Genomic DNA, 115,343 nt, shown 5'->3' with positions numbered 1-115,343 from the left:
AAAGTGATGATGATAAATACGCAAAAGACCTAGAAGCCATTACCACAAATCTTGCCAAACACAATCAATCCAAACAAGACATTAAGAGCAAACTGGCACAAATCAACATCAACGAACAGCCCAGCAATAACGCTCAGCTTTTAGGTGCAATGACTGCCCATCAAGCAGAATTTCATCGTCAAATCATTCAACTATCACAATCCCAAGCCACGCTAAGCGATGACTTAGTCTCCTTTCATACATTAAATGCCGAACTTGAACAAAAGCGTCATCACTACCGCCAAAATAAAACCAAACTTGATGCTCATCAGACACAATTTGCCGAACTAGAACAAAAGTTTACCCTGCTGTCAAACTTACCCACACCCATTGATGGTGAGGCGATTTTACAATATGACGCATCGCTTAATCAAGACAGCCATCTTTGCACTCAATTGCGTCTTACCCTTGACTCACTACTTGCAGCACAAGACGAGCTTAATATTCATGAGGCTCATATCGATGACTGCCAAGTCAAAATCATCAAGATGCAAAAGACATCACAAGAACTTAAATCTCAAATCAATAACACACAAAAGAAAATCACCCAAGAAGAAAACATACTGATTGCCTTAGAACACAATCACGCCTTGCAAATTGAAGTTCAAACCTTACAAAAACGGCTACAAAACCTAGAAAACGGGCAGCCCTGCCCATTGTGTGGAGCAACCAATCACCCTTATAAAAACAGCCCAATACCCACCACAAATGATGACACAACCAATGCCATCAAGCAGACCAGCGATAAAATCAAAACACTAAATGACGAACTGCAAATTGCCATTCAAGCCAATCTCATCAATGATAACAATTTAGAAAATCTACATAAAAATTTGCAAGACCTACAAGAAAAAACACCAGTACTAACACAAAAAGTAAGCACTCTTGGCATTCAAATCATGCCACTTTGTCAGCATTTTGGATTTGAGTTAGATGGTATCAATGCACAACTGCTCGCTCAGCTAGACAGTATCGTCAATAACCAAATGCACCAAATTAGTGTCAAACTAAAAGATTTTAAAAATATTGAGCCGTCATTAAAAAACATACTCAACGACATCAGCCGAAACAAAGAGCAATCTCATAGCATTCAGCAAGACGGTGAATTACTCAAAAAACAAATTGAACTACACAAGAAAAACTTTGATAATCATTGGACGCAATTAACCAAAACTTGCCTTATGATTCAAGACAGCTTAGCCAAAATGGCATCTGTTTTTGAGCAAATGAGCAATACCGAACATCAAGGAAAATTAAGTGTAGATGAATTCAGCTTAGAAAATCTGGAGAATACAAAAGATTGGGGAAATTTGACAAATTTTAATCAGTTGCTTGATTTTGTTCTGCTGGCAGATATTTCAGACATGACAAAAGTATCATTGCGACACAACCAAGCTGTTGATGATGAGCTGATGAAAATCAATCAAGACATTTTAGAAAAAATTGATAATATTAATAAAAAATACCAAGACCGTCAGGCTCAAGTTGCACACAAACAACAGCTTGAACGCCAGCTTGATGGCATCATCATTCACATTGACCATCAGACACAAAAACAACAAGATCTGACACAAGCCAAACAAGATATCCACACAAGCATTCAAAAACTGTCCGATGACATACATCAGCTCAATCAAGCACGATTTGCCTTATTTGGCACAAAAAATGTTGATGATGAAGCCATGCTACTAAAAGAGCGTGTGAATAATATTAGTACAGACTATCATCGCGGCCTTACCGAGCTACACAAACACGAGCATGGCGTTGCATCATTGAGCGAGCGATTAAAAATATTAGAAGATCATCTAGAAGAACTCAATCAAGACATCAATGAAAAAGCAAGACAATTTGACATCGCCTTAACCAACAAGGGCTTTGCCAATGAGGCACAATTTTTGGCATCAAGGCTTGATAATAATGAGAGAATCATGCTAAGCGAACAGGCTGAGGCACTTTGCTATGCCATCAAAAAAACCACAGACAGTCTTGCTTGGGAGCAAGAGAATTTATCCAGATTAAATGACAGCATCGAAACAGACGATGGGCTTGATGAGTTGTATCAACGCAAAGAATTGATACATAACAAAGAGTGTGCATTATTACAAAACTTAGGCAAAAACCAACAATGCCTAAGTAATGCTCATCATGACCGCACCAAGCACTCTGAGCTGACCAAACTTATCGACCAAAAAAAGCAGGATATTGAAATCTGGGCAAAATTAAACGAACTCATCGGCTCAGCAGATGGCAAAAAATACCGCAACTTTGTGCAAGGTCTGACGCTTGAGATGATGCTTTTTTATGCCAATGAAGTGTTAGCACGCATGAATGAACGCTATATTCTATGCCGTGGTCATGATGATAAACTTTTAGAAATCCATGTCATAGACACACAGCAAGGCAACGAAGAACGCAGCACCAAAAACTTATCTGGCGGTGAGAGCTTCATCATCAGCCTAGCACTTGCACTTGGGTTATCCATGATGAGTAGCGAGAACATCCGCATTGATTCGTTATTTTTAGATGAAGGATTTGGCACATTGGACGAAGAGACCCTAGATATTGCACTTGATACACTCTCCGCCCTACAAGATGAGGGTAAAATGATTGGCATCATTTCCCATGTTACCAACCTAAAAGAACGCATTGGCACACAAATTATCGTTCACAAAGGCAATAATGGCACAAGCCGACTGTCTGGATTGGGAGTAAGCTCATCTGACAGTGTCTGATTTGTCAATATCAGTATTGTCAATGACCGCCAACCACCTGTTGCCACAATAATTTTTTTAAGTTGCCATCATCATTCATCTGAGTTAAGCTTGGCAATGGCATCGTTTCACCAAAATAGTCTACACCATCGGGCAGGACATTTAAAAATGCCACCTTTTGGGTAAAATCCCCAAGCATCTGCAAACGCAACACAAAGCCATCTAAGCACTTTTGGGCAAGAGTGGGTGAAACTTTCATCTCATCATTCATCGGATAGCTGATGCGATGAGTGCCAAACAATTGCTCATTTTGAGTTGCCCAATTAGACATTGCTGATTTTAATGATAGCCATATTGACCGTTCTTCATGTTGCGTTGTCATTACATCAACCATCAATACCCAATCACCCACCCGAATCCCTTCAAGCTCATATTTGATAGGCGTGTCAGTTTTTGTTTGATCTGGGGTGCTGGCAATATCATTTTGAGGAGTATTTTTAACAGCTTTATCCAAGCCATCATTGGGCAAAGCCGATGATTGACCAGCAACCACTGCTTTTACAGGTCGCTTTAAATCAATCAAAATAGATTCGCTAGACTTACCCAATGATTGTATTAATGATTTTGTTGTGCTGGCAACATCTTTTGTATTGTCATTTTTTGTATTGTCATCAATATTTTTATGAAAACGGTCAGCACAATAAGGAAAAACCACAATGCCAAGCGTGTCTTTTTGCACCCAATGCGTTACACCAAAATTTCTCAAAATATATACTTGCTGGGCAATGACAGATTGCTGGTTCATCATGAATCATTCGTCCAATTTTGAGGGCGTAATACGGCAAATGGAGTGATTTTCGGAAAATTGAGCACCCCATTTGCGGTATCCTTGCGTATCCAAATGAATCGCCCCTGTAGCATACAACCCCAAGCCAAACTCATACAACTTACCATTAAACAGCCAATATTCACATAATCTATTTTGCAATTGAAACATCTCATGACTACCCATATCAATATTAGGCACCCAGATATCCATCGCACCATTAGTCATGTGCTTACTGCTGACCGCCCCACCAGCACAGCGGTTTAAATCAGGGCTACGATACACCGAACGAATATGCGTATTGTCAGGCAAAATACCATTAAGTCGCAAATCATTAAACAATATGATGGTTGGAATCATCGCATCCCACAAAGCACGGGGTGGCACTTCGTATGGCTCATGTCCACATTCTTGCCATGAGCGTGCTGTTGTTAAAAGCTCATACATTGGCGGCAGCTGACCCAACCCCAAACGACTGGTCAAATATTGCTCATACTCAGCCACTTGTGGTGCAACATGAGGGTGTAACGCAAGCCATGCATCAAAATCTGCCTTTGTACCGACATTTCTAGGAATATCATGGTTATGGTCGTGATTGTGATTGTGATTGTGATTGTGATTGTGATTGTGATCAACATACAGCTGGCTGGGCGTGATGTTTTGATCTTTTTGCACAACTTTGATGGTCTTGATGGCTTGCACTCTTTTACCACCTTGACTTTGCAAGACAGGCATACTTTGCGTGCAAGCAGGCATCATCATCAATACAGATGATAACACAGCAGACAACAAGGTCGTGCTGACAAATGGTTTTTGCACCTTACTTATTATGCCCGTCATGCCACGTTCATCACGACTTTTTTTATCATTTTTCATGGTCATAACCTTGATCATATTTCAATGACACTTTAATTTTCATTATTGTAGGTTATTTTTACAGTTTTGGCAATTTACACAAAAATTTTAGTTCAATAAAATCAATAAAGCAACCCATCTAACAATCCCTTTAACCTCACTCATCTAAAAAAAATCATACAAAAGCAAATGCAACACGCCAGCCTATCATCAAATAACTATTAAATTGTATCAAAATCAGTTAAACTATTAAGTTTTAAAAAACATCAGATACATACTTTAAAAGTTAAATTTGTCCCAAGACGAATCAAAAACATAAAAAAGTATCTTTGTTTAACAACGCCCTAAAATTTAAAAACTTAACTTAATCATAGTTTTATTTATCCTGCACCCACCATGACCAATCAACAATATAGATTTTCACGCCAAAGCCACCACCTAAGAAGAGACCTAGAACCAAGCATTTGGCAGCGTTTACATATTGACCCATGGCTCACTTTGCTCTTAATGGCAATTTGCTTTATTGGGCTGACCGTACTGTATAGTGCATCAACACAAGACATGTCCATGGTGGTTCGGCAAATGGTGAGTTTTGGTATTGCCTTTACGGTGATGATTGGTATGGCACAAATTCCGCCAAGTTTTTATCGCACTTTCACACCTATTTTTTATGCCATAGGTGTGGTTTTACTCATTTTGGTGGAGTTAATTGGTGAGGTGCGTATGGGGGCACAACGCTGGATTCGCATTCCAGGTTTTGGCAGTGTGCAACCATCTGAATTCATGAAGCTGGGTATGCCCATGATGTGTGCATGGTATCTGTCTGACAAAGAATTACCACCGACCATTAAGACAGTTGGCATCACTCTTGGGATTATTTTGTTGCCTGTTGTACTCATTGCCAAAGAACCAGACCTTGGTACATCATTATTGGTAGCATCTAGCGGAATTTTTGTGCTATTTTTGGCAGGCTTGCCATGGTGGATGATTGGCTCAACAGTATTACTAAGCATACCTGCGATAGCAATCATGTGGCAATTTATCATGCACGACTATCAAAAAACTCGTGTACTTACTCTACTCAATCCCGAAGCAGATATGCTTGGCTCAGGCTGGAACATCACCCAATCTAAAATTGCCATTGGTTCAGGTGGCATGACAGGCAAAGGTTATCTTGAAGGCACTCAATCGCATTTGCATTTTTTACCCGAAGGCCATACAGATTTTATCATTGCTGCTTTTAGTGAAGAGTTTGGCTTGGCAGGTGTATCTTTACTCATGATATTTTATTTATGTCTACTGGCTCGGGCGTTGTATATTGCTCTTGTCAATCCAGACCCTTATTGTCGCTTGTTGGCAGGGGCTCTTTCAATGTCATTTTTTATTTATGTATTTGTCAATGTTGGTATGGTTGGCGGTATTTTACCCGTCGTGGGGGTCCCCTTACCATTCATCAGTTATGGCGGTACAGCAATCATCACACTGATGGCAGGATTTGGATTACTCACTTGCATACACACCCACACACACAAAAACAGCTAGCAATAATAACTGATGATAAAGCCCTCTACCGATATGATTTACCAAATTTTTTATACAACCATATGATTTTTATACATTTAATATACTTGTAATTTATTTTAATCATGCTAATATATAACCATAAGAAAAGCATGGATAAAATGGGTATGCTCTTAATATAGAGGTTTGGATATAATGCTCATTTTTTTTCCACTTTCTTAGATTGACTTGCTTATCACAGACAAACGCCTTAATTCATTGATTTTTTTAGCATTCATCCCCATATTGATAAAATAGATTTATCATGGACAGTGTGGATTTGTACGCTAAGTTTCAAAGTTAATAAGTCTGTGTCTGTATGAATAAGTCTATATGAGACAATCCTATTTGTGTAAACTTGATATTTGGCATGCTATCTTGCCAGATGATTTGCTAGGATTGCTCACAAAATACTCAAAAGAGGTTGTTATGAAACACATCACCAAGTACTTGCTAAGCACAAGCATCTTTTGTATATGTGCCATGCCAGCACTTGCAGAAGATAGTGCAAGCACCAACATTGACCAAGTGTTAAGCGAGCTGACTCGACAGCACAATGGTGCATCAAGTCTGATCAAATCAACTCGTCAGCCAACATCACTGACACTAAGCAGTCCACTATTGGTGCAAGCTACCAACCCTACCAAAACCAACACCGCACCTAAAAAAGATGACCCTGTCCTAGAAAAACTAACAGCTGTCGCCTCTAATACAGTAAACAAGTTTAAGCAAACAGGTTTGGCATCTTGGTATGGTCGCCAATTTCATGGTAAAAAAACCGCCAGTGGCGACACTTTTGATATGAATGCACTCACTGCTGCACATCGCTCGTTGCCACTCAACTGTTATATCAGAGTAACCAACAAAGACAATGGTAAGTCGGTTGTCGTAAGAATTAATGACCGTGGTCCATTTCATGGCGACCGTGTGCTTGATCTGTCTTATGGTGCCGCCAAAGCAATCGGGCTAACCCAGCGTGGCTCAGGCAATGTTGTGATTGAGCGACTTGATGAGTCATAGTCAAATCGGTATTCTTTAATCATATTTTAATCATAAAAAAACAAACCTAGCTTTAGGTTTATTTTTTTATATTTTAGTTACTTGTTAAGGCAAGTGGCATAGCAAAGTTATCAAATTATATTGATGATGCCAAATCAAAAGCATGGTTGATTGCATCATCAAGCCGATCTACCGCAATGACTTGAATGCCATAAAATTGGTCGCTATCAGCTTTTGGTGCATTGGCCCTAGAAATGATGGCGTGCGTAAAACCGTGCTTCATCGCCTCTCTTAGACGCTCTTGACCATTTGGTACAGGGCGAATCTCTCCAGACAACCCCACTTCACCAAAAACCGCAAGGCGAGGCGGCAAAGCTTTTTCCCTTAAACTTGATGCACAAGCAAGTAGCACTGCCAAATCTGAACCAGTTTCCATAACTTTGACACCGCCTACGACATTGACATAGACATCTTGACCATTCGTATAAATACCGCCATGACGATGCATGACCGCAAGCAACATAGATAGGCGTTGATAGTCCAACCCAAGTGCCATACGCCGTGGCTGGGCATGTGCATCATCAACAAGTGCCTGCACCTCAACCAACAGCGGTCTAGTACCTTCTCGACTGACCATCACCACCGAGCCTGCAATCGGTCGCTCATAACGGCTTAAAAATATCGCTGACGGATTGGCAACCTCCTTTAGCCCCATATCCGTCATGCCAAAAATACCCAGCTCATTGACCGCACCAAAACGATTTTTTACCGCACGAATCATACGAAACCGAGAATCACTTTCACCCTCAAAATATAGCACGGCATCAACCATGTGTTCAAGCACTCTTGGGCCAGCAAGCGCCCCTTCTTTGGTAACATGACCTACCAAAAACAGTGCTGTACCTGATTGTTTGGCATAGCGTGTCAAAATCGCTGCCGACTCACGAATCTGAGCCACGCCCCCAGGTGCAGACTGTATTACATCAGTAAATAAGGTCTGAATAGAGTCAATGATGGCAACAGCAGGCTGTTCGGTGGACAATGCCAAACAAATGGCATCAACATTGGTCTCAGCGAGCACCCTGAGGCGATCGGTGGGCAAACCAAGCCTTTTGGCACGCATGGCGACCTGAGATAAACTTTCTTCGCCCGTGATATAAAGCGCTGAACCTGCCAAAGAATCACTACTGGCCATATTAGTGGCAGTCTGCAATAAGATGGTGGATTTACCAATACCTGGATCGCCACCAATCAACACCACCGAGCCTGCAACCAGACCACCGCCCAACACACGATCAAACTCGCCAATTCCAGTTGGCATGCGTGTTTCAATCGTTACACCCACTTCATCAAGATTCATCACACCAGAGACCGCACCTGCATAGTTGGCATTTTTGGTGGTGGATTTTTTGGCAACTTTGTGTTTATGATGCGGCATGGCAATGTCTGGTGCCTCAACAAGCGAATTCCATTCACCACAGTCGGCACACTGACCAGACCATTTGCCAAAACTTGCACCACAAGATTGGCAGACATAAGATGATGATTTTTTTGACATTTTATCCCAAATTTAACAAGTATCTGATGATTTTTTCCAACTAAACAGTAAAATCTTTGCCCAAATAAACTTTTTGCACCAAATCATTCTCCAAAATATCATGTGGTGATCCTTCAGCAATGATGGCACCCTCAGAGACAATATAAGCTTTTTCACAGATCGATAAAGTCTCACGCACATTATGATCGGTGATAAGAACACCAATGCCACGCTCTTTTAGGGCATTGATGACTTCTTTGATGTCACCTACGGAGATAGGATCTACACCCGCAAAAGGCTCATCAAGCAGGATAAACTTTGGGTTGCTTGCCAAGGCACGAGCAATCTCACAACGACGACGCTCACCACCTGAAACACTCATGCCAAGCGAATGACGCACATGTTCTAGATAAAATTCTTGTATGAGCTTTTCAAGTTCTTGCAATTGACCCTTTTTATCCAAGTCTTGACGCATTTGCAACACAGATAGGATATTTTGCTCAATGGTAAGCTTTCTAAAAATTGACGCTTCTTGGGGCAGATAACCAATGCCCTGTGTAGCTCTTTGGTGCATGGGTTTTTTAGACAAATCAACATCGCCAAGCATCACTTGACCTTTGTCCATTGGCACCAGTCCAATGACCATATAAAAACTGGTTGTTTTGCCTGCACCGTTTGGACCCAAAATACCCACCACCTGACCTTGCCAGATTTCAAAGGATACATCTTTGACCACCCAACGCTCACCATAACGCTTGCCCAAATGACGCATTTTTAAGGCCATATCTGACATAATTTTCCTTAAAAAAAACCTTTTAAAGATAATGAATAAAACTAACGCAGGCTTTGTTGTGAACTGCTGGCACTTGGTGGAAATACCAATTCTACACGCTGACCACGACCCGAGTTAGCCTCTACATCACCTGCTTTTAGACTATAACGAATGGTATCTCCCGAGAAGCTTGAGCCTGCTTGGGTAAGTTTAGCATTGCCAGCCAAAGTTACAATACCTGTCTTTGCATCATAATCAATGCGAGTCGCCTGACCTTTGGCAAGCCCTTGCTTTTGGCTGATGGCCTGCTGAAAAACAGATGGTTTCCCTGTGGCAACAGCGTTTGTTATTTTGCGATCATTGCTTAGGCTGAGTGTAATATCGTCAGCGGTGATTTTGAGCGTTCCTTGCTCAATACTAACATTGCCAGAATAGGTCGTTACACCCGTGCGTTCAACATAGGTGGCACGATCAGCAAGCAGACGGATTGGCTGATTGGCATCAGATGGCAAAGCATTAGCAATACCAATCACCAATGGTAAACCAAGCACACTCGCAATAAGTACAGGCTTAATGAAGGTATGATTAATTGTCATAAATTTTCTCAATTTTTATAAATTTTTAAATGAATCATTGGCATTTTTAACCATCAAAAATCAATTAAAACAATGATTTATCCTTGCGTTCAATGGCATGATATTGCATTTTTATTTTGCTAAATTCATATTCACCCAAATTTAAGTCGGCTGTCATTTTAGCAGCATAAAACTCATCTTTACCATTTTTTACCAACAAAGACTCATTGCTTGTCAATTGACGCGATTTGACATTACCAAACAGCGTACGACCCTCAAAAACAAGTGCTAGCTTGGTATCAGTAGCCATTCGCATCATCACAAAACCATCTGAAATCTTTAAATTACCCGTGTATTGGTCAAGCGTGATACGCTTAGTAGTAATGACATATTTCTCACCTTGTGGCACCTGCCAGTTTAAGACGGCATCAAGCATCTCGTCTTCACCAGCAGCATTTTGCACAAGTGAATCAGCCGTCAAAGTGTACTCAACATCGCCTGTCTTTTCATTGGTCTGTACCGCCCTAATCTCATTGACTTCATATGCCACATTAGGCTTGATTGGAGCAACCGAAGCAAACTTAGTATCTTCTTGGTAAAAAAACCAAGCTACTACCATCATCACCAACACACCAAGCACACTTAAAATTCTAACATTCATGCAGTCATCGCTATTTTTACACTATTTTTTGTTAGTCAATCATATTTTTTGCTGGTCAGTCATAAAAATCGCTGAATAAAATCATCATATTTACCCTGTGCTTTTAATATCAACTCGCACACTTCTCTGACCGCCCCATCACCACCTTTTTTTATGGTAACGACATCAGCAACTTGCTGAACAATATCTGCACCATTTGGCACGCTCACACCAAGGCCTGCCTCATCAATTGCCTTCAAATCAGGCCAATCATCACCCATATAAGCACATTCTTCTAAGGAAAATCCCAATTGTTCTGCCAAAGCAGAAAGTGCCACAAACTTATCATCACGCCCTTGTACCACATGATGAATACCAAGCTCAGTTGCACGACGAGCAACCATCGGTGATGTACGCCCTGTAATGATGGCAAGGATGATGCCCATTTCTTTTAATGCCACCAATCCCATGCCATCTTGCACATGAAAAGCTTTGGTTTCAACATCATAAGAATTATAGATGATTTTGCCATCAGATAAGATGCCATCAACATCCATGGCAAAGAGTTTGATTTTTTTGGCCTTATCTAGTACAGCATTTGGTACAATCTTGGTGTCGTTCATTTGATTTTCCATTTTTTTGATTTTAGCTCACGCCTGCCTTGATCACATCATGAATGCTTAGTACGCCTTGCAACTTACCACCATCAAGCACCAAAAGCTGACCAATACTGTGTTCATTCATCATGGTCAAAGCATCTGACACACGCATCTCACTTGTGGTAGATTTAGGCGTGCGTGTCATGATGCTGGCAATTTGTACTGACAAATCGGTATGCTCAGCAAGTTTTCGGCGTAAATCACCATCGGTAAACACCCCAACCACATCATGATTAGCATTAACAATGACTGCCAAACCCAATCTGCCTGCTGTCATCACCAACAAAGTTTCATGCAAACTTGCAGATTCATTCACCACAGGCAAGTTCTCCGAATGCATCAAGTCTTGTACTTTTGTCAGCAGCTTTCGCCCCAATGCTCCCGCTGGGTGAGACAAGGCAAAATCATGACTGGTAAACCCACGAGCGTGAAGCAACGCCACCGCAAGTGCATCGCCAAGTGCCAGTGTTGCTGTTGTACTAGAAGTCGGTGCAAGTCCGAGTGGACAAGCCTCTTCGGATTTCCCCAAAGTCAGTACAATGTCAGCAGACTTCGGCAAAAATCCTCGCTGATCACGGCTGATGCTGATGAGTGGGATATTTAACTGCTTTACCACAGGGATAAGCATGCGAATCTCATCTGACTCACCAGAATTTGAAATGGCAATCAAGACATCGCCTTTGACCAGCATACCCAAATCACCATGCCCTGCCTCTGCTGGGTGTATAAAAAAAGCAGGCGTGCCTGTTGAGGCAAGCGTTGCGGCAATCTTACGCCCGATATGTCCGCTCTTACCCATGCCAGTAACGACCACACGCCTATTGCACGCCAAAATCACCTTGCACGCTTCAACAAATCGCTCATCAAGCTCTTCAATAAGCAAATCCAAAGCACGCTGTTCGGTACGAATGGCGTTCATCGCATTTGTAAGAAAATCTGTATTGTGATTATTTGCTGTATTCATACGCTCACCAAATTGGCTTTTTTTATAAAACTTAAAATCAAATTTTAAGAATTGGTTGTTTTATTTTTAAGATTTTAGGCTTTTTATCTTAGTTATTTTAGGCTTTTTTCACAAAGAATCAATGGCTCATCATATCATATTTAAATACATTTTCGGTCAATTAGCCCCAATTTTTTAGACCATGTATGACCAAAAACCAAGTAATTTAAAGGCCGTTTCTAGCCAAAAAGCCAAACACACACAATGACTGTGACTAAAAAGACATAACGCCCCACCCATGCGTTGTGGCGAAAGGCCTTAAAGCAATCTAGTCTTTGTTTTTTTTGAATAAGTAAGTACTGATAAACAAACAAACCAAGCACAGGGAGTAACAACCATTTTGCCCACAGACCAAAATAATACATGAACGATAATGCCATCAGTATCAAAAACACCATCATCAACATCATAATCGCCATCACATCATAGCGACCAAATAAAATGGCAGTAGATTTTACACCAATTTTAACATCATCATCTCGATCGCACATCGCATATTCGGTATCATACGCCACCGTCCAACACATATAAGCCACAAACAACACCCAGCCCCACACACTGACATGGCCCAATGTCGCCACATATGCCATCGGAACAGCCCAGCCGAATGCTGCTGCCAAGACAACCTGTGGTAGGTGCGTATGACGCTTCATGAACGGATAAATAAAAGCCAATAGCAACGCCCCAAGCGACCAATAAAACACCTGAATGGGCAGAAAAAACAACAAGCAAGCACAAAGCAAAGACAACCCCAAAAAAGTTATCACCGCTGTCTTGGCAGACAACCGCCCATCAACAAGCGGACGGTCTTTGGTGCGTTTGACCTTGCCATCAACCTTTCGGTCAGCAAAATCATTAATCGCACAACCTGCCGCACGCATGAACACCGCCCCAAGTGCAAAAATCAGTATGCGCTCAATATCTGGCAACTTACCAAGCTCTGCGTTTGCCAAGAACAACGACCATAAGGTTGGGTACAGCAAAAGCTCCGTCCCCACAGGTTTATCAAAGCGTGTTAATTGTAGCCATGCAATCAGTTTTTGTCTAAAGGTCATGTTTATCGCTCTTTCATCTTAGCTTTTATCAGGCTTATTATCCATCTGGTGATGGGCAAATTTACTGACCTCCACCGCCTGCAATAGGTTTAATTCGCTAAACTCCTGACGCAATGACTTAACCGCCTTCATTTGGTCTTTGTGCTGATGAACCAACTCGGTATAGCGAGCGATATATTTACTTTTATCCATCGCTTGCCACAACTGTTTGATTTTGCGTCTTAATGAAAAATTCTGCCAAGTCATGACAAGCACAACAAACAACACCAAATACTCATACTGCATGGATATCTCCTTTTTTATTTGTCATATTTATCAAAACGAATCGCATCATTTGCCACGCTTTGGGCTGGATATTGGTTTGACAAATGTGGTGCAAAAACTGGGCGTTTTACCACCACTTTTCCATCATCATTTAATCTAGATTTGGCAAAAGATAAAAAATTTTGCTCATCATCAATGCTTGGTGCAACCACTAGCCCATGGAGCAGCTGCATATTTTTATTGACTTTTGCTGAATAGCTGGCAGAAGGAAACATGGGGTCAAGATATACCAAATCCACTTTTGGCAAATTTTGTAAAAAACTAAAATCTAAAAAATCACCGTGATGAATGCTGATTCTACCAAGTAATTTTTGCCAGTTTACATGAGCATTCATCACATCATATTCATAAAATAACAACAAAGCAACAAGTGGGTTTTGCTCAATCATTGCCACACTTGCTCCTGTGCTCGCCAAAATCAGCCCATCATGCCCAAATCCTGCCGTGCCGTCTATCGCACTCATGCCAGCATTTAATTTACACACTTGTAAAATCAGCTCGGATTTGCGTCCAGCCGTAACAATACGCTTGGTTAAAGACGGCCAATTCAAATAAGATTTGACAATATCGCCATTGTCAATCTTAATTAAAGTAGGCGTATTTTTGATGATGGCGATGATGGTTTTGTCATCACACTCACCAGATAACGACAAAATGAATTTGTTGCTCAGCTTTGGCAAAGCATGAAACGACAAAGCCAAATTTAGTGCCTTTGTCTGATTGATGAACTGCAATTTATCAAAAATCAATTCATCATCTTGATTGGTTCCGACAACCAAAATCTCCATCAGTTTAACCTTGAACCTGATAGCCAAACATAAAATACATCAGCAGAACAACCACGCCTGTCAGGATACGCAGATAAGCAAAAATCATAAAATCCCTCTTAGACACCCAAGTTACCATAAAGCGAATACAAAGCAATGCCACAATGAATGAGACCACCACTCCCAAGCCCAAAATCACCCAATCTTGCCCTGTTTGCAACGCTTGTTTTTTATCCAATAAATCCAGCAAGGCCGCACCAACAAGCACAGGAATGCCCAAAAAAAATGAAAATTCAGTTGCTGCCTTTCGGGACGCACCAAACCATAATGCACCGATGATGGTCGCCCCAGAACGAGAAGTGCCGGGAATGAGTGCAAGACATTGGACCAAACCAATTTTTAGAGCTGTTTTAAAATCCATTTGTTCAGCTTCCATTACCTTAATGGGTCGTGGGCGTTTTTCAACATACATGATGAACAACGCACCGATAATGAGCATGGTTGCCACAATGAGCGGATGAAATAGCATTGTTGTGATCAAGTCTTTGAATGCAAAACCCATGACCATGACAGGTATGGTGGCGATGATGAGTGCACCACCAAGCCCTCTGGGGCTGTTCATGCCATTCGCTCTGCCTGTTAGCAGACCCATAAATGCCGACCACAGTCGACCCCAATAGTCATAGATGACCGCCAAAATCGCCCCAAGCTGAATAACTACAATAAACAAATCTCGCTTATCTTTGCTCCAAAAATCCATCATATCGCCAAATAAAATCAAGTAGCCCGTACTAGAAATCGGTAAAAACTCTGTAATACCCTCAACGATGCCCATGATAACAGCTTTGATAAACAACAGTATGTCCATGAATTTTCTAACTCATATGATTGATTTTTATTAATTTTTATAACAATAACAAATGAAAATGACAAAAAAATAAAATTATTTTTTGCCTTGCTCCGCTAAAGTTTTCCACGCATTATGACGCAAATACACTGGCAAAGCATTGTCTGCGGTTGTTCCACCATTTTTTAAAAATTCAGCATAAGCAATTTTACCGATGTCATAAGCAGTCGGTCTATACAAAACTTTCGTGCCATCAGTTTGAATAAAATCACCGCCATCACCAATCACAATATCAGCATTGACTTGACTTTCATAGGGTAATAACTGTTCATCAGCAACTTGGATTGGCTGGCTATTTTTAATTTGATAAAAACATACATAAACTTCATTTTGGCGAGCATCAATACAACTTGCGATGGTTGTGCCATTCATCAAGCTGTTTTGCATACAAAAACCATTTGTCAATGCTTGCAAGCTTGATACACCCACACAAGCAATGTCATGTGCAAAAGATAATGCTTGCACAACTGCCGTATTAATACGAATGCCACTAAATGCACCTGGGCCACGGTTAAAGGCGAGCAAATCAACATCATCAAGATGGGCATCATTCGCCCTAAGTAGCTCATCTATCATCGGTAGGATAATTTCTGTTTGACCACGAGCACCCTCGGTGGTTTTTTGAGCGATCAATTTATGATTGTCCAGCAGTGCAACAGAGCATTGCTCAAACACTGTATCAAAAGCGATTAACATAAGAATTTACTTGACTGATTTAGTTTGGTTTATTGTTTGGTTTGTTTTTTAAGTTGCTTAGCTTAGATGATATAAAATAATGCAGAGAGTAAAAAAAGCATAAAAACACCCAAACTGTCTGCTAGGTGTTTTTATGAATCAAAAACTCAAAAACGCTTTTTGAAATTAGGCAACTGACCTTCCATTGCTTTGATTTGCTTTTGCATCTCTTCCACGCTTGGCATATTATTTGGGTCAAGACCCAGCTCGCTCATGGATTGTCGCATCTGCGTTTCATTCATGCCTGCCTGACCTTTATTACCACCAAACAACGGACCACCGCCTGACATACCCTTAGTTAGACCTTGCACCGCCTTCATCATTTTTCCAATACCATCAGGACGGCTAATCATTTTCATCATTCTTGCCATCTGCTTGTGTTGTTTTAGCAGGCGGTTTACATCTTGTATCTGTTTACCTGAACCTGCAGCGATACGGCGTTTGCGACTTGGGGTAATTTTGTCAGGGTTTTGGCGTTCAAATGGGGTCATTGAATGAATCAGCGCCTCCATTTCTTTAACCTTTTGTTCAGGTCTGGCCTCTTCCATTGCTTTTTGTAAGTCTGCACCACCCATGCCTGGCATCTTATCCAAAAATCCCGCCATACCACCAAGATTTTTCATTTGCTGAAATTGGTTTAGCAAGTCCTCCAAATCAAAATCACCACCTTTTTGGAGTTTTTTGGCCATGCGTTCGGCTTGTTCACGGTCAATTTTACTTTCAACCTCTTCAACCAAAGAAAGTACATCGCCCATGCCCAAGATACGCTGAGCAATACGCTCAGGGTGAAATAATTCAAGTGCTTCTAGTTTTTCACCACGCCCCAAAAATTTAATTGGCTTGCCAGTAATTGCACGCACTGAAAGTGCCGCACCGCCACGGGCATCGCCATCTGTTTTGGTCAAAATCACACCAGTCAAAGACAGTGCATCATTAAAGGCTTTGGCGGTATTGGCCGCATCTTGACCTGTCATACTATCCACAACAAACAAAGTCTCGCTCGGATTGACAGCCTGCGTCAACTCCTTAATTTCCTTCATCATCTCCTCGTCAATCGCTAGGCGACCTGCCGTATCAATGATAAGAATGTCAGCATATTTTAACTTCGCCTCCTCAATGGCACGGCGAGCAATATCAATTGGATTTTCACTTGTGCTAGATGGAACAAACATCGCACCAACCTGACCTGCTATAAATTCAAGCTGATTAATCGCTGCAGGACGATACACATCCGCCGAAACAAGCATGACCTTTTTGTTTTGTTTTTCTTGTAAAAACTTAGCCAGCTTGCCTGCGGTGGTCGTCTTGCCAGCCCCTTGCAAGCCTGCTAAAAGATACACCACGGGCGGTTTGCCTGTCATTGCAAGCGACTGGTTGGCCGAGCCCATCATCTCGGTCAGCTCATCATAAACAATCTTAACAAATGCTTGACCAGGTTGTAGCTCTTTTAAAACCTCCCGACCCAGTGCTTGCTCTTTAACTTTGGCGACAAATTCACGCGCTACAGGCAGTGCCACATCAGCTTCTAATAGTGCCATGCGTACTTCACGAAGGGTGGATTTGATATTGTCTTCGCTAAGCTGTGATGTACCTGTGATGTTACGCAGGCTACCAGAGAGTCTTTGAGTTAAGGTATCAAACATAATTTTTCCAAGATGACTTTTACAATTAAATAAACTGGTGCCTATTGTAAGCCAAAATGAATAATTATGCCAATGCAAATTAAAGTTTATGGAAGAATTGGCAGATTTACCCAGCATCAATTAAACCAATTCATCCATCAAGCCAATACATTAAATCGGTGCATCAAGTTAAAATGATGAGCCAACGACAACCCTAAGAATGCTACTTTACACCTTTTGTGAATTTTGCTATACTTTTTTGCCATTGACGGTCAATTCAATCATCAGCATAAATTTTAATTTTTCATGTAAAAATAGCAAGATTGACGGTCGTTAACTGGGCCTTTATCGTCATTTTAACGCAAATACAGAGTTGTATTTTAGGGGTTGCCATGCTGACTATTTATCTTGTAACTGCGTTGATTTATGCCATCACAGGCCTAAATTTATACCAAAAACTCGCCAAAGAGCAACCCATCAACAAAACCCAAACACTCATCACTTTGCTCATCGGTGCAACATTACACGCATTTTTGTTGTATCCAAAAATCATTACGCCATACGGACTAAATTTTAATATTTTTAATACCATCAGCCTGATCAGTTTGTTTTTTTTGATATTTTTTGCATTGTTTAGCCTATACCGCCCGATTTTAAGCTTGGGCATTTTGGCAACACCTGTATCTTTTATTGGACTTAGTATTGGCCATTTGGGAAAAGCAGCTTACGAGCCACTTATTCACTTAAGTCCATTTTTGCAACTACATATTCTGCTGTCATTTGCGGCTTACTGCGTACTACTTATGGCAACAGTGCAGGCGGTCATGCTGCGATTGCAAATTCAAGAACTCAAACGCCGTACCATTCATCGCTTTTGGGTGAGCAAGTTGCCAAGCTTACAAAGTATGGAGAGCCTACTGTTTGACATGATTTTGATGGGGTTTGTGATTTTAAGCGTGGCACTGGGCTTAGGTATGGTGGCAACTTACGACATCATGGCACAACACATCGCTCACAAATTATTTTTTAGCGTACTGTCTTGGGTGGTTTTTGGCATATTCATCATTGGACACTACCGTTTTGGCTGGCGTGGCAAGCGTGCGGCAAATTTCACCATTTATGGCTTTATTCTGCTTGCTGTCGGCTTTATTGGTTCAAAAGCAGTGATGGATTTGTTGGTCTGACATCTAAACAAGCAAACCAACCCCTCAGTTAAAAAATACTACAAACTGATTATTGTCATTCATATAACCCCTGATATTAAGCCATTCAATCTTAATAAAACAAAAAACTGCCCAATTTTTAGGCAGTTTTTTTATTGCTGGTGCAAAATAAATTAACGAATACCAGCCTCCAACTCCGCTGCTTCGACAGTTTGGCGAATCAGCGTATTGATTGTCATTGGACCCACGCCACCTGGCACAGGCGTATAAGCCGCCGCAATGCTCTCAATGCCATTAAGTTCAATGTCACCACAGCCACCTTGTGGCGTTGGGTGAAAGCCTGCATCAATGACCACCGCACCCTTTTTAATCCAGTCTTTTTTAATCAATTCTGGCACGCCCACAGCACCAACCACAATGTCTGCCTGCCTGATATGCTCAGCAAGATTTTGTGTGCGTGAATGACAAATGGTTACAGTGCAATTAGCATTTAAGAGCATGGCAGCCATAGGTTTGCCCAAAATCGCACTACGACCAACAACAACCGCATGCTTACCAGACAGCTCTATATCATAATGATTTAATAGGTGCATGATGCCCTGAGGAGTGCAGGAACCATAGGCAACTTCACCCATCGCCATACGCCCATAACCTAGGCAAGTTACACCGTCCACATCTTTGGCAAGACTAATGCGATCAAAACACGCACGCTCATCAATCTGCTCTGGCACAGGGTGTTGTAGCAAGATGCCATGCACATCAGGATTGGCATTAAGTTCATCAATTTTATCAAGTAACTCCTGGGTGGTGGTACTTTGTGGCATCTCCACACGAATGCTATCCATACCAATGCGTTTGCAGGCATTACCTTTCATACGCACATAGGTTGCTGATGCAGGGTCATCACCCACCAAGATGGTCGCCAAAATGGGTGTCCGCCCTGTTTTTTCTTTTAAATTTGCCACTCGTGCCGACAGCTCGCTTTCAATTGAGCGTGCCAACGCTTTACCGTCCAAAATCTGTGCCATAACCATTTCCTTAAACCAAAATTAGATAAATACACAAAAAACAGCGGGATTAAAATAAGAAAATTCCTACTTAGCCACCGCATTTTTAGGCGTAGATTGTAGCACATTAAAGCGTAGTTTTTCCACACCCGAAGATGGGCTTTGTGCTGTATTTTGCTCGGACAAATCTATGCTGTTGCCATCATTTAATAAAACCTGCACCACGCCACCATTCACAAGCTCACCAAATAAAATCAATTCAGCAAGTGGTTTTTTAATTTCATTTTGAATCAGGCGTGCCATTGGTCTTGCACCCATCAATCTGTCATGGCCTTTCTTGGCAAGATAGTCTCGCACCCCATCACCTATTTCCAAAACAACATTCTTATCGTCAAGTTGGGTTTGTAACTCTACAATAAACTTATCCACGACCAAAGCCATTACTCGTTCATCAAGCGGTGCAAAACTGATGACTGCATCTAGGCGGTTACGAAACTCTGGTGTAAAAGTGCGTTTGAGTGCATCAAAGTTGTCAGTTGAGTGGTCTTGATGAGTAAAACCCATTGATGCACGACTGATGCTCTGTGCACCAACATTGGTTGTCATGATGAGAATGACTTGTTTAAATGACACCATGCGTCCATTATTATCCGTCAGCGTGCCATGGTCCATGACTTGCAAAAGCAGATTAAATACATCAGGGTGGGCTTTTTCAATCTCATCAAGCAATAACACCGAATGTGGGTGTTTATGGATTTTTTCAGTCAAAAGACCACCTTGATCAAAGCCTACATAACCTGGAGGCGAACCAATCAGCCGTGATGCGGTGTGCGCCTCCATATACTCACTCATATCAAACCGCACAAATTCCACGCCCAGCATAAAGGCAAGCTGCTTACAGACCTCTGTCTTGCCCACACCAGTAGGACCTGCAAACATAAAAGCACCAATTGGTTTATCAATAGGTTTTAGCCCTGCACGAGCCAATTTGATGGCAGATGAGATACTTTCAATCGCCTCATCTTGCCCAAAAATGACATGTTTTAGGTTGCGTTCAAGATTTTTTAAAGTCTTTTTATCATCTGTTGAGACAGACTTTGCTGGAATGCGTGCCATTTTCGCCACCACCTCTTCAATCATGGCAACATCAATCACAGTAGGTTCATCACCGCCCTTACCAAGCATTTTAACCCTAGCACCCGCCTCATCAATAACATCTATCGCTTTATCAGGCAAAAATCTATCCTGAATGTATCGTGATGACAAGTTGGCTGCCGATTCTAATGCTTCATCGGTATAATACACTCGATGATGGTTTTCATACTTTTCTTTCAACCCTTGCAAAATCCCCACTGTATCCACCACAGATGGTTCAGTAACATCAATTTTTTGAAATCTACGAGATAAAGCATGGTCTTTTTCAAAAATTTGCCGATATTCATTAAAGGTGGTTGAGCCAATACAACGAAGCTCACCATTAGAAAGAGCAGGCTTGATGAGATTAGACATATCCATCGTACTGTTCATGGTGGAACCAGCCCCAATCACGGTATGAATCTCATCAATAAAGAGTATGGCATTTGGTGTATTTTTTAGGGTAGCTAACAGCTCTTTCATACGATTTTCAAAATCACCACGAAACTTTGTGCCTGCGACAAGCGAGCCAATTTCAAGGCTATGAATCACTGTTTTGCTCAATGCTTCTGGTGCTTTACCATTGACAATCAACCACGCCAATCCCTCAGCAATGGCAGTTTTACCCACGCCTGCTTCACCAACCAGTAACGGATTATTCTTGCGACGACGACACAACACCTGCACTGTGCGTTCAATTTCAGCATTTCGCCCAATCAATGGGTCAATTTGTCCATTTTTTGCACGCTCGTTCAGGTTGATGGTAAAATCATTCAGCGGATTTGCGGATTTTTTAGTGGTTTTTTTGATATTTTGGGTATGTTTAATGCCCTCTTCTTTGTCTTTTTTATTATGCGATAAATAACGAAGCACACGCAGTTTATTCACATCACAATTTTGCAAGAAGTATACCGATTGCGAATCTTTTTCGTTGAATATCGCCACCAACACATCAATACAATCAATCAGACGCTCTACCCCACTTGACTGCTGATGCCAGATGGCTCGTTGTAATACTCGCTCACAGCTTTTGGTGGGTTTAATGTGAGCGTGATCATTGGCAGTTTTTGGCACATAATTGGATAAATAAATTTTTAATTCATCGCTTAATGCACTAATATCCACGCCAAAATCAGTCAGCATTTCACTCACCGAATCACTGCCTAACAACCCAAGCAATAAATGCTCTATCGTAATGAACTCATGACGGTGTTTTTTGGTATACTTCTCAATCTGTTGTCGTACGGTTTCAAAATCTGTGCTGAACATTATTTTTCCTAATTTTTCCCATAAAAAATCTTCAAAACAGCCATTAAGACTTAGACATCACCACCCACCCTCATTGCTTTTTCAAAATTATTGCTTTTCAAGGGTGGTTAAAAGCGGATACTCCATTTGCTCAGCAAGCTCAGTTACCTGCATCACTTTCATCTCACCTATCTCATACGGCATGATCGCCACCACCGCACAGCCAGTTTCATGAATGGCATACATCAGCTGTATGGCACGCTCAAGTGTATGATTAAACATTTCCATCAGCACATACACCACAAAATCCATCGTTGTATAATCATCGTTATGCATGACAACCGCATACATCGGTGCTTGTGTTTTTTCCACTTTCTCAAGCAGTGCTATATCTTCTTGTTCTTGTGTATCATGTGCAGATTGCCCATGATGCAGTTGATGATTCATCTGATGAATAGGTGAAAATTTCATTATCTTAATGTCCAACATACTAACAAAACCAAGCCAAGCAAGAAAAAGCCGAGCAATCGCCCGACTTTTGATATTATTCATGACCCAATTGCTTGTTCATTCCACTTTTAGATGGTGGCAAAGAGGCATTTGTCTTCATTTTACCAACTCGCCAATTATAAAGTTGCTGTACTTTTTGCTCACCTGCAATCAGCTCCAATTTCATTTGGCGTGGCACAAAGCCATCTGGCATCACAAACCGCCCACGAATACTTGCCGCACCATCAATCTCATAGCTTGAAGGAGTCAATGGGATTTCAACCATACTCGTGCTATTAAGTAGCGTCAAGCGTGGTGTCATTCGCATTGCTTTACCAGAAACATCAATCATCGCTACATCAAAACGGTATTCAAAAGTATTATCTGGCAATGAGCTTATCTCAGACGCCGTAACTTTAAGTGCCACACCACCTTGCTCTGCCACCGATGCTTTTAACAAGGCATTGGTCTGCTCTAATTGCAAATTTTTAGTCTGTAAATACTGCTTTTCAGCACTCAGATGTTCAAAATTATTAAGGCTAATGTCTCGTTCTTTAATGATGGCATCGAGCTGTAACTGCAGTTCGGTATTTTGGGTGGCAAGTGCGCTTGCATCAGCACCCAATGCCTTATCAGCCAGCGTATCTTGGACAGAATTCACACCCTGACGATATCCAAACTGATAACCAACAAATGCCAATACAAGTGCTGTAAAGACAATCGCCACAAGGAACAATGTCAGAATCTGTGCTACTGCACCTTGTTGTTGAGCGGGAGACGATTTATCAAGAAAATGAAAATTAAGCTGTGTGATGGTTTTTGACATGGATTTAAAAAAGCAAATAAGGTTCGTTCATTATATCAAATATCAGCTCAATATTCGTGGTAATTTTACAAAAAATTGTGTAAAAATCACATCACAGTTATTTTTGATGACACGGTAATCATGGTATTTGGTATTTGTTTTTAAGGTTGCTTTCAAAATCATTTTTTATGTCAAATCTTTTTAATCTTAAAGCATTCACCAAAACACAGATAGAGCTTAGTGCCATAGCTGCTGCCGCAACAATGGGATTTAACAACCCCAACGCTGCAAAAACAATACCAAAAACATTATAAATACAAGCAAAAAATAGATTTTGCTTAATATTTTTTAAAGTGGCTTTGGCGATTTTTTGTGCATAGTAAGCATGAGCCAAACAATCACCAATCAACTCAGCAGAAGCGGCATATTTGGCAATGCTTGATGCATCACGCACCGAAAAACTCACCTGTGCTGATGCCATAGCTGGTGCATCATTCACCCCATCACCAACCATTGCCACAATGCTACCAGATTTTTTTAAGTTATTGATTTTTATTGATTTATCTCGTGGGGATAAATGACCATATGCCTGATGAATGCCCAGACCACCTGCCACATCATCAACCACACCTTGGCGGTCTCCACTCATCATAATGACACAAATGCCATCTTTTTGTAAACGATGAATCACTCGCTTGGCGTCAGATTTTGGTGTATCACTCAGTGCATAAATAGCAATCAACTTGTCATTAACCGAAACAGCAACAATGCTGGCAGTTTCCCAAATAGCCTCTGATGTACCATGTTTATCATCATCAATATGAATAGTTTTAAAACCAACTGGTTGGTTTTTTATAAAATGATTGAAATTGGTCAGACCAACAAATTTTGGTGTTCCTACCTTGACCATACCCACATCACCAACATCGCCCATCAAGCCCTCACCAATGATGGTTTTTGAACAGCTGGCAGAGTGCAAATTAAGTCCTTTGTCAAGTGCACTTTTAACAATGCTCTTGGCAAGTGGGTGAGTGGCCTGCTGTTCTAGACTTGCAACAATGGTCAAAACATCATCATAAGCAAAGCCATCTGCCAACAACACCGCACGAATGGTAGGCTTTCCCACCGTGAGCGTGCCTGTCTTATCAAAAACCATTGTATCAATACGCCCTGCCATCTCAAGACTTGATGCGTCCTTAAATCGCACACCGTGGCGTGCCGCCACACCCATTCCTGCCATGATGGCGGCAGGAGTTGCCAGCCCAAGTGCACATGGACAAGCGATGACCAAAACCGACACCGCTCGCATGAGTGCTGCATCAAATACACCAAGTATTAGCCAATTAAATACAAAGACCACAAATGCTACCAATACCACCGCAGGCACAAAAATCCCTGCAATCTTATCTGTCAATCGTGTGATGTCCGCTTTTGTACTCTGAGCTTCATTAAGTGCGGTAATCATATCGCCAAGTGCTGTCTGATTGCCTGTCGCTGTCGCTTGATACTCAAAACCACCATCAATCACAATACTGCCAGCCAACACAGTATCACCCATCATCTTAGGTAAATGCTCACTTTCGCCCGTCAAATGCGCTTCATCAACCAATCCTACACCTACTGTCAGCACACCATCTACAGCAATTCGCTCACCCACTCGTGCCAACAAAACATCGCCCACTTTCACAGACTCAACATCAATTGTTTGCCAAGTTTTGTTATTTTTGCGTGATGTGGTATTTGGTATCAGACCCATCAATAAAGAAAGACTATTTAAGCCGTCTTGCTTGGTGCGTGCTTCTAGATGTTTTCCCAGACTCACAAAGGCGATCACCATCACCGATGCTTCAAAATACACCATCTCATGAGTGCCACGCCCAACATGAAAAAGCCATACATAGGTTGAATACAGCCAAATCGCTGTCGTTCCCAGAGCAATCAAAACATCCATATTGGCAAGGCCAGCACGCAAAGACGACCAAGCACCACGATAAAAACGCCAACCAAAAACAAACTGTACAATACTTGATAGTACAAACTGCACCCAAACAGACGGCATCAACGCATGATTCTTTATCATCATGCCAAGCATACCCACCCAAAATGGCAAAGAAATCAAGCACAACACCAAAAGCTGATAGGGAATTGTTACTTTATCTGCGGGTTTTAACTCATCTACCAATACCCCTTCAAAACCAGCCTTGCTTATCCATGCCACGACATCTTGGCTGTCGGCATTCTTATGGCGAATAGTGAGCGTTTCGGTTGCAAAATTCACCTGTGCCATATCCACCAACGGATTTTTATTTAAAACTTTTTCTAGGCGATTGGCACACGCTTGGCAGGTCATGCCCATGATGGCAAACCTTTGCTCTGTCAATGTTTTACTTGTCATTTTGTCATTTTGTCATTTTGATGTATTTATCGGTATTGTTGCTTCCTAGTTATAACAGCAACCATGCACAAATATTTTTGTGCAATTTAATCTTAATCAACAAAAAAAACCAAATGACATACATTTGGTTTTTTATCAATTTAAGTTGTACTAAATCCAGCATCTTCAACCGCATTGATGATTTGGATTTTATCTAATAGTTCATCATCATAAGTAACAACAGCCTGTTCAAGCAGACGATTCACTTCCACATTTTGCACACCAGCCAGTGCGTTAAAAGCATGACGCACACTTGATTCACAGCCTTCACAGGTCATGCCATAGATTTTTAAAGTTAATGTTTCAATACTCATGATTTTCTCCTCATGTTTTAAATTTAACAAATCAAATTAACAAATGAAATTGATAGCAACCAGCACACTCAATCAAACTTAAGACAAATAGGTACAAGCAGTTTGATTGACAAAAAACACACCATGATTAAAAATTAAAGTTATGGCACGACAGGCACAACATTTAGCCCTGATTTTTCGTCCAGTCCAAACATAATATTCATGTTTTGTACTGCCTGTCCTACTGCACCCTTGACCAAGTTATCCTGCACCACAAGCACAGTCAAAGTTTCTTTATCTTGATGCAAGCCAATTCTTAAAAAGTTGGATGCCCGAGTATGCTTAGTCTGTGGCAACAGACCTTTTGGTAATACATCAATAAAATACTCATCTTGAAAGCGATTTTCAAACACCGATTGCCAATCTACGCTTTGACCTGCATCTGTCAGTGTCAAATGAATCGTACTAAACATACCACGAATCATCGGCACAAGATGTGGCACAAAACGAATTTTTTGCGTAAATTTTGACCCCAAAACACCATGCACCCCCTGCTCAATCTCAGGCAAATGACGATGCCCCGACACACCATAGGCACTAAAGTTATCCAAAATTTCACTAAAAATCAAATCCAATTTCGCACCACGCCCCGCTCCAGAAATGCCTGATTTGGCATCAATAATAATACGCTCTTCAATCAACATCTGATTTTGACGATTTTGCTCATCGATGATTGCAGACAAGCCCAAAATGGCAGTAGTTGGATAACAACCAGGATTGCCCACCACTTGAGCAGACTTAATTTTCTGACGGTTAATCTCTGGCAGGCCATAAACTGAATCCACCAAAATGTCTGCACATTCATGCGTCATGCCATACCACTCTTTAAAGGCATCTAAATCCTGTAAGCGAAAATCCGCTGCCAAATCAATGATTTTTACACCCTTAATGAGCAAAAATTCAGCCGCTCTCATGGCGACACCATGCGGCGTGGCAAAAAACACCACATCACATTGTGCCAACTTGTCATCATCAGCATCACTAAACTGCACATCAGATACGCCACGCAATGATGGAAAAATCTCACTAACCTCTCTACCAGCCTCAGTGCGAGAAGTCAACATGACAATCTGTACATTTGGATGGTTTGACAGCAAACGAATCAGTTCCACACCCGTATAGCCTGTGCCACCTACGATACCAACTTTAATTTTTGTTGCATTTTTCGACATACTCACCCCGCCAATTGATTGAAATTAATTGCTTAGCAATTCACCAGTGCAACCGATGTAAAAGATTAAAAAACAGCTTTAATACAATTCAATTTAATACATTCAAACATTCTTAAATATATTATATAAAGTTTCTTAAATATAAAATACAGTTTTAAATCTTAATATAACAAATTCACATTTTTTATGCCAAACTTTTTACGATTTTGATGAAAATTTTGCCATTTTTAGCAAACTTTATGACAAGTTGAGAAATTTTTTGCAAGTTTTTAAGATTTTACTTGATAAAATTTGATTTTAAGTTAAGCTATATCTTTTATATTTATTCATAATATTAAATCATTCATCATGTCAAATTCCGATAACATTGATTTTATCCCAGATTACGAAAAAATCGCCAGTCATTATGTCAATATCATAGAAAGTAGCGGTGAGGATTTAAACCGTGAAGGCCTGCTAGATACGCCAATGCGTGCTGCCAAAGCATTTAGCTATCTAACTCGTGGCTATCATCAGTCGCTTGATGTAGTGGCAAATGATGCAATTTTTCCATCAGACAATCCTGAACTGGTGCTGGTGCAGAACATAGAATTTTATTCACTATGTGAGCATCACCTATTGCCTTTTTACGGCGTAGCACATGTCGGTTATCTGCCAAATGGCAAAGTACTGGGACTGTCCAAAGTTGCACGCATTGTTGACATGTATGCCCGTCGCCTACAAATTCAAGAAAACTTAACCAAGCAAATCGCCACCGCCATTGAGAGTCTAACAGATTGTCATGGCGTTGCAGTTGTCATGGATGCAAGCCATATGTGCATGATGATGCGTGGTGTCAGCAAGCAACAATCCACCACTCGCACAGTCAGTATGTTGGGCGATTTTAACACAAACCAACAGGCAAGAAGTGAATTTTTAAACGCCATTCCAAAACGACAACCTGCATTTGGTTAAACTACATCTTTATGCCAGTGATATTAATCATGCTTAAAGTCGCCCAATTTGTCTTAAAGCCCATACCATCAGGTATAGGCTTTATTTTAGAGTTAAAAATCTAAAAAAATCCAATAAGTTTTGATAAATCAAACAGTTATTCATATAAAATTTATGTCAAGCCTTGAAAATTATCAAAAAAATGCTATAATGACCGCAACTGGGGTGTTCGCCAGCAAAGCGTATTCCTGAGCCGATAATTTTATCCTAGGAACGCACTCCTACTATTTTGTTGTGCAGGCCTGCATCTTGTGATGTATCAGGAAGCCGTAATAAATAGTGGTGCGTTCCGCCTTGAACCTTACGGTTCATGGTTACCCCTTTGTAGCGGCACCTTGGTTTTTTATTTTTGTCATTTGATATAAAGTTAAATGCAAAAATACTTTTGAGATATTTAAATAAAAGTTAAATAAAAAAGTTAAAAAAATTGTTGACAAGTAAAAATTAGCTGTTATAATACGCCTCATATTAAACGACTTGCTAGATATTCCCCAATAGCTCAGTCGGTAGAGCATCGGACTGTTAATCCGTGTGTCCCTGGTTCGAGCCCAGGTTGGGGAGCCATATTAAGCTAGAAATAGCAATCAAAAACCTTTCTCAATGTACTGAGAAGGGTTTTTGATCATGTTTGTTAGCCATACCTGCTCATAGCAGTTATCCATCACCAAGATTTGGTGTTTATCATGATTATTTAAGCTTGTTGCTTAGTCATTTAAGCATATTTTAAAGCTCAGCACCCTATCTTTTTTTAATACCATTTTTATGTCTTATGGTAATAAGACCATTTTACCCCTCTTGAAAATCCCAACCCAAATCCTTATTATAGTCGCATCGTTCATTCAAACACATAACACAAGACTTATTTACTCAAAAAAAAGGAAACATTCTTGACCATCTCTCGCACGATTATCCTAGAATTAGATGCCAATACCCTAAGAAATCTGGCTGGTGAATACAACAAACACCTAAAATATCTCCAAGAACGCCTAGACATTCAGATTGTTCAACGCCAAAATTCATTCATATTAACAGGCGATTTAACTGCTGTGGAGCGTGGTGAGTTTATCATCAATAAGTTGGCTGAAATTGCAGATGACAATATTGACAGCGAAGAACTGCATCTCATCATTCAATCTAGCCTGTCTTATGACAATAATAAAGATTATGAGATGAATGAACCTAACAAAAACAAATCGTACGCCGATATCAGCTTACGCACCCGTAAAGGTAAAATTACACCTCGTGGCTATAATCAACAAGAATATGTCAAAAAAATTCTTGTCTCTGATGTGTCATTTGGTGTGGGTCCTGCTGGCACAGGTAAGACTTATTTAGCGGTGGCGTGTGCTGTTGACATGTTGGAGCGTGGTGAGATTGAGCGTATTTTACTTGTGCGTCCTGCGGTGGAAGCTGGCGAGAAGTTAGGCTTTTTGCCAGGGGACTTGAGTCAAAAAATCGACCCTTATCTACGGCCTTTATATGATGCATTGTATGAGATGCTTGGTTTTGAAAAAGTAGGCAAATTAATTGAGCGTCAAGTCATCGAAGTTGCACCACTTGCCTATATGCGTGGACGCACACTCAACAACAGTTTTGTTATTTTAGATGAGGCACAAAACACCACACCAGAACAAATGAAAATGTTCCTAACTCGCTTAGGCTTTGGTTCTCGTGCAGTTATTACGGGGGATATGACACAGGTAGACCTACCTCGTGGGCATAAATCTGGCTTATCACAAGCACTTCACATTTTATCAAAAATTGATGAAATCCATATTACCTATTTTGACAGCAAAGATGTGGTGCGTCATCATTTGGTGCAAAAAATTGTTCAAGCTTATGATCATTTTGATGAAGAACAAGAAAAAATAAAATCTGCACGCAAAGCCGCCCACATCATTGAAAAAGCTGACAAAAACCAAAAAGAAGTAGGAAGTGGCAATGCCTGATGCAACAGAAGTTTTTATTAGCCATCATGACGACATAGACAGTAGCCAATACGATACGCAGTATTTAACCAAAGTCATCGGCCATGTCATGACTGTCATGAGCAATAAAATGTATGACGGACTAAAATTTGCCTATTTTAATAACGCATCAGACTATTGGCATAAGCCAAAAATGGTGGATATTTATATCACAAATGATATTGAGGGCAGACAGTTGAATCTAGACGCTCGTGGCAAAGATTATGCTACCAATATTTTATCTTATCCAAGTGCTTTATCATCTGACATCATGGAAGTGATGGGAGAAGTGCCTTTGGGCGAACTCATTATTTGCCATGATGTTTTGGTGCGTGAAGCCAAAGAACAAAATAAACCTTTTATCAATCACTTAACACATTTACTCGTGCATGGCTTGTTACACTTGCTAGGTTTTGATCATGAGATCAGCGATAAAGACGCTGTTGAGATGGAGAATTTTGAAATTGAAATTTTACGAGAATTAGGTATTGATGATCCTTACTCCTAATTTTCTTACAATTTTTATGGTCAAAAAAATAAAACAGCCTAATAAAGACTGTTTTATTGCCAACAAAACCATTTAATTATAAATCATTCAAAATTAAGTGCAATTTCTCATTTGGGTTATTCGCACCCGTGATGGAACGCCCAATCACCAAATAATCTGAGCCATTAGCCAGTGCATCTTTTGGGGTGCATATCCTGTGCTGATCATCAGCACTGTCTGTTGCCAAACGAATGCCTGGCGTGATGAGTTTAAATTCTTGCCCTAGCACTTGTTTTAACATTTGTGCCTCTTGAGCAGAACATACCACACCATCAAGCCCTGAATTTTTGGTTAAGGTTGCCAATTTAAGTACATGATCCTTAGCAGTACTAAAAATACCAAGCTCTATCAAATCACTGTCTGACATTGAAGTTAGTACCGTTACCGCAATAAGCATGGTATTATAATAGCCACCTGCTTGTAGACGAGATTTGGCAAGCATCATCGCCTTTGAACCAGCAGAGGCATGCAAATTTACCATCCATACGCCCATGTCTGCTGCCGATAATACCGCTTGGGCAGTTGTATTTGGAATGTCATGGAATTTTAAATCCAAAAATACTTCAAAGCCACGCTGGTGAAACTCTTGTACCACCTTTGGGCCACAAATAGTAAACAGCTCCTTCCCTACTTTTAAGCGACAAAGCTTTGGGTCTAAACCATCAGCAAGAGTCAAAGCACCATTTAGATCATGCTTATCCACCGCCACTATAATTGGAGAACTGACCATCACATTTCCTTAATAATGCTCTATAATTTATAGATTGGGAGGATTATTGATTGATGAGGCACCTTCAGTCGCCACTATTTCAGCAGAATGCACTTCGGCTTGCTTAGCGAGTTTGATGTTTGCTTCAGTAAGCTGAGTTTGAGTTAGTTTAAGTTCTTTCGTCAGGCGGCTGATTTCCCATTTATTTTGCAACACACGAAATACCAAAAGTGCAAGTAACATTCCTAGCACAATGCCCAAAATGATAGTAATCACAAGCAACAGACCAAGATTCATGGTTGGTACATTTGAGAACATCAAATTCACCGCAACCTCGCTATTGTTTAATAGCACCAAGCCTATCGCATAGGCACATACAGCCACCAATAATACAACCAAAACAATATGCATATCTTTTCTCTTTTTTGGTTAAATAATCAAGATTTGACAATAAAAAAATAATAAGAAAAATGACTAATCATTAGCCTCATTTACCATTTCTCTTAGCATCTTACCAGGCTTAAAATATGGCACAGCCTTAGCTTTAACAGCAACTGACTCACCTGTGCGTGGATTGCGGGCATTGCGGGCATTGCGATGGTGTAGACAAAAACTACCAAAGCCTCGCACTTCCACACGCCCATCATGCGATAAACAATCCACCATTAAGTTGATGATTTCACGCACTGCCTCATCAACAACAGGCTCCTCAACACCATCACATACCGATGCCAAATTAGAAATAAGGTCAGACCTGTTAATTACTTGCTGTGCTGGTTGCATATACCCACCTTGAATGGTTCAAAAAATGACAACAATGTCTTTAAATCCTTGGATTTAACCAAAATTCAATCTTTGTATAAGTTTTTTTTCTTCAAATATTATATCTAAAATAGAAATATAATAATAACGGAAAAATCACTAAATGTGAATAAATTTTTGTGAATTTTCATCAATCTAGCAAACATTCTATCATATTTTTAAAATATTTTGCAATTGGCGTGCCAACCATATGTCATGTACAAACCTCTTTTTAGATACACATAAAAAAAGAGCGGTAAAAACCGCTCTTTTTTTATCACCAAGTAGAAATCAACCTTTTAGCTGGTCGGCAAAAATATCGCCCAGTGTTTTTGGTTGATTGTCTGATGCAGCATTAGAAAGCTCTTTGATGGCTTGACGCTCATCAGCTTCATCTTTAGCTTTGACAGATAAAGTAATGCCACGAGATTTGCGATCAACACGAACAATCTTCGCTTCAACTTCATCACCAACATTCAAAGCTTTTGACGCATCCTCAATACGCTCACGAGAGATATCAGCAGCGGCCAAGTAACCTTCAACTTCGTCAGCCAGTGTAATCACCGCACCCTTGGCATCAACTTCTTTTACCAAGCCTTTTACGATGGCACCACGGTCATTGGCCAATAGATACTCATTAAATGGGTCAGAATTAAGCTGTTTGATACCCAAACTAATACGGTTGGCATCTGCATCTACTTGCAGAACAACTGCTTCTACAGTATCGCCTTTGCTATAGTTGCGGATAGCTTCTTCACCAGACTCAGTCCAAGAGATGTCCGATAGGTGAACCAAGCCATCGATACCACCTTCTAGACCAATGAACAGGCCAAAGTCAGTGATTGATTTGATGGTACCAGAAATCTTATCGCCCTTAGCATGGTTTTTGTCAAATTCAGCCCATGGGTTTGGCATGGTTTGTTTGATGCCCAAGCTGATACGACGACGCTCGCCATCAATTTCAAGAACCATGACATCAACTTCGTCACCAACTTGAACAACTTTTGATGGATGGATATTTTTGTTGGTATGATCCATTTCAGAAACATGCACCAAGCCCTCAATGCCTTCAGCGATTTCAGCAAAGCAACCATAATCAGTTAGGTTGGTTACACGAGCCTTAGTGATGGTACCAACTGGGTAAGTTTTTTCAACCTCGCCCCATGGATCAGAGCCAAGCTGCTTTAAGCCCAAGCTAACACGGTTACGCTCACGGTCAAATTTCAATACCTTAACTTTAAGATCTTGACCAACTTCTACCGCCTCTGATGGATGCTTGATACGCTTCCAAGCCATATCAGTAATGTGCAGAAGACCATCAATACCACCTAGGTCAACAAATGCACCGTAGTCGGTTAGATTTTTAACAATACCATTGACTTCCATACCTTCTTCTAGCTTGGCAAGCAGTTCATCACGCTCAGCACTGTTTTCAGCTTCCATCACTGCACGGCGAGATACTACAATGTTATTGCGTTGTTTATCAATCTTGATAACCTTAAATTCTAGCTCTTTACCTTCTAGATGAGTAGTTTCACGCACTGGACGAACATCCACCAACGAACCTGGCAAGAATGCACGCACAGAACCGATTTCAACGGTAAAGCCACCTTTAACCTTAGAAGAAATAAGACCAGTAACAATTTCGTCATTTTCATGAAGCTGTTCAAGTGCACGCCAGCTTTCCTCACGCTTTGCTTTTTCACGAGAAAGCACGGTTTCGCCCATACCGTTGTCAACTTTTTCAACAACAACATCAACTTTATCACCGATAGCAACTTCCAATTCACCAGCTTCGTTCAAAAATTCTGAACGAGCGATAAAGCCTTCTGATTTAAGGCCAGTATCAACAGTGATACGCTCGTTGTCAATAGCAACAACAGTACCAGAAATCACAGCACCAATTTCAACCTTGATTTCGTTGGCGTTGCTTTGTTCAAACAGTTCAGCAAATGATAAACTCATTAGTAATACCTTAAAATTAGCCGTAGCCTGTCCAGCTCAGTACGGTTCTGGTGATATGCGTCATTAAGAGATACTGGTTTTTAGCTTAATAACAGCACAAAAATAATAAACCTAGCAATTATATCACAGTCTTGACAAGATAGATAGCATTTTGTATGCAACGAGCAAGCATCAAGATAGCTTGGCCTTGATAAATGACAAAATTTCATCAAAAACTTCATCCGCCGACTTGTTTGAGCTGTCTATGACATAAGCATCTAATGCAGGGCGACTGGGGGCGGCCACACGGTTTTCGTCTCGCTCATCTCTGGCCACAATATCTGCTAAAATGGCTTCATAATCCGCCACTTTGCCTAAATTTTGTAATTGCATCACACGCCTATTTGCTCGTGTCTGAGCACTTGCGGTTAAAAATACCTTGGCGGACGCGTCAGGAAATACCACCGTCCCCATGTCTCGACCGTCTGCCACCAGACCCGCCTTCTCTTTTGCAATATTTTTTTGTAAATCAAGCAAAGCAGTGCGAACTTTTGGAAAAACAGCCACTTGGGACGCATACCCTCCCACCACCTCATTGCGAATATCTTGTTGCAATAATTGGTTGTCCACTAAAATTTCAACCGTTTTAGCAGTTGGGTTTGGAAGAAATGATAATTTCAAAGATTTGGTGAATGTCGCCAACTTATCTTCTAGTGTTTCATCAGTTTCATCGGTCTTATTCAACAGACCCTCTTGATGAGCCAGCAGGCCAACAATGCGGTATAAAGCTCCGCTATCAAGCAGCTCAAAGCCAAAATACTCAGCAAGGCGATATGCCACCGTCCCTTTGCCAGCCCCAGACGGTCCGTCAATCGTGATGATGATTGGATTTGTCATGACTTTGTACTCATTATTTACTCGCTGTTTGATTTTTTAGTTATTTGTTGCTTGATTTGGCGTTTTTCCTGTCGCTTTTTTTTAAAAAACTCGCTTAAAACTCGCCCGCTTTCATACGCCAAAAGCCCACCTTGAACACTGATTTTATGATTATAAAAAGTCTGATTTGGCAAATCAAGCTGACTGGTTATCACGCCAGCTTTTGGCTCATAAGCACCAAAAACCACACGACTGACACGGCTATGAATAATCGCCCCAAAACACATGGTGCAAGGTTCAAGTGTAACATACAATGTACTTTTGGCAGGTAGGCGATAATTGTTAATTGCTCGGCAAGCCTGACGAATGGCAACTATCTCAGCATGATGTGTCGCATCGTTTGTACCAATGGGGCAATTAAAACCCTCACCTAGAATCTTTCCCTCATGCACCACCACTGCCCCCACTGGAATTTCATCTTGACTTACTCCATGTCTAGCAAGCTGTAATGCTTTATTCATCATAGCGACATCAAACAGCGACCAAAATGTCAGCGTGGCAAAATCCATCATTTTACCACCTCTTAATAAGACAAACCATTAGCTTCATCATCGTGGCAATAGCCAATCAATAGGCGTCTTGCCATGTCTAGCTAAGTATGTGTTAGTCTGCGAAAAAGGGCGAGAGCCAAAAAACCCACCACGATTTGCCGACAATGGCGATGGGTGTGTTGCAGTCAGGATTAAGTGGCGAGATGCATCAATAAACCGCCCTTTTTTCTTAGCATAACTACCCCATAATATAAAAACCGTCTTGTCGGTTTGTTTATTGATGACATCAATCACCGCATCAGTAAACCCTTCCCAGCCACGGTTTTGATGGCTGCCTGCCTGCCCACTTTCTACTGTCAAAGTTGCATTAAGCAATAAGACGCCTTGATTTGCCCAATGTGTCAAATCTCCATGTACCGAGATAGGCACACCCAAATCAGTAGCAAGTTCACTTAAGATATTTTGTAGGCTTGGTGGTTTTGGAATGATTTTTGGCACAGAAAATGACAATCCCATCGCTTGTCCTGCACCATGATAAGGATCTTGTCCTAGTATCACAACCTTGACAGCAGACAAAGGCGTGGTATTTAAAGCATTAAAAATCTTATCCTTAGGTGGGTAAATTGTCTTGCCCTGAGCATATTCATGGCGTAAAAATTCACGCAATTTTGCCATATTCTCACTCACCAATTCGTGAGCAAGTGCTGTTTTCCAGTCATTTGGCAATTGCACTTTTTGTAAGATGGCCAATTGCTCAGGGGTAAAATCATTCATCATAATAAAAATAGCTAATCGTGTAAAAATAATTTAAAAAATTAAAAATTAAGAATTTTTTGTTGTTTTATCAAGCTGGCTTGGATTTGCTTTCACCACCACTGTCTTGGCAAGGCGGTCATGCCAACCTTGTTTTTTAGAATGACCACTTGCCATGAAGTAGTTTATCCCAACCAGTACAAATGCTAAGTTAAATGGCAAAGCAGAGACCGCCCAATAAATCACCACCAACAACAATGTACGCACCCCTACAAGCGACATGAACGATGGCAGCTTGCCTGTTTTTTCATCAACGACACGAATGCCCATAACCAACTTACCAAAGGACTGACCACGCATCACAATCAAAAGCAGCTGAATGAGCACAAAGCCGCCCAAAAGCATCAAGGTCATCGTTATCACTTGGCTTGGTAGCTGCTCCGCCAGTGTCTGTGCGTACGCCATGCGAGCTTCAAAGGTGCCTGTGGTCATTTTTTGTTGGTCGGGATTGAGTTTCATCAGCCCCGAAACAAAAGGCATGAACGCCACAATGAACAAAGTCATGTTAATCGCCAACGCCAAAAAACGACTGCCCACAGACGCATACTCTACCCCTGCCGAATGCACAGGCTTTGTCAAAGATGGCGTGGCGATGGGTTTTAGCACCTTATCAGCCTCAGGCTTACGCCCATACAGCTCCGCCACGCTCACTCGCTTTTGCTCATCGGATTGCTTGCCAGCTTGAAAATCCACATTATCGCCAAAGCCACGCTGCTCATTGTGAGCATGGTTTTGCGTGTGGCTTTGTACATGACTGTTTTGTACCGCATTGCCCTGTGGCACGGCAGGCTGATAGTAGGCTTGACCACCCGTCATCTCGCCAATTTTCTGCCAATTTGCCATGCCAGAATGCCACATCAAATCATCAAGCAGCACCTCGCCTGAGGCGAGCATGACATTGAGTTCATGAAGATTATAAGGTCCTGCTTGGACATTGTTTCTTGCCAGATAGATTTTCATCATCGCATACTTTTTTAAGTGTTAAAAATCCGATTATTGTAACCAAAAGATGATGACAATACAAGCTGGGTTTTGTAAGCTGTGTTGTCAGCCTATCGCCGCCTAGACTTTATTTTTAGGCAGGCAAACACCGCCACATGCACCACCGCCAACGCCGCAGAATACAGACAAAGCCGTGCATAATCATCGCTGTTCTTTGGCACAATCCACAAGCTCGTCAGCAAAGAACCTGCCGCATCGCCTGCCAAAAATGCCGTCTGCGTCAAGCCCAGTGTTGTCGCCAAGACCGCCTTATCAAAAAGCTCGTATTCTAGCACTTCCTCAAAAGACACCGCCAAGCCCGAAAAAGCACTTCTTGCCAATACCGCCAACACCAACAGCCAAAGCCCAAGCTCAAAATACAGCCCTATCGCCATCAGCAAAAACGAGCTAACATAACCTGCCATCGCCACAAAATAACCCACAAAAGGCGTGTTTTTTACCCAATAATGATGCTTTAATAGCCAAGCATTTACCACGATGGTCATGAGCGTTGTCAAAAGAAAAATAAAGACAGACTTGGACTCAGGCACGCCATAATCCACAAACATCAAAATCAAATAAGGCTTAAACAGCCCAACATACACCCCCATCACAAAGTTTGCCAGCACAAACAAGCCCACAAACACTGTCCATGTTTATTTTACCGTCTGCATTGCCGAACTGGATTTGTTGCTGGGCGTATTGCTATTGGCATTTGTACTGGGATTGGAAGTGGAATTGGAATTAAAAGTAGGGCTGGGATTTAGATTATGCCGAGCAAAAAACGCCGCCACCAGTACCAGCAACCCTGCCAACAACAGCAGCCAAAAATACACCGAACCAAACAAAAACACCGCCACAGATACAAGGGCGGTGCCAATCAGCGTACTGGCATTACCTAATATTGAATTGATGGCGGTCAGCTGCGTGGTATTGTTATCATCGCTTTGTGAAATGTGAAATATCCAAGCACGCTTGGCAAGCAGTGCCGTAGAAGCTCCAACGCCTGCCATGATGGCGGTCATGATGGCAATCATCGGACTGGTAAATACTCGCATGGACAAGGCGAACGCATACAGCAGCAGCCCAAACATCAACGCCTTAGCAAAGCCAATCCTATCTACAAATAAGCCATAAGCAAAAGAAAACGCCCCTGTAACCGCCATGACTGAATATGCCATGCCATAAGCAACCAACGCATTTTCATGCTTAAAATACAGCGGCATGGCTGCCAGCGACACCGCCATGCCCATCTGGAAAAACAAGGTAAAAAAAGCATACCATTTTAAACTGGCATGAGATGAGAAAATTGCGTTAATCATCAAAAAACCTCGATTCACTTTAAAAAGGAAGTTATTATGCAATTGGTAATTCAAGCCCCAAAAGCACAAAAAGTTGATCACGATTTGCTTTACAATCAACCCTAGTTTTTAATTATTTATTCTGTGCAAGAAGTAGAAATACGGTTAGGTTAATACTTAACCGTATTTTATTGAAGTTACAATGAACTTAAATAATCATAATTCTGCTTTAAAATAACACTATAAGGAAACTTATCTAGTGCTAATGACAAATAAGTGAGAGTTTGCTCATTGTTACCTCTGTGCAATTCTGATTCCGCCAACAAGCTAAAAGATCTTATGACTTCACTCTCATCCAATACAAACAATTCCTCGTGCATTATAAGTTCTTTTAATACTCGCTCTGCATTCAAGCAACAATCATTTTTTTTGGATGAAATTTTTGAATAAAGGGCATTATTTAGGTAACTCAAAGACTTTTTAGAATCAAGACAGAGCTTATAAGCATAATAATAACTATTTGCCGACTCAGTATATAATTGATTCTACAATTGCCAATAAGCAAGCATTGCCCAGTTTTGATGGCTATAATGATTGATTGAGGTTGCTTTTTTACAACTAGATATAGCGGAATCTAGATCATTTACAAGCCCAAAAATTCTTGATAAATCCAAATAATAAGTATCCATCAATTCATCTTTATCCAAAAGTTTGTTTAGAGAAATGATAGCATTATTATAATCCCCAAGCTTCTCATAACATTGAGCTAGGTTATACACTAAAACAGAACGATACAACTCCAACTCCTCCTCTCTATCATAGATGGATAGTTTATCAATTTTATTTATACAATCCACCATCAAGTCTTTCGCTTCCTCTACTCTATCCTTCCTAAACAAGACCAAAGCATATCCATTGCGATTAAATAAAGCGGAAAAAATTGCACTTGGGTGATTTTCTACATATTCACTAGAGTTTACAATTGCATCATAGGCTTGTTCTAATAGGCGTTCTGACTTCTCTATACTTTGAATTTCTTGACTATGCATTCTAGCATATAGCATAGCCTTAAAATACCTAGAACCGTTTTTATACTTTTGGATATTGTCGTCATTCAGCATTAAGTCTAAATAATACTCAGACATTATAGGGTTTTTCAACATTTGTTCAGATAGAAATTTTCTTTTCGCCAATATTTTTATTAAGGTAATCAATAATTGCAGCATATGTTGAATCCAAAACATTTTTAGTTCTATAACGAATTCTTTGCTCTAAAGGGATTTTTTCTGTTAAATTCAAATCACACCGATAAAAGTTAGATTTTACAATAGTATCAGTAGGATAAAATAAATATAGATATTTGGACAAACTTGGGTTAAAGCTTTTCTCATCCAAGCCTAACTTTCCAAACAAATCTTTTACAGCAGAAAAAAGCAACAATATCTCTACTGTCATGATAAACAACGAATTCCAAATTTTTAATCCTATTCATATCAAAGTCCTTTAAACCAACAAAATAACATACCCAATTCTTAGCATGTAATTTTTATAAAATCAATAAATTTGATTAAAAAAAATTCCACAGGTCTATTTTAATTTAGATAAAAAGACCTGCGGAAAACGCTATAGAGTAATATAAAAGCTATTTATCTGCCAAAAACAGCCAAGTATCTAGCACTGTATCAGGGTTTAACGATACCGATGAAATGCCCTGCTCCATCAGCCATTTGGCAAGGTCTGGATGGTCAGAAGGTCCTTGACCACAAATGCCGACATATTTGCCTTGTTTGCGACAGGCTTCAATCGCCATGCCAAGTAGCTTTTTGACTGCAGGGTCTCGCTCATCAAACAAGTGCGAGACAATGCCACTGTCACGGTCAAGACCCAAGGTTAATTGCGTCAAGTCATTTGAGCCAATAGAAAAGCCGTCAAAATATTGTAAAAATTCATCAGCAAGCAAAGCATTGGTCGGTAGCTCACACATCATGATGATTTCAAGAGCGTTCTCACCACGCTTTAAGCCATTTTCTTCTAGCAGTCTGATCACCGCTTCTGCTTCACTTGTGGTGCGAACAAATGGAATCATAATTTTAACATTGGTCAGACCCATATCATTTCGCACATATTTTAAAGCAAGGCATTCAAGCTCAAAGCAGTCACGGAAATTCTCCGAAACATAGCGACTTGCTCCACGAAAACCAAGCATGGGGTTTTCTTCATGTGGCTCATAAAGCTTGCCACCAATGAGGTTGGCATATTCATTGGATTTAAAATCACTCATACGCACAATCACAGGCTTATCTTTAAAAGCAACAGCAAGCGTGGCAATGCCTTCGATGAGTTTATTGATGTAGAACTCTACAGGTGAATTATAGCCTGCCATACGCTCAAAAACCTGTAGGCGAGTTTCTTGTGGCAGACTGTCTATATTAAGTAGAGCCTTAGGGTGCACACCAATCATACGATTAATGATGAATTCAAGTCTTGCCAAACCCACACCTTCGTTAGGAATTTGAGCAAAATCAAAAGCACGGTCAGGATTACCAACATTCATCATCACTTTAAAGGCAAGCTCTGGCATACTAGATACCGAATTTTTTTGCACTTCAAAATCAAGCAACCCATCATAAATAAACCCTGTATCACCCTCGGCACATGATACCGTAACAGCTTGGCCATCTGCCAATAACTCAGTAGCATTGCCACAGCCGACAATCGCAGGCACGCCCAATTCACGGGCGATAATCGCTGCATGGCAAGTACGGCCACCACGATTTGTAATGATGGCAGATGCTCGCTTCATCACAGGTTCCCAATCTGGATCGGTCATGTCCGAAACCAATACATCGCCGTCTTGTACCTTACTCATTTCATTGAGATTGGTTACAATCTTCACCTTGCCAGATCCGATACGCTGACCAATAGAGCGCCCTTCGCACAAGACTTTCGCCCCTTTGCTATTGATGACATAACGCTCCATGCTGGTCTTATCTTGGCGAGATTTTACCGTTTCTGGGCGTGCTTGCACAATGAATAATTCACCAGTATCACCATCTTTTGCCCACTCAATATCCATAGGACAGCCATAGTGCTTCTCAATAATCAAAGCTTGCTTGGCAAGAGCGGTCAGTTCATCTGTACTTAAAGCAAACTGCTGACGCTCGCTTTTATCCACATCAACGATTTTAGTAGAACGCTTGGTTGTGCCTTCATCACCATAAACCATCTTAATGTGCTTTGAACCAAGATTACGGCGTATTACAGCAGGACGATTTTCTGCCAGCAGTTTTTTGGATAAATAAAATTCATCAGGGTTTACCGCCCCTTGCACCACCATCTCACCCAAACCATAACTTGCAGTGATGAATACAACCTCATCAAAACCACTTTCGGTATCCAATGTGAACATCACACCACTGGTACCAGTCTCTGAACGCACCATGCGTTGTACGCCAGCTGACAGTGCCACGCCTGCATGTTCAAAGCCTTTGTGCACACGATAAGCAATCGCACGGTCATTATAAAGGCTGGCAAAAACCTCTTTAATGGCGATCAAAACATTATCAATGCCACGAATGTTCAAAAATGTTTCTTGCTGACCTGCAAAAGAAGCATCAGGCAAGTCTTCAGCGGTAGCACTGGAACGCACCGCCACCGCCACATCTTGACCGCCAGTCAATTCATCATAAGCTGCCCGAATCTCATTTTCCAAATCACTTGGCAACTTCTGAGAAATAACCCAACCACGCACCTTAGCACCAACTTCGGTTAATTTTTCAACATCATCGACATCAAGCCCCTTTAACTCAGCATTGATTTTATCAAGCAAACCCGACTCGTTTAAAAATCGATTGAAGGCATCTGCAGTGGTGGCAAAGCCATTTGGCACAGACACACCAACATTGGCAAGATTGCTGATCATCTCACCCAATGATGAGTTTTTGCCGCCGACGATTTCTACATCATCTTTACCAAGACGACTAAATGGAATGACTTGTGTCATGAGACTTCCCCCAACTGTATAAAAATTTGTTAAATTATAGCGGTAAATTAACCAATACTCAATGTTATTTTTTATAAAAATAAGTGATATTTTATTTAAAAATGATTTTTACCAACTTATAAATACCCATTTTTTTAAAGAAAATTTCCGTTGATTGCCAAATATCACTCAAAATTAAGCGTTTTTTATGCTATACTTTTGTGAATTTTCAAATATTGGCGCATCAACAAGGACAAAGGATAAGCCATGTATGTTCACACCCCCACCGCATCAAACCAACGAACACAAGAAAAACTCAGCACATCACAAGTACTTTTGCGTAGTGCATTTTTTATCTCTGATGGCACAGCCATTACCGCCGAAACCTTGGGACGCTCATTACTGAGTCAATTTGGCAATGTTAAATTTGATATCAAAATCATTCCCTATGTAGATACCATAGAATTGGCCCATAAAGCAGTCAGTAGAATCAATGAAGCACATCGTTCATCAGGGCTAAAACCACTCGTCTTTGATACAATTGTCAGTGATGAAATTCGCACCATCATCAATGGTGCAGATGCAACCAACCTTGATATCTACGAAGGTCTAATCCATCGCATCGCCACTGAAATCGGTGAAACTCCCAATTCACATTCAGGCATGGCACATGGTGATGTGGATTCAGAAGATTACAAAGCTCGTATTGATGCGGTGCATTATGCACTTGATAATGATGATGGTGCACGCACCAACCATTATGATGGTGCAGATATTATTTTAGTTGGCCTATCTCGTTCGGGCAAAACACCGACATCACTATATCTTGCCTTACAGTTTGGTATTCGTGCAGCCAATTACCCGTTCACCGAGGACGATTTGGACGCCAGCAATCTACCCAAGGTATTACAACCTTACCGCCATAAGCTGTTTGGCCTAACGATTGACACCGAACGACTGGTTAGGATTCGTCAAGAGCGTAAAGCAGGCAGTCGCTATGCTTCGCTTGCTCAGTGCCAAGAAGAACAGCGTGCAATTCAAGCGATTTATAACACCCAAAAAATCCCCAATTTGAATGTGTCGGAGATGAGTGTTGAAGAAATCGCCACACGCATTTTACAAGTTACTGGGCTTGCCAGACGCATCGGATAAATTTTAATCAGCACTGCCAGCCTTCATATTCACAATTCATGTTAAATACAACTCACCAAAACAAGGCCAATCCATGACCAAAAAAACAGTAAATACAGACACGGTAAAGAAGGAAGCGATTAGTCAAAGCCATGACATCAAAGACGCCAATTCACAAATTCACGAACAGGTAGATGCCGATCTCATTCACCAAACGCTCATCAGCCCACTAGACGGCCAACGCATTGAACTGCATACGCCAAGCGGTGCCAAAGAACACAAAAAACATGGTTATGAATACGATGCCATCGTCTTGGGTGCAGGCCCTGCAGGTGAGGCAGCTGCGATGAAGCTTGCCAAATCAGGCTTAAGAGTTGCTGTCATTGACCCACGAGACCAAGTGGGTGGTAACTGTGCTCATGTTGGTACCATTCCCAGCAAGGCACTGCGTCAATCGGTTTTTAACATCATTGCCATGCGGCGAGACCCTTTGTTTAGCTCATTTACAGACAACTTTCAAGTGCCACTCAATAAAGTACTCAGCAAGGCTCGCCGAGTTATTTTAAGCCAGGTCAATACCCATCGCCTATTTTATGAACGCAATCGCATTGAAATCATTCAAGGCTGGGGCAGTTTTGTGGACACACATACTTTACAAGTTGAATCACCAGAAGACGGCATTAAACAAACCCTTACTTTCAACCAAGCAGTCATTGCTGTTGGTTCTCGCCCCTATCGTCCAGATGCTTTGGACTTTGACCACCCAAGAGTCTTTGATTCTGACAAAATCCTACAAATGGATTATGTCGCTCGTAAAATCATCATCTATGGTGCTGGGGTGATTGGCTGTGAGTACGCTTCTATCTTTACAGGCTTGGGTTATGTTGTTGATTTGATTAATAATAAGGACCAGTTGCTCAGCTATTTGGATAATGAAATCTCTGATGCACTCAGTCATGACTTTCGACAATTTGGCGTACGCATTCGCAATAATGAAGAAATTCACCACCTAGAAACTCATGATGATTGTGTGATATTACACCTAAAAAGCGGTAAGAAAATTAAATCCGACGCCATTTTATGGTGCAATGGACGCTCGGGCAATACCGAAAGTTTAAACCTAGAAGCCATTGGTCTAAAAGCCAACAATCGTGGCCAGCTTGAAGTTGATAAAACCTATCGCACCAACATACCAAATATCTATGCAGTTGGTGATGTCATTGGCTGGCCATCACTGGCCTCTGCTGCTTATGACCAAGGACGCAACGCCGCAGGTTTTATGGTAGGTGATGAGCAAGCTGAATTCATTGATAGTGTACCAACTGGCATTTATACCATTCCTGAGATTTCAAGTATTGGTGCGACCGAAGAAGACTTAACACGAGACCAAATTCCTTATGAAGTTGGACAGGCATTTTTTAAACATTTGGCACGCGCACAGATCATTGGTGAACGCTCTGGTGTATTAAAAATTTTATTTCACCGTGAGACCTTAGAAATTTTGGGCATTCATTGCTATGGTAATCATGCTTCCGAGATCATTCATATTGGTCAGGCAGTCATGAAATGTGGCCACACGCTAGAATATTTTATCTCCACCACCTTCAACTACCCAACGATGGCTGAAGCCTACCGTGTGGCAGCACTCAACGGCTTAAATCGTATTTTTTAAATAGCCGTTTATATTGACCTAAAACATGATGGTTATGATAAATACCACAAAACAAAAAATCCCTAAATGTATTAGGGATTTTTTGTTTACTCATCATGATCACCACTGTTCATTATAACCATCACTCTGCTATCATCACTCTTTATTATGCTGCTTTGTCAAATCTGACATTTTATCAATACTTTGCTCTTGTAGTAACTTTGTCAAATTATCAAGACTTTCTAAATGCAGTGTACGATTTGGAAATGGGATATCCACCCCAGCCTCATCAAAAGCGTATTTTATTTGTTCCAATAAATCACACTGTACCCCAAACCAGTCATCATTTTGCGTCCATACATACAGCGTCAAATCCACCGAGCTTTCTGATAAAGCAGTTACTCTAACCAAAGGCTCACGCTCTGACAAAATGAGCTCATGCTCTTTGGCAACCGACAACATAATGTTGCGTGCTGTTTGTATGTCGCTTTGATAACCAATACCAACCAATACCTCAACTCGGCGTGTAGGCAATGATGAATAATTGGTACTAGATGTCGTCATGATATCACCATTAGGAATGATGACCTCGTGATTGCTGGGTGTTCTGATGCGTGTATTGACCAATGTAATCTCAATCACCGTACCAGTTTTACCACCCACCTCAACATAATCACCCCGACTAAATGGACGAAATACCACAATCATCACACCCGCTGCCAAATTAGACAACTGATCTTTTAGCGACATACCGACCGCCACTGCTGCCGCACCCAGAACCGCTACGAATGAGTTGGTATTTATCCCCAGTTTATTCAGTGCCGCCAATAAAACAGCAACAATCATCACGCCATACAAAAGGTTGTTTAAAAAATTAACCACCGTTTGATCAAGTTGCGTACTTTCTAAAACACGATTAACCACCGACAAAAGACGCTTGCCAACCCATTTCCCTGCAAAAAAGATGAACAAAGCAAGTAGAAGATTAACCCCAAGCTCTAAGCCATACTGCATTAACCCATCAATATCAACTGGCACGCCCAAAAATTGTAGTACATCATTGGTACCATTTTCCAAACCCTGAGAGGTTGCTTTTGTCACATCTTTGACCACATCCTTGGTGGATTCTGTTGTTTGCTCTACTTCTTTGGCAACATTTGTTACCACATTATTTATGGTTTGTTTTGTCATGGTCGCACCCAGTACTCTTTAAATCAATGACGATATTCAAAAATAAGCCCAGCAAGTGCATCATTGTATCTTATTTTCATTTAAAATTCATCTTTTTGCATTTGTAAAGACGAAAGAAAATCAATCTGCTTGGTATAGCGAGACAACCTGCCCAACAATAATAATTGCAGGTGCAGATGGTTGTTCTTGTTCATTTTTTTGGACGATATCATTTAGCGTACCTATCAATACCTGTTGCGTAGGCAAACTGGCATTTGAAATGATGGCAATCGGCGTATCGCCTGACAGACCAGACAAAACCAGACCGTCTACAATTTTTGCCAAAGTATGCAAACCCATATAAAAAACCAATGTCTCGTCAGGTTGATAGACACTTTTTAACCCATCAAACACATCGCCACTTTTATAACAGCCTGTCAAAAACCGCACACTGGTCGCCAGCCCACGATGCGTCAAAGGAATGCCCGCATAGCTACTTGCCGCCAACGCTGATGTGATGCCGCTGACCACCTGATAAGGCACGCCAGCTTCTTGGCAAGCAAGCATCTCCTCGCCACCACGCCCAAACACAAAAGGATCACCACCTTTTAAGCGTAGCACTCGCCTGCCTTGCTTGGCATATTTAACAATGAGTGCATTAATCTCATCTTGGGTCTTGGTATGATTGACTCGTTTTTTCCCCACAAAAATCTTATCACTATCACGACGGCATAAATCCAAAATATCAGGTGATACTAAGGCATCGTACAGCACGACATCTGCTTGTTGCATGAGTCTTAACGCTTTAAAAGTCAATAGATCCAAGTTGCCAGCACCAGCACCGACAATATATACCTCACCTGTTTTTTCATTGTTCGCCACAAAATCATCAAGCTCATCCGACAAAGCACCCACCGCTCTATCGGCCAATGCGTCATTAAAAATTTTTTCCCAAAAATAGCGACGCTCAGTAATGGTTGGTAACTTTTTCTTGACGATTTGGCGAAAATCTCCCGCCAATTTAGCAATTTTACCAATACCAGATGGCAGTTGGCTTTCAATCTTAGCACGAATCAGCCTTGCCAACACAGGCGCCCTACCATTACTTGAAACACCAATAACAATTGGGCTTCTATCAACAATTGCAGGAAAGATAAAATCACACAATGATGGGCAATCCACCACATTAATGGCAATTCCTAGACGCTTGGCGTCAGCGTGAACTTGGACATTTAGAGCATCATCATCTGTGGCACAAATCATCAAAGCAAGCTGATGCTCATTTGCAATGCTCGTCAAATCCAAACTGTGATAAGGCTTGTGCAAAACCATGTGCTGATGATCATGCAAAAATGCCAAAAATTCATCATCAAAGTTATTTGCTAGCACAATAAGGCTTGCACCAGCCTTATGCAGTAAATCTGCTTTTCGTTTGGCAACATCACCACCACCGACAATCAAAACACTTCGATGCTTTAAATTAAAAAATAACGGCAAGGTATTCATCATCATTCATCACAAAATAAGGCCAAGCCTGACAATTAAACTTGAAACAGTCAATTAAAATGATTGGCAATCAAAATCAATACGCCAATAATCATCGGCACATACACAAAGGAAAGTAAATATTTACAAAACATTGGTTTAGCAAAACATCGGCAAGGCGTTGGCTGAAATGCCTGCGTGTGCTGTTTTTAGGTCATTCAAGGTGCTTTTAAGTAGGGTAATGCGTTCGGACGATACCACAAAACCATCAGCACCAGATTTATAAAAATAAGATGCTTGGTCAAGCCCAAACTCACCTGCAACGATGATTCGTGCCTGTGTGTCCAGCTGACGAAGCTGACGCACCAAGCTAAATACTCGACCATCTTTAAAATCCAGCACATAGACCACAAACAGCTTTATCGATGTTTGATTAAGTACTGCTTTTACCGTCTCTATGGTGTCATTGGCTGTCAAGAGCAGTCCGCTGGCATCATGATAATCGCTTGGTGTACTAAGTGAAGTACCTTTACCCTGATCATGTGCTTTTAAGGCATTCATATCAAAGCCCAAATACTCTGATGGCTTATCTTTTAAACTGGTGATTAAAAAGAAATCCTCTGCACTTTCATGAATATTTGCCATACCATCTATATTGATGACCTGCGTTACCATAACCACTCCTTTTTTCTAATATCCAAATTTTTAATGTCCAAAATTATGTATAAACCGCCATCTTAAATGGCACAATACCCACACGCTCCACCACCTGTGCAAAGCTCTCTATATGCCCATCAATAATGATACGCTCATTTTGATAGACTTTTACAATGGTATTGATTGCATTGGCCACTTGGTCAGCCGCTACCGCACGCCCTAGAATTTGTCCAAGTTTGGTGTTTTCACCAGAGCTACCACCTAAGCTGATTTGATACCAATGCTCACCTTTTTTATCCACACCCAAAATGCCAATATCGCCCACATGGTGATGTGCACAAGCATTCATGCAACCTGACATATTCAGACGAATATCACCTAAATCGTACAGATAATCCAAATCATTAAATTTAGCTTCAATGCTGGCAGCAATGTTGTGTGTTGTGGCGTTGGCAAGTGCACAATAATCAAAGCCAGGACATACCGTCATGTCGGTTAATGTGCCAATATTTGCACGAGCCAAATTTAACGCCACCAACTTTTGCCAAAGGGTGTATAAGTCGCTAATTTTTACATCGCCAAGTACCAAATTTTGATGATGGGTGGCACGAATCTCACCCATGCTATATTCGTCTGCTAAATCCGCCAGAGCAAACATCTGTGCGTCAGTGATATCACCAGATGGTACATATTTACCATTAACCATACCTGCTTTTAATGAAATCACCACCGCACGATAGCCCGCCACTTTATGGGCAACGGTATTGTGCTGATACCAGTTGTCAAAATCTTTGTTCTGTAAGTATTCTTGTAGGTTATTTTGAGCGGCTAATGCGTCAATCTGCTCATAATTAGGCAAGGTAAAGTAGCTTTCCGCCTTAGCAAAATGTGTCTGCGTTAAGGTCAAATCACCATCTTTTAGGCACTTCCACTCATCAGCAACTTTTTGGGCAAACACCTCTTTGCCCAGACTTTCTACCAAAATTTTAATGCGTGCTTTATATTTATTATCACGGCGTCCTTCTAGGTTATACACCCTTAAAATCGCATCAAGATAGCTTAGCAGATGCTCTCTTGGTAAAAATTCATTAATCACTTTACCAATGATGGGTGTACGCCCAAGCCCACCACCCACAATGACCTCAAAACCAATTTGCCCATCTTTTTTGACCAAATGCAAGCCGATATCATGCACCTGAGTGGCAGCACGGTCCACCTTTGTACCAATCACCGCTATCTTAAATTTTCTTGGCAGATAAGCAAATTCAGGGTGAAAAGTACTCCACTGACGAATAATCTCACAATATGGGCGTGGGTCGGCCACCTCCTCACCATGAATGCCTGCATAGGGGTCTGTTGTGGTATTGCGGATACAATTACCTGATGTTTGAATGGCGTGCATTTGATGAGTTGCCAATTTTGCTAAAATATCAGGCACCTCTTCAATTTTTAACCAGTTGAGCTGTAAATTGGTGCGAGTAGTAAAATGTGCATAACCTTTATCAAAATCACGAGCAATCTCAGCCAGCACCCGAAGTTGATGGCTTGCCATCAATCCATAAGGAATGGCAATGCGAAGCATTGGTGCATGACGCTGGATATAAAGTCCATTTTGCAGACGCAGTGGCAAAAACTGCTCTTCTGACAATTCACCTGCCAAAAAACGCTGAGTCTGATCACGAAATTGTGCCACTCGCTCATCAACAATTTTTTGGTCAGTATAAGAATATTGATACATATTTTTTTCCTTTGGTGCTGAATTTGGTCCTAGCCTTGGCATTAACACTAACTTTTAGGTCAACCATATTAAGCATTTCATGCCAAAATTTAAAATTCAAAAACAGCATATCAATAGCAAGTTTGGGTATATTTAAGAAGCAATGAGACAACCATTAAGTCCATACACACACCCAACAAAAAAGCCCACCATTTAAGTGAGCTTTTTTTTAAACACTACCATATCGTTGATTGCACATCATTTTATTCTGTATTATTCTGTACCAAATTCACGGCGTTTGGCTGCAAAAAATCTATCTAAACGATCCATCGCATCTTCCAAATCAATCAGATTGGGCAAAAATACCACACGAAAGTGGTCTGGCCTATCCCAATTAAAGCCACTCCCTTGCACCATCAATACTTTTTCTTGAACAAGCAAGTCCATCATAAACTGCATGTCATTGCTGATTGGATAAACATCAAGATCAATTTTAGCAAAACAATAAAACGCTCCTTGTGGCACAGTACAACTCACGCCTTTGATGGCATTTAGCCTAGCAACTGCCAAATCTCGCTGTTTGCACAGTCGCCCTGTCGGTGCGGTCAAAGCCTGCATGGACTGATAACCACCCATCGCAGTCTGAATGGCATATTGAGCTGGCACATTAGCACACAGACGCATGCTCGCCAACATGGTCAAACCCTCAATAAAATCATTGGCATGGTCTTTTTTGCCAGACAGCATTACCCAACCTGAGCGATACCCTGCAATGCGGTGCGACTTAGACAAGCCATTAAAGGTCAATACCAAAGACTCATCAGTAATCGTGCACATAGGTGTGTGCACCGCATCATCATATAAAATACGGTCATAAATCTCATCTGCCATGATGACTAGCCCATATTTTTGTGCCAAATTAGCAATGCCTTTTAATGTCTCATCACAGTACAAGGCACCTGTGGGGTTATTTGGGTTAATCACCACAATACCTTTGGTATTTGGCGTAATTTTACTTTCAACATCCCTAAGATCTGGTTGCCAGTTATCCTCTTCAACACAGCGATAATGCACCGCTTTGCCACCTGCCAAATTTGCTGCCGCCGTCCACAGCGGATAATCAGGCATAGGAATCAACACTTCATCACCATCATCTAAAAGTGCCTGCATGACCATCACAATCAGTTCGCTCACACCGTTACCGATAAAAACATCATTAACATCAGTGGCAGACAATAAACCCTTAGCTTGGTAATACTGTAAAATCGCCTTGCGAGCGGCAAAAATCCCCTTAGAATCTGAATAGCCAGAAGCATTTTGCAAATTGATTGCCACATCTTGCACAATTTCATCAGGTGGCAAAAGACCAAATGGCTCAGGATTGCCAATGTTTAATTTAATGATCCTTTGTCCTTCTGCTTCCATACGATTGGCTGTCTGCAACAACTCGCCACGAATGTCATAACAGACATTGGCAAGTTTATTGGATTTTTTTAAAGGTCTATTCATTTGATTGGCTTGGCTCATGCTGTTCGCCTGTATGTCTGTATGATGATTAAAAGGTAATGACTTTTTAGTGACTTGCACATTTTTTGTCGTATTTACCGTATTGGTTGCGTTTGGCTCGCCCTGACCTGTCAAAAGATAGCTTTCTGTGGTATTGAGCAAAGCTGCCAAAATAGGTAACTTATTGCTGGCAATACCATTTTTACCGCATTCCCAATTGGCTATTGCTCCACGGCTGACACTCGCTCCCTGCTCGTTTAACTGATGAGCAAGCCTATTGGCAGAGATACCCAGTTGTTTGCGAAGCTGTTTTAGACGCTTGCCTTGCAATTTTTGCCTGTCTTCTAAGTTCGTCATGATTCAACTTGCAACTTTGTAAAAAGTTTAACAAAAAATTTGCTAAAAATGGTTAAAATCTGCAATCATTCTAAGTAATTTTTTCTTAATTTGCAAGAAAATTCATGGCAAAAATGTAAAAATCATTCACTTGATATTAAAAATGCAAGTAAATCTTGCAAATATAATAAATCTTCATATTTTTCTTGTTTTTTCTTGTATTTATTAAACACAACAACCATTTATACCAAACTTAAGCACAAAAACTTTAATAACTTTTAAACCAAAAATAAGGAGAATTTATGTCATTATCCGACCAAGCCTTAAGCCCAGAGCAGATTCGTCAAATGACCGAAGCCGACTGGCAAGAACGCCTAAGCCCCGATGAGTATCATGTACTACGCCAAAAAGGTACAGAACGCCCTTTTACAGGTATATACACCGACAGTAAAGATGATGGCGTATATCATTGTCGTGGCTGCCATGCAATATTATTTGATAGTACGCATAAATTTCACTCAGGTTGTGGCTGGCCAAGTTTTGATCGAACCAAGACTGATACCGCCTTAACCGAAACACTTGACCTGTCGCATGGCATGAGACGCATTGAAGTTACTTGTACAAATTGTGGCGGACACTTAGGCCATGTTTTTCCAGATGGTCCACAAGAAACGACAGGCTTACGATACTGCATTAATTCGGTTGCCATTGATTTTAAGGCACGCTGATTATTTAATGTTTAAATTTAAAATAATTTTTAAACAACCAACCCCAACCCCTAGGAGAACACCATGACTACAATTTATGATTTTAGTGCCAATGACATCACTGGAAACAACATTGATTTTAAGGACTTTCAAGATAAAGCCTTGCTGATCGTAAATACCGCCAGCAAATGCGGATTCACCTCACAACTTGCAGGACTACAAGAATTGCATGCCAAATACCACCAACAAGGCTTGGTTATCATTGGCTTTCCTTGCAATCAATTTGGCGGACAAGAACCCTATGATAACAGCGAAATTGGTGAATTTTGCCAGAAAAATTATGGCGTAGATTTTTTGATGATGCAAAAAATTGATGTCAATGGCAACAATGCTCACCCAGTTTTCAATTTCTTAAAATCCCAACAAGGCGGTATCTTAGGCGATGCAATCAAATGGAACTTTACCAAATTTTTAATCAGTCGTGATGGAAAAGTGGTTGGTCGCTATGCCCCCACAACCAAACCCAGCGACTTAGAAAAAGACATCAAAAAAGCATTGGGTATCCTGTCTTAGTTTTGTTTGACCATGGTAGCTTGTAATAAGAGCAAAAAACCACCTAAGTAATACTTGGGTGGTTATTAAATAAATTTAATAACAAAATCAACAACCTATAAAATATTTTAAACAGTTAGATAAAAAAGTATTTGACACCATCTTAAAAATCTATATAATACGCACCACAACAAACAAACACAGTAAAATTAATATTAGTCAAATAAATATTTAAGTTACTGCATTTGATGAGTTAAAAGAACATGGGCGGTTAGCTCAGTTGGTAGAGCGTCTGCCTTACAAGCAGAGGGTCAGCGGTTCGAATCCGTTACCGCCCACCATGTTCGCAGCGGTAGTTCAGTTGGTTAGAATACCGGCCTGTCACGCCGGGGGTCGCGGGTTCGAGTCCCGTCCGCTGCGCCATTATACAAAAAGTCCTAAATCTTAACGATTTGGGACTTTTTATTGCTTAGTACGCCATCGTTAAGACGGTCTTGTGAGTCATCAGTCAACTTGTGCTATAATACCACCTTGCACGCCTTATCTTTTTTTAGCCCTTTATTCAGCCATCTATATATAAAAGACAGCCAACATGACAGTTCAGAATTTTAACCCAAAAAAACCAAACCCCACCGAGGTTGGTTATCATCATCAAGCCAACCACAATCAAAACCGCACACTGGCAGAGTCAGCAGACCTAAGCCAAACCACCAAATCAGATGGCAACAGCATCAATGCACCAAAAGTTGGTTTTGTTTCACTTGGTTGCCCAAAGGCACTTGTAGACAGTGAGCGTATCATCACTGAACTGACCAAAGAAGGCTATCAGGTTGCCAAAGATTATAATGGTGCAGATTTAGTGGTGGTAAACACTTGCGGATTTATTGAATCGGCGGTGCAAGAAAGCCTTGATGCTATTGGTGAAGCGATTACCAAAAATGGCAAAGTCATCGTAACAGGTTGTCTGGGCAAAGATGCTGAACGCATTCGCACCATGCACCCTGCCGTACTTGCAGTTACTGGTGCTCATGCCTATCATGAGGTGGTGCAAGCCGTCAATCATCATCTACCAAAACCCACCAAATCAAAAACTTATGATCCAAAAATTGACCTAATCAATGATGCAGGCGTTAAGCTCACACCCGCTCATTACGCTTATGTCAAAATTTCAGAAGGTTGTAATCATCGCTGTACTTTTTGCATCATTCCATCTTTGCGTGGTGATTTGGTTTCTCGCACCATTGATGGCGTGATGAATGAAGCAGTAGCACTCAAAAAGGCAGGCGTCAAGGAACTGCTTATCATCAGCCAAGACACTTCTGCTTATGGAGTGGACTTAAAATACAAAATGGCGTTTTGGCAAGGTGAACCAATTAAAACTAAATTTTTTGATATGTGCCAAGCACTTGCCAAACTTGGCATTTGGGTACGCTTGCACTATGTCTACCCCTATCCACATGTAGATAATGTCGTACAAATCATGGCAGACAGCATGAAAGCCAGTGGTGGTAAAGGCGGTCTTTTGCCATATCTTGACATTCCCTTTCAACACGCAAGCCCCAGCGTATTAAAAGCAATGAAACGCCCAGCCCATAGTGAAAATGTACTAGAAAGACTTGCCAAATGGCGTGAAATTTGCCCAGAAATTGTCATTCGCTCTACTTTTGTGGTGGGCTTTCCAGGTGAAACCGAAGAAGACTTTGCGTACCTACTTGATTGGCTAAAAAAAGCACGCCTTGACCGTGTTGGCTGTTTTACTTATTCACAGATTGAAGGTGCGATGGCAAACAACTTACCCAATCCCATACCAGAAACCATCAAGCAAGAGCGTTATGAAAGATTTATGGCGGTTGCTCAAGCCATCAGTGAAGAAAAATTGCAAGAAAAAGTCGGTCGTACGATGACAGTACTGGTTGATGAAATTGACACAGAAGAAAATATTGCCATTTGTCGCAGTTATGGCGATGCCCCAGAGATTGATGGTCATGTCTATGTGGATAATATTAATCAAAGCATCAAGGCGGGTGAGTTTTTGACCGTTACCATTGATGAAGCCAGTGAGTATGATCTATTTGCAAGCTTTGATATCAGCTTAAATCAATAGCCATACAAATTTTTTGAGGTTATTTTTGAATAAGGGGGTTTGCTTTTTCATGACAAACCTCCTAGCCCAACCTATATTCCACCCTTAAAGGCCATTTAAGTGACCTACCATTGATGGCTTTTATAAACCCATGTTAAGTACAGGCATTTTATTGTAGATATTTTTTAAAATGATGGCCAATTCGTGATAAAATGCCAAGCTTAGCTTATTGTTATTTTTTTACAACTTGACTTTCAAACTTTTAAAGCAATTTTAATTTTGATTTTTTAATACTCAGACAGCCAGCCGTAACAATACACCGCATACCATGAGAGAATCCATTCACAGCACCACCAGTCAAAACAAGCAACTTTTTAGTCGTCGTGTTGGGGTCTTGGCCATAACCATACTTATGGGAACAGCAGTTTTATTGGCACGCTATGGTTATTTGCAGATTCATCAACATGATAAATTTGTTACCGCTTCTGACAATAACCGCATCAAGCTCATTTCAAGCCCGCCATCTCGTGGACACATTTATGACCGCAATGGCATTTTGCTGGCAGACAATGAGCCAGTTTTTACTGTCGTCATTTCACCCGATGAAGTTGAAAACGCAGCATATACCTTGCAGTTGTTACAGCCAATTTTTTCTTTAACCAACGAAGACATCACCGATATTTTATCACGCATTGATCAATCAAAAAACAATCCCATTACTGTTAAGATAAACCCTACCGAAGAACAAATTGCCCAATTTAGCGAAAGAAAGCCGTTTTTTCGTGGCGTCAGTGTACAGACCAAATTGACTCGTTCTTATCCTTATGATGACTTATTTGCCCATGTCATCGGTTATGTCGGACGCATCAATGACAAAGAATCCAAAACCATCAAAAACAATCCCATCACCCAACAGCTGTACGCTGGGACGGATTTGATTGGCAAAACTGGCATTGAAAAACAGTACGAGGATATTTTGCTTGGTGAGCCAGGCTACCAATCGGTTGAGACAAATGCACATGGAGATGTTTTGCGTCGCCTTGATAGTAAAGCACCTATAGCGGGCAATGATATTTACCTTAGCCTTGATTATGGACTGCAAAAAATTGCCGCCGATCAACTAGATGGTCGGCGTGGTGCCATCGTGGCCCTAGACCCCAAAAATGGTGAGGTGTTGGCATTTGTATCCAACCCAAGTTTTGACCCCAACCCATTCATCTCTGGCATCTCATCTAAATTATATGGTACGCTCAGAGATGACATCGATCAACCATTGTACAACCGAGCCTTACAAGGTCTTTACCCACCAGCATCTACCATCAAGCCATTTGAGGCAATGGGGATTTTGCATTATGGTATCATGGATTGGGAAGATACCATTTATGACCCAGGTTATTTTAGCTTGCCAGGAGATAGTCATCGCTTTCGTGACTGGAAGAAAGGAGGGCATGGCACAGTAGACATGGCAAAGTCAATCATCATGTCAGTAGACACCTACTATTATAAAAACGCATACATATTGGGCATTGATCGCCTGCACGATTGGATGGGTCGTTTTGGTTTTGGTAAAAAAACAGGCATTGACCTGCCTAATGAAAAAGCAGGATTGATGCCCTCGCCCAAATGGAAAAAACAAACCTACAACAAAGATTGGTTACCTGGCGAAACCATTTCGGTATCAATTGGACAAGGTGCATTTTTAGCAACTCCGCTACAAGTCGCTGCTGCCACTGCCACGACCGCCAACAAAGGATTGATGACCATACCACACTTTCTTAAAAAATCAGAAGGGGCAAAAACCATCGCCATTCCTAACAAACCTACAAGGCAAATTGATTTTAATGGCTCGGAGTCTGATTGGCTACAAATGCACCAAGCCATGGAAGATACTTTGCGTCTTGGCACAGGTAGGGCTGCCTACACCACACGATATCGCAGTGCAGGCAAAACAGGCACGGCACAAGTTAAATCTATTGCACAAGGCAAATCCTATAACAAAGCCAGCCTGAGCGAACGCCATTGGGATCATGCATGGTTCATGGGTTTTGCACCTGTTGAAAACCCAAAAATCGCTTTGGCGGTATTGGTTGAAAATGGTGGCGGTGGCGGTCAAGTTGCCGCTCCTATTGGACGCATACTGTTTGACTACTGGATGATTCAGCGTATCAACAACCCTATTTTACCACCAAGTCAAAATGAAATGACTGCCATTCGTGCTGATAAACAACTCAAAATGCAAGCAAAAATTGACGCTTATGTGGCTACCCAAGAACAGGCAAAAGCAGAAGTAACAAACAAGAGCGTAGAACAAAACAAAAATAGTCAAAATCAATAAAATAAAACTCAACCATCAATGAAACAAAAATCCTCTACCCAAAAATCCACCAATCAAGTACGCATCATCGGCGGTCAGTTTAAACGCCGAAATATCAGCTTTGTCAATGCAGATGGACTGCGTCCTACACCTGACCGCCTGCGTGAGACAATATTTAATTGGCTGATGGGCAATTTACAAGATGCGTGCGTGCTTGATGTCTGTGCAGGCTCTGGTGTATTAAGCTTTGAAAGCCTATCTCGTGGTGCATCTTTTGCCACACTTATTGAGGCAAATCAAGCTCAAGCAAGCGAATTAAAACGCAATGCCGACGCTCTAAGACTCACCAAATCTGATATTTGCATCATTCATGACACCGCCCAAAAAGCCCTGAAAAAATTAAATCAAGCATTTGATATTATTTTTATTGACCCACCATATGGTCTTAATCTGTGGCAGGATATTTTAATGCTCATCATGAACGGACATTTATTCCATGATGACACACTGATTTATATAGAAAGCGACAATCCTTTAGATGAACTTTTAGAGAGGTTGGATTTAAATATCATCAAATTTGCCAAAGTTGGAAGAGTATTTGCTTATTTATTAACCATAAAAACAAAATAAATAACGCAACAACACCCACAAACCAATCTGTGATTTAGAATATGAATGTTTTAAAAAACCTAAGACAATAAAAGGTTTAATAAGTCATTGCCACATTGCTATAAAAATCATCAACCTATTGGATACTTATCATCACTTTTATTGATAAAATGACAAAAAGCACTTGATTTTTTAACAATAAAAGTGCATAGTTATAAGCTTGTTTTTCAATGCTTAATTAAGATTAGGCACATTCATTTTAAATATGTATATCTAAACATTTTTAAATCACTTATATTGCAACACAAGGTGAACATAATGGCAAAAAAACTGGTTGTAGGCTTGGTGGGTTGGCGTGGCATGGTGGGTTCGGTACTCATGAATCGCATGATTGAAGAAGGCGATTTTAACCACATCATTCCTGTATTTTTTTCAACCAGCAATGCAGGCGGACAAGCACCTGATTTTGGCAATGTCATAGCAGCTGACACACTAAAAGATGCAAATGACATCAGCGAACTTGCCAAATGTGATGCCATCATCACCTGCCAAGGTGGCGACTACACCAAAGCAATACACCCTATGTTGCGTCAAAGTGGCTGGCAGGGTTACTGGATTGATGCAGCAAGCTCACTTCGTATGGACGATAATGCAGTCATCATCTTAGACCCAGTAAATCGTGATGTGATTGATGATGCCCTAGCAAACGGTCAAAAAGACTTTATTGGTGGCAACTGTACAGTCAGTTTGATGCTGATGGCTATTGGCGAACTCTTTCGCCGTGATTGGGTAGAATGGGTATCAGCAATGACTTATCAGGCAGCCAGTGGTGCTGGTGCTGCTAATATGCGTGAACTTATCACAGGCATGGGTGTGCTGAATGATAGCGTGGCACAAATGCTTATTGACCCAGCCAGTGCCATCTTAGAAATTGACCGTACCATCGCCGACACTCAGCGTTCAGATGATTTTCCAAAACAAAATTTTGGGGCGGTATTGGCAGGCAGTTTAATCCCATACATTGATAGCCAACTTGATAACGGTCAATCTCGTGAAGAATGGAAAGGCCAAGCAGAGACCAATAAAATTCTTGGAAAATTTGGCAATGAGTCCATCAATATTGATGGTATTTGTGTGCGTGTTGGTGCAATGCGTTGCCACAGCCAAGCTCTGACCATCAAACTCAAAAAAGACATTCCACTTGCTGATATTGAACAAGCCTTGCGTGAAAGTGATAACCCTTGGTTAGATGTCGTAGAAAATGACAAACCAGCCACCATGCAACGCCTGACACCTGTGGCTGTTACTGGCACACTGGGTGTGGCAGTAGGACGACTGCGTAAAATGAACATGGGTGGCGAATATTTGACCGCATTTACTGTGGGCGATCAGTTGCTATGGGGTGCCGCTGAACCGCTTCGTCGTATGCTGGCAATCATTCAAGGTCGCATTTAGTTTTAGGCTTTGATGATGGATTGGACATTTAAAGATGCACGCTATTTTGGCGTGCATCTTTATGTTATGATATGCAACACTCAATAAATTTGACAATCAATTTTATGAATACAACCACCCACCTCATCTACGCTGGCGGTACTTTTGGCAGTCATGGTGTACCACTATCACCCTTGCCTGCCGAAATTTTTTTACCAATTTTAAAAAAAGAATGCCTAGCAAAAATACCAAACACTGCCATTGACATCTTGCCAACCACATCTGTTAAAGACAGCAGCACGCTCACACCCAGTGATTTTGTAGAATTTTATCGCTTAATTTTGATGGCATATGCAAAAGGCGTGCGTCGTTTTGTGTTGATTACAGGGACCGATAGCCTAAGCTTTTTATCCGCTTTTTTAGCCAATGCCTTTGCTGATTTTACTGACATCAGCCTTGTCATTACAGGCAGTATGCAGCCACTACTCATCAGCAACAAACCCACCCATACCATCAATGAGATTTCTGATGCTTGGTCAAACCTACACGAAAGTATCATTGCCACAACCCAACATACGGGTGTTTTTGTACAATTTCATCACAAACTTATGGACGCATTTGACACCCAAAAACTAAACAGCCAAGAACATGATGCATTTATTGGCAAATTGGCAAATACTGCATTATTAAAAACCGACCAAACGGTTTTTAATAAACCATTGGTGGCTAAACTTGCTGAGCTACCTACCATGATCAATCATGCCAAAGACATACAAATCACGGCCATCTATTGCCTGCCCAATGATGTCGCCAACCTTGAATATCAATTTGATCATTTAAGTCAGCAAACCAAAGCGGTTATTCTAATTGGTTTTGGTGCAGGCAATGTACCATCCTCGCAAAAGCTGATTGATATCTTAAAAAAACTACAAACCAAAAAAGTGCGTGTCATTTGCACTACCATGTGTGCATTTGGCGGTACAAATGACAATTATATGGCAGGTGCTTGGCAATATGAATATGGCATTGAACCAAGCAAACTTGGCGTTGCAGGAATTTATGGGCAAACACTATGGCAGGCACTACAATGACACAAAACACGCAAACTTATGCCATTGGGGTTGAGTTCATCGGTACAAATTATCGTGGTTGGCAACGCCAACAAACTGTAGATAGCATTCAAGCACGCCTAGAATCCGCCCTATCTAAAATTGCCAATGAGCCCATTGAAGTCATCGCAGCAGGGCGTACAGATGCGGGCGTACATGCAGGAAATATGGTTGCTCATTTTACCACGACTGCTCATCGCACCGAATATAACTGGATGCGTGGGGTCAACACCCTACTGCCTGATGATATCGCTCTACGCTGGATTACCCCCATGCCGTTTGACTTTCATGCACGCTTTGGGGCGATAGCCAGACGCTATCGATACATCACACTCAACCAACCCCATCGCCCTGCCATTTTACGCCATCAAGTAACCCATGTTTATGAACCACTTGATATGGATAAAATGGCACAAGCAAGCAAGCTGCTTATAGGAACGCACGACTTCACCAGCTTTCGGGCGGCACAATGCCAGTCCAATCAACCTGTGCGTACGGTAAGCCATGCCAAGCTGTTTCAGCACGGTGCATTTTTGGTGTTAGACATACAAGCAGATGGGTTTTTGCACCATATGGTGCGAAACATCATGGGAGTGCTGTTTGCCATTGGCAAAGATGAGCTTGGGGCAGATGAAATCACACGGCTCATAGCCGCCAAAGACCGTACGCTTGCCCCACCAACCGCTTCGGCCGATGGGTTATATTTCATCAATGCTTATTATCCCAAACGCTTTCAAGAGCTGTTGCCCAACATGCCATCAACACCGTTATGGCTTGGGCTTTTTGATCAATAAAATGGTCAACTTATCAGATTAGGTTTTGACCATAAAACCCAATAAAGACAACAAAAGGGCAATACCGTGCCATTTAATGAATGAGCACCAAATTTTAACCACAAAAACTCTTTGCAACTGCTGTCGCCTACCAGCTTTTGCCGACATAAATCCAAGACTCAACCAAAAACCTAGCTTTTAAGGAAAATATCAGCTATAATACCACTTTCATTTTTAACTTAATTTGACTTATGGCCAAAAAAGACGACATCATTGAATTTGAAGGCGAAGTAATTGATACCTTGCCAAACACCCTTTTTAAAGTCCGACTAGATAACGGACACGAAATCATCGCTCACATCTCTGGCAAAATGCGTAAGCACTATATTCGCATTTTGACTGGTGATAAAGTCAAGGTTGAAATGACCCCTTATGATTTATCAAAAGGTCGCATTACTTATCGTGGCAAATAATTAATCAAAGCTAAACCCAACCTTCTGGTTGGGTTTTATTTGTTTTTGGTGCAATATTTTGTGCAATGATGAAAAATCATCTCATTCATCATTATCCACTTATTCATTCATGGCTTATCATAGCCTATATATCTTGACCTTGTGCATATACCGATTTTATCCAACGACCAATGTCCTTAATCTGCTGTAAACACACTTGATGTGCCATCGGGTAGGTGCTAAATACTGGGTTTAATCCCAATTTTTCTAATGACGATTTGGCTTGCTCACCTAAAATTTTTGGGACAATGTCATCATAATCACCATGATCAATTTTCACCAAAATACCATCATTTACCCCTACATCTTTAATCTCATTCTTAGTGGCAAAATAAGTTGATAACGCCAGCAGTCCGCCCAGCTGATAAGGCGTGGTAAAAGCATGATGATATGCTATCGCACCACCTTGCGAAAAACCTGCAATGATGATATTTTTGGTAAGAATACCATTTGCGATTTCCTGCTCAACCAGCTTATCAATGGCTCTGGCAGATGCTTCAATCTGAGCAGTATCTACTTTTCTATCCAGCGTCATCTCAATAATATCATACCAAGCAGGCATGACATAGCCCCCATTCACCGTAACAGGAATCTGCGGTGCGTGCGGAAATATGAACCGCACCGCCAACTCTCCCAAGCCCAATTCAGGCACAATAGGCTCAAAATCATGACCACTTGCCCCCAAACCGTGCAACCAAATAACGACATGCTTAATAGGCTGATTGGCAGGGTTGTGTTCAACAGCCACAAAAGGTAATAATTCACTCATATTCATCTCTCATTTTATTTCATACCAAACCAACAACATCATAACACAGCCATTAACTTTTCCCAACATTTGCCCAAATAAATTTGCCAAAGTTTTTCACAATTTTACCAAAAAACCTTTATAATTATCATCAACAAATTAATAAACAAATTTATCCAATGAAAGGTAGGCACTCATGCAGTGGAAAGGTCGCAGACAAAGCTCTAACATTGAAGACCGTCGTGGCGGTCGTGGCAAGATGGGTGGCATCAGTATTTTTGGCTTGATTTTAGCACTCATCGTATGGAAAGTATTTGGCATCAGCCCTGAGACCACACTTGGCATCACTCAGACCATCACCCAAAACAGCCAAGCCGACCACAATATTGGCAATGAGACTGCTGAGCAGGCGGAATCTCGTGAGTTTGTGGCCACTGTTTTGGCAGATACTGAAGATGTATGGACAAGCATTTTTCAGCAATTAGGCAATACCTACCAAGCACCAAAACTGGTGATGTTTAGCGATATGGTTCAATCGGCCTGTGGTTCAGCAACCTCAGCAAGCGGTCCATTTTATTGTCCAGCTGATCAAAAAATTTATCTTGATACTTCATTTTTTAAGGCAATGCGTACACAAATGGGCATCACAAGCGAACGCAATCAAACAGAGCTTAGTCATCAAGACCAAGCTGCCGACTTTGCTCAAGCCTATGTGATTGCCCATGAGGTTGGCCATCATGTGCAAACTTTACTTGGTATCTCTGGTCAAGTTCGCCAAGCACAGGCACAAGCAAGCGAATCTACTGCCAATAATTTATCTGTACGCATGGAGTTACAGGCCGATTGCTTTGCAGGCTTATGGGCAAGGCACAACCACGAACGCACGCAATTTTTACAAAAAGACGACATTGAAGAAGCACTTGACGCTGCTGAAAAAATTGGTGATGACTACCTACAACACAAATCGCATGGCCATGTTGTTCCAGACAGCTTCACACATGGCACAAGCAAACAACGCCAACGCTGGTTTTATCGTGGATTGGAATCAGGCGATATCAAACAATGTGATACTTTTGCCATCCGCGAGCTTTGATTCATTGACTAATAAGCATTTGAGTGATCCAATTACTCTAACAAGCCATCAATCCCAAAAAAATCATCATAAAAACAACAGTGATTGGCAAACCATCAAAATTATGATAACTTATGCCAATCACCAATCATCTTTTATCAATTTCTTATGGATACAACACCTATTTTACCTGACGAACTGATACAGCTTGCGATGCGGTTTTTTGATGAACATACTCACAAACCCATCAGCATCAATCCTGATGTACTGGCTTATCGCTGGGTGGGTGGTGAGCGTGGTCATCTTGCACCACTTGATGTGATGTTTGGTGTGGATTTAGAAGATTTGATTGGCATTGATGACCAAAAACACAAACTCATTGATAATACACTTCAATTTTTAGCAGGACTGCCCGCCAATCATGTGCTAATGACAGGAACACGAGGTTCTGGCAAATCATCTCTCATGCGTGCTTTACTCAAAAATTATCATCAAGATGGATTGCGGATCATTGAAGTATCTCGTGATGATTTATTGCATTTGGGTAAAATTCGCCAAGCCATCAAAAAATCGCATCACCACAACAACCCTAATCGCTACATCGTATATTGCGATGACTTGGCATTTAACACCGAAGATGAAAATTACCGCACCCTAAAAAGCATACTAGATGGCGCACTGGACAGCGAACAAGAGCATTTGCTTGTCTATGCCACCAGCAACCGACGCCATCTATTACCACAAACAATGAAAGACAATGTCAATATCTACAACGGTCAAACAGACGAGATAAACCCATACGAAACCATTGATGAAACCGTATCACTTTCTGACCGTTTTGGCCTTTGGTTGTCATTTCACCCCATGAATCAAACAACCTACTTAAACATTGTAAAAAATTACCTTGAAAAACAAGGTCTAACCATGAACGATGACACACGCCAAGCAGCCCTAACATGGGCTGGCAACCGTGGTGGTCGCTCAGGTCGCATTGCCCATCAGTTTAGTCGGCACTGGGTTGGGCAGCAACAACTAACCCACCTTAACAAAAACAAACATCATTAAAAAAAAGTAAATTTTTCATGCTTTTGGTTGCATTAAAATTTGTCCAGAAAGTCTTATTGCAACAAAATACTTGTTTTGCCTTTTAATCATTTGGCAAATCATCAAAATAAGCGAGTGTATTTTCACCGCAGTCTGGTTCACGATACCAAAAAACCAACTTATCACACCAAGTCAATTAGTAAGCGGTCGATGATTTTTATTTACCTTTGCCTTATAAATTTATGAATAAAAAAACAGATCGCACCAGCAATCTGTTTTTTTGTTTATCAGACTTAAAGTTGGTTGATCAAATCATGACAAGTTTGATGCTTGTACCAAAATCTTAGTATATTCTTCTTGTGGATTTTCAAAAATCTGCTGAGATGTCCCCATTTCCACCACACGCCCTTCACTCATGACAATCACACGGTCAGATAAAGCACGCACCACCGACAAATCATGACTGATAAAGATATAGCTTAGACCATACTTATGCTGTAAGTCATTTAATAGCTCAACCACTTTAATTTGCGTTGAACGGTCAAGTGCTGATGTTGGCTCATCTAATAGGACAAATTTTGGCTCAAGAATGATTGCACGCGCAATTGCGATACGCTGACGCTGACCACCAGAGAATTCATGCGGATAACGGTTAATCATCGCAGGCGACAAATTAACCTCGGTAAGCACCCTAGCAACTTTCTCACGACGCTCATCAGCACTCATTTGTGGGTAATGCACCGTCAGACCTTCTGCGACAATCTCACCCACCGTCAAGCGGGGTGATAGCGAGTTAAATGGATCTTGAAATACCATTTGCATGTCTTTTTTGAGTGATTTTTGCTCAGCATCTAAAAAGGTGCGAATGTTTTTACCATGAAAACAAATATCACCACTTGATTCAACGATCTGCATGATGGCACGCCCCAAGGTGGATTTGCCAGAACCAGACTCACCCACAATGCCTAGCGTCTCACCAACTTTTAAGTCAAGCGAAATACCTTTAACCGCATTAAAAACCTGCGTTGGCTTACCCAAAAAATTACGCTTAATCACATAATCCACCTTGACATCATCAGCAGTGATGATTCTAGGTACATCATCACCGATGGCAGGCTTGTGCCTCTCTGGGATTGGGGTAAGCAATTCAATGGTATAAGGGTGTTTTGGATTGTTAAATACGCTTTGGGTTGTTCCACGCTCAATAATCACCCCATGTTGCATGACACACACATCATCGCTATATTTTTTAACAAGACGCAAATCATGTGAAATCAAAATAATCGCCATGCCCATGTCTTGTTGCAATTCACGCATCAAATCCAAGATTTCTGCTTGCGTAGTAACATCCAATGCAGTAGTAGGTTCGTCAGCAATCAATAAATCCGGCTCATTGATGATCGCCATGGCAATCATGATTCGCTGTAATTGACCACCAGAAAACTCATGCGGATAGCAATCCATTTTCTTATCAGCGTTAGGAATTTTAACCTTTTGCAGAGTTTTTAATGCCAGCTGAGTGGCTTTTGCACCGCTGATGTTTGGGTTGTGAATTGAGACTGCTTCGGCAACCTGCTGACCGATTTTCATATAAGGGTTGAGCGATGTCATGGGCTCTTGGAAAATCACACCGATACGCTTACCACGAATCTTACGCATCTGGGATTCAGATTTCTCCAAAACCTCCTCACCTTCAAACAATACAGATGAAGCCTCTCCATAGGTAACAATATTTTTTGGCAAAAGTTGCATGATTGCCATGGAAGTAACGGATTTACCAGAGCCCGACTCACCGACAATTGCCAGTGTACGACCAGATTCCAGCTCAAACGATGATGATTTTACCGCATGAATCAGCTCTTCATCTGTCTTTAAATAGACATCAAGATTTTTTACTTCTAATAGTTTCATCATCACATCCTATTTGTCTTTTGGGTCAAGTGCATCACGCAGACCATCACCGATGAAGTTAAAACAAAACAATGTAACCACCAAAAATACCGACGGTACAATCAATTGCCACGGTGCAACCTGCATGGTTTGAGCACCTTCTTGTAGCAATGCACCCCAGCTGGTCATAGGCTCTTGCACACCAAGCCCCAAGAAACTTAGAAATGATTCAAACAAAATCATGCCTGGCACAACCAACGATGCATAGACCACAACCACACCCAAGACATTTGGCACAATGTGGCGTGTGATGATTTTCCAGTTTGATACACCTGTAACATGTGCAGCAGTGATGAACTCTTTATTTTTTAGACTTAAAGTCTGTCCACGAACCATACGCGCCACATCTAGCCAAGAAACCAAACCAATCGCCACAAAAATCAAGAATATATTACGACCAAACAAAGTTACCAGCAAAATAACAAAGAACATGAACGGAAAGGCACTCAGCACTTCTAAAAAACGCATCATCAGCATATCAATCTTACCGCCTGCATAGCCTGATATCGCCCCATACACCGTGCCAATCAACACCGCTACAAACGCCCCTGCAATGCCCACCATCAAAGAAATACGCCCACCAATAGCAACACGCACGAGCAAATCTCGGCCAAGTGTATCTGTGCCAAAATAATGACCATGTTCAGCTGATGGTGCAACACCCATATTAGCCCAGTCGGTATCAGCATAGCCAAATTGAGATACCATCGGTGTGATGATCACAAAAGCGGTAACCATGACCAAAATGATAATACTGGCAATCGCTGCTTTATTGCGTCGAAATCTACGCCATGCATCTTGCCAAAGACTACGACCTTTAACAGTAGCTGATAACGACTCTTGCACTGTGTTTGTATGTATCGACATATCACATCCTTATCAATATTTAATTTTTGGGTCAATCACAGTGTACAAAATATCTACAATCGCATTAAAGGCAATCGTCAATACACCCACCAAAATTGTCAAACTCAGCACCAAACTATAATCACGGTTCAATGCCCCATTGACAAACAACTGTCCAATACCTGGCAAACCAAAAATTGTTTCAATCACAATTGATCCTGTAATGATACCCACAAATGCAGGACCCAAAAAAGAAATGACAGGCAACATCGCAGGACGCAAAGCATGCTTTAATACAATATGCGACATTGGCAAACCCTTAGCGTGTGCTGTGCGTATAAAAGGACTATTTAGCACCTCAATCATCGAACCACGCATGACACGAGCAATGCTTGAAGTGTATGCAATCGCAAGTGTCCCAACAGGCAAAATCATGTTTCTTAACGCACCGTCATTCCAACCACCAGCAGGTAGCCATTGCAAAGTAACAGCAAAAAGTAGTACAAGTAGTGGTGCTTTAACAAAACTTGGCATGACCACACCCGTCATCGCCACTGTCATCAATGAATAATCAAAAAAACTATTTTGCTTTAAGGCAGCAATCACGCCCAGCGTAATACCCAAAAGCAGTGCAATGATAAATGCCCAAACACCAATCTCCACCGACACAGGTAAAGACTGCGAAAGTAGCTCATTAATTGTATAATCTTTATATTTAAAAGAAGGGCCAAAATCAAAATGCAAAAACAGCTGTTTTAGATAATTTAAAAATTGCAACCACATTGGGTCGTTTAGGTGATATTTGGCTTCAATATTTGCCATCACTGCAGGGGGGAGATTACGCTCACTTGTAAAAGGACTTCCCGGTGCCAATCGCATCATAAAAAATGAAATGGTGATGAGAAAAAGCATCGTCGGAATCGCTTCGAGCGTACGCTTAAAAATCAGCTTAAACATATAAAACCTCGTGTTTGTACATCCATTATTAAAATGCTTACTGTCCAAATAAGCATCCTTGGACACACTCCTTGTATCAAATTGCATCATCATTGCAACAGCAATTTGTTAATTGTTAAACATCAGCTACCAAAAAAAAAAATGGTTGCTTATGTTTATTTTTGTAAGTTTAATTTGCGGAGAAATTATACATGATTGACTGTGATTTGTGTGTATTAATTCACCAAATAATGATAAATCTTTACCATTTTTTATTAAAAATAAAAATGAACAAAATATTTTTAATCAATTTCATTCATCATCATAAAAAACTTTATAGATATCAGCAAGCAATCTTTTTCATCATGTCATCATGCACCGCTTTCATACCACCACATCAATCCTATTGACCACAAAAAACCAATCACAGGCATTACGCCTATGATTGGTAAAAAACATCAGTTGATTAGTGTTTTAGGACTTTTAAGTCTTTGACATGCCATTGGCTTTGTGGGTCTTTATCAGAGAACCCTACAATATAAGGCTTCACTAGGCGTGGAGATACATATTGATAAACAAAGATGGTTGCCGCCTCTTTATCCAGCACTTCCTCAGCTTGACGGTACAGTTCAGCACGCTGTTCTGGCGTTACATCAGCACCTAAGGTTTTTGCCATGATACCATCAAAGGCTTGACTGCTATATTTACCATAGTTACTTGAATCTGTAGAAACAAAAGTATTTAAGAATGTTGATGCTTCGTTGTAATCTGCACACCAACCGCCACGAGACATCTGATGTTTCTGATTACGGCGAGTTTCTAAATAAGTTTTCCACTCTTGGTTGGCCAAAGATACCTCAACAAAACCAAGCGCATCTTTCCAAAACGCTGCTGCTGCCACTGCTAAAGTTTTGTGCTGTTCACTTGTGTTGTACAGCAGTTCAAATTTCAGCGGGTTAGATTCATTATAGCCAGCCTCATTCAGTAATTTTTTGGCCTCTTCAATGCGTTTGGCTTTATCCCAAGCTTTCCATTCTGGCGTGTAGTTGTTGATGCCGTTCGTAGCTTCTGGGGTAAACTGATAGGCCACTTTTTGACCTTGACCCATAATCTTATCCACTACTGTGTCTCTATCCATTGTCAATGACAATGCTTTACGCACACGCACATCATTAAATGGTGCTTTGGTATGGTTAAATTCATAATAATAGGTGCATAGCTTTGGCTGAATCTTAACTTGGTCACCAAGCTCGCTTTGTAGCTGTTTAAATTGTGTCGGTGGCAGTGCATCAGCAGTAACATCAATCTCGCCAGCTTTGTAGCGTTGGACATCTGTGGTATCCGATGAGATGGCAAGCAAAGTTACTTGGTTGATGGTGGTATTGGCGTCATCGTAATAGTTTTTGTTACGCTCAAGGACAATGCGTTCGTTGACTTGCCATTCTTTTAGACTGTATGGACCATTGCCCACAAAATTACCAACATTTGTCCATTTATCACCATGCTGTTCAACCGCTTTTTGGTTCACAGGTTTTACAGCAGTATGGAACAGTGCGTCTGGGAAATATGGTACAGGCTCAGACAGTGTTACTTCCAGCGTCTTATCATCAATCGCTTTTACACCCAACATCTCAGGTTTAACCTTGCCATCAACAATGTCTTGGGCATTCACAACTTTTAGACCTGACAAATAAGTAGCATAAGGCGATGCTGTCTTAGGGTCAACCAATCGGCGAAAACTATAAACAAAATCATTGGCAGTTACAGGGTCGCCATTTGACCACTGGGCATCACGCAGTTTAAATGTCCATACTTTATTATCAGAGGTTGACCATTCGGTCGCCATACCTGGAACAGTTTTGCCTTCAGCATCTGTTGAGGTTAAACCAACCAACATTTGGCGTAAGATATTTGACTCAGGTACGCCAGATGCTTTATGTGGATCTAAAGTCTCAGGTTCTGCGCCGTTGTTAATAACAATCTCTTGTTGCTCAGCAAGGTCGCCCGCTGCCACATCCACCTTGCTGGTATCGCCTTTATTTTCAGCAGTTTGGGTTTTTTGCTCACCACCACAACCAAAAAGTGCAGCAGTTACAGACAATAATAATGCCGATGGCAAAACTTTTGAACTCATAACAATATCCTTATGATAAATAAAAAATAGTCATCTTTAAGCAAAATGATCAATGACTGGGTGTATATATAATCCAACAACCCATCAAAAGTCAAGAAATTTGTTAAAAATTGTAGTTTTTTTCATCAAATAGTAATAATTCTTTAATAAATCTTTTTAACTTTCATCTGCACAGACAAATCCAATAAAAAACCCACCAGACAACAGTGGATTTTTTATTGAAGTTAAAATACAAAATCAGGCAATTAATGATCGTAAGGATCTCTTAGTACGATGGTCTCTGCACGGTCTGGACCTGTTGAGATGATGTCCACAGGACAGCCAACCAATTCTTCAATACGCTTGATATAAATTTTGGCATTTTCTGGCAAGTCATCAAACTTGGTAATGCCGATGGTTGATTCATTCCAACCTGCCAAAGTCTCATACACAGGTTCTACTTTTTCATAAAACTCTGCATCATAAGCACCAGCGCACTCACCCTCTGCAACCTGATATTCAGTAGCGATTTTAATCTCGTCCAAGCCATCTAACACATCTAGCTTGGTCAGACAAATGCCAGACATAGAATTTAATACCACCGCACGACGCAAACTCACCGCATCAAACCAGCCACAACGACGAGCACGCCCTGTTGTTGCACCAAATTCATGACCCACCTTCGCCAAGTGCGCACCCACATCATCAAACAGCTCGGTCGGAAAAGGTCCTGAACCCACACGAGTGGTATAAGCTTTTGTAATACCAAGCACATAGTCAAAGTACAACGGGCCAAGACCTGTACCAGTTGCGACACCACCTGCTGTCGTATTTGAACTGGTAACAAATGGATAGGTACCATGGTCAATATCCAGCAATGTACCTTGTGCACCCTCAAACATCAAGTTCTCGCCTGCTTGACGACGGCTTTCCAACTCTTCGGTAACATCAACGACCAAATCTTTTAGCTCTTTTGCCCACGCTTGGCACAAGGCCAGTGTTTCGTCATAATCAATCGCCTGAACTTTATAGTACTGGGTCAAAGCAAAGTTGTGGTATTCTAAGATTGATTCTAGCTTTTGTGGTAAATCTGCACGAAATAAGTCAGCAACTTTAAGAGCTCGGCGAGCCACCTTATCTTCATAAGCAGGGCCAATACCACGACCTGTCGTACCGATTTTGGCATTGCCACGCTGTAATTCACGAGCTTGATCAAGTGCGGTATGATATGGCATGATGAGTGGACACGCTGGGGAGATACGCAGGCGTTCACGCACAGGCACACCTTTTTCAATCAACCCATTCATTTCTTTTAATAATGCATCAGGAGCAAGCACCACGCCATTACCAATAAAGCAAGTAACACTTTCGCGTAAAATGCCTGATGGAATTAAATGCAAAACAGTCTTTTCACCACCCACAACCAGCGTATGGCCTGCATTATGACCGCCTTGATAGCGTGCTACCGCAGTTGCTTTTTCGGTCAGCAAATCTACAATCTTACCCTTGCCTTCGTCGCCCCATTGGCTACCAAGTACAACAACATTTTTACCCATGATTTAGCCTCGTTTAATTGAACAATAGATAAATTAATAATTAAGTTGATAATAAAATTAAAAAGTTAATAATAAAACTAAAAATGACATTTTTAATGACGCATCAATCAAAAATTTGTTGATCAATCTTCGTCATCACCAACCAACCTTACCGACCACACGCCATCATCAAGATGAAGCACACCATCAATGCTTGCAGGCCTATCCTTAGCAGACAATGGTTTGATGACAATACAGCCTTCATCTTGCAAGGTCTTTATCTGACGAGCCAAGTCCTCACCTTGTTCATCATTCATACGACAGACATCATCATAATCAACGATGATGATTGTATCTTCTTGAAGCTCTACAAATTCAAGCAAGCGATTAATATCCATGCTAAAACCTGTCGCCTGTCGCTCTGGGCTGGCATAAAATCGACCGCCACGCACAAGTGCCTGCGTCTGTGCTACCGAAGATTGGTTAAGATACACATTAAAAACAAGCCCTGTATGATAATGATAGCCTGATAGTTCTGTAATATCCACGCTGACACTCATGCCCAGTCGTTTAATGTATGTTGATAAAGTTGCAATCTCGCAAGCAGCATCAATGATAACTTGGCTTGACTGAGCTTTTTTGCTGAGTTTTTTTAGCAAGTTATTGGCATCTGGTGTGGCATCTTGGGCAAGTGTATATTTGGCAAGCGTCAAAAAGTCTGCCCCACCATCAATGCTGGAACAAAATTCTGCAAGCTGGGGCAAATCTTTTTTGGTGTATAGTGTCATTAAAGTTTGGCCAATCGGTGCATCAACACCGTGCAATCGGCACAGTGAATCAAAAATTGCCACCTGCCCCACATCAATATGCAGATTGCCACGACTCATGCCAATCTCATCAGTCAAGGCAACCAATAAGTCAATGAGTGCAATCTCAGCATTTACACCATCAACACCAAAAATCTCTGCACCCAATTGTAGCGGTGTACGCAGTCCAAACAGTCCATTTGGCAAAGTCTTAATCACTTGACCGACATAGCAATAGCGACTCACACCCTGCCCATGCTGAGCATCAATGCGAGTAATCTGCGGTGTGATATCAGCACGCAGTCCCATCAGTCGCCCTGTGAGCTGGTCCACAATTTTAAAGGTTTGTCGTTTTAAATCTTCATCTGCACCACCAAGTAAAGTTTCGGTGTATTCAATGATCGGTGGCGATACCAAGCGATAGCCATGTGCTGTTAGCACAAATAACAAGGCATCACGCAGACTTTCTAATTTTTGGGCATCTTTAAATAAAATATCCACCACGCCATCAGGCAAAAGCCAGTTTTTGGCATCAGTATGTTGCAATCCAGTCGCCATCGTACAGGTTACCAAAATACCCCCTAAGTTCACTTATGGTGATAAATACATAAAAATAGCAAGTCATCGCTTGCCACTTTGAAAAAATATCCAATTTGTTTTATTTTTCGTACTTAGTGTATCATTAAATTCATCTTGCGACTAGGTCAAATTACAAATTATTTTTCATATCATGACAATTTTTGATGAAATGATTTAAATACAAATTTAAATACAAATCAGAGTTAACCAATGTCAAAGTTGCCAATGACAATCATCAATGACAACACAACCGTTCAACCCTTGTTATGATAAGCTTGATCACCAATAATCAGATGGCCGTCAGACATTGCTAGATAAAAAATGGAAATTTTGCTATAATATGGCGAAATTTTTACCATGGTTTTACCATAGCGATAAAAGTGGCAAAATTTCCATGGATTCGCACACCATCAATTCACCAAATAAGGGGGCAATATGAACAAGCACGAAGACGATATCCACACCCCCAAACAAAAACTTGATACTGTTGAAAGCTATTTAAAGACACCGCACGACGAGCTTCATCAAGATGACTGGCAAAGCGATGAAGAAGAGCTTGCCATAGATGATAATAGAGACAGCTACATCTATGGTGATGCCGATGCCACAGATGAAGACACCATCGAAACAATGACGGTCTATGACCCTGATGCCGATCGTTTTGAGGATTTGGAAGATTCAGGTGATAATGAAACCATTGTCTGCTACTCTTATTCTCGTAAAACTGGCGAACCAATTGAACAGCTTAATATTGACGAAGTCAGTCGTGCTTTAACCAATAACAATCAATTCATCTGGCTAGGACTATACGACCCCAGCATTGAGACTGTCCAAGAAGTTAAAGATGCCTTTGACCTACACGAACTTGCCTTAGAAGATGCCCTCGCTGAGCACCAACGCCCAAAGGTGGAAAGCTATGGGCATGATATGATTTTTGTGGTGGTGCGTACCGCAAAACTTGAAGACAACCAAATTCGCTACGGCACAACAGCGATATTTATGGGCAAAAATTTCATCATCAGCATTCGTCGTGGTGCGTCCAATTCCTACTCGCCTGTGCGTGAGCATTATCACCGTCGCCCCGAGCGTCTGCGTCTAGGCCCAATCTTTGTACTACATGCCATCTTAGACTTCATCGTCGATAACTATTTGCCTATTACCGACCGCTTAGGAAACTACTTGCGTGAGCAAGAACGGAACATTTTTTCATCAGAATTTAGCCGAGATACACTAAGAAGTCTGTACGAACTAAAATCACAACTTGTACATATGCGTGCGGTGATTTTGCCTGTACAAGATGTGTGTAACTTTTTTATCAATCACAAAAAAAATGAACTGATTTCTGCTTTCCCTACTGCTGCACAACCTTATTTTCGAGATGTTAACGATCACTTACTGCGTTCTCTTGATGCGGTAAACGGACTTAACGAAATGCTGTCTGTTGCCATGAATACCTACACCACGATGGTAACAATGGGTCAAAACGATGTTGTACGCAAACTTGCTGCATGGGCAGGTATCGCTGCTGTGCCGACAGCGGTGGCGGGCATTTATGGCATGAATTTTGAGCTCATGCCAGAATTGTCATGGCGGTACGGTTATTTCATCATCATTGGTATGATTTTGATGATTTGTATTTATTTATACTCAAAATTTCGCCGTGCTGGCTGGTTGTGATTTTTTAGATGCAACTTTTTTGCTTTTTTTCCACCAAATACCGCCAGTAACGGCGAGGCATTTGGGCGATATGACGCTTGGGATTTATCCGCTCTTTAATGGTAACATGACGAAAATACGCCTGCCAAAGACGCTGATAAATCGACTCCTCATCGGTATGAAATTCATTGCCATCCATCAAAATTTGTTCATCAATCTTGGCTATCTCACGCACCCCCACCGCAGGCTCTTGATGGTCATAAAAAATCCCATAGCCACGCACAACATCAAAAATCAGCCAACTTTGATCAGCAAAACGCTTGGCAAAAAAATCACCGATCAGCGGTAGAATATTAAAGTCAGGATTGATCTTGGCAAAATACACGCCTTGTGTTGTGTCCTCAAAGCGTACAAATGCCTGCATCCGATGACGCTCTCGCCCTACTTTTTTAATGCATGCCTGCACTGCCTGCACATCAGGGTGAGCAAAATTCCCCATCACAGACCGATTGGGGTTATCCAGCTGATACGCCACCACACGAAATAAATGCGTATAAACCATTTTATCTTCAGACAAAAATGCCCAAATGACATCACGCACGCTTAATATTTCACGGATTTTATTCAATACTCGCCCTGCTTTTTGGGCATCGGTTGCCACCAAAATGGCTTCATCTAAAAAATTAGCAGTATGATCGTGCACTGTCATGATAGATAGTGGCGTACGCACAAGCTTATGTTGATAGGCATAAAATACCGCAGATAACCAGCCCTCAAAGCTACCATCAAACAATAAAACAGTTGGATTATTTTGGTCTGGCAAACCAGATGAATGAAATAAGGATAGCTCAGCCATGACCATCTAACTTCCTAGTCCAATAGACAAAATTTTTAGCCATCAAAATAGTGGCAACTGCCCTGTTCGTGCTTCTTTAAACTTACTTTGGGTTTGATTTAAAAGCACATCACGAAAATTATCACGCATCAGGTCGTTTAAATAAGGGTTGGGTATATTGAGTGCCACAAAATATCTGGCACGATTCACCGCCGCACCCATCTGTTTTAAATGCTCAAGAGTCAGCGTGGTAAATCTTCTGGCACTCATGATTTTCTTTGCTGTATGCACACCAATCCCTGGTACACGCACCACCATTTCATAGGGGGCAGTTTGGATATTGATGGGAAAATGCTCACGATGACGAACTGCCCATGCCATTTTTGGATCAAGTTGCAAATCTAAAAATGGATTATCTGCATCTACAATCTCATCGGCACCAAAGCCATAAAATCGCATGAGCCAATCTGCCTGATACAGTCGATTTTCACGCACCAGTGGCACAGGTGTACTGACATCAGGTAAGCGTTTATCTGTGAGCATCGGCACATAACCTGAATAATACACTCGTTTTAGGTCGTATTTTTGATAAAAATGACTCGATAAACGAATGATTTGATGATCTGACTCGCCTGTCGCCCCAATGATAAACTGTGTAGACTGCCCTGCTGGCGTGTACTTTGGCGCGTGCTTGTGGACTTTGCGTGAATCTTTAAATTGTACAATTTGCTCTTGCACGGTCTGCATGGGAGCTTTCATGTCATCGTGGTTTTTTTCAGGGGCAAGCAAAGCAAGCCCTGATTTGGTGGGAATCTCCATATTCACCGACAGACGATCAGCGTATAGCCCTGCTTCTTTCATCAAATCATCAGAAGCCCCAGGTATGGTTTTTAGGTGAATATAGCCATGAAAGTTATGCTTAGTACGCAAAGTTTTGGCAACACGCACAAGTCGCTCCATCGTATAGTCAGGATTTTTAAAAATCCCCGAGCTCAAAAACAGCCCTTCTATATAGTTTCTGCGATAAAACTGCATGGTCAAATCCACCACTTCCTCTACGGTAAAAGCAGCTCTTGGTGTATCATGGCTGCGGCGTGAGGTGCAGTAGGCACAATCATAAATACAGTGATTGGTGAATAAAATTTTTAATAAAGACACACAGCGACCGTCCTCGGTATAGCTGTGACAAATGCCTGATTTTGATGAATTGCCCAGACCGCCTGCATTTTTGCGGTTACCACCACTTGATGAACAGGAGACATCGTATTTGGCGGCATCGGCGAGAATGGCAAGTTTTTGCTCAATGCGTTCGTGATTCATTATTGCTATCAGTCTCTTTTAATGGTTCATGATTAAATGATGCTTAATCACAAAAATTTCAATGACACACCAAGTTGTCTTAAATACCCCATAAAATTCTCATACGCCTGCCTAATCAATACTTGTCCCGCCCATAAATACTTGCAATATCATCAACTTAATCATCAAATTTAGTATCAATCTTTATTATCGTACTTTATGGCTACGGCTCTTGTGGTTTGCTATAGTCTAGCAAGCTCATAAAACATTCCATCATACGCCATCTTTTCTTGCACATTTTGCCCCACCGCCATCACCATATCATCAAGCACGGTCAAAAAATGCTCAATACGAACCAAATCAAGCGTTTGGTTTTGCATTAAATTCGCCACATGAATGTCTGTATGCCGACTGTCAAGACACAAACCAACACGCATCACATCAACAAGCATCAGGCGTGTTAAAGTGATAAAATCTGTAAATGCCATCATTTTTTGCCAATAATCACTTGCCACAATCGGCTGTCGCTGTCCATTTCGTAAAGCCAACCAAGTTTTTATCCACAATGCTCGCTGATCAAACCACACTGCCTGTGGCAACTTTATCGCAGAAAGTACCGCACCATCTGCCAAATCAAGACACAAACTGGCCAACTGCCGATCACCCAGTTTTTGTGTAATAAAATCAAGTGCTACATCATACGCAATTTGCCTAAGTGGCAGGGTTTGTACACGGCTTTTTATGGTTGGCAACAGGCGAGTTGGGTTGTCGCTGATGAGTATCAAATACACGCCTGCACGAGGCTCTTCTAAGGTTTTTAACAAGGCATTGCTCGCCCCTAATGTCAAACGCTCAGCACCATCTAGAACGATGAGTCGCACACCTCGCCCTTTGATGTGCCCATATTCCTGCAAAGCTCGAATGTCATCAATCTTAATAGATGAGGCCTTATCCGTCTTTTCATCAATCTCTGCTGTTGGCAAGCTCTCATTTGGCAAGACCAGCAAATCAGGGTGCGTACCAGCCGTAAGCCAATGACAACTTTGACACACACCACACGCCCCATTTTTAGTTTTATTGGTACAAAGTAGCCATGCCGCCAATCGCCATACAAAGGCATGCTTACCAATACCCGCCATACCACCTGCCAAAAGTCCATGAGGCAGCTTATCATCATAAAACTGTTGCACAACTTGCTCCCATGCCTGCGATTGCCAAGCAAAAAGGGGAGAAAAATAAGGCAGGTCGGCTGATGGTTTAGAGGCATGATTATTCATGATGAATGGCCATCTATCACAAGTTCATGACTGTTTTTTAATGCCAAGCCGTCAAATTCCAATACCATTATCCAAGGCAATTTTCGCTTATTAGCATAAAAGTCATCAAACCCAAAATTAGGATAATAATGATTCATGATGGTAGATAACGCTGTGCCATGCGTGCCAATAACAACTGTCTTTTTAGGGTGAGTGTTTAATAGGGTTTGCAACGCTACAATATTTCTTTTTTGAACATCGTTAAGACTTTCACCATTTGTCAGATGATAGTCAAAATCCTGCCATTGTCTTTGGCTAAATTCATCAAAGTCATCTACCCATTTACCAATCTTTCTTTCACGAAAATCATCATTGATTTCAATATCTTTTTGACGATGTCTGGCCAATGGATAAATGGTATCCACCGCTCTTTTATAAGGACTTGAAAAGAATAAATCTATATCAATATCTTTAAAGACATAGATCAAGTTTTCACTTTGAGCGACGCCCTTTGGTGTCAATTCCCGACTAAAATCATCTCGATGATCATAATTAGGCTCAGCGTGGCGAACAAAATAAATGGTGGTCATAAGCCATCTCATCAAAAAATTAAAATTTTAAAAAGTCGTCAATCGGCATGGCGTTTAATCTGACCAAGTCATCATGCGTATCCACGCCAAGCGGCAGAACAAGTTTGGCAACATCAATGGCAATTTTATGTCCATTTTCTAAGATGCGTAGCTGCTCCAAACTCTCTAATTTTTCAAGCCCACCTTGTTGCCATTGATGAAAAGTTTTTAATAATTTAACACGGTAAGCATACAAACCTAAATGGCGAAAGGCATTTTGAGGCATACCACCAAGCTCATTTTTCAAAACCCCATCTCGGTCATATGGTATGGGACTGCGACTAAAATACAGTGCCTGATTGCCAGCCTTGACCACTTTAACCACCGAATTTTTATAAAAATCCTCAAAATTATCAATAACTTCACACAAAGTTGCCATCACACAGTCAGTATTTTTAAGCAAAAGGTCTTTGACTTGTTCTAGTAGCACTGGAGGTACAAGCGGTTCATCACCCTGCATATTAATCACGATATCATCATCAGCCAAATCCAAAATTTGTGCTACCTCACCCAATCTGTCCGTACCTGATGCGTGTTCACCTGTCATCACAACAGGAATGTCAGCATTTTGACAAACCTTAAAAATTCGCTCATCGTCCGTTGCTACGCACACACTATCAGCAAAGGTGGCCTTTAAAGCTTTCTGTGCTGTCCAAAGTACCATCGGTTTACCATGAATTTCACACAAAGGCTTGCCAGCCAAGCGAGTAGATTTGTAACGAGCAGGAATGATGATGTGGGTTTTTGAGTGGGTTTTCATAATATTTAAGTATATGATTTGATGATGAATTAAGGTTCATTGTAAAGCAAAATCCGACAAAATAAAAGCAGCGTTAAACTTACTATTTGATTAAAATGGTTTTATTAAAAAAAGTACATCACCCATCAATCATGCTCACAAGATGGATAATGCACTCAATTTTGTCAGATTTTAATCCCAAGGCTCATCAAAACCTTATCCATTTCATCATAAATACTCTTTGATAGCACTGCTTGCACAGGCAATACCCAAATGTTATCAAAAATAATGTGTGGCAAAGTCTTGGCAAGCTCACGCAGTTTAACCGCATCTTTGCTGGTAACTATGATGGGTAGGTCTGCAAGCTCCATTAAATCATCAAGGGTAAAGTTATGATGGTCGCCAAAAGGTTTTTCTACGACAGCAAAACCCAAATCAGCAAGTGTTTTAAAAAAACGCACAGGGTAGCCAATACCACTCACAGCATAGACTTGTTGGGGATGTAGCGTACGATCACTTGACAATAAAGGTGTGGGCGTACCTGGCATAAGGTGCATCAGTAAAGCATTATCATCATAACAGTCAGCTCGGTTGTCATGATAAATCACAGTCGCCCCATCTAGGCGTTTTATCGACTCACGCAAAAATCCTTGCGGAAATAATTTGCCATTACCAAAACCACGCACCCCATCTACCACTATCCATTCAGCATCACGATACAAGGCGTGGTGTTGTAACCCATCATCACTGATGATGAGCTGTAAATTTGGGTAATTTTGTATCAATAAATCAATTGCCTGACCACGATTTACCCCCACCGCCATTGGCACGGCAGTCTCAGATACAATCAAACATGGCTCGTCGCCCACTTTTGTCGGTTTACTATCTGCCTTGACGATGGCAGGGACTTTGTCCGACCGACCATAACCACGACTGACCACTCCCACATTGATTTTTTTACTTTGCAAATATTTAACCAAAGCAATGATGAGTGGAGTCTTGCCACTGCCACCCACTGTGATATTACCAATGACCATCACAGGGACTGGGGCATGGTATTTGGTCAGTCGCCCACCATCATAAAGCGACTGATGCACTCTTGCTGCCATACCATATAAAGCGGATAAAGGAGCAAGTGCGGTAAGCATGGGGGAATTTTTCTCCCATGCTTTATTGATGAGTAATTCTATCTGATTCATCTGCTTTACGCCCTATCTGTTAAATCTATTCACTTTATTTTTTTAAGTTTGCCGTTTACTTGGCTGTCTCATCAAAAGTGCGTTCATACATGGTGCGATACATACCACCTTTGGTCAACAACTCATCATGCGTGCCCATCTCGATGATTTGACCTTGATCCATGACGATGATACGGTCAGCATTTTGTATGGTAGATAAACGATGTGCAATCACAAGCGTGGTACGCCCTTTCATTACAGCTTCCAATGCTTTTTGAATATAAAACTCACTTTCATTATCCAAGGCAGAAGTTGCCTCATCTAAAATTAAAATCGGAGCATCTTTGAGTAAAGCTCTTGCAATAGACAGCCTTTGGCGTTGCCCACCAGAAAGTTGCAGCCCTTCTGCCCCAATAAAACTGTCATAGCCATTTGGCAAATCCATGATGAATTCATGGGCATAGGCAGCCTTACTGGCACAAATAATCTCATCACGAGATTTGTTAGATAATGCCCCATAGGCAATATTATGTGCCACCGTGTCCAAAAAAAGCGTAACTTGCTGATTAACCATTGAAATTTGTTCACGCAACGATGACAGCCTAATCTCATCAATGGGCGTACCATCAATATAAATCCGCCCAGCTGTTGGATTGAGTGAACGGGTCAGCAGATTAACAAGCGTGGTTTTGCCAGAGCCCGACCGACCGACCACCGCTATCGTTTCTCCTGCCTTGATATCAAGGCTGAATTTTTTAATCGCTTGCGTGCCACTTTCATAAGTCAAATCAACATCTTTAAAACTGATGTCGCCAGTAATGATGGGCATTAGTACCCCATCATCTTTTTCCTCAGTTTCGTCAATCAGCATAAAAACTGATACGCCCGCTGCAATGCCACGCTGTAACTTTTGATTGACATCAGTCAATGCCTTAACAGGACGAGCCAAAGATACCGCTGCTACTAAATATGCAGAAAACTCGCCAGCACTTGTATCACCCAACATCTCAGGACGAAGCGACAACCAAATCACAAAACACATACCTGTTGCCATAAGCAACTGAATCACAGGTGAATTGATGGCAGCCAAAATGGTGATTTGCAAACCTTTATTTAAGTTATCCAAAGATGCTTTTTTAAATCTTTGTGCTTCATAAATCTGACCACTGTAATTTTTTACCACCTGATAGCCTGTAATGGCTTCATTGGTGATATGACTGACCGCACTCATGGTGTCTTGCACACCCATAGACAACATGGCAAAACGCTTGGAAACAAATCTGATGATCCAAAAAATCGGTGGTACGATAATCATCAATACCAAAGTCAATCGCCAATTGGTATAAAACAAAAAACCAAACAACGCCGTAACCGTCAAGCCGTCTTTTAAGAGCGTTGCCATAGATTCGGTTGTGGCTGCTGTTACCTGTTCAACATCAAAAATGAGTTTTGATGAAATCGTACCAGCAGGATTATTAAGATAAAACTCTGATGGCAAGCAAAGCAGTTTATTAAAGACTTCAATGCGTAAAAGATACACAAGACTGCGTGCCATGATCGCTGTATAATAACTGCCCAAAAACACACCGACACCACGAAACACAAACAGCAAAATTACCAAAAACGGAAACCAAAACTTACGCACATTATCGTTATGCTCAATGGCTTCAATGATATACTCAAACAGCTTAGCACCAGCCACCTCACTGCCTGCACTGATGATAAAGCCAACCATCGCTAAGATGAATGCCCACCAATATGGTTTTAAATAAGACACCAACCGCCGAAAAACGGCAGTTTTGTTTATTTGTTCAAAATCTTGTTGGTGTGTGGGTTTGCTATCAGAAGTGTGCATGAAATGTCTTTTTTTGCGGCGGTGTTTTAAGATGAATGGCAATATGGTGTTTTTAGCATGGCGTTTTTGGCAAAGCAAATGGTTTATCAAACCATTTAAGTCACCAAAAAAGCTCCCCATGTGATGCCGACTGATGACCAATCAACAAAATAACAAAATCCAATCAGTTGATTAGTCAATTAACTAATCAACTGATCATTAATACCAAATTGCATTAATAAGCCCTGCAACTGCTCATCATCATGAAAAAATATCTCAACACTGCCCTTGCCATCTTTGCCCTGTTTGATTTTGGTAGATGCACCTAAAACATCAGAGATTTTTTGGCTAAGCGTAAGAATTTCATGACTGGTGATCGTGTCTTTTTTGCTAGGCTCGGGATTTAAGATGGACTTGACTAATTTTTCGGCCTCACGCACGGTCATTTTGGCGTTAATGATTTTTTTGGCAATGATGGGCTGTTGTTTGCTCGACAAAGCAAGCAATGTTCGTGCGTGACCCATGTCAAGAAGCCCTTCTTGTATATATCCTTTAACAACATCATGCAAATTATTTAAACGCAAAAGATTTGATACGGTCGCACGAGCCTTACCCACAACATCGGCTATCATCGCATGACTCATGCCAAATTCGGTGTGAAATCTTTGTAAGGCCATGGCCTGTTCTAATACATTTAAGTCTTCACGCTGGATATTTTCAATCAGTGCAAGTGCAATGGCTATCTCATCAGATAAGATGCGTTCAATGGCAGGAATGCTGGTCAGACCTGCAATCTTGGCAGCACGCCAGCGGCGTTCACCCGCAATAATTTCATGGGTTACAGAGCCACTCGTCTTATTTTCACCAGATAATAGCGGACGAATGACAATCGGCTGCATTACACCATGTTGCCTGATAGAACTGGCAAGCTCACTTAGCGCCTCTTCTTTAATCTCACGGCGTGGTTGATACTTGCCTGACTGCAAGCGATTAATGTCAATCTGAACCAGCGTAACTTGCTCAGTAGGTTGAGTATTATCACCATCTTTTTTATTTTTAGATTTCTTCTTGGGTTTTTTAGCTTTACCAATGCTCACTTCATCATCAAGTAGGCTAAAATCGGTCAACTTGGCATCTTGATATTTTGCTTTTGTACCCTTTGCCACATCTGACTGTGCGTCCAAATCGGCCAAAGCCATGGGTGCCTTTTGCTCAGGTAGAATTTCACCAATAGAGATTTGTCTTTCTCTTTTGATATCACCAATAATCGCATCTAAGCCACGCTTTGTACCAAGTCCACGCTTTTTCATGTTAATTTCCAGTTTTCACCCAATAAACAGCCAACATTAGCCATGCAAATAAAATCAGTATTTTAGCATAATTTTGTGATTTTATTTGATGAATTTGCCAAACAACCACACTCACTACCAATCAAACTGTGCGCGCACTTTTGCTTCAAATAGCTTAGGTTCATCTGACTGCTTAATGACCTCATTCATGAGTGCATGATAAGCAATTGCCCCTTTAGACGATTTTTCATAGCCAAAAATTGACTGCCCAAAACTTGGTGCTTCCGCCAGACGCACACTTCTGGGTATGGTGGTCTTATACAACAATTCACCAAAATAATTTTCAAGTTCAGCAGAGACATCTTGGGCAAGCGTGCTTCGTCCATCAAACATCGTACGCACCACACCTCGCACATGAAGCTCTTCATTGATTACTTTTAGACGCCTAATGGTATCAATCAAGTCTGCCACCCCTTCTAGTGCATAATACTCACATTGCATAGGAATGATGACATTTTTAGCAGCAACAAGTGCGTTCACCGTCAAGATACTCAGGCTGGGTGCACAATCCATGATGACATAGTCATAAGTAAATTTGCCACTTTTTTTGGCCAACTCGATGGCCTTTTTTAGCAAAAATGGCGCATCTTCAACATCGGACAAAGACATATCAATGCCTGCCAAATCACGATTGGCTCCTGCCACATCAAAGCCTGCTTGCGTATTTTTTTCAATCACCTTGTGTAGCTTCGTCTCATCAAGCAATACATCAACAATGCTTTTTTTGAGTTCATTCTTGTCAAGCCCCGCTCCTGTTGTGGCATTACCTTGTGGATCTAGGTCAATGAGCAAAACCTTTTTTTTGCCAATCACGGCTAACGCTGCGGCTAAATTTACTGCCGTTGTCGTCTTTCCCACACCACCTTTTTGGTTGGCGACTGCAATGATTTCCATAAACACCCCTTCAAAATCACTCAAATAATTAAAAATAAATGTCAAAAAAATGGTCAAAAAAAATAATAAATTATTTTTTCAGATACACCACACAGCGTTCTTCCATCAAATTTGGCACACAAATTGCCTTAACATCAATTCGCCAATCATCTAGATTGGCAAAATCATCTACGCTTGGTGATTTGCCTTTCATCGCATACAGTACACCATCTACTTTTAAGTACGACTTGGCAAGATTAACAAAGTCATCAAGGCTGGCAAAAGCACGAGAGGTAATCACATCAAACGCCCCATCAAAATCTTCAATACGACTTGCCACAGGCGTGACATTATTAAGATTAAGCTCACTGACCATCTGACGAATGAAACGAACTTTTTTGCCGTTACTGTCAAGTGCGGTAATCTGCCAGTCAGGTCGCATGATCGCAATGATGACCGATGGCAATCCTGCCCCTGTGCCAATATCAAGTAGGCTCACGCTTGATTGATCATTAAATGGCAAATATGCAATGATGGCCAAACAATCCAAAATATGCTTAACAAATGCCTCTTTTGGTGCGGTGATGGCCGTAAGATTGTAGGCCTTAGTCCACAAAAGCAGACCGTCTAAATATTTTAATAATTGACCAATCTGTACATCAGTAAAGGTCAAATTCAACTCATTGGCAAAACGCTCCAAATCGCCAGCAAAGCCATCGGCATATGCAGAAATTTTATGGTAAGTCATCATTTTAATTTTGTCAGTATTTACAATACTGGCTATTTTACCATGTTTTATTATGTTAAAATAGCCCTAGCATCAGCCACTTTGAGCATTTTACAAAACCCATCAAGACCATTTCACTGCTTTATTTTTTGGTAAAATTGTACGACAAAATCAAACATTTGCATTCACAAAACCAAATCAGGCAAAACACATCAAAAACCAAGTTAAGCAAGATGACCATTTTATTGCAAATGCACCAAGGTTTTAATGACAATCAAAACTGGATAAAAAAAATCAGCAGCTCACCCTAAAAATAAATTTAATCAATAACCTTAAAACAGACTTTTTTAATTTGATACATTTATGAATACAGCCAACAATAACCATTACCGCTTGCCACACACCACCTTAAAACGCTACACCGACCCTGTCAGCCTCCCAACCGCCAATGACAGCTTTGAGGTATCTTTTGGGCAAAATCGGGCCATGAACGCCATCAATACCGCCTTAGACATCAAAGCTAATGGCTATCATGTCTTTGCGGTGGGTGAAAATGGGCTGGGCAAACGCACCATCATCACACGATTTTTGAGCGAACGCACCAAATCAGATGCCACACCACCTGATTTGGTTTATGTGCATAATTTTGACACCCCAAGAAACCCTATCGCCTTAACGCTACCAAGCGGCCAAGGGTCAATCTTTGCTAAAGACATGCACAAACTTTGGCAGGCACTCTACCAAAAACTCCTCACCAAATTCAGCAGCATTAGCCATCAAAACAGCATTAACACAATCAAACAGACCGCCCAAAAAAGCGAACGCACCCTCATTGATAAGTTAAATGAAACCGCCAAAACACACAATTTGATACTGCGACAATCCGCCGATCAGCGTGCCGTATTTACCCCCATTGATGAAAAAAAACCCATCAATAACAATATCTTGGAGAAATTACAAAAACAGCTCACCAAAACTAACATCAAACTTGATGAGCTAGAAAACGAGGTCAATCAAAAAATTGACGAGTTACACGACAGTCTTGTTGCTAAAATCATCGCACCATTATTGACGCCCATCAGCAAAAAATACGCAGTCCATAACAAAAAAATTGATCAATATTTAAAATCTTATGAACAAGACATCATTGATAATATCTTATTCATCATTGAGCATGACGATGACTTTTTGGTAAAAACAGTTGGTAATATCCCTAATCGCTATTATGTCAATGTTGTGGTAACCCATGCACCAAATAGCGGTGCACCCATCATCTTTGAAGATATGCCAACACACCCAAATCTGCTTGGACACATCGAGCACACCACCCAACTTGGCACAATTGTCACTGATGCCAGCATGATTCGAGCAGGTGCATTACACCGAGCCAATGGGGGATATCTATTATTAGAAGCATCTTCCTTGCTTGAGCACCCCTATGCTTGGCAAGGGCTAAAACGAGCTTTACAATCCAAAAAAATCTCTCTTTCAAGCCTTGAACAAATGCTGACCTTAACAGGCTCAGTATCGCTTGAACCTGATGCCATTGACCTATCAGTAAAAGTAATTTTGCTTGGCGAACCTGATTTATATTATGAGCTACTAGAATTTGAACCTGAGTTTAACAGCTTGTTTAAAATTCGTGCCGACTTTAACGACACTTTGCCCAGAAATGCCCAAAGCGAGCGTTTTTTGGTTACTAAAATGGCGGACATGATTCACTCACAGCACCTACCAACTTTTGATAACACGGCCTTTGCTACAATATTAGATGAGCTGTCCGTTCTTGCTGATGATAAGGATAAATTAGATTTGCACAGCGACAGATTGATGCAGTTGATTGTAGAATCAGCTCGCCATTATCTGTTAAATCCCAAAGACAATGCCGTTAATGCCAACCATGTCAAACAAGCACTCAACGACATAAAAGAACGCAAAAGCCATCTTAAAGAACTTTATTGGCAAGAATTTAGAAATGGACAACAACTCATCAAAACCAGCGGATATGCCATTGGGGAAATTAACGCACTGACCATCATTGCTTACGCCGATAGCGAATTTGGTTTGCCTGCTCGCTTAAGTGCACTGATCACACCAAAATTTGGCACAGGTGAAATCTTAGATATTGAAAGAGATGTGGAATTGGGCGGTAGTTTGCATGCCAAAGGAATGCTTATTATGACCAGTTTTTTACGCTCGTTATTTAGTGAATTTACCGAGCTTAATTTTTCAGCAAGTCTCGCCTTTGAACAAAGCTACGCACATATTGATGGGGATTCTGCCACGCTTGCTGAGTGTGCAGTATTGCTGTCTGCTCTTGCAAATATCCCCATCAATCAATCGCTTGCCATCACAGGTTCAATGAATCAGCTTGGAGAGGCTCAGGCAATTGGTGGCGTGAATGAGAAAATCATTGGTTTTTTTGATGCGTGTGCTGAGCGTGGCTTGACAGGCACGCAAGGCGTCATCATTCCAAAATCCAACACCAATCAGCTCATGTTGCCAGATCATATCGTACAAAGCGTTAAAGATGGACAATTTCATATCTATGCCATCGAAACAATCTATGACGCCTTGCAGATTTTAACAGGCTTGGCAATTAATGATAAAAATAAGCATGGCAATTATAAAAAAAGCACCCTATTTGGCAAAATCGTCAAACGCCTATTAAAATGGGAGATTGATGACAAAGACGAACAAGAAAAAGAAAAAATAAAGAAAAGAAATAAAGGTAAAGAAGACAATGAAAGGTGAACACTACCAACCAAAAAACCACACAACTAAATGGTTTTAATAACACTGTGGATTGGTCAATATTTGAGTTGGCGGTTTTGGCGTGATTGTCCAGACAACCTAAAAAATATTTGACTTAACTTACAACTTTGCTATCATAAAGTTTATACAACAAAAGGATTTAAAAGGGATTTGTATGCTAGATTTTATTGAAATACGCTCAGACTTGGGGGCGGGCAAGCATGGCACCGACCAAGGCGTGGTAGCACTTGCTAAATTTGCCAAAAGTCATTATCCTACGGCACGCTTTGAACAACTAAGCATTGATGATGCCAACACCGCCAAGGTACAAGGTACGCAATATACCAATTTAAAATATGCTGAGTTTTTATTGCCGTTTTACCAAGAGGTTGCTGACCACATTGAGCATATTGCCAAGCTGACCACACCCATCATCATCTCAGGTGATCACTCAGGGGCAATTGGGTTGCTGTCAGGTTTTAAAAATGCCCATAAAGACAAAAAAGTGGCTGTGGTATGGATTGATGCACATGCTGACATTCATAGCGTTTATACCACGCCAAGTGGCAATATGCACGGCATGCCCTTAGCAGCTGTACTTGGTGTGGATAACGATGAGCACACAAATAATATGCCTACTGATGACGAAAAACAGCTTTGGCAGGCATTTAAAGACTTATCCACATCAGACAATTTAAACATCAAAGATTTGTATTTTTTAGGGCTTAGAAGTTTTGAGTCGCCAGAACAGCATTTGATTGAAAAACATGGTGTCTTTGCCTATTCTGCTCATGCTCACCGCCAAGAATTTGATGATGTACTTGATAAACTTTGTAGCAATTTGGCTCAGGCAGACGCAGTATATGTCAGTTTTGATATTGATTCGCTAGATGAAAATCTTGTATATGCCACAGGCACACGAGAACCAAACGGTTATGGCGTTGATGAGATAAAACAAATTTTTGATAAAGTTTTGGTACTGCCCAATATTAAAGCCTTTGAAATCACTGAGTTTAATCCGACACTTGATGACGACACTAACAAACACCAAATGATTTATGACTTGTTTGCACATGCTATTAATCACTTAAAATAACTACAAAAACCTGTTAAGCCCAACCTAGCCATCAAAAATCAATAGCAATCAACATTGGCATTAAAGTGATAAAATTTTTCCAAAAACACGCTATTTTTTGGTATTATTGTCGGTCATTCACAGTTTCACTATTATTTGATTTTTATTGATATAAGAGCCGTCATGAACATTCAATCTAAGCTACACGATTTATTCGCCACCGCCATGGCAAATGCAGGTGCAGACACAGGAATCGACCCTGTGATTAAGCCATCAAACAAAAAAGAATTTGGCGATTATCAAGCCAATGGTGTGATGGGGCTTGCCAAAAAACTGGGCAAAAATCCACGAGAACTTGCCCAAAGCGTGCTTGATGGCTTACCCACCAACCAGATGATTGCCAAATGTGAAATTGCAGGGCCAGGCTTCATTAACATTTTTCTTAGTGATGATTTTCTTGCCAAATCTGCCCAAACCGCTTTGGATAGCCCCACGCTTGGCATTGACACCACAAATGGCCAAAAAATAGTCGTAGATTACTCCGCTCCCAATGTCGCCAAAGAAATGCATGTGGGGCATTTACGCTCTACCATTATTGGCGATAGCATGGTACGCACACTTGAATTTTTGGGCAATACCGTCATTCGTGCCAATCATATTGGCGACTGGGGAACTCAGTTTGGTATGTTGATTGCATATTTAGAACTGATGCAAAATGGCGATACGGACGAGATGGCACTTGCAGACATTGAAGAGTTTTATCGTGCTGCCAAAGCTAAGTTTGATGGTGATGAAGATTTTGCCACCACTGCACGCCAAAATGTCGTCAAACTACAAAGTGGTGATGAAAACAGCCTAAAACTTTGGCAACAGCTGGTAGACATCACGATGAACCAATGCCAAGCTACCTATGACAGACTCAATGTTACTCTCAGCAAAGATGATATTATGGGCGAAAGTCTATACAACCCCATGCTACAAGGTGTGGTTGACCGCCTTGTGGCTCAGGGCATTGCTGTTAAAGACGATGGGGCGACGGTTGTTTATTTGGAGGAATTTAAAAACAAAGATGGTAACCCTCTGGGTGTTATTATCCAAAAAAATGATGGCGGATTTTTGTACACCACCACCGACATCGCTGCCGCTCACTATCGCCATAAGACGCTCGGAGCGGACAAGGTCATCATCTTTACTGATGCACGCCAAGCCCAACACATGAAACAGGCATGGACGATTGCACGAATGGGCGGTTTTATTCCTAATGACTTTAAGATGCACCATTTTACCTTTGGCATGATGCTAGGCAAAGATGGCAAGCCATTTAAAACTCGTACAGGTGGGACGGTCAAACTTACAGATTTGCTTGATGAAGCAATTGAGCGTGCCACCACGCTGATCAATGAACGCCAAACCCAACTCAATGATGATGAAAAACAAGCACTCATCGAAGCGGTAGCAATTGGTGCAGTCAAATATGCCGACCTATCAAAAAACCGCAATACAGACTATGCATTTGATTGGAATCATATGTTGTCCTTTGAGGGCAACACCGCCCCATATATGCAATATGCCTATACTCGTGTTCGGTCAATCTTTGCCAAAGCAGGATTAAATCCTGATGAGTTGGTAGGCGATATTATCCTTGATAATGAACAAGAAAGGACACTCACCATTAAGCTATTGCAGTTTGAAGATGCGCTACGCACGCTTACCAAAGATGGCACACCCAATGTCTTGGCTTTGTATCTATATGAATTGGCAGGGATTTTTTCATCATTTTATGAGCATTGTCCGATTTTATCAGCCAATGAACCCATCAAGACCAGCCGTCTTTTGCTTGCCAAGCTGACTGCCGACACCCTAAAAGTTGGACTTGACCTATTAGGCATTAAAACAGTGGAGAAAATGTAAATATGGCAAAAAGGTGCGTGGTGAATCTTATCTTTGTTTTATGATTATTTGCAATTCAAAGCCGAGCGTTTATCATGACCCTATTTCCCAAAAATATCGCCAGCAATGCGGTGATTTTTAAAAAATATCAATACCGCTTTCGCTATCTCATTGCGTTTGCGGTACTTTTGATTACTGGTTTTCTTTTTAGACGAATGTCAAGTGATTTATTTTTTGGGTTACTTGGGCTGTTGATGCTTGCTACTTTTATTCATCAGATGAGCATACCATTTAATCGTCAGGTTCTAGATTTTTGTGAAGAAGTGGTGGACAACAACACAGGCTTAACCATCAAGAAAAATGGCATTTACATTGACATTGCTTATAAAGATATTGTTGATATTGATTATTTTTATGCTCACATTTGGCTAAATTGTCGTGTGGTAAAACTCATATTAAAACCAAATTTACAAAGATCAAATATGAAGGATAAAGAGCTTTATTTTATCAGTTGGGCGGATTATAATTTAAGCTCTCGCCAAAAAAAGCCAAGAGACTTTGACTTGGATAAAACACATCAAAAATAAAATAAAGGAACAACCCTCATGCTCAGCCTAAGCTTTTATCAAAGCCAATACCAATCTGCTTTACGCTACCATTTGGATGATGAACAAAGCAAATTTACCACCCTGCCGTCAAAGTGGCTTAATGATGACTTGGCAGATAAAGACTTGGTTTATAAAATTGTGATTTTACTTGGCAACCTTCCGATTGGCTTTTTTGTCTTAGATGGTGGCAAAGATAGATGTGCTTATACAAACAATCAGTGTGCCCTTTTACTACGCTCAATGTCCATCAATCCTTCATTTCAAGGTCAAGGATTGGCAAAATCAGCGTTACTGCTATTGTCAAAATTCATCACAGATAATCATATCTTATGCGATCAGATTGTTTTGGGTGTAAATCATAAAAATATCCCTGCTCAGTCCCTATACCAAAAGGTGGGCTTTATTGATACAGGTAGAACCTTGATGGGCATCAAAGGCGTGCAGCACATTTATGAATTGAACATATAAATCACCTGATATTTTTGGATATGTCATGACTAACAAAGAATCCCCAACCCGTGTTCGTGCTGACAAATGGCTGTGGGCAGCACGATTTTTTAAGACACGCACGCTTGCCAAAGAAGCGATAGAGGGCGGAAAAGTTCACATGAACGGACAAAAAATTAAAGTCAGTAAAGAACTACAAGTAGGCGATACGCTTTATATACGCCAAGGGCACGCCACCCGACTAGAAGAAAAGGTGGTCGTCATCAAAGCGTTGTCCGAAAGTCGTGGCAATGCCACAATCGCTGGCACATTGTACGAAGAAACCCAAGAAAGCTTGGCTACTCGGGAGTTTTTTATTGAGCAACGAAAGCTACAAAATCTGGCACGACCAGACACCAAGCCAAATAAAAAAGAACGCAGAGATTTAAATCGATTTAAAAACCAATGGTAAAAGCCAGTATTTTATCAATCATGATGTTGCCATTTATGCTACAATGAGTTAATTTTTTTTATATTTAAAGTAAGTCATTATGCCCCCAAAGTCCGTTCTTTTTGTTTGCCTTGGCAATATTTGTCGCAGTCCTAGTGCTGAAGCGGTTATGAAAAAAATCATAAAAAACCAATCATTCAGCATTCATCTTGACTCAGCAGGCACCGCTAATTACCATACTGGTAGCCCACCTGATGAGCGTGCCATTTTTGTTGGCAAATCTCTTGGCTATGATTTAACCGCACTACAAGCCAGACAAGTGAACCAACAAGATTTTTATGAGTTTGATGTGATTTTTGCAATGGACGAGAATAATTTTAAAGATTTGCAGAAAATCAAACCCACTGATGCTACCGCACAAGTAATGATGTTTGATAAAACAGCAATCGCCGACCCTTATTATGGCGATGTGCAGGATTTTAAGGCCATGTTTTTGCATATTGAGCAAGCAAGCCAAAATTGGCTACAAAAGTGGTGTGGTGGAGACAATCATGAATGAAATTAAAAATCATCGCATTTTAAAAGACCATGATTTATCAACAAACAATACCATGGCCTTATCTTGCATCGCCAAATATGCCCTAATTTTGGATAACGCTGATACATTAAACAGCGACATCAAACAAGCGATTGATTTTGCTAAACATCAAAACCTTAATATTTTTGTGCTGTCTGGCGGTAGCAATGTATTGTTGCCAAATATACTAAACGCCCTAGTGATACTCCCCAAGCTTGCAGGCATTACAGTCTTAAAAAAAAACGAAGACAGCATCATCATTAAAGTTGCCTGTGGGGAAAACTGGCATGATTTTATCAAAACTTGCTTGGATAATGGCTGGTACGGACTTGAAAATCTTGCTCTAATTCCAGGCTTGGTTGGTGCCTGCCCCATACAAAACATCGGTGCTTATGGTGTACAAGTTTCTGACTTTATTGAAAAAGTCATCGCTTTTGACTTGATAAATGGACTACAAGTAGAATTTGATAATGCCGACTGCCATTTTGATTATCGTCATAGTTTTTTCAAAGACAATCCCAATCGTTATTTCATAAGTCATGTCATTTTTAAATTGCATACCACCGCCAAAAAAGTCATGACCAATTATGGTGATTTAGCAATCACTGCACAAGACTTTGCCATAAGCAATGAAAGAGGTACTCCCCACCCTGTTGATGTTTTTCATGCGGTCATCAAAATTCGCCAGTTAAAACTTCCAGACCCTGCCACCTTAGCAAATTGCGGGTCATTTTTTCAAAATCCAATCATTCCAATGGAAGACTTTATACACCTAAAAACAGCATTTGATGACCTGCCAAGCTATCCAATTGATGAAAATGTCATCAAAATTCCAGCAGGATGGCTGATTGATAAGGCAGGATTAAAGGGCAAAGGTATATTTCCAGTTCTTACTCACAATAAACAGGCACTCGTGCTAACCAATCACGCACCACTGATCGCCACACAACATAGCATCAAGACCACGCAAGATTTCATCATCCGTACGGTGTCTGATAAATTTGGCATCAAACTGGTACGCGAGCCAATTTGGGTTCATGAAGATGGTAGTGTGGCCATATGATGTCATTTTGGCAAAATTTTTGGTGGTTGGTAAGACGGCTTTTCATTGGCATGGCATTCATCACCGCCATTGCCATCATCACACCTTTTACACCTATTTTTGCCAACATCAGTGTTTTTTTGCTCGACTCATTCAGTTTTTTGACGATAAAAGACGCAGACAAGCCATCAACACTTGTAGTACTAGGCGGTGGATTGACCAAAAAAAATGGCGAAATTATACTCAATCATTATAGTCAAAGTCGTGCCGATAAAGCCATTTCCTATTACAAAACCACCCCAATCATCATCATTACCAGTGGGGTGGAATCACCTTGGCTACAAGATTATCTCAGATCTAAACTGCAACATAGCACCCCTCCTATCATCATCAGTGATAACGCCAGCATGAATACTTGTGAAAATGCTGTGTTTACCACCAAACTGCTTGAGCATCATGAGTTGCCAAAGAGCATTTACCTGATTACAGATCGCTATCACATGGCACGCGCGCGTCGCCAATTTGCTCGCATGGGCATCAACACACTGCCACAGCCTGCACCGCTTAGCATACCCTTGACTTGGACAAATACCAAAAATAATTTAGTACATTCACGCCGTGCTATGTATGAAATCGCTGCTCTAGCAAGAGATGTTTTTCGTCCGCAAAACAATTGTCGCACCAGCAATCAAATCAGCCTAAAAGAAATCAGTATGCCAAGACGAAAAGCAAAGATATTTTTTTAATCACCAAAATACAATAAAAAATAAGCCGTCCAATGACAGCTTATTTTATTGTGTAAATATATTAAATTCTACACCATTCCAATCAGCAAACTACGCATTGCCTTGTGTTTCAGCTTGTGCTTGTAGATATGCTTGATCAAAGTTCACTGGTGCAAGCAGTAATTGCGGGAAGCTACCACGAGATACTAAATCACTGATGACCTCACGAGCGTAAGGGAATAAAATATTTGGACAGTAGGCTTGTTGCAGGTGTGCCAAATCTTCTTCTGGAATATTTTTAAGTAGGAAAATACCCGCTTGCTGTACCTCTGCAATGTACGCTACACCGCCACCATTTTTTACTGTCACATTAACAGTCAAAACGATTTCTTTGTGATCTTCGTCCAAATCGCTTGATGCAGTCGCCAGATTAATTTCCATTTCTGGTTGCCATTCTTTGGTGAATACCTCTGCACTAGGCACTTCAAAAGAAATGTCTTTAACATAAATGCGTTCAAGACCTAGCTGTGGTTGAGCTTGTTCTGTCATAATTTTTTCCTTAGTTAGAAAGTTAAAAATAAAATGTCAATCAACTGGTGATCAGGCACCAAGCATGGTGTCAAGTTCGCCACTTTGGTTGAGCTTGTTTAATTGGTCAAAACCACCGATAAAGGTCTGACCGATAAAAATTTGTGGTACGGTACGATAGTTATTGGTTCGTTCCGCCAAAGCGACTCTTTCTTCGCTTTTCATGTCATAAACACTGATCGCTTCGTACGCCACACCCTTGTTTTTCAACAATTGAATCGCTGCTCTGCAATAGGGACATTCTTCTTTGATGTATAAAGTTACTTGTGCCATACCCTTCCTCAATACTCTAAAAAGTCTAAAATTTAATGAATATATTTAATTTAATATCATCTTTTGATAATGGCATTTGTTAAATTCAATCAAATTAAAAACTTAATCAAAAAGCCAACCTTATTCATTCAATTGGGTCAAGCGATCAATTTTTCAAGCCAAAAATCAACAATCATTTCATCTTTTATGTTCAATTTTGCCAATTTTGGCTTTATAATCAATACCCAGCCATCATTTTTTAGCAACAGTCAATGGTAGGCCAGCTGCTTGATAACCCTGTATGCCACCAGATAAACGCATAAAATTAGATTTGCCCACAAGACTTACCGCCGCACCTGACTGCAAACCAACATCACAGACAAATACCACAGGCGTATCAATGGCACGCAGCTCATCTAGGTGATTTTTTAGCTCAATAAATGGAATGTTGCGACTGCCTGAAATATGCGAAAGTGCAAATTTATTGGCAGGGCGGATATCAATGATGCGTGCCTGCTGATTATTGACGAGTAAACCAAGCTCATTGGGTGCAACTTTTTTGCCGTTACGCTTACCCTCCACCATAAAAAATGCCACAATCAGCACCGCTAAGATGCCGAATAACACAGGGTGATTACCTATAAAAGTTAGCCAACGCTCCACAGTCTCTCCAATTTGAAATTCAAAAGTCTCATTATAATCAAAATTTATTAAAAGTACACTAATTTTGTCAATTTATCAAGTCAATGGTTAATTTTTTATCAATTGACTTCTGGCTGATGACGCACTCACCTTCGCTTCTTCAACCAAATCATTAAAGCTCTCAATACGCCGTGCCAAAATCTTACCCTCACCTACTGCCTGCCAAAATGCACAGCCTTTGGCGTTTTGGGCATGATTACAGTCTCGAAATTGGCAATCACCATAAATCTCATTAAGCTCATCAAAACCTTTCATGATATCATCACTGGACAAATGCCATATACCATATTCACGAATACCTGGTGTGTCAATGATGCCACCTTTGGTCAAATCTTGGTCATCAAAAGCAAGCAGTCGGCTAGTAGTGGTTGTGTGTTGCCCCAGCTGCGAACCCACCGAGATGATGTTGGTTGGTTGGTTGGCATTGGGTAAAATTTGGTTAATCAAGCTTGATTTTCCCACACCAGACTGACCTGCAAAGATGGTGAGCTGACCATTAAGATATGTTTGCAATTCATCAAGACCACCCAAATTAACACTTGAAGTTTGAATGATATCAAAATCATATTTTTTGCCAAGCCACTGATATTCTTGATAAATCTGATCAACCTCCTCGAAGTTCATCAATAAATCAGCCTTATTTAATACTAAAAGCGGTCTAACGCCACTTAGGCGTGCCACAAGCAAATATCGGTCGATCAGATTGGTTGCAGGCTTTGGTATGGGGGCAAAGACAATGGCAAGCATATCAATATTTGCCGCCACAGGCTTGACTTTATTATAGCGATCTGGCCGCATAATGAGCGTACGCCTATCAAGAAGTACCTCAATCCTACCCAAACCAGAAGTGATGTCAATGCTAAATTTAACCTCATCGCCAGATGTCATCATAGGTAGGTTGGTGCGAGCATGGCAACGCCAAATATCGCCAAGGTTTAATGAAGCTGGGTCATTATTGGTAGTGATATCAGGAAAATTTGGCATAATGCTGGGCAATTCGGTAATCTGCACATCAAGTTGCTTGCCAAAATGCGAGACAATAACCCCACTGACCAGCGTGCCATCATCAATAATTTTGTTTTGATTTTTTTGGATTTGGCGAGTTTGATTTTTGGTAAGTTTGCGACGACGGATAAAAGACATGATGAATCAAATTAAAATAAAAGGATAAAGCATCTCATTTTAACTTAAAAAATCTTGTTAAACAATTTGTTTAATATAAAATTTATTTGATATAAAAAAAACCACCAAACTGGTGGTTTTAGTCATTAAGATATCTCATTGATACAACAATAATGGCGGAAGCTGAGAGATTCGAACTCTCGGTGGGCTACAAACCCACGCCGGTTTTCAAGACCGGTGCATTCAACCGCTCTGCCAAGCTTCCAAATATAGCTATTTGTCTTTAAACTCAATCAATAGTTAAGTGTATAGGTTGAGATCATAAGCACATAATCTTACTTAAAATAATGGCGGAAGCTGAGAGATTCGAACTCTCGGTGGGCTACAAACCCACGCCGGTTTTCAAGACCGGTGCATTCAACCGCTCTGCCAAGCTTCCGTAGGCGTGTATTATAGCGATTTTTTGGTAGATTGCAAGCATTTTTTGCTATTTTCTAAAAAATTTTTACTTTATCTTTTAACACTTTTTTAAGATTTTAGTCCCATCGCATAGCTTGCCACCAAAGGCTTAATACCTGGCACTTTATCAAAAATTACCAAGCCCACATTGCGAGCAAATTTCATCATAGGATTGGCATTGCTAAAGCTATCCACCACCGTATCACAAAAGCGGATCACTCGTTTTTGGTCTTTTTGACGAGCCTGTTCATAGGCTCTTAGGTTGGCGAAGTTGCCCAAGTCATAATCAATATTCTGGCGTCTATTAGCACCAAGCATATTTGCCAAAGCATACGCATCTCGCAGGCACAAATTAAACCCTTGTCCTGCCACAGGGTGTAGAGTATGGGCGGCATTCCCCATGATCACGCAACGACCCACAACCTGCCGATGTGCCAACACCTTAGACAGTGGATATGCCCCACGACGACCCACCGCTATAAACTTGCCTGCATCTGACCCGAATACCGTTTGCAAAGTAGCCTTAAAATACTCATCATCTTCAAGATAACGCTTTTGCTCACCAGCCTTGCAAATAAACACCACAGAACGGCGATAACCCTGAGTTGTACCATCTACACCATCACCACGCCCATCAGTCAAAGGCAATACCGCAAGCGGTCCAACAGCCGAAAATTTCTCAATGCCGATATGTTGATGCGGTTTGTCAGTCTCAACTACCCCAACGATACCTACCTGCCCATAATCATGCGTATCAATACCAACCTTTAAAATCTGACGGCTGATGGAATCTTTCCCATCACAGGCAACAACAAGAGGTGCCCACAAACAATGCGTTTTACCATTTTTATGAAAAACCACAGATGCTGATGTGTCATTTTGCTGAATGTCCACAACACTTGCATCATCAATCAAACAAACAAAATCGCTCGCCTGCACCGCCAATAATAACTGGCGACCCATCCACGCATTTTCTATGACCTGACCAAAGCTCTCTACGCCCTCGGCCATCTTATCCAGCTTTGCTCGCCCAAAACCTCCCACTTCGCTAATCTCTACGCCATCAATACGACAAGCATGGCTTTGCATACTCTCCCACAACCCAATTTCAGTATAAATCTGTACCGTACGCCGTGATAATGCTGTATTGCGACTATCTAAATACACAGCACGGTGTTTATCATCATCAGGGCTGATGGCTGGATAGGCAAACTGTTCAATGATTGTACTATAAATACCCTGATGTGCCAGCAGTAACGCCAAAGATAGGCCCACCTGACCACCACCAATAATGATGACATGATTGGTGTCTTGCTGATCATGATGATTTTGGCTTGATGAATCTTGGGTATGATTATCGGTATTGGCAGTTGTTATCATTTTGGTCATCTTATATCAAATTGATATTCATTCATGCAAAAACTAAAACAGCATAAAGCGGATATAAAATTGTACCACAATCCACAAAAACGCACTAAAATTTTTGTTAAACTCATCTTGATATTCACAAAGTAATGATTTTTAAACTCAGTCAAAGCACCCAAACCATGATACAATAATCAGGCCGTTTAGCATAAAAGCTTTCACATCATGAAAACATTTTACACACCTAATTTTATTGAAAAACTCACAATCGCCATGATTGGTTTTTTTGCTTTTTTGCAAGTGTATTCAGTGCAAGCAATTTTACCAATTTTGAAAGCAGATTTTAATGCTTCTGAGGTGGCAATCGGTGTTTCAGTTGGTGCAACCGTGCTGGCAATTGCACTAATCTCACCTTTTATCGGCATATTATCAGACACATTTGGGCGTAAAGTATTCATTGTTGGCTCGCTACTACTTCTTGCCCTGCCCACTGGCATGGTTGGTATGAGTCGCTCGGTAGATGAGCTGTCTGTATGGCGGTTTTTACAAGGTTTGACCATACCTGGCATTACAGTAGTGCTGATTGCTTATATCAGCGAAGAGTACAACAAAAATGTCGCACAAATGACAAGCTTGTATGTCGCAGGGACAGTACTTGGTGGTTTTAGTGGTCGGTTTTTTGCAGGGCATCTTCATGAGCTGATTGGCTGGCGGCAGGCATATCTGGTGATGGCGATTTTAACACTCATTGGTGCAATATGGACACTAAAAACCCTGCCAAACTCTCGGCATTTCATTAAAAGTGGCGATTTTAAAAACGCCTTTACCCTACTGATTTTGCATAGCAAAAACCGTCAGGTTATCAGTGCCTGTATGCTGGGTGGTTGTGTGCTATTTTCATTAGTCGGTTGTTTTACTTTTATTAATCTGCACTTAGCAAGTAGCCCCTACCATTTGGACGCATCACATCTTGCTAACATCTTTTCACTATATCTTATTGGCATGGTCATCACACCCATGTCAAGCAAATTCATCATACGCTTTGGCACGGTAAATGTCATCATCAGTGCAATATTATGTTCAATGATGGGGCTAATAATGACATTGGCCACACCGCTTTGGCTCATCATTATAGGTTTGATTGTCATGTCGTCAGGCGTATTCATTACTCAAGCGGCAACCATCAGCTACATCGGTAGTCAGGTCAGCCAAGGGCGATCGCTTGCCTCTGGTCTATACTATATGGGCTACTATGGCGGTGGTAGCATCGGTGCTTGGGCGTGCGCCATCGCCTATGCACAGGGGCAATGGAAGCTGGCCGTAGCACTCATCACCGCTGTACAAGTGGTGGCATTGATGGTGGCTTGGTTGTTGATGAAAAAACAGGCCAATCAACAACCCCTTAAAAAATGATCAATCCAAGTAAATTTATAAATTTACCTTTAATGGCAAAAGACTCAATAAAAAATCACCAGTTTCAACCCATACATAAAAATATTTCATTAGCAATTTGCATGAAAATATCTTATAATTTTCCCCCAAATGCCTTGTGATTTTATCTGTACCAAATATCATTAACACCACTCATGATAAACACACTGCAATTCACCTTGTGCGTTTGGTCATCAGACCATTTTGTCAAGCCTAAAAAAGCCACCAAAATTCGCACAATTTTTTTATTATTTTTTTTATAAGTGATTGTTTATGAATTATCAAGTGTTTACCTCAGAATCTGTGTCCGAAGGACATCCTGATAAGATGGCTGACCAAATTTCAGACGCTTTGCTAGATGCTATTTTAAGCCAAGACAAGGACGCTCGTGTCGCTTGCGAAACCCTCACCAAAACAGGGGCGGTCATTCTAGCAGGCGAGATCAGCACCCATGCCAATATTGACATCGAGAATATCGTGCGTACCACTGTCAATAAAATCGGCTATAATCATTCAGATTTGGGTTTTGATGGCGACAGCTGTGCGGTCATCAATATGATTGGCAAGCAATCACCTGAAATTGCCCAAGGTGTTGATAGAAGCCGACCAGAAGATCAAGGTGCAGGCGACCAAGGCTTGATGTTTGGCTATGCCACCAACGAAACAGATGTGCTCATGCCAGCACCAATTCAACTCTCGCACCGTTTGATGGAGCGTCAAGCACAATTGCGTAAAGATGGCACGCTAAGCTGGCTACGCCCAGATGCCAAAGCACAAGTTACCCTACGCTATGATGCCAATCACAAACCAGTTGCCATAGATGCTCTTGTGTTATCCACCCAGCATAGTCCAGACATCGGTTATGACGCCCTAAAAGAAGCTGTCATAGAAGAAATCATCAAACCTGTCATTCCAAGTCAATTGCTACACAAAGATACTTTGTATCACATCAACCCAACAGGCAAGTTCATCATCGGTGGCCCTGTGGGTGATGCAGGGCTTACGGGTCGCAAAATTATTGTAGATACTTACGGCGGTATGGCACGACACGGTGGCGGTGCATTCTCTGGTAAAGACCCAAGCAAAGTGGATAGAAGTGCTGCTTATGCAGGTCGCTATGTTGCCAAAAATATTGTCGCTGCTGGTCTTGCTGACCGCTGTGAAGTGCAAATTTCCTATGCCATTGGTGTTGCCGAACCAACCTCTATCTCAGTAAACACCTTTAACACTGGCAAAATCAGCAACCAAAGCATTGAACGCTTAATCCGTGCACATTTTGACCTGCGTCCATATGGCATTACTCATATGCTAGACTTATTACAACCGATGTATGAAATCACTGCCAGCTACGGACACTTTGGGCGGGCAGGCTCAGACAATGCTTTTACTTGGGAAAAAACTGACCGTGCCGATGCTCTACGAGCCGATGCAGGCTTGTAATCAAAGCAGGTTTGGATAAGTTAAGATAAATAAAATAGATTGACAATAAATTGTCAAAATTTGCTATCAAACCAAATGATGCTTCAACATTGTCATTTTGGCAATCATCACAATAAATCAAAAAGAAGGCAAAGTATGCTTCTTGCTCTCTTTTTGATTTTTTACTTCAATTTGTTAAAAATTGATGTTTTGACAGTAAAATTACCCAAAATATCACAAATTTCCAACAATTTAATACAATTAATTCAATAGGAATATCGCATGAACGAACAAGCCAACAAGCCCAATCTAAGTCCTGAGGAATTTCAAGCCCAAGTAAACGCCTTTTATGAGCGTGCTGACGCCTTCATCAATCTTGCCAATAGCCAACTATCACCAAAATCACACGCAGGTCAAGTTGGTTCATCGCTCATGTATGCATCAGCTCGTTATAGTGCTTCTGTTGCTTCAATTGGCTTTATTAAACCAAGCGACTTTGAAAAAGAAAAAGAGGAAATCATCAAATTCTATACCGCCCAATATCAACAAATGCTGTCTGACAATTTAGATGATTATATTAAAAACTTTGAAAAGTATACCAACATCACCAAATGATTGACAAGCAAATGGCTGGCGATGCGATAGGACGGTATTTGGTTTGATGGCATATGCCATCAATCAAGTAGCTTAAAAAAATGCTCACGATAATGACGAAGTTCACGAATAGAATCACGAATGTCATCTAATGCCAAGTGTGCCCCACCCTTTTGATAGCCGCTTGCCACATCAGGACGCCAGCGGTAGCACAGCTCTTTAATGCTTGATACATCTAGGTTGCGGTAATGAAAATAGCGTTCTAATTGGGGCATTTGTCTTGCCAAAAATCTGCGGTCTTGGCAGATTGAATTACCGCACATCGGCGATATGCCCTCAGCACACCATTTAGAAAGAAATTCAATGGTTGCATTTTCAGCATCTGCCAAAGTCGCCGTACTACGACGCACTCGGTCTATTAGACCTGACTGACCGTGTTGCTTCTTATTCCAATCATCCATTGAATTTAGCACGGTATCTGGCACTTTGATGGCAATCACAGGACCCTCAGCTAGGATATTTAAATCATCATCGGTTACAATGGTAGCAATCTCAATGATTTCATCATTAAGTGTGTCAAGCCCTGTCATCTCCAAGTCAATCCAGATGAGTGCTTTTTTGGTGTTTTTTTTGGATTTTGAAGGTTTTGGGTGGGTGATGTTAATTTTACCGTTCATGATTTGACCATTATGAAAATAAATCCAAGCATTGTATCATACCTTGTGTTAGCTTGATAGCCCATTGTTTAATCCATCATTAAAATGCCTTAATTAAAATACTGTTTGCAAGTCATGACCTGCAATTTAACTAAAAACCCAACATACAACTGCACAATCACAAAGCCAAAAATGTGTTTTTTTGGTATAATGATCAAACATTCATCAATCACCATTTGTCATGCCCAAAAAAACATTAAAAAAATGGCTACCTACACCAGAAAAGCTGCATGAAAATCGCATCATGAAGTGGTTCGCACCTTTTATTACAGACCCACGCCTATGGCATATGCACCGTGATGCTCTGACAAGAGCGGTGTACATTGGCGTATTATGTGCCTTTTTCCCCCTGCCAGGGCAAATGCCACTTGCCATCATTGGTGCATTATTAATCCGTGCAAATATCCCTATGGCCGTTGCACTCACTTGGATCACCAATCCCTTAACGACCATTCCTGTATTTTGGTTTGCATATTCGTTAGGTGCATTCATCTTAGGCGAACCTGTGATTGGCATTCGTACAATTGGCGTGATTTTATCTGAATTTACACTATGGGTGGCAGGTCAAGGGGCAAACCCCTTTATGCATCATCTATTTTCACTAAAAGCCTTTATAGTGGGCTTGACCGTCTGTGCAATCATCACCAGTATCATACTTGGGCTTTTATTTCGTTGGATATTTCACTACCACATCATCAGTACTTGGCAAAAACGGGCAGGTTATAACGCCCAAGCACCCAAATTTAATACTCAAAAAGGGCATAAACAACGAGAGTTGGCACAGACCCAACAACATCAAGAAGATGAAGATTTTTCTATTTGATGAATCTCTTGCTTTAAAAAAACCCATCAAATCCATTGACCACCACGCATTTCTAGCTGTCTATCGGCCCGTGCAGCAAGCTGTCTGTCATGTGTTACCATAAGCAATGCTGTACCAAAAGCATCTTGTAAATCCGACAACAACTCAAACACCGTTTGAGCATTATCATCATCTAAATTACCTGTTGGCTCATCTGCTAAAATCAGCTTTGGATTGGTAATAAGAGCACGAGCAATCGCCACACGCTGTCGTTCGCCACCAGATAATTCGCTGGGTCTGTGATGTGTGCGGTGCGATAATCCCACCTTGTCTAGCATTGCATCAGCTCGCCTACGCGCCTCATTAATAGCAACATCAGAACGCATCAGTAGTGGCATGGCAACATTTTCTGTAGCAGTAAATTCAGGTAGCAGATGGTGAAATTGATAGATAAACCCCAGATACTGGTTACGCAATTGACCACGCTCAGTTTCGTTCAGATGATTAAGGCACTTGCCATCAATCCAAACCTCACCTGTTGTCGGTATGTCCAGCCCACCAAGCAAATGTAGCAGCGTACTCTTACCAGAGCCACTACTGCCCACAATGGCAATGCGTTCGCCTGCATGAACCATCAAATCTAGACCCATCAGTACAGGCGTTCTGATCCTGCCCTCATCATAAACTTTAGTTATGTTATCAGCTTTTAAAATAATACTCATCATTCATCCTTATTCATAACGCAAAGCCTGAGCTGGCTGAATGCGAGATGCACGCAAAGCAGGGTAAATTGTCATAAAAAAACTTAGTAAAAATGAAGCAACCACAATCAAGATGATATCAAATACCTCAATTTGTGTTGGCAAAAAGTCTACAGGATACGCCCCTGATGTTAATAACGACACACCAAAAATCTGCCCAATATAAGTAACAATATCATTAACAGTAAAAGTCAAAGCAAGCCCTAAAATCGTCCCTGCAATCGTACCAATCACACCAATAATCATACCCTGCACGATGAACACTTGCATGACAAGCTTTGATGATGCACCAAAAGTCTTTAAGATTGCAATGTCGGATTTTTTATCTGTAACAAGCATGATAAGACTAGACACAATATTAAAAGCAGCAACAATGACGATTAAAAATAACAATAAGCCAATGATGGACTTTTCCATCTTGACTGCATTAAACAAATTGCCATGTGTCATTGTCCAATCGGTAGGATATAAATTGACATCAAGGCTGGCTGCCTTTCTGGCTGCATCAGGTGCTTGAAAGATATCATGAGTCAATAATCTTACGCCCTGAGCACCCTCTGGCAATCTCAACATCACACCTGCATCACGCATGGCAACAAATCCCATCACACCATCAACATCTTTACTGATATGATAAGTCCCCACCAAAGTAAACTGCTTAAATCTAGGAATCACACCCACCAATGATGGAGAGGCCTCAGGTAGCACAAGCGTTACTTTTTCACCCACACTCACGCCCATGTTCTGAGCCATACCCTCACCAAGCACAATGCCAAATTCACCTGATTTTAAGCTGGTCAGAGCACCTTGCGTCATATAATCATCAACGATGGATACATTTTTTTCAAGCTCTGGTACAATACCAAATACCATGACGCCTGAAACCTGCCCATTTGCCGCCAGCATTCCTTGCAATTGAATGAATGGTGCGGTCGCTTTGACATTATCATCTTTTTTAATGATGGTATCAGAAATCTCCTGCCAGTTTGGCATGATGTCATAAGACATGACAGACGCCTGTGGTATCATGCCCAAAATGCGAGTTTTCATCTCACGATCAAAACCATTCATGACCGACAGCACCGTAATCAGTGCTGCCACGCCAAGCGTCAGCCCAATCATTGAAATGAACGAAATGAACGAGATAAAGCCATTTTTGCGTTCAGCTTTGGTATATCTTAATCCAATAAACAACGCCAAAGGACGAAACATAGAATTTTCTCAAAAAAAATAAATAACTGTATAGTTTACACCATTTGGTTATTTTTTTGGTTATTTTTGAGATGATAATTAGCGGACAACACACCGTTTTTTTAAATTAACATTTAAATTGACACTCAAATAACGCTCATGCCTTGATTTTTTAGGGAATACCCCTTATTAAAACAGCAATTGTTTATGAGAAAATACCATGAATCAAATACGCTATACCTACAAACACGAAGTTCCACCCAACAAAATAGATTTGCCTGGCAATGAAAATGCAGGCCACGCAGACCATTGGGCCATCTTGACAGAAAACATCAGTGAAGATGTTCCAAATTGGCTACAAGCAATGCTTAATAATCCCAGCTTACCAAATGGCTTGATAAAAAGCCACCCATCAGACAATAAGTTGCTCATCGCAAACGATACACCCTGCCATATCAAGCAGATATTAAGCCTAGAAAATGGTACACCAAAAGCATTCATCAATGCTTTTCCTGCGGTAGATAGTCCTTATGGTGTTGAGTGTCAAATTGAACGCATCATTCGCTGTAATGCAACATCTGATGCCATTTTACGCCTTAAAACCAAAGACGGCACCATCATTTATGCTTTTGATCAGCTATACGCCATTAATCATACCGAATACAAAACACCAAAAACCTATTATGTCAATCTAAGTGCATGGGCGTACAACATCAAACCAAGCAACCAAGAAGAAACCATCTTGATTGATGACCCCATCGCCATTCGCTATCATCGTGCATTTAACGACATTGTCAGTGCCAACAATGGACAAGTTCCAGATGATGTTGAAGAACAAATCCGCACATGGACACCCACCGATCTTACAGATGGTGAAAGCCTTGCACCTGTTGAGATTAATTTTGGCCACAGTTGCATTTATTTGTTTGGTGAGACATTTGGTCAAGAAGATGAATCATGGTGCCAAGGTCAGGTATTGGGCATCAGCAGAGACAGTTTTTTTGATAAAGAATTGATGTTATTTGATGTGGTCATTCTCAAAGAGCCTGATGCTACACCACTTGTAGTACGCATTGCTGCCATGGCCGATGAAACCACACAAGCCATTAAGGTAAATGATTTTATTCAAGCAAACATTTGGCTACAAGCAGCCATCTATGCTCAAAACCAACGCCCCTAACTTGATACCCTTAACGGTTTTTTAATTCACCATCAACCACAAAAAAACTAAGTCAAAAGCCAAATTAATGAGTTTGGCTTTTTTTTGTTGACCAATAAAAATGGTTGAAAAAAAGATGGTGAAATTAAAAAACAAAATAAAAAAAAGAGCCAAATGCTGGCCCTTTTTTCGTGGAGTGACTAAAATGATGGTCTAAGTACTATCATCATTCAGTTGGATTTTGAGATAGTGAACGCACATAAGCAGCCAATAGCATGATACGCTCATTACCCAATTTGGTTTGCCACTCTGGCATCACACCCGAACGACCATGACGAATGGTGGTGCGAATGGTTTCACGATCTCCACCAAACAACCAAATATCATCAGTTAAGTTTGGTGCACCCATTGCGGTCAATCCCTTAGCATCTGGACCATGGCAGAGCACACAGTTTTGCTCAAAAATGGCTTTACCTTGTGCAATTTGTGCTTTATTTAACTCATAGCCATTTTGATTGCCAGAAATATCCAACACATATTCAGCCGCTGCACGAACACCAGACTCGCCAAGTTGCTTTTGCCAAGCTGCCATCGCACCCACACGGCCATTATGAATGGTAAGCAAGATATTTTCAGCTTCACCACCGTACAACCAGTCATTATCCGTTAGGTTTGGATAGCCTGTTGCACCTTTGGCATTTGAGCCATGACACAGTGCACAGTTTTGCAAAAATAGACGGCTACCTACCTTTAAGGCCTCTGGATCAGCAGACAGTTTGTCCACATAAGGGGCAAGCAACTTAACTTGCTCATCGATTTGCCCTTGTAACTCAGGCGACGGTTCAGCCTTACCTTTATTTTGTAGTTGCAGTTCATTAAGCTTTGCAAGTACGGCTGTGGCTTCTGTCGCCCCTGCATTTGCCAAAATACCTTGTTCAAAGTTTTCAGTAAATACTTTATTGTTGGCTTGAAGCTGACTGTTTAGCTCGTTTTCTGATGTCCAAGGCACAGCCTGACCATCAACCTCAACTGTTGTAATGCCTTTCCAAGCATTTGGCTGAATGGCAGGGAACAAGATAAAGTAGCCCAAACCCCAAGTTAATGTACCGAAGAAAATCACAAGCCACCATTTTGGTAATGGCTTATCATATTCTCTAATACCATCATATGAATGACCTGTCGTCTCATCTTCTTCTAAGACAGGTTTAGATTTTAGTGTCCACACTAACACGCCGAAGATAAATAACCAACAGCCGAGTGATAGGACAGTAATCCAAGAACCCCAAAAAAAGCTCATTGTATATCCTTAGTGCGCCCTTTTAATGACAGAACATCGCTGTCATCGAGCGCAAGTTGTGCATCTTCTTCAAAGCGTTTCTTATTTTTTGGTGAATATGCCCACCATGCGATGGCGATGAAAGCAATAAGTGCCATCACCGTCGCAATACTGTGTAAAACGCCCCAGTTCATTAGCGTTGACCTTGCATCGCAATACCAAGTTGCTGTAGGTAGGCAACCACCGCATCAAGCTCGGTTGCACCCTGCACTTGGTCAGGTGCTGCTTCAATGTCTTGCTCGGTGTAAGGCAAGCCAAAACGATCTTTAAACAGACGCATTTTTTGTTGCACTTTGACACCATTAACTTCATTCTTGGCAAGCCAAGGATAAGATGGCATGACAGAATCAGGAACAACAGAACGCGGATTAGTCAGATGATCAACATGCCATTGGTCTGAATAACGGCCACCCACACGAGCCAAATCAGGGCCAGTACGCTTAGAACCCCACAAGAAAGGGTGATCCCAAGTTGATTCTGCCGCACGGCTATATGGTCCATAACGCTCAACTTCGGCACGGAGCGGACGCACCATTTGCGTATGACACACATGGCAACCTTCACGGATATAAATATCACGACCTTCAAGCTCTAAAGCTGTCCAAGGACGCATATTTGGCAACGGTTTGTTGACCCCGCCTTCATTAGGTGCATTGGTATCAAAAATCAGCGGTACAATCTCAACTAAGGTTGCAAAGCTAATGGCAATGACAATAAAGACGACCAGTAAACCTGTATTTTTTTCTACAATTTCATGAGTTATATTTGACATGACTCTCCCCTTTAAGCCTTGACAGTGTCATTATCAAACACTTCATCACGACCAGTATTCACCTCTTCTGGCTCAGCGATTCGCTCAGGAACACTTGGCATTTTGATGGTCTTGTAGCAGTTATAGGCCATGACAAACATACCAGCCACATACAATGCACCACCTAATGCACGCACCACAAATGGCCAATGTGATACCACAACCGTCTGAATGAAGTCATATGCCAAAGTACCATCTGGATTGGTAGCACGCCACATCATGCCTTGAGTGATACCAGAAATCCACAATGCAACAATATACAAAACCGTGCCTGTGGTCGCAAGCCAAAAATGCACAGTAATCAGGTTGGTTGAGTACATTTTCGCCTTATTCCAAATGCGTGGCAATAACACATAGATAGAACCGATGGTAATCATACCCACCCAGCCAAGTGCACCAGAGTGAACATGACCTACCGTCCAGTCGGTATTATGACTGATGGCGTTTACTGCCTTGATAGATAACATCGGACCTTCAAAGGTACTCATTGCGTAGAATGACAGAGCAACAATCAAGAAACGAATGATTGGGTCAGTACGAAGTTTATCCCAACTGCCTGATAGTGTTAGCACACCATTAATCATGCCACCCCAAGATGGTGCAAATAGAATGAGCGAGAACACCATACCTAAAGACTGGGTCCAATCTGGCAATGCTGAATAGTGCAGATGGTGTCCGCCTGCCCACATATATGATGCAATCAGTGCCCAAAAGTGAACAATAGACAGACGATAAGAATAAACAGGGCGACCGACCTGCACAGGAATAAAGTAATACATCATACCCAAAAATGCAGCCGTCAGGTAGAAACCTACTGCATTATGGCCGTACCACCATTGCACCATTGCATCTGTTGCACCGCCATACAATGAATATGACTTGAATAGACCTACTGGAACTGCCAAGTTATTAACAATATGTAGTAACGCAATCGTAATGATGAATGCTGCAAAAAACCAGTTTGCCACATAAATGTGTGAGGTCTGACGCTTAATCAAAGTACCAAAAAATACGATGGCATAAGCAACCCACACAAGGGCAATCATAATGTCTATCGGCCATTCTAGCTCGGCATATTCTTTGGCAGAGGTGATACCTAGCGGAAGGGTGATGACCGCAGAGACAATGATCGCCTGCCAACCCCAAAAGGTGAACCACGCCAAGTATGGTGCAAACAGTCGTGTCTTACAAGTACGCTGTACAATGTAATAAGATGTGGCAAAAAGTGCCGATCCACCGAACGCAAAAATCACCGCATTCGTATGAAGCGGTCTTAATCGTCCAAAAGATAGCCAAGATGTATCAAAGTTAAGTGCTGGCCATGCAAGCTGAGATGCGATGAACACACCCACTGTCATGCCAATAATACCCCAAAATACCGCCATGATGGTAAAGAAACGCACAATCGTGATTTCATGTTCATGGTCAATATTCGGTGCTACTGCTGTTTTAGTTAGACTCATTGGATATTTTCCTGTGCAGCCCGATTTATATAGCGATATTGTTGGTTTTAGCCATTTGCCTTAATTTTGGCAAACATATAACAACAATATTTTCAACGCTTTTTGAGTTATATTTGTATATTTTAACGCAAAGTGCCATAAATATCATCAACTCTAAGCAAATAACCGCAAAAAATCCTTAATTTTTTTAAGGAAAATACAACAAAGACCATCAGAATCTATCCAATATGTGCATTGTCGGTGCTTGCTTAGCTGTGATTAGCTTGGCTTGCGTTTTATAAGCTAAACTGCTTATACCTAAATTGAACCAATTCCATGTTACTATCATGGAATTATTAAAATTCTTCAACCGCTATTATACAACACAAATGTAAATTTTAGACCATATTTTGTAAAAATATTTGATTTTTTGGCAATATTTTTGAGGTTTGGCAATATTTTTGAGGTTTGGCAATATTTTTTGTCAATTTTTTGCAAAATTTGCCAATATCAACCACCATCAAAATATTAAAATTTGTTTCAAGCCAACTTTTTTTGCTAACCAAAAGCTCATTCAATCTTTAATTGTTAAAATGATTAGACGGTAATTTGTGGATAATCTGTGCATATATAAGATTTTTTTAGTAAATTACTTTATAATGACTTGTTTTTAGTCGGTCATAAATTTATAGGAATATTCATGGCACAATTTTTATCTCAGTCATGGTTTGATATCGTCAATACCCTAAATGAACAAGCCCCCACGCTCAATCTACCCCCTGCATTGGCAAATCTTGTGATGAATGCAACGGTAGAGCAAGACAAGCCTGTTTTATTACACCTAAAAGACGGTAAAATTCACCAAGGTCATGCAAAGGGTGCTACCGCCAGTGTCATCATTGACAACAACACACTCAGTGATATTCTAACAACAGGCGACATTAATATCGCCATTGAGGCTTTTATGATGGGAAAAATTCGCATTGATGGCGACATGAGTGCCGTGATGTCTTTGCAATCTACAAAGCCAAGCCCAGAACAAAAAACACTTTTTAAAGAAATTTTAAAAATCACCGAGTTTTGATACATATAGCAAAGCTTAACATCAAATAGCACATTGATATTATCCAACCAGCTTCAACTATCATAAAAAAACCGCTCATTCATTGATGAGCGGTTTTTTTATGATGGTTGAAATTTAACCAATTGATGGTTATTTAAAGCTACTTGTCTGCACTGTCATCTACACGAGCATAGACAGTAACATCAACCTCTACACGACGGTTTGGCTGTAAGCAGATGATTTGCTGAGCTTTTGGTGCTTTGATATCGCACACAACATCTGGCAATGGCTGAGACTCACCTGCACCTGATGCTGTTAGAGTGCTTGGTGTTACACCCTTAGAAATCAGATACTGACGAACCGTATTAGCACGAAGCATGGATAAGTTCATATTATACAAATCATCGCCATAACGGTCGGTATGACCTGTCAGATGAATACGAGATTCGCCACGCTGTTCCCATTCAAGCAATTTTGTTGCCAAATCATCAAGCTTTACACGCCCTGCTGGTAGCATATCTTCTAATTTCCATTTATCAAACATGAATAAAGCATCTGCTTCTAGATTGATACGCTCTTTGATGATTGGAGTGGGAACTGTTGGAGCGGTTGGAGCGGTTGGAGCGGTTGGAGCGGTTGGAGCGGTTGGAGCGGTTGGAGAAAGAACCACAACTGGAGCAGGTGGCATGACAGGCGTAGCAACAGGTGGCTTGGCGTAAGCAGCACAGTCCGCTGGCAGCCAATAAAACTCTTGACCATGAAAATTATCATCAAAGATGATTTTGTATTGGCAGACTTTCACGCTGTCGTCCGCTTTATAAAACTTCATGATGTAGTCCCACTCACGAGCACGATTAGCTTCATTAAAATGTGGGCGACCGATCAACTGATACAATTCGTCTTTAGCAATACCAGAGCGAATCTTGCTTAGATTCTCACGATTTGGAAATTGGCCATCTTTTTGCCAAGCGTCATCAAGCTTGGGAAAATAGATATCCTTGGCAGCAATTGTACCTTTGCTTGTAATATTTTGGCTGATTTGCTTTGTACCCATACAGCCAGTCATTATAAATGCTGTCATCGCAATGCTTAACGCAGTAATTTTTTTCATGATGTTATCCTAAATAACAAAAAATCAATACTTTATCAATATCATATAAAATTGATAGTGCCACACCTTAATGTTTTTATTAAGATGTGGCACGATGCTCATCAAGCTTAGAAGTGGAACCCTGCACCCACTGCACCACCTGCATTACCCTTGGTATCAGCAGAACCAGACATTTTAAGCACCCAGCGACCATTATCAGACAGCTTGGATAAACCAACGGCGACTGCACCCTCACCATTATAGCTGGCAACACCACCGGTCAGCATTGACTTACCTGGAATATATGCTTGTGGCAAAGATGCCATTGCCATTGCTGATGAAGTGCCTGCGTTGGCATTACTTTGCACATCGCCGATGCGTGCATTTAGTCTATTGCCTAGCGCATCAAGCTGTGCCAAATTTACCGCATCACTTGGCGCTTTCCCTGCTGCTACATTATGAATGGTTACAGGCGCATTGACATAGCCACCCACCAAAGTTACATCATTGCTTGGCGTAGCAGGAGTCGCTTTGCCATCGGCATCACTATACTGCACAGGGCGCACACCTACTGGACCTACTGAACCTACTAGACCTGCTGGACCGGCTACACCTGCTTCACCTTTAGGACCTACTGGGCCTGCTGGACCTGCTGGACCGGCTACACCTGCTTCACCTTTAGGACCTGCTGGGCCTGCTGGACCGGCTACACCTGCTTCACCTTTAGGACCTGCTGGACCTGCTGGACCGGCTACACCTGCTTCACCTTTAGGACCTGCTGGACCTGCTGGACCTTGAGGACCGATAGCACCTGCTGGACCTGCTGGACCTGCTGGACCGATGGCACCAGTATCACCTTTAGGACCTGTGTCGCCTTTAGGACCTG

Annotated in this window: 106 protein-coding genes, 5 tRNA genes and 1 other RNA gene (1 of these 112 running past the window's edge); 40 read left to right on the top strand and 72 right to left on the bottom strand. The window is 41.2% G+C overall.

The genetic code is table 11. The features are described 5' to 3' along the window. Positions 1-2,771 carry the 3' portion of an AAA family ATPase gene (locus U9670_RS03045; protein WP_323841328.1) on the top strand. It extends 1,141 nt beyond the left edge of the window, so 2,771 of the gene's 3,912 nt are visible here — the last part of the coding sequence; the start codon falls outside the window, past its left edge; it ends in the stop codon at positions 2,769-2,771. 19 nt (positions 2,772-2,790) lie between these two features. Here the strand turns inward: U9670_RS03045 and U9670_RS03040 are convergent, their stop codons facing one another. Together U9670_RS03040 and U9670_RS03035 are read right to left on the bottom strand one after the other, a co-directional pair. Then, positions 2,791-3,555 (bottom strand): hypothetical protein, encoded by a 765-nt coding sequence (locus U9670_RS03040; protein WP_323841327.1) that lies wholly within the window; start codon positions 3,553-3,555, stop codon positions 2,791-2,793. Positions 3,556-3,561: 6 nt separating this feature from the next. Continuing rightward, positions 3,562-4,452, bottom strand: a complete 891-nt coding sequence (locus tag U9670_RS03035; protein ID WP_323841326.1) for a D-Ala-D-Ala carboxypeptidase family metallohydrolase — start codon at positions 4,450-4,452, stop codon at positions 3,562-3,564. A 375-nt stretch (positions 4,453-4,827) separates the two neighbouring features. On the opposite strand from U9670_RS03035, the gene rodA reads away from it, so the two are divergent. After that, positions 4,828-5,973 carry a rod shape-determining protein RodA gene (gene rodA / locus U9670_RS03030; protein ID WP_323841325.1) on the top strand — a complete coding sequence of 382 codons (1,146 nt, stop codon included), beginning with the start codon at positions 4,828-4,830 and terminating at the stop codon, positions 5,971-5,973. A gap of 447 nt (positions 5,974-6,420) precedes the next feature. Beyond that, positions 6,421-7,011 carry a septal ring lytic transglycosylase RlpA family protein gene (locus U9670_RS03025; protein WP_323841324.1) on the top strand — a complete coding sequence of 197 codons (591 nt, stop codon included), beginning with the start codon at positions 6,421-6,423 and terminating at the stop codon, positions 7,009-7,011. Positions 7,012-7,126: 115 nt separating this feature from the next. Here the strand turns inward: U9670_RS03025 and radA are convergent, their stop codons facing one another. From radA to ffh, 12 genes are all read right to left on the bottom strand, one after another. Next, positions 7,127-8,548 carry a DNA repair protein RadA gene (gene radA, locus U9670_RS03020; protein ID WP_323841323.1) on the bottom strand — a complete coding sequence of 474 codons (1,422 nt, stop codon included), beginning with the start codon at positions 8,546-8,548 and terminating at the stop codon, positions 7,127-7,129. 40 nt (positions 8,549-8,588) lie between these two features. After that, on the bottom strand, positions 8,589-9,320 hold the full coding sequence (gene lptB / locus U9670_RS03015; protein WP_323841322.1) for an LPS export ABC transporter ATP-binding protein: 732 nt from the start codon (positions 9,318-9,320) through the stop codon (positions 8,589-8,591). A gap of 41 nt (positions 9,321-9,361) precedes the next feature. Beyond that, on the bottom strand, positions 9,362-9,895 hold the full coding sequence (gene lptA, locus U9670_RS03010) for a lipopolysaccharide transport periplasmic protein LptA (RefSeq protein WP_323841321.1): 534 nt from the start codon (positions 9,893-9,895) through the stop codon (positions 9,362-9,364). A gap of 64 nt (positions 9,896-9,959) precedes the next feature. Further along, positions 9,960-10,535 (bottom strand): LPS export ABC transporter periplasmic protein LptC, encoded by a 576-nt coding sequence (lptC, locus tag U9670_RS03005; RefSeq protein ID WP_323841320.1) that lies wholly within the window; start codon positions 10,533-10,535, stop codon positions 9,960-9,962. Positions 10,536-10,594: 59 nt separating this feature from the next. Then, on the bottom strand, positions 10,595-11,137 hold the full coding sequence (locus tag U9670_RS03000; protein WP_323841319.1) for a KdsC family phosphatase: 543 nt from the start codon (positions 11,135-11,137) through the stop codon (positions 10,595-10,597). A 22-nt stretch (positions 11,138-11,159) separates the two neighbouring features. Continuing rightward, on the bottom strand, positions 11,160-12,137 hold the full coding sequence (locus U9670_RS02995; protein WP_323841318.1) for a KpsF/GutQ family sugar-phosphate isomerase: 978 nt from the start codon (positions 12,135-12,137) through the stop codon (positions 11,160-11,162). Between the two features lie 218 nt (positions 12,138-12,355). Then, entirely contained in the window at positions 12,356-13,231 is an 876-nt protein-coding gene (gene ubiA, locus U9670_RS02990) for a 4-hydroxybenzoate octaprenyltransferase (protein ID WP_323841317.1), read from the bottom strand. Between the two features lie 18 nt (positions 13,232-13,249). Further along, positions 13,250-13,516: a hypothetical protein gene (locus tag U9670_RS02985; protein WP_323841316.1), complete on the bottom strand. Its 267-nt coding sequence runs from the start codon at positions 13,514-13,516 to the stop codon at positions 13,250-13,252. A 14-nt stretch (positions 13,517-13,530) separates the two neighbouring features. Further along, the gene (locus U9670_RS02980) at positions 13,531-14,343 is read right to left on the bottom strand and encodes a class I SAM-dependent methyltransferase (protein ID WP_323841315.1); all 813 of its coding nucleotides are present in this window, start codon (positions 14,341-14,343) and stop codon (positions 13,531-13,533) included. Positions 14,344-14,347: 4 nt separating this feature from the next. Further along, positions 14,348-15,190, bottom strand: coding sequence for an undecaprenyl-diphosphate phosphatase (locus U9670_RS02975; RefSeq protein WP_323841314.1), 843 nt, complete (start codon positions 15,188-15,190; stop codon positions 14,348-14,350). 75 nt (positions 15,191-15,265) lie between these two features. Further along, a complete protein-coding gene (gene tsaB / locus U9670_RS02970) occupies positions 15,266-15,925 on the bottom strand; it encodes a tRNA (adenosine(37)-N6)-threonylcarbamoyltransferase complex dimerization subunit type 1 TsaB (protein ID WP_323841313.1) in 660 nt (219 codons plus the stop codon). 146 nt (positions 15,926-16,071) lie between these two features. Next, complete coding sequence (gene ffh, locus U9670_RS02965; RefSeq protein WP_323841312.1) at positions 16,072-17,607, bottom strand: signal recognition particle protein; 1,536 nt, start codon at positions 17,605-17,607, stop codon at positions 16,072-16,074. 371 nt (positions 17,608-17,978) lie between these two features. Here ffh and U9670_RS02960 point away from each other — a divergent pair, with 371 nt between their 5' ends. After that, the gene (locus tag U9670_RS02960) at positions 17,979-18,770 is read left to right on the top strand and encodes a cytochrome C assembly family protein (protein WP_323841311.1); all 792 of its coding nucleotides are present in this window, start codon (positions 17,979-17,981) and stop codon (positions 18,768-18,770) included. Between the two features lie 152 nt (positions 18,771-18,922). Here the strand turns inward: U9670_RS02960 and folD are convergent, their stop codons facing one another. The 7 genes from folD to argC form a co-directional block, all read right to left on the bottom strand. Next, entirely contained in the window at positions 18,923-19,777 is an 855-nt protein-coding gene (gene folD, locus U9670_RS02955) for a bifunctional methylenetetrahydrofolate dehydrogenase/methenyltetrahydrofolate cyclohydrolase FolD (RefSeq protein ID WP_323841310.1), read from the bottom strand. Between the two features lie 66 nt (positions 19,778-19,843). Continuing rightward, positions 19,844-22,159, bottom strand: a complete 2,316-nt coding sequence (gene clpA, locus U9670_RS02950; RefSeq protein ID WP_323841309.1) for an ATP-dependent Clp protease ATP-binding subunit ClpA — start codon at positions 22,157-22,159, stop codon at positions 19,844-19,846. 87 nt (positions 22,160-22,246) lie between these two features. Then, complete coding sequence (locus tag U9670_RS02945) at positions 22,247-22,690, bottom strand: ATP-dependent Clp protease adaptor ClpS (protein WP_323841308.1); 444 nt, start codon at positions 22,688-22,690, stop codon at positions 22,247-22,249. Continuing rightward, positions 22,683-23,453, bottom strand: coding sequence for a hypothetical protein (locus U9670_RS02940; RefSeq protein ID WP_323841307.1), 771 nt, complete (start codon positions 23,451-23,453; stop codon positions 22,683-22,685). Before U9670_RS02940 ends, U9670_RS02945 begins: the two co-directional genes overlap by 8 nt. Positions 23,454-23,571: 118 nt before the next feature. Next, positions 23,572-25,827, bottom strand: coding sequence for a heavy metal translocating P-type ATPase (locus tag U9670_RS02935; RefSeq protein ID WP_323841306.1), 2,256 nt, complete (start codon positions 25,825-25,827; stop codon positions 23,572-23,574). A gap of 140 nt (positions 25,828-25,967) precedes the next feature. Then, positions 25,968-26,180, bottom strand: coding sequence for a heavy-metal-associated domain-containing protein (locus tag U9670_RS02930; protein ID WP_323841305.1), 213 nt, complete (start codon positions 26,178-26,180; stop codon positions 25,968-25,970). A 140-nt stretch (positions 26,181-26,320) separates the two neighbouring features. After that, the gene (gene argC / locus U9670_RS02925) at positions 26,321-27,391 is read right to left on the bottom strand and encodes an N-acetyl-gamma-glutamyl-phosphate reductase (RefSeq protein ID WP_323841304.1); all 1,071 of its coding nucleotides are present in this window, start codon (positions 27,389-27,391) and stop codon (positions 26,321-26,323) included. A 348-nt stretch (positions 27,392-27,739) separates the two neighbouring features. Here argC and folE point away from each other — a divergent pair, with 348 nt between their 5' ends. The 5 genes from folE (at position 27,740) to ybeY (ending at position 30,859) form a co-directional block, all read left to right on the top strand. Beyond that, positions 27,740-28,345: a GTP cyclohydrolase I FolE gene (folE, locus tag U9670_RS02920; RefSeq protein WP_323841303.1), complete on the top strand. Its 606-nt coding sequence runs from the start codon at positions 27,740-27,742 to the stop codon at positions 28,343-28,345. Between the two features lie 193 nt (positions 28,346-28,538). Continuing rightward, positions 28,539-28,730: non-coding RNA, 6S RNA (gene ssrS / locus U9670_RS02915), on the top strand. Between the two features lie 142 nt (positions 28,731-28,872). Continuing rightward, a tRNA-Asn gene (locus U9670_RS02910) sits at positions 28,873-28,948 on the top strand. A 323-nt stretch (positions 28,949-29,271) separates the two neighbouring features. Beyond that, positions 29,272-30,333 (top strand): PhoH family protein, encoded by a 1,062-nt coding sequence (locus U9670_RS02905; protein WP_323841302.1) that lies wholly within the window; start codon positions 29,272-29,274, stop codon positions 30,331-30,333. Then, positions 30,326-30,859, top strand: a complete 534-nt coding sequence (ybeY, locus tag U9670_RS02900; protein ID WP_323841301.1) for an rRNA maturation RNase YbeY — start codon at positions 30,326-30,328, stop codon at positions 30,857-30,859. The genes U9670_RS02905 and ybeY overlap by 8 nt, the downstream gene beginning before the upstream one ends. A 76-nt stretch (positions 30,860-30,935) precedes the next feature. On the opposite strand, the gene pyrF is transcribed toward ybeY, so the two are convergent. The 13 genes from pyrF to ppsA all read right to left on the bottom strand — a co-directional run bounded on the left by pyrF (position 30,936) and on the right by ppsA (position 42,877). Continuing rightward, positions 30,936-31,628 (bottom strand): orotidine-5'-phosphate decarboxylase, encoded by a 693-nt coding sequence (gene pyrF / locus U9670_RS02895; RefSeq protein WP_323841300.1) that lies wholly within the window; start codon positions 31,626-31,628, stop codon positions 30,936-30,938. A gap of 27 nt (positions 31,629-31,655) precedes the next feature. Further along, complete coding sequence (locus tag U9670_RS02890; protein WP_323841299.1) at positions 31,656-32,018, bottom strand: LapA family protein; 363 nt, start codon at positions 32,016-32,018, stop codon at positions 31,656-31,658. A 63-nt stretch (positions 32,019-32,081) separates the two neighbouring features. Beyond that, positions 32,082-32,390 carry an HU family DNA-binding protein gene (locus U9670_RS02885; protein ID WP_323841298.1) on the bottom strand — a complete coding sequence of 103 codons (309 nt, stop codon included), beginning with the start codon at positions 32,388-32,390 and terminating at the stop codon, positions 32,082-32,084. Between the two features lie 309 nt (positions 32,391-32,699). Then, complete coding sequence (rpsA, locus tag U9670_RS02880; protein ID WP_323841297.1) at positions 32,700-34,373, bottom strand: 30S ribosomal protein S1; 1,674 nt, start codon at positions 34,371-34,373, stop codon at positions 32,700-32,702. A 171-nt stretch (positions 34,374-34,544) separates the two neighbouring features. After that, positions 34,545-35,249, bottom strand: a complete 705-nt coding sequence (gene cmk / locus U9670_RS02875) for a (d)CMP kinase (RefSeq protein ID WP_323841296.1) — start codon at positions 35,247-35,249, stop codon at positions 34,545-34,547. Between the two features lie 17 nt (positions 35,250-35,266). Further along, positions 35,267-35,800 carry a tRNA adenosine(34) deaminase TadA gene (tadA, locus tag U9670_RS02870; RefSeq protein WP_323841295.1) on the bottom strand — a complete coding sequence of 178 codons (534 nt, stop codon included), beginning with the start codon at positions 35,798-35,800 and terminating at the stop codon, positions 35,267-35,269. Positions 35,801-35,836: 36 nt separating this feature from the next. Then, the gene (gene ung / locus U9670_RS02865) at positions 35,837-36,553 is read right to left on the bottom strand and encodes a uracil-DNA glycosylase (protein WP_323841294.1); all 717 of its coding nucleotides are present in this window, start codon (positions 36,551-36,553) and stop codon (positions 35,837-35,839) included. A 48-nt stretch (positions 36,554-36,601) separates the two neighbouring features. After that, a complete protein-coding gene (locus tag U9670_RS02860; RefSeq protein ID WP_323841293.1) occupies positions 36,602-37,555 on the bottom strand; it encodes an RDD family protein in 954 nt (317 codons plus the stop codon). Positions 37,556-37,644: 89 nt separating this feature from the next. After that, complete coding sequence (locus tag U9670_RS02855) at positions 37,645-38,214, bottom strand: hypothetical protein (RefSeq protein WP_323841292.1); 570 nt, start codon at positions 38,212-38,214, stop codon at positions 37,645-37,647. Between the two features lie 15 nt (positions 38,215-38,229). Then, positions 38,230-38,895, bottom strand: coding sequence for an MFS transporter (locus U9670_RS02850; RefSeq protein ID WP_323841291.1), 666 nt, complete (start codon positions 38,893-38,895; stop codon positions 38,230-38,232). A 524-nt stretch (positions 38,896-39,419) separates the two neighbouring features. Continuing rightward, positions 39,420-40,100 carry a tetratricopeptide repeat protein gene (locus tag U9670_RS02845; RefSeq protein WP_323841290.1) on the bottom strand — a complete coding sequence of 227 codons (681 nt, stop codon included), beginning with the start codon at positions 40,098-40,100 and terminating at the stop codon, positions 39,420-39,422. Further along, positions 40,042-40,329, bottom strand: a complete 288-nt coding sequence (locus U9670_RS02840) for a hypothetical protein (protein WP_323841289.1) — start codon at positions 40,327-40,329, stop codon at positions 40,042-40,044. The genes U9670_RS02845 and U9670_RS02840 overlap by 59 nt, the downstream gene beginning before the upstream one ends. A gap of 187 nt (positions 40,330-40,516) precedes the next feature. Beyond that, positions 40,517-42,877 (bottom strand): phosphoenolpyruvate synthase, encoded by a 2,361-nt coding sequence (ppsA, locus tag U9670_RS02835; RefSeq protein WP_323841288.1) that lies wholly within the window; start codon positions 42,875-42,877, stop codon positions 40,517-40,519. Positions 42,878-43,123: 246 nt separating this feature from the next. Between ppsA and ppsR the strand changes: the two genes are divergently transcribed. Both ppsR and sthA read left to right on the top strand, forming a co-directional pair. Then, positions 43,124-44,008: a posphoenolpyruvate synthetase regulatory kinase/phosphorylase PpsR gene (ppsR, locus tag U9670_RS02830; RefSeq protein WP_323841287.1), complete on the top strand. Its 885-nt coding sequence runs from the start codon at positions 43,124-43,126 to the stop codon at positions 44,006-44,008. 73 nt (positions 44,009-44,081) lie between these two features. Then, positions 44,082-45,659: a Si-specific NAD(P)(+) transhydrogenase gene (gene sthA, locus U9670_RS02825; RefSeq protein WP_323841286.1), complete on the top strand. Its 1,578-nt coding sequence runs from the start codon at positions 44,082-44,084 to the stop codon at positions 45,657-45,659. A 135-nt stretch (positions 45,660-45,794) separates the two neighbouring features. On the opposite strand, the gene U9670_RS02820 is transcribed toward sthA, so the two are convergent. From U9670_RS02820 to U9670_RS02800, 5 genes are all read right to left on the bottom strand, one after another. Next, positions 45,795-46,829, bottom strand: a complete 1,035-nt coding sequence (locus tag U9670_RS02820) for a mechanosensitive ion channel family protein (protein ID WP_323841285.1) — start codon at positions 46,827-46,829, stop codon at positions 45,795-45,797. 120 nt (positions 46,830-46,949) lie between these two features. Then, the gene (cysG, locus tag U9670_RS02815; protein ID WP_323841284.1) at positions 46,950-48,314 is read right to left on the bottom strand and encodes a siroheme synthase CysG; all 1,365 of its coding nucleotides are present in this window, start codon (positions 48,312-48,314) and stop codon (positions 46,950-46,952) included. 138 nt (positions 48,315-48,452) lie between these two features. Beyond that, entirely contained in the window at positions 48,453-48,968 is a 516-nt protein-coding gene (locus tag U9670_RS02810; RefSeq protein ID WP_323841283.1) for a DUF934 domain-containing protein, read from the bottom strand. A 43-nt stretch (positions 48,969-49,011) separates the two neighbouring features. Then, positions 49,012-50,688, bottom strand: a complete 1,677-nt coding sequence (locus tag U9670_RS02805) for a nitrite/sulfite reductase (RefSeq protein ID WP_323841281.1) — start codon at positions 50,686-50,688, stop codon at positions 49,012-49,014. A gap of 252 nt (positions 50,689-50,940) precedes the next feature. Then, on the bottom strand, positions 50,941-52,530 hold the full coding sequence (locus U9670_RS02800) for an aminotransferase class I/II-fold pyridoxal phosphate-dependent enzyme (protein ID WP_323841280.1): 1,590 nt from the start codon (positions 52,528-52,530) through the stop codon (positions 50,941-50,943). Positions 52,531-52,811: 281 nt separating this feature from the next. On the opposite strand from U9670_RS02800, the gene msrB reads away from it, so the two are divergent. The 11 genes from msrB (at position 52,812) to infA (ending at position 62,563) form a co-directional block, all read left to right on the top strand. Continuing rightward, positions 52,812-53,237: a peptide-methionine (R)-S-oxide reductase MsrB gene (gene msrB / locus U9670_RS02795; protein WP_323841279.1), complete on the top strand. Its 426-nt coding sequence runs from the start codon at positions 52,812-52,814 to the stop codon at positions 53,235-53,237. A gap of 63 nt (positions 53,238-53,300) precedes the next feature. Then, positions 53,301-53,789 (top strand): glutathione peroxidase, encoded by a 489-nt coding sequence (locus tag U9670_RS02790; RefSeq protein ID WP_323841278.1) that lies wholly within the window; start codon positions 53,301-53,303, stop codon positions 53,787-53,789. 244 nt (positions 53,790-54,033) lie between these two features. Beyond that, positions 54,034-54,109: transfer RNA gene (locus U9670_RS02785), tRNA-Val, on the top strand. 5 nt (positions 54,110-54,114) lie between these two features. Further along, a tRNA-Asp gene (locus U9670_RS02780) sits at positions 54,115-54,191 on the top strand. Positions 54,192-54,360: 169 nt separating this feature from the next. Continuing rightward, the gene (gene rimO / locus U9670_RS02775) at positions 54,361-55,872 is read left to right on the top strand and encodes a 30S ribosomal protein S12 methylthiotransferase RimO (RefSeq protein ID WP_323842495.1); all 1,512 of its coding nucleotides are present in this window, start codon (positions 54,361-54,363) and stop codon (positions 55,870-55,872) included. 307 nt (positions 55,873-56,179) lie between these two features. Further along, entirely contained in the window at positions 56,180-58,186 is a 2,007-nt protein-coding gene (mrdA, locus tag U9670_RS02770; protein WP_323842494.1) for a penicillin-binding protein 2, read from the top strand. Positions 58,187-58,204: 18 nt separating this feature from the next. Then, the gene (rsmD, locus tag U9670_RS02765; protein ID WP_323842493.1) at positions 58,205-58,795 is read left to right on the top strand and encodes a 16S rRNA (guanine(966)-N(2))-methyltransferase RsmD; all 591 of its coding nucleotides are present in this window, start codon (positions 58,205-58,207) and stop codon (positions 58,793-58,795) included. 297 nt (positions 58,796-59,092) lie between these two features. Next, a complete protein-coding gene (gene asd, locus U9670_RS02760; RefSeq protein WP_323842492.1) occupies positions 59,093-60,229 on the top strand; it encodes an aspartate-semialdehyde dehydrogenase in 1,137 nt (378 codons plus the stop codon). Between the two features lie 104 nt (positions 60,230-60,333). Then, complete coding sequence (locus U9670_RS02755; RefSeq protein WP_323842491.1) at positions 60,334-61,299, top strand: asparaginase domain-containing protein; 966 nt, start codon at positions 60,334-60,336, stop codon at positions 61,297-61,299. Continuing rightward, positions 61,281-62,111: a tRNA pseudouridine(38-40) synthase TruA gene (gene truA / locus U9670_RS02750; protein WP_416381468.1), complete on the top strand. Its 831-nt coding sequence runs from the start codon at positions 61,281-61,283 to the stop codon at positions 62,109-62,111. The genes U9670_RS02755 and truA overlap by 19 nt, the downstream gene beginning before the upstream one ends. 230 nt (positions 62,112-62,341) lie before the next feature. Further along, positions 62,342-62,563 (top strand): translation initiation factor IF-1, encoded by a 222-nt coding sequence (gene infA / locus U9670_RS02745; protein ID WP_029102801.1) that lies wholly within the window; start codon positions 62,342-62,344, stop codon positions 62,561-62,563. Positions 62,564-62,687: 124 nt separating this feature from the next. Here infA and U9670_RS02740 read toward each other — a convergent pair whose 3' ends face one another. Further along, on the bottom strand, positions 62,688-63,371 hold the full coding sequence (locus U9670_RS02740; protein ID WP_323842490.1) for an alpha/beta hydrolase: 684 nt from the start codon (positions 63,369-63,371) through the stop codon (positions 62,688-62,690). A gap of 175 nt (positions 63,372-63,546) precedes the next feature. On the opposite strand from U9670_RS02740, the gene ypfJ reads away from it, so the two are divergent. After that, complete coding sequence (gene ypfJ / locus U9670_RS02735) at positions 63,547-64,443, top strand: KPN_02809 family neutral zinc metallopeptidase (RefSeq protein WP_323842489.1); 897 nt, start codon at positions 63,547-63,549, stop codon at positions 64,441-64,443. Between the two features lie 147 nt (positions 64,444-64,590). Next, positions 64,591-65,487, top strand: a complete 897-nt coding sequence (locus tag U9670_RS02730; protein ID WP_416381467.1) for an ATP-binding protein — start codon at positions 64,591-64,593, stop codon at positions 65,485-65,487. 291 nt (positions 65,488-65,778) lie between these two features. Here the strand turns inward: U9670_RS02730 and U9670_RS02725 are convergent, their stop codons facing one another. The 6 genes from U9670_RS02725 to U9670_RS02700 form a co-directional block, all read right to left on the bottom strand. Then, the gene (locus U9670_RS02725; protein ID WP_323842488.1) at positions 65,779-67,377 is read right to left on the bottom strand and encodes an ABC transporter ATP-binding protein; all 1,599 of its coding nucleotides are present in this window, start codon (positions 67,375-67,377) and stop codon (positions 65,779-65,781) included. Between the two features lie 9 nt (positions 67,378-67,386). Next, complete coding sequence (oppC, locus tag U9670_RS02720; RefSeq protein ID WP_323842487.1) at positions 67,387-68,283, bottom strand: oligopeptide ABC transporter permease OppC; 897 nt, start codon at positions 68,281-68,283, stop codon at positions 67,387-67,389. Between the two features lie 12 nt (positions 68,284-68,295). Beyond that, on the bottom strand, positions 68,296-69,219 hold the full coding sequence (oppB, locus tag U9670_RS02715; RefSeq protein ID WP_323842486.1) for an oligopeptide ABC transporter permease OppB: 924 nt from the start codon (positions 69,217-69,219) through the stop codon (positions 68,296-68,298). A gap of 445 nt (positions 69,220-69,664) precedes the next feature. Then, positions 69,665-71,332, bottom strand: coding sequence for an ABC transporter substrate-binding protein (locus U9670_RS02710; RefSeq protein ID WP_323842485.1), 1,668 nt, complete (start codon positions 71,330-71,332; stop codon positions 69,665-69,667). A gap of 245 nt (positions 71,333-71,577) precedes the next feature. Then, entirely contained in the window at positions 71,578-72,867 is a 1,290-nt protein-coding gene (locus tag U9670_RS02705) for an adenylosuccinate synthase (protein WP_323842484.1), read from the bottom strand. A gap of 122 nt (positions 72,868-72,989) precedes the next feature. Further along, the gene (locus U9670_RS02700) at positions 72,990-74,225 is read right to left on the bottom strand and encodes an ATP phosphoribosyltransferase regulatory subunit (protein WP_323842483.1); all 1,236 of its coding nucleotides are present in this window, start codon (positions 74,223-74,225) and stop codon (positions 72,990-72,992) included. Between the two features lie 441 nt (positions 74,226-74,666). On the opposite strand from U9670_RS02700, the gene corA reads away from it, so the two are divergent. Next, entirely contained in the window at positions 74,667-75,908 is a 1,242-nt protein-coding gene (gene corA, locus U9670_RS02695) for a magnesium/cobalt transporter CorA (protein ID WP_416381466.1), read from the top strand. A gap of 4 nt (positions 75,909-75,912) precedes the next feature. Here the strand turns inward: corA and U9670_RS02690 are convergent, their stop codons facing one another. The 10 genes from U9670_RS02690 to rsmG all read right to left on the bottom strand — a co-directional run bounded on the left by U9670_RS02690 (position 75,913) and on the right by rsmG (position 86,630). Beyond that, positions 75,913-76,743, bottom strand: a complete 831-nt coding sequence (locus U9670_RS02690) for a TIGR03915 family putative DNA repair protein (RefSeq protein ID WP_323842482.1) — start codon at positions 76,741-76,743, stop codon at positions 75,913-75,915. A gap of 42 nt (positions 76,744-76,785) precedes the next feature. Continuing rightward, the gene (locus U9670_RS02685; RefSeq protein WP_323842481.1) at positions 76,786-78,042 is read right to left on the bottom strand and encodes a putative DNA modification/repair radical SAM protein; all 1,257 of its coding nucleotides are present in this window, start codon (positions 78,040-78,042) and stop codon (positions 76,786-76,788) included. Positions 78,043-78,263: 221 nt separating this feature from the next. Continuing rightward, on the bottom strand, positions 78,264-79,298 hold the full coding sequence (locus tag U9670_RS02680) for a DNA polymerase III delta subunit-related protein (RefSeq protein ID WP_323842480.1): 1,035 nt from the start codon (positions 79,296-79,298) through the stop codon (positions 78,264-78,266). Then, positions 79,295-79,867, bottom strand: a complete 573-nt coding sequence (locus U9670_RS02675; RefSeq protein WP_323842479.1) for a histidine phosphatase family protein — start codon at positions 79,865-79,867, stop codon at positions 79,295-79,297. Before U9670_RS02675 ends, U9670_RS02680 begins: the two co-directional genes overlap by 4 nt. Positions 79,868-79,886: 19 nt before the next feature. Then, the gene (gene kdsB / locus U9670_RS02670) at positions 79,887-80,666 is read right to left on the bottom strand and encodes a 3-deoxy-manno-octulosonate cytidylyltransferase (RefSeq protein ID WP_323842478.1); all 780 of its coding nucleotides are present in this window, start codon (positions 80,664-80,666) and stop codon (positions 79,887-79,889) included. 164 nt (positions 80,667-80,830) lie between these two features. Next, complete coding sequence (gene lpxK / locus U9670_RS02665; protein WP_323842477.1) at positions 80,831-81,844, bottom strand: tetraacyldisaccharide 4'-kinase; 1,014 nt, start codon at positions 81,842-81,844, stop codon at positions 80,831-80,833. A 55-nt stretch (positions 81,845-81,899) separates the two neighbouring features. Continuing rightward, complete coding sequence (gene msbA / locus U9670_RS02660) at positions 81,900-83,678, bottom strand: lipid A export permease/ATP-binding protein MsbA (RefSeq protein ID WP_323842476.1); 1,779 nt, start codon at positions 83,676-83,678, stop codon at positions 81,900-81,902. A 179-nt stretch (positions 83,679-83,857) separates the two neighbouring features. After that, a complete protein-coding gene (locus U9670_RS02655; RefSeq protein WP_323842475.1) occupies positions 83,858-84,967 on the bottom strand; it encodes a ParB/RepB/Spo0J family partition protein in 1,110 nt (369 codons plus the stop codon). Between the two features lie 114 nt (positions 84,968-85,081). Further along, positions 85,082-85,900: a ParA family protein gene (locus U9670_RS02650; protein ID WP_323842474.1), complete on the bottom strand. Its 819-nt coding sequence runs from the start codon at positions 85,898-85,900 to the stop codon at positions 85,082-85,084. A 70-nt stretch (positions 85,901-85,970) separates the two neighbouring features. Then, positions 85,971-86,630 carry a 16S rRNA (guanine(527)-N(7))-methyltransferase RsmG gene (gene rsmG, locus U9670_RS02645; protein WP_416381465.1) on the bottom strand — a complete coding sequence of 220 codons (660 nt, stop codon included), beginning with the start codon at positions 86,628-86,630 and terminating at the stop codon, positions 85,971-85,973. A gap of 339 nt (positions 86,631-86,969) precedes the next feature. Here rsmG and U9670_RS02640 point away from each other — a divergent pair, with 339 nt between their 5' ends. From U9670_RS02640 to U9670_RS02600, 9 genes are all read left to right on the top strand, one after another. Further along, a complete protein-coding gene (locus tag U9670_RS02640; protein WP_323842473.1) occupies positions 86,970-89,360 on the top strand; it encodes an AAA family ATPase in 2,391 nt (796 codons plus the stop codon). A 175-nt stretch (positions 89,361-89,535) separates the two neighbouring features. Next, a complete protein-coding gene (locus U9670_RS02635) occupies positions 89,536-90,456 on the top strand; it encodes an arginase family protein (protein WP_323842472.1) in 921 nt (306 codons plus the stop codon). Positions 90,457-90,618: 162 nt separating this feature from the next. After that, the gene (gene argS / locus U9670_RS02630) at positions 90,619-92,346 is read left to right on the top strand and encodes an arginine--tRNA ligase (protein ID WP_323842471.1); all 1,728 of its coding nucleotides are present in this window, start codon (positions 90,619-90,621) and stop codon (positions 92,344-92,346) included. Between the two features lie 74 nt (positions 92,347-92,420). Next, positions 92,421-92,912 (top strand): hypothetical protein, encoded by a 492-nt coding sequence (locus U9670_RS02625; RefSeq protein ID WP_323842470.1) that lies wholly within the window; start codon positions 92,421-92,423, stop codon positions 92,910-92,912. A gap of 18 nt (positions 92,913-92,930) precedes the next feature. Beyond that, entirely contained in the window at positions 92,931-93,401 is a 471-nt protein-coding gene (locus U9670_RS02620; protein WP_323842469.1) for a GNAT family N-acetyltransferase, read from the top strand. 25 nt (positions 93,402-93,426) lie between these two features. After that, positions 93,427-93,831, top strand: a complete 405-nt coding sequence (locus U9670_RS02615) for an RNA-binding S4 domain-containing protein (protein ID WP_323842468.1) — start codon at positions 93,427-93,429, stop codon at positions 93,829-93,831. Between the two features lie 79 nt (positions 93,832-93,910). Then, positions 93,911-94,369, top strand: coding sequence for a low molecular weight protein-tyrosine-phosphatase (locus U9670_RS02610; RefSeq protein WP_323842467.1), 459 nt, complete (start codon positions 93,911-93,913; stop codon positions 94,367-94,369). After that, positions 94,362-95,450: a UDP-N-acetylmuramate dehydrogenase gene (gene murB / locus U9670_RS02605; protein ID WP_323842465.1), complete on the top strand. Its 1,089-nt coding sequence runs from the start codon at positions 94,362-94,364 to the stop codon at positions 95,448-95,450. Before U9670_RS02610 ends, murB begins: the two co-directional genes overlap by 8 nt. Further along, positions 95,447-96,175: a YdcF family protein gene (locus tag U9670_RS02600; RefSeq protein ID WP_323842463.1), complete on the top strand. Its 729-nt coding sequence runs from the start codon at positions 95,447-95,449 to the stop codon at positions 96,173-96,175. The genes murB and U9670_RS02600 overlap by 4 nt, the downstream gene beginning before the upstream one ends. A gap of 90 nt (positions 96,176-96,265) precedes the next feature. Here U9670_RS02600 and secB read toward each other — a convergent pair whose 3' ends face one another. The 7 genes from secB to U9670_RS02565 form a co-directional block, all read right to left on the bottom strand. Continuing rightward, the gene (gene secB, locus U9670_RS02595) at positions 96,266-96,703 is read right to left on the bottom strand and encodes a protein-export chaperone SecB (RefSeq protein ID WP_323842462.1); all 438 of its coding nucleotides are present in this window, start codon (positions 96,701-96,703) and stop codon (positions 96,266-96,268) included. A 51-nt stretch (positions 96,704-96,754) separates the two neighbouring features. Continuing rightward, positions 96,755-97,015, bottom strand: a complete 261-nt coding sequence (grxC, locus tag U9670_RS02590; RefSeq protein WP_323842461.1) for a glutaredoxin 3 — start codon at positions 97,013-97,015, stop codon at positions 96,755-96,757. Between the two features lie 231 nt (positions 97,016-97,246). Beyond that, positions 97,247-97,657 (bottom strand): rhodanese-like domain-containing protein, encoded by a 411-nt coding sequence (locus tag U9670_RS02585; RefSeq protein ID WP_323842460.1) that lies wholly within the window; start codon positions 97,655-97,657, stop codon positions 97,247-97,249. A gap of 87 nt (positions 97,658-97,744) precedes the next feature. Further along, entirely contained in the window at positions 97,745-98,839 is a 1,095-nt protein-coding gene (rsgA, locus tag U9670_RS02580; protein ID WP_323842459.1) for a ribosome small subunit-dependent GTPase A, read from the bottom strand. Positions 98,840-98,992: 153 nt separating this feature from the next. Then, positions 98,993-99,083, bottom strand: a tRNA-Ser gene (locus U9670_RS02575). A gap of 83 nt (positions 99,084-99,166) precedes the next feature. Then, positions 99,167-99,257: transfer RNA gene (locus U9670_RS02570), tRNA-Ser, on the bottom strand. 89 nt (positions 99,258-99,346) lie between these two features. Then, on the bottom strand, positions 99,347-100,657 hold the full coding sequence (locus tag U9670_RS02565; RefSeq protein ID WP_416381476.1) for an FAD-dependent monooxygenase: 1,311 nt from the start codon (positions 100,655-100,657) through the stop codon (positions 99,347-99,349). A 210-nt stretch (positions 100,658-100,867) separates the two neighbouring features. On the opposite strand from U9670_RS02565, the gene U9670_RS02560 reads away from it, so the two are divergent. From U9670_RS02560 to U9670_RS02550, 3 genes are all read left to right on the top strand, one after another. Further along, on the top strand, positions 100,868-102,055 hold the full coding sequence (locus tag U9670_RS02560) for an MFS transporter (RefSeq protein WP_323842457.1): 1,188 nt from the start codon (positions 100,868-100,870) through the stop codon (positions 102,053-102,055). 291 nt (positions 102,056-102,346) lie between these two features. Then, positions 102,347-103,513 carry a methionine adenosyltransferase gene (gene metK, locus U9670_RS02555; protein WP_323842456.1) on the top strand — a complete coding sequence of 389 codons (1,167 nt, stop codon included), beginning with the start codon at positions 102,347-102,349 and terminating at the stop codon, positions 103,511-103,513. A gap of 261 nt (positions 103,514-103,774) precedes the next feature. After that, positions 103,775-104,107 carry a DUF3144 domain-containing protein gene (locus U9670_RS02550; RefSeq protein ID WP_323842455.1) on the top strand — a complete coding sequence of 111 codons (333 nt, stop codon included), beginning with the start codon at positions 103,775-103,777 and terminating at the stop codon, positions 104,105-104,107. 59 nt (positions 104,108-104,166) lie between these two features. On the opposite strand, the gene orn is transcribed toward U9670_RS02550, so the two are convergent. Beyond that, complete coding sequence (gene orn, locus U9670_RS02545; protein WP_323842454.1) at positions 104,167-104,763, bottom strand: oligoribonuclease; 597 nt, start codon at positions 104,761-104,763, stop codon at positions 104,167-104,169. Between the two features lie 283 nt (positions 104,764-105,046). On the opposite strand from orn, the gene U9670_RS02540 reads away from it, so the two are divergent. Beyond that, complete coding sequence (locus tag U9670_RS02540) at positions 105,047-105,625, top strand: DUF2062 domain-containing protein (protein ID WP_323842624.1); 579 nt, start codon at positions 105,047-105,049, stop codon at positions 105,623-105,625. A 26-nt stretch (positions 105,626-105,651) separates the two neighbouring features. Here the strand turns inward: U9670_RS02540 and lolD are convergent, their stop codons facing one another. Both lolD and U9670_RS02530 read right to left on the bottom strand, forming a co-directional pair. Beyond that, the gene (lolD, locus tag U9670_RS02535; protein WP_323842452.1) at positions 105,652-106,326 is read right to left on the bottom strand and encodes a lipoprotein-releasing ABC transporter ATP-binding protein LolD; all 675 of its coding nucleotides are present in this window, start codon (positions 106,324-106,326) and stop codon (positions 105,652-105,654) included. A gap of 9 nt (positions 106,327-106,335) precedes the next feature. Continuing rightward, complete coding sequence (locus U9670_RS02530) at positions 106,336-107,577, bottom strand: lipoprotein-releasing ABC transporter permease subunit (RefSeq protein WP_323842451.1); 1,242 nt, start codon at positions 107,575-107,577, stop codon at positions 106,336-106,338. A gap of 199 nt (positions 107,578-107,776) precedes the next feature. Here U9670_RS02530 and U9670_RS02525 point away from each other — a divergent pair, with 199 nt between their 5' ends. Continuing rightward, positions 107,777-108,736 carry a hypothetical protein gene (locus U9670_RS02525; RefSeq protein WP_323842450.1) on the top strand — a complete coding sequence of 320 codons (960 nt, stop codon included), beginning with the start codon at positions 107,777-107,779 and terminating at the stop codon, positions 108,734-108,736. Between the two features lie 205 nt (positions 108,737-108,941). On the opposite strand, the gene ccoP is transcribed toward U9670_RS02525, so the two are convergent. From ccoP to ccoN, 4 genes are read right to left on the bottom strand one after another with little or no spacing between them, the layout of a single operon-like run. After that, positions 108,942-110,012, bottom strand: coding sequence for a cytochrome-c oxidase, cbb3-type subunit III (gene ccoP / locus U9670_RS02520; protein WP_323842449.1), 1,071 nt, complete (start codon positions 110,010-110,012; stop codon positions 108,942-108,944). Continuing rightward, on the bottom strand, positions 110,009-110,185 hold the full coding sequence (locus U9670_RS02515; RefSeq protein WP_323842448.1) for a cbb3-type cytochrome oxidase subunit 3: 177 nt from the start codon (positions 110,183-110,185) through the stop codon (positions 110,009-110,011). Before U9670_RS02515 ends, ccoP begins: the two co-directional genes overlap by 4 nt. Continuing rightward, positions 110,185-110,823, bottom strand: a complete 639-nt coding sequence (ccoO, locus tag U9670_RS02510; protein WP_323842447.1) for a cytochrome-c oxidase, cbb3-type subunit II — start codon at positions 110,821-110,823, stop codon at positions 110,185-110,187. The genes U9670_RS02515 and ccoO overlap by 1 nt, the downstream gene beginning before the upstream one ends. A gap of 11 nt (positions 110,824-110,834) precedes the next feature. Then, complete coding sequence (ccoN, locus tag U9670_RS02505; RefSeq protein WP_323842446.1) at positions 110,835-112,325, bottom strand: cytochrome-c oxidase, cbb3-type subunit I; 1,491 nt, start codon at positions 112,323-112,325, stop codon at positions 110,835-110,837. A gap of 679 nt (positions 112,326-113,004) precedes the next feature. On the opposite strand from ccoN, the gene U9670_RS02500 reads away from it, so the two are divergent. Beyond that, complete coding sequence (locus U9670_RS02500) at positions 113,005-113,388, top strand: SCP2 sterol-binding domain-containing protein (protein WP_323842445.1); 384 nt, start codon at positions 113,005-113,007, stop codon at positions 113,386-113,388. A gap of 139 nt (positions 113,389-113,527) precedes the next feature. Here U9670_RS02500 and U9670_RS02495 read toward each other — a convergent pair whose 3' ends face one another. Beyond that, complete coding sequence (locus U9670_RS02495; protein ID WP_323842444.1) at positions 113,528-114,478, bottom strand: OmpA family protein; 951 nt, start codon at positions 114,476-114,478, stop codon at positions 113,528-113,530. A gap of 107 nt (positions 114,479-114,585) precedes the next feature. After that, positions 114,586-115,343: YadA-like family protein (locus tag U9670_RS02490; RefSeq protein ID WP_323842443.1), on the bottom strand; the 758-nt coding region annotated here is incomplete at its 5' end.

This window comes from Moraxella tarda (assembly GCF_035181405.1).
Lineage (GTDB): Bacteria > Pseudomonadota > Gammaproteobacteria > Pseudomonadales > Moraxellaceae > Moraxella.
The sequence above is the reverse complement of the archived record's forward strand: the minus strand, read 5'-3'. Positions and strand labels throughout refer to the sequence as shown.

Coding starts and splice junctions, on each gene's coding strand:
- U9670_RS03040 (WP_323841327.1), bottom strand. CDS start 3,555: ATGAACCAGCAATCTGTCATTGCCCAGCAAGTATATATTTTGAGAAAT.
- U9670_RS03035 (WP_323841326.1), bottom strand. CDS start 4,452: ATGAAAAATGATAAAAAAAGTCGTGATGAACGTGGCATGACGGGCATA.
- rodA (WP_323841325.1), top strand. CDS start 4,828: ATGACCAATCAACAATATAGATTTTCACGCCAAAGCCACCACCTAAGA.
- U9670_RS03025 (WP_323841324.1), top strand. CDS start 6,421: ATGAAACACATCACCAAGTACTTGCTAAGCACAAGCATCTTTTGTATA.
- radA (WP_323841323.1), bottom strand. CDS start 8,548: ATGTCAAAAAAATCATCATCTTATGTCTGCCAATCTTGTGGTGCAAGT.
- lptB (WP_323841322.1), bottom strand. CDS start 9,320: ATGTCAGATATGGCCTTAAAAATGCGTCATTTGGGCAAGCGTTATGGT.
- lptA (WP_323841321.1), bottom strand. CDS start 9,895: ATGACAATTAATCATACCTTCATTAAGCCTGTACTTATTGCGAGTGTG.
- lptC (WP_323841320.1), bottom strand. CDS start 10,535: ATGAATGTTAGAATTTTAAGTGTGCTTGGTGTGTTGGTGATGATGGTA.
- U9670_RS03000 (WP_323841319.1), bottom strand. CDS start 11,137: ATGAACGACACCAAGATTGTACCAAATGCTGTACTAGATAAGGCCAAA.
- U9670_RS02995 (WP_323841318.1), bottom strand. CDS start 12,137: ATGAATACAGCAAATAATCACAATACAGATTTTCTTACAAATGCGATG.
- ubiA (WP_323841317.1), bottom strand. CDS start 13,231: ATGACCTTTAGACAAAAACTGATTGCATGGCTACAATTAACACGCTTT.
- U9670_RS02985 (WP_323841316.1), bottom strand. CDS start 13,516: ATGCAGTATGAGTATTTGGTGTTGTTTGTTGTGCTTGTCATGACTTGG.
- U9670_RS02980 (WP_323841315.1), bottom strand. CDS start 14,343: ATGGAGATTTTGGTTGTCGGAACCAATCAAGATGATGAATTGATTTTT.
- U9670_RS02975 (WP_323841314.1), bottom strand. CDS start 15,190: ATGGACATACTGTTGTTTATCAAAGCTGTTATCATGGGCATCGTTGAG.
- tsaB (WP_323841313.1), bottom strand. CDS start 15,925: ATGTTAATCGCTTTTGATACAGTGTTTGAGCAATGCTCTGTTGCACTG.
- ffh (WP_323841312.1), bottom strand. CDS start 17,607: ATGTTTGATACCTTAACTCAAAGACTCTCTGGTAGCCTGCGTAACATC.
- U9670_RS02960 (WP_323841311.1), top strand. CDS start 17,979: ATGCTGACTATTTATCTTGTAACTGCGTTGATTTATGCCATCACAGGC.
- folD (WP_323841310.1), bottom strand. CDS start 19,777: ATGGCACAGATTTTGGACGGTAAAGCGTTGGCACGCTCAATTGAAAGC.
- clpA (WP_323841309.1), bottom strand. CDS start 22,159: ATGTTCAGCACAGATTTTGAAACCGTACGACAACAGATTGAGAAGTAT.
- U9670_RS02945 (WP_323841308.1), bottom strand. CDS start 22,690: ATGAATAATATCAAAAGTCGGGCGATTGCTCGGCTTTTTCTTGCTTGG.
- U9670_RS02940 (WP_323841307.1), bottom strand. CDS start 23,453: ATGTCAAAAACCATCACACAGCTTAATTTTCATTTTCTTGATAAATCG.
- U9670_RS02935 (WP_323841306.1), bottom strand. CDS start 25,827: ATGACAAGTAAAACATTGACAGAGCAAAGGTTTGCCATCATGGGCATG.
- U9670_RS02930 (WP_323841305.1), bottom strand. CDS start 26,180: ATGAGTATTGAAACATTAACTTTAAAAATCTATGGCATGACCTGTGAA.
- argC (WP_323841304.1), bottom strand. CDS start 27,391: ATGTCGAAAAATGCAACAAAAATTAAAGTTGGTATCGTAGGTGGCACA.
- folE (WP_323841303.1), top strand. CDS start 27,740: ATGTCAAATTCCGATAACATTGATTTTATCCCAGATTACGAAAAAATC.
- ybeY (WP_323841301.1), top strand. CDS start 30,326: ATGCCTGATGCAACAGAAGTTTTTATTAGCCATCATGACGACATAGAC.
- pyrF (WP_323841300.1), bottom strand. CDS start 31,628: ATGGTCAGTTCTCCAATTATAGTGGCGGTGGATAAGCATGATCTAAAT.
- U9670_RS02890 (WP_323841299.1), bottom strand. CDS start 32,018: ATGCATATTGTTTTGGTTGTATTATTGGTGGCTGTATGTGCCTATGCG.
- U9670_RS02885 (WP_323841298.1), bottom strand. CDS start 32,390: ATGCAACCAGCACAGCAAGTAATTAACAGGTCTGACCTTATTTCTAAT.
- rpsA (WP_323841297.1), bottom strand. CDS start 34,373: ATGAGTTTATCATTTGCTGAACTGTTTGAACAAAGCAACGCCAACGAA.
- cmk (WP_323841296.1), bottom strand. CDS start 35,249: ATGACAAATCCAATCATCATCACGATTGACGGACCGTCTGGGGCTGGC.
- tadA (WP_323841295.1), bottom strand. CDS start 35,800: ATGATGGATTTTGCCACGCTGACATTTTGGTCGCTGTTTGATGTCGCT.
- ung (WP_323841294.1), bottom strand. CDS start 36,553: ATGAATGATTTTACCCCTGAGCAATTGGCCATCTTACAAAAAGTGCAA.
- U9670_RS02860 (WP_323841293.1), bottom strand. CDS start 37,555: ATGATGAAAATCTATCTGGCAAGAAACAATGTCCAAGCAGGACCTTAT.
- U9670_RS02850 (WP_323841291.1), bottom strand. CDS start 38,895: ATGATTAACGCAATTTTCTCATCTCATGCCAGTTTAAAATGGTATGCT.
- U9670_RS02845 (WP_323841290.1), bottom strand. CDS start 40,100: ATGCTGCAATTATTGATTACCTTAATAAAAATATTGGCGAAAAGAAAA.
- U9670_RS02840 (WP_323841289.1), bottom strand. CDS start 40,329: ATGACAGTAGAGATATTGTTGCTTTTTTCTGCTGTAAAAGATTTGTTT.
- ppsA (WP_323841288.1), bottom strand. CDS start 42,877: ATGACACAAGTCATTCCATTTAGTCGTCTTGGTAAAGATGATGTAGAA.
- ppsR (WP_323841287.1), top strand. CDS start 43,124: ATGTATGTTCACACCCCCACCGCATCAAACCAACGAACACAAGAAAAA.
- sthA (WP_323841286.1), top strand. CDS start 44,082: ATGACCAAAAAAACAGTAAATACAGACACGGTAAAGAAGGAAGCGATT.
- U9670_RS02820 (WP_323841285.1), bottom strand. CDS start 46,829: ATGACAAAACAAACCATAAATAATGTGGTAACAAATGTTGCCAAAGAA.
- cysG (WP_323841284.1), bottom strand. CDS start 48,314: ATGAATACCTTGCCGTTATTTTTTAATTTAAAGCATCGAAGTGTTTTG.
- U9670_RS02810 (WP_323841283.1), bottom strand. CDS start 48,968: ATGGTAACGCAGGTCATCAATATAGATGGTATGGCAAATATTCATGAA.
- U9670_RS02805 (WP_323841281.1), bottom strand. CDS start 50,688: ATGTATCAATATTCTTATACTGACCAAAAAATTGTTGATGAGCGAGTG.
- U9670_RS02800 (WP_323841280.1), bottom strand. CDS start 52,530: ATGACGAACTTAGAAGACAGGCAAAAATTGCAAGGCAAGCGTCTAAAA.
- msrB (WP_323841279.1), top strand. CDS start 52,812: ATGTCATTATCCGACCAAGCCTTAAGCCCAGAGCAGATTCGTCAAATG.
- U9670_RS02790 (WP_323841278.1), top strand. CDS start 53,301: ATGACTACAATTTATGATTTTAGTGCCAATGACATCACTGGAAACAAC.
- rimO (WP_323842495.1), top strand. CDS start 54,361: ATGACAGTTCAGAATTTTAACCCAAAAAAACCAAACCCCACCGAGGTT.
- mrdA (WP_323842494.1), top strand. CDS start 56,180: ATGAGAGAATCCATTCACAGCACCACCAGTCAAAACAAGCAACTTTTT.
- rsmD (WP_323842493.1), top strand. CDS start 58,205: ATGAAACAAAAATCCTCTACCCAAAAATCCACCAATCAAGTACGCATC.
- asd (WP_323842492.1), top strand. CDS start 59,093: ATGGCAAAAAAACTGGTTGTAGGCTTGGTGGGTTGGCGTGGCATGGTG.
- U9670_RS02755 (WP_323842491.1), top strand. CDS start 60,334: ATGAATACAACCACCCACCTCATCTACGCTGGCGGTACTTTTGGCAGT.
- truA (WP_416381468.1), top strand. CDS start 61,281: ATGGCAGGCACTACAATGACACAAAACACGCAAACTTATGCCATTGGG.
- infA (WP_029102801.1), top strand. CDS start 62,342: ATGGCCAAAAAAGACGACATCATTGAATTTGAAGGCGAAGTAATTGAT.
- U9670_RS02740 (WP_323842490.1), bottom strand. CDS start 63,371: ATGAGTGAATTATTACCTTTTGTGGCTGTTGAACACAACCCTGCCAAT.
- ypfJ (WP_323842489.1), top strand. CDS start 63,547: ATGCAGTGGAAAGGTCGCAGACAAAGCTCTAACATTGAAGACCGTCGT.
- U9670_RS02730 (WP_416381467.1), top strand. CDS start 64,591: ATGGATACAACACCTATTTTACCTGACGAACTGATACAGCTTGCGATG.
- U9670_RS02725 (WP_323842488.1), bottom strand. CDS start 67,377: ATGAAACTATTAGAAGTAAAAAATCTTGATGTCTATTTAAAGACAGAT.
- oppC (WP_323842487.1), bottom strand. CDS start 68,283: ATGTCGATACATACAAACACAGTGCAAGAGTCGTTATCAGCTACTGTT.
- oppB (WP_323842486.1), bottom strand. CDS start 69,219: ATGTTTAAGCTGATTTTTAAGCGTACGCTCGAAGCGATTCCGACGATG.
- U9670_RS02710 (WP_323842485.1), bottom strand. CDS start 71,332: ATGAGTTCAAAAGTTTTGCCATCGGCATTATTATTGTCTGTAACTGCT.
- U9670_RS02705 (WP_323842484.1), bottom strand. CDS start 72,867: ATGGGTAAAAATGTTGTTGTACTTGGTAGCCAATGGGGCGACGAAGGC.
- corA (WP_416381466.1), top strand. CDS start 74,667: ATGAACAAGCACGAAGACGATATCCACACCCCCAAACAAAAACTTGAT.
- U9670_RS02690 (WP_323842482.1), bottom strand. CDS start 76,743: ATGGCTGAGCTATCCTTATTTCATTCATCTGGTTTGCCAGACCAAAAT.
- U9670_RS02685 (WP_323842481.1), bottom strand. CDS start 78,042: ATGAATCACGAACGCATTGAGCAAAAACTTGCCATTCTCGCCGATGCC.
- U9670_RS02680 (WP_323842480.1), bottom strand. CDS start 79,298: ATGAATAATCATGCCTCTAAACCATCAGCCGACCTGCCTTATTTTTCT.
- U9670_RS02675 (WP_323842479.1), bottom strand. CDS start 79,867: ATGACCACCATTTATTTTGTTCGCCACGCTGAGCCTAATTATGATCAT.
- kdsB (WP_323842478.1), bottom strand. CDS start 80,666: ATGAAAACCCACTCAAAAACCCACATCATCATTCCTGCTCGTTACAAA.
- lpxK (WP_323842477.1), bottom strand. CDS start 81,844: ATGAATCAGATAGAATTACTCATCAATAAAGCATGGGAGAAAAATTCC.
- msbA (WP_323842476.1), bottom strand. CDS start 83,678: ATGCACACTTCTGATAGCAAACCCACACACCAACAAGATTTTGAACAA.
- U9670_RS02655 (WP_323842475.1), bottom strand. CDS start 84,967: ATGAAAAAGCGTGGACTTGGTACAAAGCGTGGCTTAGATGCGATTATT.
- U9670_RS02650 (WP_323842474.1), bottom strand. CDS start 85,900: ATGGAAATCATTGCAGTCGCCAACCAAAAAGGTGGTGTGGGAAAGACG.
- rsmG (WP_416381465.1), bottom strand. CDS start 86,630: ATGATGACTTACCATAAAATTTCTGCATATGCCGATGGCTTTGCTGGC.
- U9670_RS02640 (WP_323842473.1), top strand. CDS start 86,970: ATGAATACAGCCAACAATAACCATTACCGCTTGCCACACACCACCTTA.
- U9670_RS02635 (WP_323842472.1), top strand. CDS start 89,536: ATGCTAGATTTTATTGAAATACGCTCAGACTTGGGGGCGGGCAAGCAT.
- argS (WP_323842471.1), top strand. CDS start 90,619: ATGAACATTCAATCTAAGCTACACGATTTATTCGCCACCGCCATGGCA.
- U9670_RS02625 (WP_323842470.1), top strand. CDS start 92,421: ATGACCCTATTTCCCAAAAATATCGCCAGCAATGCGGTGATTTTTAAA.
- U9670_RS02620 (WP_323842469.1), top strand. CDS start 92,931: ATGCTCAGCCTAAGCTTTTATCAAAGCCAATACCAATCTGCTTTACGC.
- U9670_RS02615 (WP_323842468.1), top strand. CDS start 93,427: ATGACTAACAAAGAATCCCCAACCCGTGTTCGTGCTGACAAATGGCTG.
- U9670_RS02610 (WP_323842467.1), top strand. CDS start 93,911: ATGCCCCCAAAGTCCGTTCTTTTTGTTTGCCTTGGCAATATTTGTCGC.
- murB (WP_323842465.1), top strand. CDS start 94,362: ATGAATGAAATTAAAAATCATCGCATTTTAAAAGACCATGATTTATCA.
- U9670_RS02600 (WP_323842463.1), top strand. CDS start 95,447: ATGATGTCATTTTGGCAAAATTTTTGGTGGTTGGTAAGACGGCTTTTC.
- secB (WP_323842462.1), bottom strand. CDS start 96,703: ATGACAGAACAAGCTCAACCACAGCTAGGTCTTGAACGCATTTATGTT.
- grxC (WP_323842461.1), bottom strand. CDS start 97,015: ATGGCACAAGTAACTTTATACATCAAAGAAGAATGTCCCTATTGCAGA.
- rsgA (WP_323842459.1), bottom strand. CDS start 98,839: ATGTCTTTTATCCGTCGTCGCAAACTTACCAAAAATCAAACTCGCCAA.
- U9670_RS02565 (WP_416381476.1), bottom strand. CDS start 100,657: ATGATAACAACTGCCAATACCGATAATCATACCCAAGATTCATCAAGC.
- U9670_RS02560 (WP_323842457.1), top strand. CDS start 100,868: ATGAAAACATTTTACACACCTAATTTTATTGAAAAACTCACAATCGCC.
- metK (WP_323842456.1), top strand. CDS start 102,347: ATGAATTATCAAGTGTTTACCTCAGAATCTGTGTCCGAAGGACATCCT.
- U9670_RS02550 (WP_323842455.1), top strand. CDS start 103,775: ATGAACGAACAAGCCAACAAGCCCAATCTAAGTCCTGAGGAATTTCAA.
- orn (WP_323842454.1), bottom strand. CDS start 104,763: ATGAACGGTAAAATTAACATCACCCACCCAAAACCTTCAAAATCCAAA.
- U9670_RS02540 (WP_323842624.1), top strand. CDS start 105,047: ATGAAGTGGTTCGCACCTTTTATTACAGACCCACGCCTATGGCATATG.
- lolD (WP_323842452.1), bottom strand. CDS start 106,326: ATGAGTATTATTTTAAAAGCTGATAACATAACTAAAGTTTATGATGAG.
- U9670_RS02530 (WP_323842451.1), bottom strand. CDS start 107,577: ATGTTTCGTCCTTTGGCGTTGTTTATTGGATTAAGATATACCAAAGCT.
- U9670_RS02525 (WP_323842450.1), top strand. CDS start 107,777: ATGAATCAAATACGCTATACCTACAAACACGAAGTTCCACCCAACAAA.
- ccoP (WP_323842449.1), bottom strand. CDS start 110,012: ATGAGCTTTTTTTGGGGTTCTTGGATTACTGTCCTATCACTCGGCTGT.
- U9670_RS02515 (WP_323842448.1), bottom strand. CDS start 110,185: ATGAACTGGGGCGTTTTACACAGTATTGCGACGGTGATGGCACTTATT.
- ccoO (WP_323842447.1), bottom strand. CDS start 110,823: ATGTCAAATATAACTCATGAAATTGTAGAAAAAAATACAGGTTTACTG.
- ccoN (WP_323842446.1), bottom strand. CDS start 112,325: ATGAGTCTAACTAAAACAGCAGTAGCACCGAATATTGACCATGAACAT.
- U9670_RS02500 (WP_323842445.1), top strand. CDS start 113,005: ATGGCACAATTTTTATCTCAGTCATGGTTTGATATCGTCAATACCCTA.
- U9670_RS02495 (WP_323842444.1), bottom strand. CDS start 114,478: ATGAAAAAAATTACTGCGTTAAGCATTGCGATGACAGCATTTATAATG.